The sequence below is a fragment of the Cypionkella sinensis genome, from assembly GCF_042646385.1.
Classification (GTDB): domain Bacteria; phylum Pseudomonadota; class Alphaproteobacteria; order Rhodobacterales; family Rhodobacteraceae; genus Cypionkella; species Cypionkella sinensis.
In genome coordinates this window covers 2014132-2126009 of the sequence record NZ_JBHRTO010000001.1, presented here as the reverse complement: position 1 = coordinate 2126009, position 111878 = coordinate 2014132, and the positions used below count along the sequence as shown (strand labels likewise).

At 62.5% G+C, this 111878-nt stretch carries 110 protein-coding genes and 1 pseudogene (2 of these 111 only partly in view); 55 read left to right on the top strand and 56 right to left on the bottom strand.

Annotated elements, in window-relative coordinates:
* The 11 genes from bchC to dxs form a co-directional block, all read left to right on the top strand.
* On the top strand, positions 1-154 hold the 3' portion of the coding sequence (gene bchC, locus ACFOGH_RS10560) for a chlorophyll synthesis pathway protein BchC (protein ID WP_380073991.1). The gene continues 803 nt to the left of window position 1, outside the view; 154 of the gene's 957 nt are visible here — the last part of the coding sequence; its start codon lies beyond the left edge, outside the window; the stop codon is at positions 152-154.
* A complete protein-coding gene (locus tag ACFOGH_RS10555) occupies positions 151-1155 on the top strand; it encodes a chlorophyllide a reductase iron protein subunit X (protein WP_380073033.1) in 1005 nt (334 codons plus the stop codon). Before bchC ends, ACFOGH_RS10555 begins: the two co-directional genes overlap by 4 nt.
* 54 nt (positions 1156-1209) lie before the next feature.
* Entirely contained in the window at positions 1210-2775 is a 1566-nt protein-coding gene (gene bchY, locus ACFOGH_RS10550) for a chlorophyllide a reductase subunit Y (RefSeq protein ID WP_380073032.1), read from the top strand.
* Positions 2775-4253 carry a chlorophyllide a reductase subunit Z gene (gene bchZ / locus ACFOGH_RS10545; protein ID WP_380073031.1) on the top strand — a complete coding sequence of 493 codons (1479 nt, stop codon included), beginning with the start codon at positions 2775-2777 and terminating at the stop codon, positions 4251-4253. Before bchY ends, bchZ begins: the two co-directional genes overlap by 1 nt.
* Positions 4250-4471 (top strand): cytochrome PufQ, encoded by a 222-nt coding sequence (gene pufQ / locus ACFOGH_RS10540; RefSeq protein ID WP_380073030.1) that lies wholly within the window; start codon positions 4250-4252, stop codon positions 4469-4471. Before bchZ ends, pufQ begins: the two co-directional genes overlap by 4 nt.
* Before the next feature lie 120 nt (positions 4472-4591).
* Positions 4592-4741 (top strand): light-harvesting antenna LH1, beta subunit, encoded by a 150-nt coding sequence (gene pufB / locus ACFOGH_RS10535; RefSeq protein ID WP_304926338.1) that lies wholly within the window; start codon positions 4592-4594, stop codon positions 4739-4741.
* 13 nt (positions 4742-4754) lie between these two features.
* Positions 4755-4943, top strand: a complete 189-nt coding sequence (gene pufA / locus ACFOGH_RS10530; protein ID WP_380073029.1) for a light-harvesting antenna LH1, alpha subunit — start codon at positions 4755-4757, stop codon at positions 4941-4943.
* A gap of 127 nt (positions 4944-5070) precedes the next feature.
* A complete protein-coding gene (gene pufL / locus ACFOGH_RS10525) occupies positions 5071-5919 on the top strand; it encodes a photosynthetic reaction center subunit L (RefSeq protein ID WP_380073028.1) in 849 nt (282 codons plus the stop codon).
* On the top strand, positions 5912-6835 hold the full coding sequence (pufM, locus tag ACFOGH_RS10520; RefSeq protein ID WP_380073027.1) for a photosynthetic reaction center subunit M: 924 nt from the start codon (positions 5912-5914) through the stop codon (positions 6833-6835). The genes pufL and pufM overlap by 8 nt, the downstream gene beginning before the upstream one ends.
* 28 nt (positions 6836-6863) lie before the next feature.
* Complete coding sequence (pufX, locus tag ACFOGH_RS10515) at positions 6864-7094, top strand: RC-LH1 core complex protein PufX (protein ID WP_380073026.1); 231 nt, start codon at positions 6864-6866, stop codon at positions 7092-7094.
* Between the two features lie 171 nt (positions 7095-7265).
* A complete protein-coding gene (gene dxs / locus ACFOGH_RS10510) occupies positions 7266-9173 on the top strand; it encodes a 1-deoxy-D-xylulose-5-phosphate synthase (RefSeq protein WP_380073025.1) in 1908 nt (635 codons plus the stop codon).
* Between the two features lie 158 nt (positions 9174-9331).
* On the opposite strand, the gene ACFOGH_RS10505 is transcribed toward dxs, so the two are convergent.
* The 15 genes from ACFOGH_RS10505 to bchF all read right to left on the bottom strand — a co-directional run bounded on the left by ACFOGH_RS10505 (position 9332) and on the right by bchF (position 25377).
* Positions 9332-9835: a c-type cytochrome gene (locus tag ACFOGH_RS10505; RefSeq protein ID WP_380073024.1), complete on the bottom strand. Its 504-nt coding sequence runs from the start codon at positions 9833-9835 to the stop codon at positions 9332-9334.
* A gap of 82 nt (positions 9836-9917) precedes the next feature.
* Complete coding sequence (gene hemA, locus ACFOGH_RS10500; protein WP_380073023.1) at positions 9918-11129, bottom strand: 5-aminolevulinate synthase; 1212 nt, start codon at positions 11127-11129, stop codon at positions 9918-9920.
* The gene (gene puhE, locus ACFOGH_RS10495; protein ID WP_380073022.1) at positions 11119-11943 is read right to left on the bottom strand and encodes a putative photosynthetic complex assembly protein PuhE; all 825 of its coding nucleotides are present in this window, start codon (positions 11941-11943) and stop codon (positions 11119-11121) included. Before puhE ends, hemA begins: the two co-directional genes overlap by 11 nt.
* Before the next feature lie 70 nt (positions 11944-12013).
* A complete protein-coding gene (acsF, locus tag ACFOGH_RS10490) occupies positions 12014-13108 on the bottom strand; it encodes a magnesium-protoporphyrin IX monomethyl ester (oxidative) cyclase (protein ID WP_380073021.1) in 1095 nt (364 codons plus the stop codon).
* A complete protein-coding gene (locus tag ACFOGH_RS10485; RefSeq protein ID WP_380073020.1) occupies positions 13105-13401 on the bottom strand; it encodes a hypothetical protein in 297 nt (98 codons plus the stop codon). Before ACFOGH_RS10485 ends, acsF begins: the two co-directional genes overlap by 4 nt.
* Positions 13402-13423: 22 nt before the next feature.
* Positions 13424-13888: a photosynthetic complex assembly protein PuhC gene (puhC, locus tag ACFOGH_RS10480; RefSeq protein WP_380073019.1), complete on the bottom strand. Its 465-nt coding sequence runs from the start codon at positions 13886-13888 to the stop codon at positions 13424-13426.
* A 9-nt stretch (positions 13889-13897) separates the two neighbouring features.
* Positions 13898-14527 carry a photosynthetic complex putative assembly protein PuhB gene (gene puhB, locus ACFOGH_RS10475; protein ID WP_380073990.1) on the bottom strand — a complete coding sequence of 210 codons (630 nt, stop codon included), beginning with the start codon at positions 14525-14527 and terminating at the stop codon, positions 13898-13900.
* A gap of 2 nt (positions 14528-14529) precedes the next feature.
* A complete protein-coding gene (puhA, locus tag ACFOGH_RS10470) occupies positions 14530-15303 on the bottom strand; it encodes a photosynthetic reaction center subunit H (protein WP_380073018.1) in 774 nt (257 codons plus the stop codon).
* A gap of 15 nt (positions 15304-15318) precedes the next feature.
* Complete coding sequence (locus ACFOGH_RS10465; RefSeq protein WP_380073989.1) at positions 15319-16758, bottom strand: PucC family protein; 1440 nt, start codon at positions 16756-16758, stop codon at positions 15319-15321.
* Complete coding sequence (gene bchM, locus ACFOGH_RS10460; RefSeq protein ID WP_380073017.1) at positions 16758-17423, bottom strand: magnesium protoporphyrin IX methyltransferase; 666 nt, start codon at positions 17421-17423, stop codon at positions 16758-16760. Before bchM ends, ACFOGH_RS10465 begins: the two co-directional genes overlap by 1 nt.
* Positions 17423-18322: a ferredoxin:protochlorophyllide reductase (ATP-dependent) iron-sulfur ATP-binding protein gene (gene bchL / locus ACFOGH_RS10455; RefSeq protein WP_380073016.1), complete on the bottom strand. Its 900-nt coding sequence runs from the start codon at positions 18320-18322 to the stop codon at positions 17423-17425. Before bchL ends, bchM begins: the two co-directional genes overlap by 1 nt.
* A gap of 82 nt (positions 18323-18404) precedes the next feature.
* The gene (locus ACFOGH_RS10450) at positions 18405-21959 is read right to left on the bottom strand and encodes a magnesium chelatase subunit H (protein WP_380073015.1); all 3555 of its coding nucleotides are present in this window, start codon (positions 21957-21959) and stop codon (positions 18405-18407) included.
* The gene (gene bchB, locus ACFOGH_RS10445; RefSeq protein ID WP_380073014.1) at positions 21949-23526 is read right to left on the bottom strand and encodes a ferredoxin:protochlorophyllide reductase (ATP-dependent) subunit B; all 1578 of its coding nucleotides are present in this window, start codon (positions 23524-23526) and stop codon (positions 21949-21951) included. The genes ACFOGH_RS10450 and bchB overlap by 11 nt, the downstream gene beginning before the upstream one ends.
* A gap of 73 nt (positions 23527-23599) precedes the next feature.
* Positions 23600-24892: a ferredoxin:protochlorophyllide reductase (ATP-dependent) subunit N gene (locus tag ACFOGH_RS10440; protein WP_380073013.1), complete on the bottom strand. Its 1293-nt coding sequence runs from the start codon at positions 24890-24892 to the stop codon at positions 23600-23602.
* Complete coding sequence (gene bchF, locus ACFOGH_RS10435) at positions 24889-25377, bottom strand: 2-vinyl bacteriochlorophyllide hydratase (protein ID WP_380073012.1); 489 nt, start codon at positions 25375-25377, stop codon at positions 24889-24891. Before bchF ends, ACFOGH_RS10440 begins: the two co-directional genes overlap by 4 nt.
* A gap of 320 nt (positions 25378-25697) precedes the next feature.
* On the opposite strand from bchF, the gene ACFOGH_RS10430 reads away from it, so the two are divergent.
* The 6 genes from ACFOGH_RS10430 to idi all read left to right on the top strand — a co-directional run bounded on the left by ACFOGH_RS10430 (position 25698) and on the right by idi (position 32059).
* The gene (locus tag ACFOGH_RS10430) at positions 25698-26489 is read left to right on the top strand and encodes a hypothetical protein (RefSeq protein ID WP_380073011.1); all 792 of its coding nucleotides are present in this window, start codon (positions 25698-25700) and stop codon (positions 26487-26489) included.
* An 83-nt stretch (positions 26490-26572) separates the two neighbouring features.
* On the top strand, positions 26573-27955 hold the full coding sequence (gene ppsR / locus ACFOGH_RS10425) for a transcriptional regulator PpsR (RefSeq protein WP_380073010.1): 1383 nt from the start codon (positions 26573-26575) through the stop codon (positions 27953-27955).
* Positions 27956-28160: 205 nt separating this feature from the next.
* The gene (gene chlG, locus ACFOGH_RS10420; protein WP_380073009.1) at positions 28161-29069 is read left to right on the top strand and encodes a chlorophyll synthase ChlG; all 909 of its coding nucleotides are present in this window, start codon (positions 28161-28163) and stop codon (positions 29067-29069) included.
* Positions 29066-30361, top strand: coding sequence for a BCD family MFS transporter (locus ACFOGH_RS10415; protein ID WP_380073008.1), 1296 nt, complete (start codon positions 29066-29068; stop codon positions 30359-30361). The genes chlG and ACFOGH_RS10415 overlap by 4 nt, the downstream gene beginning before the upstream one ends.
* A gap of 1 nt (position 30362) precedes the next feature.
* Positions 30363-31544, top strand: a complete 1182-nt coding sequence (locus ACFOGH_RS10410; protein WP_380073007.1) for a geranylgeranyl diphosphate reductase — start codon at positions 30363-30365, stop codon at positions 31542-31544.
* The gene (gene idi, locus ACFOGH_RS10405; RefSeq protein ID WP_380073006.1) at positions 31541-32059 is read left to right on the top strand and encodes an isopentenyl-diphosphate Delta-isomerase; all 519 of its coding nucleotides are present in this window, start codon (positions 31541-31543) and stop codon (positions 32057-32059) included. Before ACFOGH_RS10410 ends, idi begins: the two co-directional genes overlap by 4 nt.
* A gap of 195 nt (positions 32060-32254) precedes the next feature.
* Here idi and ACFOGH_RS10400 read toward each other — a convergent pair whose 3' ends face one another.
* The gene (locus ACFOGH_RS10400; RefSeq protein ID WP_380073005.1) at positions 32255-33349 is read right to left on the bottom strand and encodes a LacI family DNA-binding transcriptional regulator; all 1095 of its coding nucleotides are present in this window, start codon (positions 33347-33349) and stop codon (positions 32255-32257) included.
* Between the two features lie 243 nt (positions 33350-33592).
* Between ACFOGH_RS10400 and ACFOGH_RS10395 the strand changes: the two genes are divergently transcribed.
* From ACFOGH_RS10395 to ACFOGH_RS10385, 3 genes are read left to right on the top strand one after another with little or no spacing between them, the layout of a single operon-like run.
* A complete protein-coding gene (locus ACFOGH_RS10395) occupies positions 33593-34447 on the top strand; it encodes an ABC transporter substrate-binding protein (protein ID WP_380073004.1) in 855 nt (284 codons plus the stop codon).
* A 57-nt stretch (positions 34448-34504) separates the two neighbouring features.
* Entirely contained in the window at positions 34505-35434 is a 930-nt protein-coding gene (locus tag ACFOGH_RS10390) for an amino acid ABC transporter permease (protein ID WP_380073003.1), read from the top strand.
* Positions 35431-36201, top strand: coding sequence for an amino acid ABC transporter ATP-binding protein (locus tag ACFOGH_RS10385; protein WP_380073002.1), 771 nt, complete (start codon positions 35431-35433; stop codon positions 36199-36201). The genes ACFOGH_RS10390 and ACFOGH_RS10385 overlap by 4 nt, the downstream gene beginning before the upstream one ends.
* A 6-nt stretch (positions 36202-36207) precedes the next feature.
* Here ACFOGH_RS10385 and ACFOGH_RS10380 read toward each other — a convergent pair whose 3' ends face one another.
* Genes ACFOGH_RS10380 through ACFOGH_RS10370 form a run of 3 tightly spaced genes read right to left on the bottom strand, consistent with a single transcriptional unit; the run spans position 36208 to position 38880 of the window.
* Entirely contained in the window at positions 36208-37146 is a 939-nt protein-coding gene (locus ACFOGH_RS10380; protein ID WP_380073001.1) for an ornithine cyclodeaminase, read from the bottom strand.
* An 11-nt stretch (positions 37147-37157) separates the two neighbouring features.
* Positions 37158-37868, bottom strand: a complete 711-nt coding sequence (locus tag ACFOGH_RS10375) for a GntR family transcriptional regulator (RefSeq protein ID WP_380073000.1) — start codon at positions 37866-37868, stop codon at positions 37158-37160.
* Between the two features lie 10 nt (positions 37869-37878).
* The gene (locus ACFOGH_RS10370) at positions 37879-38880 is read right to left on the bottom strand and encodes an SIS domain-containing protein (protein ID WP_380072999.1); all 1002 of its coding nucleotides are present in this window, start codon (positions 38878-38880) and stop codon (positions 37879-37881) included.
* Positions 38881-39009: 129 nt separating this feature from the next.
* Here ACFOGH_RS10370 and ACFOGH_RS10365 point away from each other — a divergent pair, with 129 nt between their 5' ends.
* On the top strand, positions 39010-39894 hold the full coding sequence (locus ACFOGH_RS10365) for a PfkB family carbohydrate kinase (protein WP_380072998.1): 885 nt from the start codon (positions 39010-39012) through the stop codon (positions 39892-39894).
* Between the two features lie 43 nt (positions 39895-39937).
* Here ACFOGH_RS10365 and ACFOGH_RS10360 read toward each other — a convergent pair whose 3' ends face one another.
* The 6 genes from ACFOGH_RS10360 to ACFOGH_RS10335 all read right to left on the bottom strand — a co-directional run bounded on the left by ACFOGH_RS10360 (position 39938) and on the right by ACFOGH_RS10335 (position 46439).
* The gene (locus ACFOGH_RS10360) at positions 39938-40696 is read right to left on the bottom strand and encodes an SDR family oxidoreductase (protein ID WP_380072997.1); all 759 of its coding nucleotides are present in this window, start codon (positions 40694-40696) and stop codon (positions 39938-39940) included.
* 68 nt (positions 40697-40764) lie between these two features.
* Positions 40765-41712 (bottom strand): ABC transporter substrate-binding protein, encoded by a 948-nt coding sequence (locus ACFOGH_RS10355; RefSeq protein WP_380072996.1) that lies wholly within the window; start codon positions 41710-41712, stop codon positions 40765-40767.
* Positions 41713-41804: 92 nt separating this feature from the next.
* The gene (locus ACFOGH_RS10350) at positions 41805-42779 is read right to left on the bottom strand and encodes an ABC transporter permease (RefSeq protein WP_380072995.1); all 975 of its coding nucleotides are present in this window, start codon (positions 42777-42779) and stop codon (positions 41805-41807) included.
* Positions 42776-44290, bottom strand: a complete 1515-nt coding sequence (locus ACFOGH_RS10345; RefSeq protein ID WP_380072994.1) for a sugar ABC transporter ATP-binding protein — start codon at positions 44288-44290, stop codon at positions 42776-42778. Before ACFOGH_RS10345 ends, ACFOGH_RS10350 begins: the two co-directional genes overlap by 4 nt.
* The gene (locus ACFOGH_RS10340) at positions 44287-45279 is read right to left on the bottom strand and encodes a zinc-binding alcohol dehydrogenase family protein (RefSeq protein ID WP_380072993.1); all 993 of its coding nucleotides are present in this window, start codon (positions 45277-45279) and stop codon (positions 44287-44289) included. Before ACFOGH_RS10340 ends, ACFOGH_RS10345 begins: the two co-directional genes overlap by 4 nt.
* 86 nt (positions 45280-45365) lie before the next feature.
* Positions 45366-46439, bottom strand: a complete 1074-nt coding sequence (locus tag ACFOGH_RS10335; protein ID WP_380072992.1) for a mannitol dehydrogenase family protein — start codon at positions 46437-46439, stop codon at positions 45366-45368.
* Positions 46440-46525: 86 nt separating this feature from the next.
* On the opposite strand from ACFOGH_RS10335, the gene ACFOGH_RS10330 reads away from it, so the two are divergent.
* Positions 46526-47386 (top strand): sugar kinase, encoded by an 861-nt coding sequence (locus ACFOGH_RS10330; protein ID WP_380072991.1) that lies wholly within the window; start codon positions 46526-46528, stop codon positions 47384-47386.
* On the opposite strand, the gene ACFOGH_RS10325 is transcribed toward ACFOGH_RS10330, so the two are convergent.
* The 5 genes from ACFOGH_RS10325 to ACFOGH_RS10305 form a co-directional block, all read right to left on the bottom strand.
* Positions 47371-48273, bottom strand: coding sequence for a GntR family transcriptional regulator (locus tag ACFOGH_RS10325; protein ID WP_380072990.1), 903 nt, complete (start codon positions 48271-48273; stop codon positions 47371-47373). The two genes, ACFOGH_RS10330 and ACFOGH_RS10325, sit on opposite strands and share 16 nt — an antisense overlap.
* Before the next feature lie 104 nt (positions 48274-48377).
* On the bottom strand, positions 48378-48974 hold the full coding sequence (locus tag ACFOGH_RS10320; protein WP_380072989.1) for an Isoquinoline 1-oxidoreductase subunit: 597 nt from the start codon (positions 48972-48974) through the stop codon (positions 48378-48380).
* 11 nt (positions 48975-48985) lie between these two features.
* On the bottom strand, positions 48986-51142 hold the full coding sequence (locus ACFOGH_RS10315) for a xanthine dehydrogenase family protein molybdopterin-binding subunit (protein ID WP_380072988.1): 2157 nt from the start codon (positions 51140-51142) through the stop codon (positions 48986-48988).
* A gap of 3 nt (positions 51143-51145) precedes the next feature.
* Positions 51146-51604, bottom strand: coding sequence for a (2Fe-2S)-binding protein (locus ACFOGH_RS10310; RefSeq protein ID WP_380072987.1), 459 nt, complete (start codon positions 51602-51604; stop codon positions 51146-51148).
* 49 nt (positions 51605-51653) lie between these two features.
* Positions 51654-51851, bottom strand: a complete 198-nt coding sequence (locus ACFOGH_RS10305) for a hypothetical protein (RefSeq protein WP_380072986.1) — start codon at positions 51849-51851, stop codon at positions 51654-51656.
* A 16-nt stretch (positions 51852-51867) separates the two neighbouring features.
* Between ACFOGH_RS10305 and ACFOGH_RS10300 the strand changes: the two genes are divergently transcribed.
* Entirely contained in the window at positions 51868-53253 is a 1386-nt protein-coding gene (locus ACFOGH_RS10300) for an amidase (RefSeq protein ID WP_380072985.1), read from the top strand.
* 21 nt (positions 53254-53274) lie between these two features.
* Here ACFOGH_RS10300 and ACFOGH_RS10295 read toward each other — a convergent pair whose 3' ends face one another.
* The 3 genes from ACFOGH_RS10295 to ACFOGH_RS10285 all read right to left on the bottom strand — a co-directional run bounded on the left by ACFOGH_RS10295 (position 53275) and on the right by ACFOGH_RS10285 (position 57141).
* Positions 53275-54534: an MFS transporter gene (locus ACFOGH_RS10295; RefSeq protein ID WP_380072984.1), complete on the bottom strand. Its 1260-nt coding sequence runs from the start codon at positions 54532-54534 to the stop codon at positions 53275-53277.
* Positions 54535-54605: 71 nt separating this feature from the next.
* A complete protein-coding gene (locus ACFOGH_RS10290; RefSeq protein ID WP_380072983.1) occupies positions 54606-56081 on the bottom strand; it encodes an alpha/beta fold hydrolase in 1476 nt (491 codons plus the stop codon).
* Between the two features lie 100 nt (positions 56082-56181).
* On the bottom strand, positions 56182-57141 hold the full coding sequence (locus ACFOGH_RS10285; RefSeq protein WP_380072982.1) for a ParB/RepB/Spo0J family partition protein: 960 nt from the start codon (positions 57139-57141) through the stop codon (positions 56182-56184).
* Between the two features lie 255 nt (positions 57142-57396).
* Here ACFOGH_RS10285 and repA point away from each other — a divergent pair, with 255 nt between their 5' ends.
* The 3 genes from repA to repC all read left to right on the top strand — a co-directional run bounded on the left by repA (position 57397) and on the right by repC (position 60879).
* Positions 57397-58572, top strand: a complete 1176-nt coding sequence (gene repA, locus ACFOGH_RS10280) for a plasmid partitioning protein RepA (protein ID WP_380072981.1) — start codon at positions 57397-57399, stop codon at positions 58570-58572.
* Positions 58573-59517 carry a plasmid partitioning protein RepB gene (gene repB, locus ACFOGH_RS10275; protein WP_380072980.1) on the top strand — a complete coding sequence of 315 codons (945 nt, stop codon included), beginning with the start codon at positions 58573-58575 and terminating at the stop codon, positions 59515-59517.
* Positions 59518-59685: 168 nt separating this feature from the next.
* Positions 59686-60879 carry a plasmid replication protein RepC gene (repC, locus tag ACFOGH_RS10270; protein WP_380072979.1) on the top strand — a complete coding sequence of 398 codons (1194 nt, stop codon included), beginning with the start codon at positions 59686-59688 and terminating at the stop codon, positions 60877-60879.
* A gap of 39 nt (positions 60880-60918) precedes the next feature.
* On the opposite strand, the gene ACFOGH_RS10265 is transcribed toward repC, so the two are convergent.
* Positions 60919-62103 carry an ATP-binding protein gene (locus ACFOGH_RS10265; protein ID WP_380072978.1) on the bottom strand — a complete coding sequence of 395 codons (1185 nt, stop codon included), beginning with the start codon at positions 62101-62103 and terminating at the stop codon, positions 60919-60921.
* 267 nt (positions 62104-62370) lie between these two features.
* Between ACFOGH_RS10265 and ACFOGH_RS10260 the strand changes: the two genes are divergently transcribed.
* Positions 62371-63195, top strand: coding sequence for a cobalamin B12-binding domain-containing protein (locus ACFOGH_RS10260; RefSeq protein ID WP_380072977.1), 825 nt, complete (start codon positions 62371-62373; stop codon positions 63193-63195).
* A gap of 6 nt (positions 63196-63201) precedes the next feature.
* Here ACFOGH_RS10260 and ACFOGH_RS10255 read toward each other — a convergent pair whose 3' ends face one another.
* The 6 genes from ACFOGH_RS10255 to ACFOGH_RS10230 all read right to left on the bottom strand — a co-directional run bounded on the left by ACFOGH_RS10255 (position 63202) and on the right by ACFOGH_RS10230 (position 69598).
* A complete protein-coding gene (locus ACFOGH_RS10255) occupies positions 63202-64173 on the bottom strand; it encodes an NAD(P)H-binding protein (protein WP_380072976.1) in 972 nt (323 codons plus the stop codon).
* Positions 64170-65210, bottom strand: coding sequence for a uroporphyrinogen decarboxylase (gene hemE, locus ACFOGH_RS10250; protein WP_380072975.1), 1041 nt, complete (start codon positions 65208-65210; stop codon positions 64170-64172). The genes ACFOGH_RS10255 and hemE overlap by 4 nt, the downstream gene beginning before the upstream one ends.
* A 122-nt stretch (positions 65211-65332) precedes the next feature.
* Positions 65333-66238: a succinate--CoA ligase subunit alpha gene (sucD, locus tag ACFOGH_RS10245; RefSeq protein WP_380072974.1), complete on the bottom strand. Its 906-nt coding sequence runs from the start codon at positions 66236-66238 to the stop codon at positions 65333-65335.
* A gap of 10 nt (positions 66239-66248) precedes the next feature.
* Entirely contained in the window at positions 66249-67439 is a 1191-nt protein-coding gene (locus ACFOGH_RS10240) for a malate--CoA ligase subunit beta (RefSeq protein WP_380072973.1), read from the bottom strand.
* Between the two features lie 12 nt (positions 67440-67451).
* Positions 67452-68390: an HpcH/HpaI aldolase/citrate lyase family protein gene (locus ACFOGH_RS10235; RefSeq protein WP_380072972.1), complete on the bottom strand. Its 939-nt coding sequence runs from the start codon at positions 68388-68390 to the stop codon at positions 67452-67454.
* 14 nt (positions 68391-68404) lie between these two features.
* Positions 68405-69598: an aminotransferase class V-fold PLP-dependent enzyme gene (locus ACFOGH_RS10230; RefSeq protein WP_380072971.1), complete on the bottom strand. Its 1194-nt coding sequence runs from the start codon at positions 69596-69598 to the stop codon at positions 68405-68407.
* Between the two features lie 146 nt (positions 69599-69744).
* Here ACFOGH_RS10230 and ACFOGH_RS10225 point away from each other — a divergent pair, with 146 nt between their 5' ends.
* A complete protein-coding gene (locus tag ACFOGH_RS10225; RefSeq protein WP_380072970.1) occupies positions 69745-71142 on the top strand; it encodes a helix-turn-helix domain-containing protein in 1398 nt (465 codons plus the stop codon).
* A 7-nt stretch (positions 71143-71149) separates the two neighbouring features.
* Here the strand turns inward: ACFOGH_RS10225 and ACFOGH_RS10220 are convergent, their stop codons facing one another.
* From ACFOGH_RS10220 to ACFOGH_RS10210, 3 genes are all read right to left on the bottom strand, one after another.
* Positions 71150-72340, bottom strand: coding sequence for an MFS transporter (locus ACFOGH_RS10220; RefSeq protein WP_380072969.1), 1191 nt, complete (start codon positions 72338-72340; stop codon positions 71150-71152).
* A 414-nt stretch (positions 72341-72754) separates the two neighbouring features.
* The gene (locus tag ACFOGH_RS10215) at positions 72755-74164 is read right to left on the bottom strand and encodes an FAD-binding oxidoreductase (protein WP_380072968.1); all 1410 of its coding nucleotides are present in this window, start codon (positions 74162-74164) and stop codon (positions 72755-72757) included.
* 57 nt (positions 74165-74221) lie between these two features.
* Positions 74222-74896, bottom strand: coding sequence for an arylesterase (locus tag ACFOGH_RS10210; protein WP_380072967.1), 675 nt, complete (start codon positions 74894-74896; stop codon positions 74222-74224).
* On the opposite strand from ACFOGH_RS10210, the gene ACFOGH_RS10205 reads away from it, so the two are divergent.
* From ACFOGH_RS10205 to iolG, 3 genes are all read left to right on the top strand, one after another.
* Complete coding sequence (locus ACFOGH_RS10205) at positions 74895-75575, top strand: ABC transporter ATP-binding protein (RefSeq protein ID WP_380072966.1); 681 nt, start codon at positions 74895-74897, stop codon at positions 75573-75575. The genes ACFOGH_RS10210 and ACFOGH_RS10205 overlap by 2 nt on opposite strands.
* A gap of 40 nt (positions 75576-75615) precedes the next feature.
* The gene (locus tag ACFOGH_RS10200; RefSeq protein WP_380072965.1) at positions 75616-78102 is read left to right on the top strand and encodes an ABC transporter permease; all 2487 of its coding nucleotides are present in this window, start codon (positions 75616-75618) and stop codon (positions 78100-78102) included.
* Positions 78103-78280: 178 nt separating this feature from the next.
* Positions 78281-79282, top strand: a complete 1002-nt coding sequence (gene iolG, locus ACFOGH_RS10195; protein WP_380072964.1) for an inositol 2-dehydrogenase — start codon at positions 78281-78283, stop codon at positions 79280-79282.
* Between the two features lie 54 nt (positions 79283-79336).
* Here the strand turns inward: iolG and ACFOGH_RS10190 are convergent, their stop codons facing one another.
* From ACFOGH_RS10190 to ACFOGH_RS10175, 4 genes are all read right to left on the bottom strand, one after another.
* On the bottom strand, positions 79337-79771 hold the full coding sequence (locus ACFOGH_RS10190) for a tail fiber domain-containing protein (protein WP_380072963.1): 435 nt from the start codon (positions 79769-79771) through the stop codon (positions 79337-79339).
* 74 nt (positions 79772-79845) lie between these two features.
* Positions 79846-81909: a caspase family protein gene (locus ACFOGH_RS10185; RefSeq protein WP_380072962.1), complete on the bottom strand. Its 2064-nt coding sequence runs from the start codon at positions 81907-81909 to the stop codon at positions 79846-79848.
* Between the two features lie 4 nt (positions 81910-81913).
* On the bottom strand, positions 81914-82498 hold the full coding sequence (locus ACFOGH_RS10180) for a hypothetical protein (protein ID WP_380072961.1): 585 nt from the start codon (positions 82496-82498) through the stop codon (positions 81914-81916).
* 112 nt (positions 82499-82610) lie between these two features.
* Positions 82611-84008, bottom strand: coding sequence for a multicopper oxidase family protein (locus ACFOGH_RS10175; RefSeq protein ID WP_380072960.1), 1398 nt, complete (start codon positions 84006-84008; stop codon positions 82611-82613).
* Positions 84009-84208: 200 nt separating this feature from the next.
* On the opposite strand from ACFOGH_RS10175, the gene ACFOGH_RS10170 reads away from it, so the two are divergent.
* The 3 genes from ACFOGH_RS10170 to ACFOGH_RS10160 are packed head-to-tail and all read left to right on the top strand — an operon-like array spanning position 84209 to position 87628.
* Positions 84209-85567: a S1C family serine protease gene (locus ACFOGH_RS10170; RefSeq protein WP_380072959.1), complete on the top strand. Its 1359-nt coding sequence runs from the start codon at positions 84209-84211 to the stop codon at positions 85565-85567.
* Positions 85568-85592: 25 nt separating this feature from the next.
* A complete protein-coding gene (locus ACFOGH_RS10165; protein ID WP_380072958.1) occupies positions 85593-86279 on the top strand; it encodes a response regulator transcription factor in 687 nt (228 codons plus the stop codon).
* Positions 86276-87628 (top strand): HAMP domain-containing sensor histidine kinase, encoded by a 1353-nt coding sequence (locus ACFOGH_RS10160; RefSeq protein WP_380072957.1) that lies wholly within the window; start codon positions 86276-86278, stop codon positions 87626-87628. Before ACFOGH_RS10165 ends, ACFOGH_RS10160 begins: the two co-directional genes overlap by 4 nt.
* Here ACFOGH_RS10160 and ACFOGH_RS10155 read toward each other — a convergent pair.
* Complete coding sequence (locus tag ACFOGH_RS10155) at positions 87621-88010, bottom strand: winged helix-turn-helix transcriptional regulator (RefSeq protein ID WP_380072956.1); 390 nt, start codon at positions 88008-88010, stop codon at positions 87621-87623. The two genes, ACFOGH_RS10160 and ACFOGH_RS10155, sit on opposite strands and share 8 nt — an antisense overlap.
* Before the next feature lie 112 nt (positions 88011-88122).
* Between ACFOGH_RS10155 and ACFOGH_RS10150 the strand changes: the two genes are divergently transcribed.
* Complete coding sequence (locus ACFOGH_RS10150) at positions 88123-88443, top strand: nuclear transport factor 2 family protein (protein ID WP_380072955.1); 321 nt, start codon at positions 88123-88125, stop codon at positions 88441-88443.
* Positions 88443-89225, top strand: a complete 783-nt coding sequence (locus ACFOGH_RS10145; protein ID WP_380072954.1) for an SDR family oxidoreductase — start codon at positions 88443-88445, stop codon at positions 89223-89225. The genes ACFOGH_RS10150 and ACFOGH_RS10145 overlap by 1 nt, the downstream gene beginning before the upstream one ends.
* 63 nt (positions 89226-89288) lie before the next feature.
* Here ACFOGH_RS10145 and ACFOGH_RS10140 read toward each other — a convergent pair whose 3' ends face one another.
* Together ACFOGH_RS10140 and ACFOGH_RS10135 are read right to left on the bottom strand one after the other, a co-directional pair.
* Positions 89289-90320 (bottom strand): S1 family serine peptidase, encoded by a 1032-nt coding sequence (locus ACFOGH_RS10140; protein ID WP_380072953.1) that lies wholly within the window; start codon positions 90318-90320, stop codon positions 89289-89291.
* Positions 90320-92275 carry a caspase family protein gene (locus tag ACFOGH_RS10135; protein ID WP_380072952.1) on the bottom strand — a complete coding sequence of 652 codons (1956 nt, stop codon included), beginning with the start codon at positions 92273-92275 and terminating at the stop codon, positions 90320-90322. The genes ACFOGH_RS10140 and ACFOGH_RS10135 overlap by 1 nt, the downstream gene beginning before the upstream one ends.
* Before the next feature lie 129 nt (positions 92276-92404).
* Between ACFOGH_RS10135 and denD the strand changes: the two genes are divergently transcribed.
* Positions 92405-93361 (top strand): D-erythronate dehydrogenase, encoded by a 957-nt coding sequence (denD, locus tag ACFOGH_RS10130; protein WP_380072951.1) that lies wholly within the window; start codon positions 92405-92407, stop codon positions 93359-93361.
* Between the two features lie 305 nt (positions 93362-93666).
* Here denD and efp read toward each other — a convergent pair whose 3' ends face one another.
* Positions 93667-94233 (bottom strand): elongation factor P, encoded by a 567-nt coding sequence (efp, locus tag ACFOGH_RS10125; protein ID WP_380072950.1) that lies wholly within the window; start codon positions 94231-94233, stop codon positions 93667-93669.
* An 88-nt stretch (positions 94234-94321) separates the two neighbouring features.
* On the opposite strand from efp, the gene epmA reads away from it, so the two are divergent.
* The 4 genes from epmA to ACFOGH_RS10105 all read left to right on the top strand — a co-directional run bounded on the left by epmA (position 94322) and on the right by ACFOGH_RS10105 (position 96826).
* Complete coding sequence (epmA, locus tag ACFOGH_RS10120) at positions 94322-95374, top strand: EF-P lysine aminoacylase EpmA (RefSeq protein WP_380072949.1); 1053 nt, start codon at positions 94322-94324, stop codon at positions 95372-95374.
* A 99-nt stretch (positions 95375-95473) separates the two neighbouring features.
* Positions 95474-96139: a CDP-diacylglycerol--glycerol-3-phosphate 3-phosphatidyltransferase gene (gene pgsA / locus ACFOGH_RS10115; RefSeq protein ID WP_380072948.1), complete on the top strand. Its 666-nt coding sequence runs from the start codon at positions 95474-95476 to the stop codon at positions 96137-96139.
* Entirely contained in the window at positions 96136-96384 is a 249-nt protein-coding gene (moaD, locus tag ACFOGH_RS10110) for a molybdopterin converting factor subunit 1 (protein ID WP_380072947.1), read from the top strand. Before pgsA ends, moaD begins: the two co-directional genes overlap by 4 nt.
* A gap of 1 nt (position 96385) precedes the next feature.
* A complete protein-coding gene (locus ACFOGH_RS10105) occupies positions 96386-96826 on the top strand; it encodes a molybdenum cofactor biosynthesis protein MoaE (protein ID WP_380072945.1) in 441 nt (146 codons plus the stop codon).
* Between the two features lies 1 nt (position 96827).
* Here the strand turns inward: ACFOGH_RS10105 and ACFOGH_RS10100 are convergent, their stop codons facing one another.
* On the bottom strand, positions 96828-97811 hold the full coding sequence (locus ACFOGH_RS10100; protein ID WP_380072944.1) for a P1 family peptidase: 984 nt from the start codon (positions 97809-97811) through the stop codon (positions 96828-96830).
* Positions 97812-97878: 67 nt separating this feature from the next.
* Between ACFOGH_RS10100 and ACFOGH_RS10095 the strand changes: the two genes are divergently transcribed.
* Together ACFOGH_RS10095 and ACFOGH_RS10090 are read left to right on the top strand one after the other, a co-directional pair.
* Positions 97879-98580: an SDR family oxidoreductase gene (locus tag ACFOGH_RS10095; protein WP_380072943.1), complete on the top strand. Its 702-nt coding sequence runs from the start codon at positions 97879-97881 to the stop codon at positions 98578-98580.
* Positions 98581-98624: 44 nt separating this feature from the next.
* Positions 98625-99098: an REP-associated tyrosine transposase gene (locus ACFOGH_RS10090; protein WP_380072942.1), complete on the top strand. Its 474-nt coding sequence runs from the start codon at positions 98625-98627 to the stop codon at positions 99096-99098.
* A gap of 10 nt (positions 99099-99108) precedes the next feature.
* On the opposite strand, the gene ACFOGH_RS10085 is transcribed toward ACFOGH_RS10090, so the two are convergent.
* On the bottom strand, positions 99109-99426 hold the full coding sequence (locus tag ACFOGH_RS10085) for a TFIIB-type zinc ribbon-containing protein (RefSeq protein ID WP_380072941.1): 318 nt from the start codon (positions 99424-99426) through the stop codon (positions 99109-99111).
* A gap of 131 nt (positions 99427-99557) precedes the next feature.
* Here ACFOGH_RS10085 and yghU point away from each other — a divergent pair, with 131 nt between their 5' ends.
* The gene (gene yghU / locus ACFOGH_RS10080) at positions 99558-100409 is read left to right on the top strand and encodes a glutathione-dependent disulfide-bond oxidoreductase (protein ID WP_380072940.1); all 852 of its coding nucleotides are present in this window, start codon (positions 99558-99560) and stop codon (positions 100407-100409) included.
* Positions 100410-100633: 224 nt separating this feature from the next.
* Positions 100634-101839, top strand: a complete 1206-nt coding sequence (locus ACFOGH_RS10075) for a M24 family metallopeptidase (RefSeq protein WP_380072939.1) — start codon at positions 100634-100636, stop codon at positions 101837-101839.
* A gap of 50 nt (positions 101840-101889) precedes the next feature.
* Here ACFOGH_RS10075 and ACFOGH_RS10070 read toward each other — a convergent pair whose 3' ends face one another.
* Entirely contained in the window at positions 101890-102144 is a 255-nt protein-coding gene (locus ACFOGH_RS10070; protein WP_380072938.1) for a GlsB/YeaQ/YmgE family stress response membrane protein, read from the bottom strand.
* Positions 102145-102204: 60 nt separating this feature from the next.
* Positions 102205-102354 (bottom strand): hypothetical protein, encoded by a 150-nt coding sequence (locus ACFOGH_RS10065; RefSeq protein ID WP_380072937.1) that lies wholly within the window; start codon positions 102352-102354, stop codon positions 102205-102207.
* Between the two features lie 81 nt (positions 102355-102435).
* Between ACFOGH_RS10065 and ACFOGH_RS10060 the strand changes: the two are divergent.
* Positions 102436-103155 (top strand): annotated as a pseudogene (locus ACFOGH_RS10060) (L,D-transpeptidase); the annotation flags it as partial.
* 268 nt (positions 103156-103423) lie between these two features.
* On the opposite strand, the gene ACFOGH_RS10055 reads toward ACFOGH_RS10060, so the two are convergent.
* Complete coding sequence (locus ACFOGH_RS10055) at positions 103424-103765, bottom strand: cupin domain-containing protein (RefSeq protein ID WP_380072936.1); 342 nt, start codon at positions 103763-103765, stop codon at positions 103424-103426.
* Between the two features lie 147 nt (positions 103766-103912).
* Here ACFOGH_RS10055 and panB point away from each other — a divergent pair, with 147 nt between their 5' ends.
* The 9 genes from panB to ACFOGH_RS10010 form a co-directional block, all read left to right on the top strand.
* Positions 103913-104746, top strand: a complete 834-nt coding sequence (panB, locus tag ACFOGH_RS10050) for a 3-methyl-2-oxobutanoate hydroxymethyltransferase (RefSeq protein WP_380072935.1) — start codon at positions 103913-103915, stop codon at positions 104744-104746.
* Positions 104743-105582, top strand: coding sequence for a pantoate--beta-alanine ligase (gene panC / locus ACFOGH_RS10045; protein WP_380072934.1), 840 nt, complete (start codon positions 104743-104745; stop codon positions 105580-105582). The genes panB and panC overlap by 4 nt, the downstream gene beginning before the upstream one ends.
* A 168-nt stretch (positions 105583-105750) precedes the next feature.
* Complete coding sequence (locus tag ACFOGH_RS10040) at positions 105751-106821, top strand: hypothetical protein (protein ID WP_380072933.1); 1071 nt, start codon at positions 105751-105753, stop codon at positions 106819-106821.
* Between the two features lie 7 nt (positions 106822-106828).
* The gene (locus ACFOGH_RS10035; RefSeq protein WP_380072932.1) at positions 106829-107080 is read left to right on the top strand and encodes a hypothetical protein; all 252 of its coding nucleotides are present in this window, start codon (positions 106829-106831) and stop codon (positions 107078-107080) included.
* Complete coding sequence (locus ACFOGH_RS10030) at positions 107073-108209, top strand: hypothetical protein (RefSeq protein WP_380072931.1); 1137 nt, start codon at positions 107073-107075, stop codon at positions 108207-108209. Before ACFOGH_RS10035 ends, ACFOGH_RS10030 begins: the two co-directional genes overlap by 8 nt.
* A 41-nt stretch (positions 108210-108250) precedes the next feature.
* Positions 108251-110182: an AAA family ATPase gene (locus tag ACFOGH_RS10025; RefSeq protein ID WP_380072930.1), complete on the top strand. Its 1932-nt coding sequence runs from the start codon at positions 108251-108253 to the stop codon at positions 110180-110182.
* Entirely contained in the window at positions 110182-111543 is a 1362-nt protein-coding gene (locus ACFOGH_RS10020; RefSeq protein ID WP_380072929.1) for a DUF6638 family protein, read from the top strand. The genes ACFOGH_RS10025 and ACFOGH_RS10020 overlap by 1 nt, the downstream gene beginning before the upstream one ends.
* Before the next feature lie 13 nt (positions 111544-111556).
* Entirely contained in the window at positions 111557-111823 is a 267-nt protein-coding gene (locus ACFOGH_RS10015; RefSeq protein ID WP_380072928.1) for a hypothetical protein, read from the top strand.
* An 11-nt stretch (positions 111824-111834) separates the two neighbouring features.
* Positions 111835-111878, top strand: the beginning of a protein-coding gene (locus ACFOGH_RS10010) for a DUF1523 family protein (RefSeq protein ID WP_380072927.1). Its footprint extends 631 nt past the window's final position; the window shows 44 of its 675 coding nt (coding positions 1-44); its start codon is at positions 111835-111837; its stop codon lies beyond the right edge, outside the window.

Sequence of the window (111878 nt, the reverse complement as noted above, 5' to 3'; positions counted from 1 at the left end):
GGCCACGCGGCAACTGGTTGAATCCGGTGCGCTTTCGCTTGCGGGGCTGATCACCCACTCCGGCACCGCCCAAGACGCTGCCGCTGCTTATGAAACGGCGTTCACCGATCCGAACTGCTTGAAAATGATACTCGACTGGAAGGGCCACGCATGACGCTTGATATTCCGAACCTTGTCGATTTCGACGCTCGGCTGCGCGAAGAGGCGCATCAGGAACCTTCGTTGGAAATCCCCCAGACTGCGCCGACCAAGAAAACCCAGATCATCGCGATTTACGGCAAGGGCGGCATTGGCAAGTCTTTCACGCTTGCGAACCTGAGCCACATGATGGCCGAGATGGGCAAGCGGGTGCTGCTGATCGGCTGCGATCCGAAATCGGACACCACCAGCCTGCTGTTTGGCGGCAAGGCGTGCCCGACCATCATTGAAACCTCGTCGAAGAAAAAGCTGGCGGGTGAGGAAGTGAAAATCGGTGACGTCTGCTTCAAGCGCGGCGGTGTGTTCGCGATGGAACTTGGTGGGCCGGAAGTGGGCCGCGGTTGCGGCGGGCGTGGGATCATCCACGGCTTTGAACTGCTGGAAAAGCTGGGGTTCCACGATTGGGATTTCGACTACGTGCTGCTCGATTTCCTGGGCGATGTCGTCTGCGGTGGCTTTGGTCTGCCGATTGCCCGCGACATGGCGCAGAAGGTTATTCTGGTGGCCTCGAACGATCTGCAATCCTTGTATGTCGCCAACAACGTCTGCTCGGCGGTGGAGTATTTCCGCAAAATGGGCGGCAATGTCGGCATCGCGGGGCTGGTGATCAACAAGGATGACGGCACTGGCGAGGCTGCGGCTTTTGCCGATGTGGTGGGCATCCCGGTGCTGGCGGCGATTCCGCAGGACGATGATCTGCGCAAGAAATCGGCGAATTATCAGATTGTTGGCAGCTACGAATCGCAATGGGGGCCGATGTTTGCGGCATTGGCCGAGGCTGTGGAAATCGCACCTCCGGTGCGCCCGAAGCCCGTCAACCAAGACGGATTGCTGGCCCTGTTCGACGCTGAAACGACCGGTGCCAATTTTGTGCTGACGCCCGCCACCGATGCCGACATGCGCGGCAAGAATGCCGTGCTGAAGAAATCGCTGGAAGTGGTGTATGACCATGTTTGACCTTGATCGCCTTGCCGAGTTGGAAGCCGCTTTGCGCCGCCTTGTGGGTGCGAAATGACCGAAATCGGCTATGACAGCGCCCATGACGCGCCGCTGACCCAGCTTGCGGCGGGCCAGCCCGAACCGCAACTGAGCGCGCCCGTTGATGGCTTGGGCTGTCATGCCGGGGCGGCGACGATGGAGGCTGCGGCACGCGCGGCTGGCAATTCGGAACTGCTCGATCAATACGCTGCGGATTATCCGCAAGGCCCGCACGACAAACCGCAAAGCATGTGCCCGGCGTTTGGGTCTTTGCGGGTTGGGCTGCGGATGCGGCGAGTGGCGACGATCCTGTCGGGGTCGGCCTGCTGTGTGTATGGGCTGACGTTTGTGTCGCATTTCTACGGTGCGCGGCGGTCGGTGGGCTATGTGCCGTTCAACTCGGAATCCTTGGTTACCGGCAAGCTGTTTGAGGACATCCGCGACGCGGTGCATGAACTGGCCGACCCTGACCGTTATGATGCGGTGGTGGTGACGAACCTTTGCGTGCCGACGGCCAGCGGTGTGCCGCTACGGCTGTTGCCCAGTGAGATCAACGGGGTGCGCATTGTCGGCATTGACGTGCCGGGCTTTGGCATCCCGACCCATGCCGAGGCCAAGGATGTTCTGGCCGGTGCGATGCTGAAATATGCCCGCGCCGAGATTGAGGCGGGGCCGGTGGCTGCGCCTGCTTCCGGTCGGTCAGATCGCCCGCAAGTGGCGCTGTTGGGCGAGATGTTTCCCGCCGATCCGATGATGCTGGGCGCGATGCTGGCGCCGATGGGATTGGCCGCAGGGCCGGTGGTGCCGTGCCGCGAATGGCGCGAGCTGTATGCCGCCCTGGACTGCGATGTCGTGGCGGCGATCCATCCGTTCTACACCGCTGCGGTGCGCGAATTCCAAGCGGCTGGCCGCAAGATCGTGGGTTCTGCCCCGGTTGGGCATGACGGCACGGCGGCTTGGCTGGCGGCGATTGGTGAGGCGTATGGCGTTGATCCGGCGCGGATTGCGGCGGCGCAGAATGCGTTTCTGCCTGCGATCAAGGGCGCACTCGCGGCCAATCCGATCAAGGGGACAATTACGCTTTCGGGCTATGAAGGCTCGGAATTGCTGGTGGCGCGCTTACTGATCGAATCTGGTGCGAACGTGCCTTATGTCGGCACCGCTTGCCCGAAAACCCCGTGGAGCGCCCCCGATCTGGAATGGTTGGAGGCCAAGGGCGTTAAGGTGAAATTCCGCGCCTCGCTTGAGGATGATCTAAGCGCCATGATGGCGATCCGGCCTGATCTGGCGGTGGGGACGACTCCGCTGGTGCAGAAGGCTAAAGAGCTGGCAATTCCAAGCCTTTACTTCACCAACCTGATTTCTGCGCGGCCCTTGATGGGGCCAGCCGGGGCAGGGTCTTTGGGGCAGGTGGTGAATGCCGCCATCGCGGGCCGGGGCCGGATGGAGGTGATGAAAGAGTTCTTCGAAGGCGTGGGCACCGGCGATAGTGCTGGCATCTGGGAGGGTGCGCCGAACCTGCGCCCCGATTTCCGCGCCGTGCATCAGAAGAAGCTGGACAAACTCGCCCGCGCCGCCAAGGCCGAGGAGATGATCTGATGTTGGTGCAGGATCATGACAGGGCAGGGGGCTATTGGGGCGCGGTTTACGCGTTCTGCGCCGTAAAAGGTTTGCAGGTGGTGATTGACGGCCCGGTGGGCTGTGAAAACCTGCCAGTGACAAGCGTTTTGCACTATACCGATGCGCTGCCGCCGCATGAGTTGCCGATCGTGGTGACGGGCTTGGGCGAGGAAGAACTGGGCCGCGATGGCACCGAAGGTGCGATGAAGCGGGCGTGGAAAACGCTTGATCCGGCCTTGCCTGCGGTGGTGGTGACGGGTTCCATTGCCGAGATGATCGGCGGCGGTGTCACGCCAATGGGCACCAACATCCAACGCTTTCTGCCGCGCACGATTGACGAAGACCAGTGGCAGACCGCCGACCGCGCGATGACCTGGATTTTCACCGAATTTGCGATGACCAAGGGCCGGATGCCGCCTGAGGTGAAGCGCGCCGAGGGGGCCAGGCCTCGGGTGAATCTGCTGGGGTCGATGTATGGCGTGTTCAACATGGCATCCGACCTGCACGAGATTCGGCGGCTGGTTGAGGGGATCGGGGCCGAGATCAACATGGTGATGCCTTTGGGCGCGCATGTGGCCGAGATGCGCAATCTGGTCAACGCGGACGCCAATGTCGTGATGTATCGCGAGTTTGGCCGGGGTTTGGCGGAAGTGCTGGGCAAGCCCTATCTGCAAGCGCCGATTGGCGTCGATAGCACCACGAAATTCCTGCGCAAGCTGGGCGAGATGCTGGGGCTGGACCCCGAGCCGTTCATCGAGCGGGAAAAGCATTCCACGCTGAAACCGGTGTGGGATCTGTGGCGCAGCGTCACGCAGGATTTCTTCGCCACCGCGTCTTTTGCGATTGTGGCGACCGAGACCTATGCGCGCGGTATCCGCAATTATCTTGAGGCTGATCTGGGCCTGCCCTGCGCCTTTGCCGTGGCGCGGGTGCCGGGGCAAAAGACCAACAACGAGGCGATCCGGGGGCTGTTGAAACAGCACCGGCCCTTGGTGGTGATGGGGTCGATCAACGAGAAAATGTATCTGGCGGAGCTGAAAGGCGGCTTTGGGCCTGCGCCCAGCTTCATCGCGGCCTCTTTTCCGGGGGCTGCGATCCGCCGGGCCACTGGCACGCCGATGATGGGCTATGCGGGGGCGGTGTGGATCTTGCAAGAGGTGTGCAACAGCCTGTTCGATGCGCTGTTCCACATTCTGCCCTTGGGCACCGAGATGGATTCGGCTGCCGCCACCCCCACCACGTTGCGCCGCGATTTCCCTTGGGATGTCGATGCGCAGGCGGCCTTGGACCGCATTGTGAACACCCACCCGATCCTGACCCGGATCAGCGCCGCGCGGACGTTGCGCGATGCGGCCGAGAAGGCTGCGCTGGATGCAGGGGCAGAACGTGTGGTGCGCGAAACCGTGGAGGGGCTGCCCGGCGTGGCCCTTTCCTCTGCTTTGGGAGAGAGAACATGAGTGATTACACGGCGAACGGCGATCTGCATCAGGTCAAACGTTTGAACAAGACCGAGTTCTTCATCTACTTCGCGCTGATTTTCAGCCTGGCCTTGCTGCCGCATATGGTCGGCTGGCTGCTGCAAACCGTGCGTTACGCCAAGCTGCCCCGGCTGGGCCCGGTGGCGCGCGCGCTGAAAGATGCGCAGGCGGTCACGCCGATGATTTTCCGCGGCTGAAACGCCGCACACGCAATTCGCCTTTCCGGCAACGGAGCGGCGAAACATCGGAGGGGCATTCCGCCCACCGTGGCCCGGCCGCAGGGAATGCGGCGTCAGTCCGAATATCCGGAGGGTACTATGGCTGATAGAACCGACCTGTCCTTTACAGGTCTAACTGACCAGCAGGCGCAAGAGCTGCACTCGGTCTACATGAGCGGGCTTTGGTTGTTCACGACCATCGCCGTTATCGCGCATGTGGCCGTGTTCATCTGGCGTCCGTGGTTCTGAGGGGGATCGAGACATGAGCAAGTTCTACAAGATCTGGCTGATTTTCGATCCGCGTCGCGTGTTTGTGGCACAGGGCGTTTTCCTGTTTCTGCTGGCCGTGATGATCCACCTCGTCCTGCTGTCGAACCCGGCTTACAACTGGTTCGATATCGCGGCGGCGAAATACAACTATGCGCCTGTGGAAGCTGTTCCAGCACAGTAACCAGCGCCTGCACTTGGTGCGGGCGGCCCCAGTCGGCCGCACCGAATTTTACCGGCAAGAACAATAGACGGTCGCGGGGCTTTGCGGGTGCAAGGTGGCTGATCCGTCCAACCGCGGAGAGGGAAGCATGGCACTGCTCAGCTTCGAACGAAAATACCGCGTGCCGGGTGGCACGCTGATCGGCGGGAACCTGTTCGACTTTTGGGTTGGACCGTTCTACGTGGGCTTCTTTGGGGTCACGACGTTTTTCTTCGCTGCCCTTGGCACGATGCTGATCTTTTACGGCGCGGCGATGGGGCCGACGTGGAATCCGTGGCTGATCTCGATCACGCCACCGCCGATTGAAAATGGCCTGGGCTTTGCGCCACTGATGCAAGGCGGGCTGTGGCAGATCATCACCGTTTGTGCGGCGGGGGCCTTTATCAGTTGGGCGCTGCGTGAGGTTGAGATTTGCCGCAAGCTGGGCATCGGGCTGCATGTGCCGATTGCCTTCGGCGTGGCGATTTTTGCCTATCTGACGCTGGTGGTGATCCGGCCGATCCTGATGGGGGCTTGGGGCTATGCGTTTCCCTATGGCATTTTCAGCCATCTCGATTGGGTCAGCAACACCGGCTACACCTATGGCAATTTCCACTACAACCCGGTCCACATGATCGCGGTCAGCTTTTTCTTCACCAACTGCTTTGCCTTGGCTTTGCATGGCGGGTTGATCCTGTCGGCGGCGAACCCGGGCAAGGGTCAGGTGATGAAAACGCCCGACCACGAGGACACCTTCTTCCGCGATCTGATCGGCTATTCGGTTGGCACCTTGGGCATTCACCGTCTGGGTCTGCTGCTGGCGCTGAACGCCGGGTTCTGGAGCGCGATCTGTATCCTGATCTCGGGCACGATCTGGTTCGATCAATGGGTCGATTGGTGGAATTGGTGGCTGCAACTTCCGTTCTGGGCAAACATTCCAGGAGGCGTAAATGGCTGAGTATCAGAACATTTTCACCCAGGTTCAGGTGCGCGCTATGCCTGAAATGGGGATGGTCGAGAACGTCGATCTGTCCAACCGCACCAAGACCGCCGGCTTTTCGACGCTGATGGGCTGGTTCGGCAACGCTCAGTTGGGCCCGGTCTATCTGGGCACCTTTGGGGTGATCAGTCTGGCCTGTGGGCTGATCTGGTTCATGATCATCGGCTTTTGGTTCTGGCATCTGGCGGGGTTCAACCCGGCGGTGTTCGTGCGTGATCTGTTCTGGATGGCGCTAGAGCCACCGGCCCCGGAATGGGGCCTGCGGTTTCCGCCGATGATGCAGGGCGGTTTGTTTCTGGTGGCGGGGTTCTTTTTTCTGATCTCGCTGTCGTGCTGGTGGGTGCGCACCTATCTGCGGGCCGAGGCTTTGGGCATGGGCAAGCATGTGTCCTGGGCCTTTGCTGCAGCGATCTGGCTGGTTCTGGTGTTGGGCCTTATCCGCCCCGTGCTGATGGGCAGTTGGTCGGAAGCGGTGCCTTACGGGATTTTCCCGCATCTGGATTGGACGAACCTGTTCAGCCTGACCTATGGCAACCTGTTCTATAACCCGTTCCACGCGCTTTCGATTGCGTTCCTCTATGGCTCGGCCCTGCTGTTTGCGATGCATGGGGCGACCATTCTTTCGGTCACGCGCCTTGGTGGCGACCGCGAGTTGGAGCAGATCGTGGATCGCGGCACGGCATCAGAACGCGCGGCCTTGTTCTGGCGCTGGACCATGGGCTTCAACGCCACGATGGAGGGGATTCACCGTTGGGCGTGGTGGTTTGCGGTGCTGGTGCCGATCACGGGTGGCATCGGGATTCTGCTGACCGGCACGGTGGTGGATAACTGGTTTGTCTGGGCGCAAGCCCATGGCTACGCGCCGTTGAACTAAGCAATCGGATCGTTGGAAAGGATAGATCATGTCTGACGAATATCTTTACGAAGGCCAAAGCCGGGTTGTGCGCCTGCGGGTCTGGGCCTTGGGGCAGATGGTCTGGGGCGCGTTCATGGCGGGTATTGGTGTTGCGATTGTCGGCGCGATTCTGCTGGCGATCTGGGGTGTCAGCATGTTGCTGCCCGAACAGAGCAAGCAGGCGCCGTCGCCCTATGGTGCGCTGGAAATCAGCCAGCCTGCGGCGCGGATTGTGTGATGAAAACCGGGTCTGGCAGCGTCGCGTTGCCAGACCTGCAACAAGGTTGGGGCCATATGCCGGCCCAAACTCTGGGCACCTCCACAGCCCGGTTCCCTCCTGACTGGCAACAGGAACCTGGTGCCGTGTGGTCTACACCCGGCACCTTTTTTCATAGCAAAGGCTAAAGCCATGCCACTGGAAACTCCGCTTCTTGATACCGTGAACACCCCGGCCGATTTGCGGGGGATGAGCGACGGTGAGCTTACCCGGCTGGCCGACGAGTTGCGCGCCGAGGTGATTTCGGTGGTGTCAGAGACCGGCGGGCATTTGGGGTCGTCGCTTGGGGTGGTCGAGTTATCGGTGGCGATTCATGCGGTGTTCAACACGCCGGTTGATAAGCTGATCTGGGATGTCGGGCACCAGTGTTATCCGCACAAGATCCTGACGGCACGGCGGGCGCGGATGCGCAGCTTGCGGCAGGGTGGCGGGTTGTCGGGGTTCACCAAACGGTCGGAGTCCGCGTTTGATCCGTTTGGCGCGGCGCATTCCAGCACCAGCATTTCGGCGGCTTTGGGGTTCACGATTGGCCGCGATATGGGGATGCCGACGGGCGATGCGATTGCGGTGATTGGCGATGGCGCGATCACCGCCGGAATGGCCTATGAGGCGATGAACGCGGCGGGCGATCTGGGCAAGCGGCTGTTTGTGATCCTGAACGACAATGACATGAGCATTGCGCCGCCTGTCGGTGCGTTGAACAAATACCTGAACGGTTTGTCTGCCCATGCGCCGTTCGCGGCGCTGCGCGGCATGGCCGAGGGGTTTGAGGCGGCCTTGCCCGGCCCCCTGCGCGATGGCGCGCGGCGGGCGCGGGCATTGGTGACGGGCACGCCGGGCGGCGGGACGTTGTTTGAGGAGTTGGGCTTTACCTATATCGGGCCGGTTGATGGGCATGACATGCCCGAACTGCTGGCCACCTTGCGGGCGGCGAAAACGCGGGCGACGGGGCCGGTGCTGATCCATGCGGTGACGGTGAAGGGAAAGGGCTATGCGCCCGCCGAGAACTCCGCCGACAAATATCATGGTGTGGCGAAGTTTGATGTGATCTCGGGCACGCAGGCCAAGTCGAAATCGAATGCGCCCGCCTATACCTCGGTGTTCGGCCGCGCGCTGACGGATGAGGCCGCGCGGGATGGCCGGATCGTGGCGGTGACGGCGGCGATGCCTTCGGGCACCGGGCTGGACATCATGGCGCAGCGGTTCCCGGCGCGGGTGTTTGATGTGGGCATTGCCGAACAGCATGGCGTGACCTTTGCGGCGGGGATGGCGGCTTCGGGGCTGAAGCCGTTTGTGGCGATTTATTCGACCTTCTTGCAGCGCGGCTATGATCAGATCGTGCATGATGTGGCGTTGCAGGGCCTGCCGGTGCGGTTTGCGATTGATCGGGCCGGGTTGGTCGGGGCGGATGGCGCGACCCATGCGGGAGCGTTCGACGTGGGCTATCTGGCGAACCTGCCGGGGTTCGTGGTGATGGCTGCGGGGGATGAGGCGGAACTGGTGCATATGGTCGCCACGGCGGCGGCCTATGATGCGGGGCCGATCTCGTTCCGCTATCCGCGCGGCGAAGGCTCGGGTGTGCAGATGCCGGAGCGTGGCGAGATGCTGGAGATCGGGCGGGGCCGGGTGCTGCGCGAAGGCAGCGATGTGGCGCTGCTGTGTTTTGGCGCGCATCTGCCGGAATGTCTGCTGGCGGCGGAAACTTTGGCGGCGCAGGGCGTGTCGGTGACAGTGGCGGATGCGCGCTTTGCCAAGCCGCTGGATACCGCGCTGATCGGGCAGCTTGCCCGCCATCATGCGGCGGTGATCACGGTAGAGCAGGGCGCGGGCGGCGGGTTTGGTGCGCAGGTGTTGCAGTATCTGGCAAACTCGGGGGGCTTGGACCACGGCTTGCGCTTGCGCACGCTGACCCTGCCGGATCGGTTCATCGAACAGGCCAGCCCCGCTGCGATGTATGCCGATGCGGGGCTGACGGCGGCGGATATTGCGGAAGCTGTGCGCCGCGTGATGCCACAGCATAGCCTGGCCAAACGCGCCTGATTTCGCCCGATCTGATGTTCTTTCCCAGCTGGGATTGACTTGTAGCGTCGGCGCGCGCAGACACAAGATATAGTAGAAAATCCGCTGGTTTTTGGCGTCACCCATGAAAAAGGCCCCCAGACTCTGGGGGCCTTTTGGTTTTTGCCGTCGTTGGCGAGTTACGGAGACGTTGCCGGAGCCGGCGCTGCCGGATCGGCGGGCGCTGCTGCGGGATCAGCCGGGGCTGCGGCGGCACCTGCGTTCGGGCTGAACTGGATCAGATAGGCGTAAACGTCCTCTGCGGCGGCGGCGTTCTTGACCTTGAACATCATCTTCGACTTCGCGCTCTTGTCGCCCAGCACGGTTTTCCAGTGGTTCGACGGGTCTTGCACGTAGTCGACAAAGCTGGCCTCATCCCAGACCAGCCCGGTTTTCCCGGCGGCCACGATCGAGTCGCCGTATTTGAAATCGGGGTAGCTGCCGACCTGGCGGCCGAACACGCCATAGAGGTTCGGGCCGGTCTTTGCGCCCTTGCCAGCGACGACCTTGCCAGCGTCATCGACAACCGAATGGCAGGTCTGACACTGCTTGAACAAGGCTTCACCCTTGGTTGCATCACCTGCCGCGAATGCGGGTGCTGCTGCGGTTGCCAAGACCGCGAACATGGCGAGCTTCAATTTCATCAGGATCCTCCCTGTTTTCTACCTAGAACATACGCTTGATGCGACAATTTGGATCACTCCAAATGCATCAAATCAACGTGATTCATGCCACGGCATGTGAGATTGCGCAGCGGTGCCATAGGGCCGAGAGCGCGTTGGCCAAGTGGTCGATGTCGGCGTCGGTGTGGCAGGGCGAGGGCGTGATGCGCAGACGCTCGGTGCCTTTGGCGACGGTGGGGTAGTTGATCGGCTGCACATAGATGCCCCAGTCGCGCATCAGAATGTCGCTGATCATCCGGCATTTCACCGGATCGCCGATCATCACCGGGATGATATGGCTGTCGTTGGCCATATGGGGGATGCCCAGACGATCCAGCCGGGCGCGCAGTTTGGCGACCTGTTCGCGCTGGCGCAGACGTTCGGTGTCGCTGGTTTTCAGATACTGGATGGATGCCGTTGCGGCAGCGGCCACGGCAGGGGGCAGGGCGGTGGTGAAGATGAAGCCCGAGGCAAAGCTGCGGATGAAATCGCACAAAGCGGCCGAGCCGGTGATATAGCCGCCGACCACGCCAAACGCCTTGCCGAGCGTGCCTTCGATCAGGTCGATCTGATCGGCCAGCCCTTCGCGTTCTGACACGCCGCCACCGCGCGGGCCATACATGCCGACGGCGTGGACCTCGTCGATATAAGTCAGCGCGCCATGGGCCTTGGCGACCTGCACGATTTCCTTGATGGGCGCGATGTCGCCATCCATCGAATAGACGGATTCAAACGCCACGATCTTGGGGCGGTCGCCAACCGCGGCAAGTTTGCGATCCAGATCGCGCCAATCGTTGTGCTTCCAGATCACCTTGTCGGCGCGCGAATGGCGCACACCTTCGATCATGCTGGCGTGGTTGCCGGCATCGGACAGGATCACCACATTCGGGATACGGCTGCCCAGGGTGGAAAGTGCCGCCCAGTTTGACACATAGCCGCTGGTGAACAGCAGCGCCGCCGCCTTGCCGTGCAGGTCGGCCAGTTCAGCCTCAAGCAGCAAGTGCTTGTGATTGTTGCCGGAAATATTGCGGGTGCCGCCCGAGCCTGTGCCGCTGGTCTGCACGCAATCAATCATCGCCTGCACCACGGCGGGATGCTGGCCCATGCCAAGGTAATCATTCGAACACCAGACGGTGATTTCCGAAACCGTGCCATCCTTGTGGTTTTCTGCGCGCGGGAAGGCGCCGCGTTTACGCTCCAACTCGGCAAACGAGCGGTAGTTGCCTTCGGCTTTCAGCGCATCAAGCTGGCTGTGGAAGATCTGTTCAAAGTCCATTGGCGTCCTCGAGATGGTCTTTTTGCGGGGTCAGCGAAAGGGATTTGCGGGCCGGAAGCATCCAGCGCCACAGCTTTTCGTCGGGCAGCGGCAGCACCATGAACCAATGTTCCAGCAGGGCCAGCAGGCACAGGCAGGTCAGCAGGGCATAGCCCACCGACATGCCGGGGTGGGTGACGTTGATCGCGCGTTCCAGCAGCAGGGCAGAGCCTACGGTGAGGGCAGAGACCGAGATCGGGAAGAAAGCAGTGATGCGGCCGATGCGGAAGTAGGTGGCGAGATGTGCAAGCGGGCGGGGCAGGAACTGCGTGTTGATGCGCGGCACGCCGAGGAACAGGTTCAGCTTGGCGAAGACGCGGGCGATGAACAGCAGCGCGAAAGTTCCAAAAGCAAACGGGTTGGCGGCGTGGAGCGAGGCTATGCCAAGGGCTGTCAGCGTGAAGATCAGCGCCAGTTCGTGCCAGGCGATGGTGCCCACGGCGCGCCAGAAACGCGCGGCCGGGCGGAGGAAGGGCGGGCAGGGCGCGCGGTTTGGGCCGGTGATGATGCCGGACAGGAAGGCGAGTTCGATCCAGGCCCACAGCGCCAAGGCCGCCAGAAACGCGAGGTAGATGCCATTTGCCGACAGATCGGGCAAAGATGCCCGTGCAGCCGCAAAGCCGATGGCCAGCAGCGGCAGGCCGATGATCACCGAGTTCTGATGATCTTGCGCCGTGCCGTTGTCGGCCACCCGGACCCGCCACAGTATGACGCCGGTGGAGAACCACCATAGGAACAGCGTCGTGACTGCGGCAAGCCAGGGATTATCGCTCATGGCGTTGCCTTTCGGCAATCGGGGGCCGGGGCGCGCCCGCCCCAAGCCCCCGATTTATGCGGGAAAACGATCAATAGATCGGCTCCAACCGCACGTCTTTTGGCGGCTCGCGCTTGATCACCGGGATCGTATACAGCGCGACAAAGGCCGTCGCCGCTTTGACGACCCCAACTTTGTGCGTGACCCAGCCGCCAAGCCCGCCCTTGCGCTTGCCCGCATCCATCTGCCCGAAGGCATCGCGCATCCGGCGCAGGTTGGGCAGCCAGCGCTTGTGGTCGATGTCGATCTCAACCGGGAACACCTGCCGCGCGATGGTGGAGGTTTTGCGGAACACCTCTTGATCATACCATTCGATATCAACGCCGAGGGCCTTGTGGAACTCGGGCCGCTGATGGTCGCGCACGAACATGGTGGAATAGACGGCGGTCAGGAAGAACCTGATCCACAGCTTGTTGGCGAAGCTGGTGGTCAGTTTCGGGTCGGTGCGCATCAAAAGGGCAAAGGCCTCGCCATGGCTGAACTCGTCATTGCACCACTCGCGGAACCATTTGAAAATCGGGTGGAAGCGCTGTTCGGGGTGGGCTTCGAGATGGCGGAAGATGGTTATGTAGCGGGCGTAGCCGATCTTTTCCGACAGATAGGTGGCGTAGTAGATGAATTTCGGGCGGAAGTAGGTGTATTTCTTGGCCTTGGTCAGAAAGCCAAGGTTCACCGCAACACCGGCCTCGCGCAGGGCATCGTTGATGAAACCGGCGTGGCGGGCCTCATCGCGGGCCATGTAGTTGAACAGCTCGCAAATGTCGGGGTTGTTGCCGCGGCGTTTCATTTCCTTGTACAGCACGCAGCCGGAAAATTCGGCGGTGCAGGACGACACCAGAAAATCGACAAACTCCACCCGCAGTTTCGGGTCCATCCCGGCCCAATCGGCATCCCATTCGGCATTTTTCTTGAAATGGCCCTTGTTGGGGTCGGATTTCATCTGGCCGATCAGCTTGTCCCACTCGGGCCGGATCGAGGAGACGTCGATGCGGTCCATCTCGTCAAAGTCGGTGGTGTAAAAGCGTGGATTCAGCAGGGTGGTTTCGGTGGCCATCGCGGTGGTGTCTGTCACCGGGGTCGAGGTGTCGATATCGGCCAGATGCGTGTCGGGGCTGTGCGCGTTCATAGCGTCACCTCATCCGAGAAGGAAAACTCGCACAGTTCCATAAAGCCGAAATCGCCAGTGGCGCGGGTCCATAGGCGTTCCAGCCATGAGGCGCGGGTGATGGTGGCCTGACGGTCCTCGACGATCAACTCGCCATAGGCCGCAAGGATTGGCGCGCCATGCACCAGCACCTCATCCCCCGGATAGACCACGGCACCATTGTTGAAACGAACGTGGGCGTGCAGGCTTTCGAAGCGGTGGCTGACCTCGACGGTGCAGGGCACGTCTTCTGCGATTTTACGAAAGATTGCCATCATTAGGTTCCCATTATGGTTATCACAGTTGTGACATGAGCCGTTCGAACGCAGCCCTGTTGTCAGATCCGAATGCGCCCAATTCTGCGCTCCATCCGGTGTAGTCGTCTTGCGCGGCAAGACGTCCATTCGCGTATTCCACAATACGCAAAGGTTTCAGTTTATCGACGCCCGCGGTCAGGCGGGCGCGTTCCATGCCGTTTTGAATGACGGTGATGAAGCCGCCATGCGGCAGGTCCATCAGCAGTTTGCCGTCGGTTGACAGCACCTGCACCGCCTGCGCGCCGCCGCCTTTCAGGATGATGCTGCGCTCGGCCACGATGGCGGCGGATTGCGGCACGCCGACATGCGCGCGCCCGGTCAGCACCGCAAAGCTGACGACGGCAAGGGTGGCCAGCACCAGCGCCAGCATTGCCAGCAACAGCGGCTTGGGGATCATGTCCTTACTGTCTGACGGGCGGGGGCGGCTTTGCGTTTGGCTGACCATCATCGCCTCCTATTCCGCCGCCATGGCCATTGCGGGCATCACGCGGGTGACAACGGGTTCACTGATGCGGGTTTCGGCGGCGTCGGCCAGAATCTTTGCCACACGGGCAGCATCGGGGATGCAGCGCAGCGTGGGTTGGGTTTTGGCAAAGCGCCATGGGCGGACATGCGGCCAGCAGACCAGATAGGAAATCCGCGTGTCACCCAAGGTTTCCAGCGCAATCGAGCCTGTGCCGTTGCGTTTGGTTGCCAGCTTGGCCGCGCCGACCTGTTTGAACGGCACGTTCAGCGTGACGGTCAGCGCCGCACCGATCCGCAAAGCCACCCGCGCGGTGGTGATGGTGTAAACGGTGGCGCGGGCTTGGACCCAGGCCATCAGATACAGGATAGCGCAGGCCACCAGACCGATGGCGAGATAGGGCAGCATGACCGCGATGACCGAGGCCGGGCTGCCATCTGACACAGAGGTTGCCCGCCACACCGCCAGCGCGACAAAATACCCCGCCACCCAAGTAACCTTGAAGGCATCGCGGGCGAGTGCCAAAGCGTCGGGGCGGCCTTGCCACAGCAGTTCTTCGCCCAGCGGAGGGCGCTCTGGCAAGCCGCGCACGGGCTCGGTGGCGAAGTCGTCGTGGCCCATGCTCATGGCTTCCACGCCAAAGAGCCACCCTTGCGCTTGTCAGCCGCATACATCGTGCCGCCGGCGTAATAGGCGCTGATCTTTTCTTCTTCCAGCAGGGTGACTTCGGTCAAAGATTTGGTGCCCGGCACGCCATCGAACAGATCAGACGAAAGCGAGTTGATCCGCACCCGGTCTTTCCAGATTTTCACCATCGGCATCGGTACAAGGCAGCGATGGCCCGAGTTCAGGTTGATCTCGAGATAGCGCACCAGTTGCTCGGGGGCGTCGACCCACATGTCGGTGATGCGGCCCACCACTTCGTTATCGTTGGCCTGCACCGGCAAGCCGCGCGGATCACGGCCTGCGGCGACTGCAAAGGCCGGGGCCTGTGCCATTGGCACGATCTTGTTGTGGCCGTGGCCGTCCAGTTCCGGCACGTCGCGGCGCGGCGCCCAGGATGCGGGGCCGACGCCATCGGCCATCGGATTGCCCAAGGGCGCGTGCGGGAAACCTTCGGAGGCGGCGGTGCGGCCCAAGGCGACTTCGCGGGCTTCGCGCGCGCCGTTTGGCACTGTCACTTCGCCGCGACCATGCGGCAGGATGAAGGTTTTGGCCTTTGGCAGCGGGAAGGGGCCTTGGTTCGGGGCAGGTGCGCCGTTTTCCAACTCGAGCGGGTAGCCCTCGCGCATGTTTTCGGTTTGCAGGTAATAGACCAGCAGCGCGAAAAAGACCCAGAACAGCCAGATGGCCAGCGAAGCAAGGTCAAAGTTGCCAAAGAAAGTTGTGCCCAGCATGGGGTGTCCTCCGGATTAGTTGGGGAAATCGACAAGACCCATGCGGGCGGTGTCGGCTTTGGATTGTGCGGTGAAAAGAGCGACCCGCACCAAGGGGGCAAGGGCGATCAGGGTGACGAACAGAACGACGATTTCGATCATGTAAACAACAGAGTAGCCAAAGGCGGGGGCGGCAAATACCGGGCCGAAACCGCCCTGAAGGGCGTAAGCGCCGACAGAGTCGCGCAAACCGCCACCCACGGCGATGGACAGGCCCGCGGCGGTGGCTTGTGCAGCCCCCCACGCGCCCAGCACCAGCCCGCGCCCCGCCATGCCCTGTTCGGGCAGCGACATTGCGGCAGTCAGCGTGGCCACGGCAAACAGGCCCGCGCCCAGACCAATGCTCCACGCGCCGATGTAGAACAGCGCGGCGGAATGCAGCGGGGCTGCGAAGATCACCATCAGGAAGGCCACGACTCCCACCAGAAGCCCGCGCGCCGACATGCGGAACATGTCCTGCCCGTTTGACATCCAGCGGCCCGCCAGCACAAAGCCCACCAGCGCGCCCATGGCGTTACAAGCGGTCAGCCAAGTGGTGGAGCCCACCGAAAGCCCAAGAATTTCAGCGCCGTAGGGTTCCAGCAGCACATCCTGCATTTGAAACGCCATCGTGCCCAGCATCACCACCAACAGCAGCCGCCCCGCATGACCGCCTGCCATCAGATCGCGCCAGCCTTCGTGAAAGATCGGCCGGGTCTGCGCCATTTCCTCGGCGTTCATCGGGCGGACTTTTTCCTGTTTCCACAGCGCGATCAGGTTCAGCACCATCGTGGCCACGCCGCAGCCTTGCACGACGCGGATCAGGCGGATTTCATCGAAGTTGCGCAGCAAAAGCCCCAGAACCACGGCAGAAACCGCCATGCCCAGCAGGAACATCACATAAAGCAGCGCCACCACGCGCGGGCGGGTTTCAGGGCTGGCGCGGTCGGATGCCAGCGCCAGACCGGCGGTCTGCGTCATGTGCATGCCCACGCCGGTCATCAGAAACGCGATGCCCGCCAAGACCTTGCCCGCCCATTCCGGCCCATGCACCTGATCACCCGACAACACGATCAGCGCAAACGGCATGATCGCAAGGCCACCCATTTGCCACAGGCTGCCGAACCACAGGTAAGGCACGCGCTTCCAGCCGATCCAGCTTTTGTGGGTGTCGGATTTATGGCCCAACAGAGCGCGGAACGGGGCCGAAACCACCGGCAGCGCGATCATCAGCGCCACGATGGACGCAGGCACGCCAAGCTCGACAATCATCACGCGGTTCAGCGTGCCCAAAAGCAACACCGCCGCCATGCCGACCGAGACCTGAAACAGCCCCAGCCGCAGCAGTTGCGGCAGGGTCAGCCCTTCGGACGCGGCATCGGCGAACGGCATCCACCGCGCGCCAAGCTGTTGTACATGCTTTGATTTGAAGAAAATCACGGCCGATACTCCAGACATTCCGAGATGTAGAACCCGCGCGAGACGCGGTCGATTTTGGTGACGCGGCCCTTGGTGGCGCGGTTCAGGGTGGGATAGGCGTGCGGCACCATGACCGGGCTGCGATCGGCGCGGGGAAACAGTTTGCCCATGCTCCAGAACGTCATCAGAAACGCGGTTTTCGGGGCGACGGTGAACACCACGGCGCGTTCGGTGCGGCTGCCCAGGCGCTCCAAGGCGGCGGTGATGTCTTGGGTGCCGTAGTAAATCAGGCTGTCCATCGCGATGACATAATCAAAGCGGCCATGGTCGGCGGTCATGTCGCCAGAGGCAAAGCTGACGCGGGGCGCATGTTCTGCGGGCAGGCGGGCCAGCGCGATATCGACCAGGGCGGGCGAGATATCCACCGCCATCACATCGGCCCCGCGCGCGGCCAACTCCGCCGTCATCTGCCCGGCACCACAGCCTGCATCCAGCACCCGCGCGCCACGCAGATCGGCGGGCAGGCGGGACAGCATCAGCGCGCGCATCTTGTCACGGCCTTCGCGCACGGTCTGGCGGATGCGGGAGACGGGGGCGTCCGAGGTCAGACGCTCCCACACTTTGGTCGCCGAGCGATCAAAGTAGTCTTCCACGCGGGTGAGGGTGGTGTCGTAATTGGCCATCAATCGAACCCCAGCAACTCAAAAATCTCACGATCCGGCAGCGGCGCGGGGGTCGATCCGGGTTCCTGCACCGAGCGCCACAGCTTGTCGGCCAGCCGCATGTATTCGGCGCGGGCCATCACGATGTCTTCCGAGTCGTCCATCTCGAACAGGGTCTTTTTCTTCAGACGGCTGCGGCGGATGGCATCAATGTCGGGCATATGGGCGATGCGATTAAAGCCGACGCGGTCGCAGTAGCGGTCCACCTCGTTCGTCTCGCGTGAGCGGTTGGCGACGCAGCCTGCCAGCCGCACCTTGTAGTTGCCCGATTTGGCCTGCACGGCGGCGATGATGCGGTTCATCGCGTAGATGCTGTCAAAATCATTGGCGGTGACGATCACGGCGCGGTCGGCGTGCTGCAAAGGGGCGGCAAAACCGCCGCAGACCACATCGCCCAGCACGTCAAAAATCACCACATCGGTGTCTTCCAGCAGGTGATGCTGCTTCAGCAGCTTCACGGTCTGGCCCACCACATAGCCGCCGCAGCCGGTGCCAGCGGGCGGGCCGCCGGCCTCGACACATTTCACGCCGTTAAAGCCGGTGGCGACGTAATCTTCGGGGCGCAGTTCTTCGGCGTGGAAATCGACGTCTTTCAGGATGTCGATGACGGTGGCTTGCAGCCGCCCGGTCAGGGTGAAGGTGCTGTCATGCTTGGGGTCGCAGCCGATCTGCAACACCCGCTTGCCCATCATCGAAAACGCCGCCGACAGGTTGCTCGAGGTGGTGGATTTGCCGATCCCGCCCTTGCCGTAAACCGAAAACACCTTTGCGCCTTCGATCTTGGTGTCGGCATCCTGATGCACCTGCACCGAGCCGTCGCCGTCAAGGCCGCGCAGATTTGGAACGTTATCAAGGCTCATGATGTCGCCCCTTTCATCTTGGTGAAAATATCCCCGCCGGAGGCTCCGACGACAGGACAGCGCAGGCTTTTCAGGATCAGGCTCATTCTGCTGCAATCCCTTCAAGGCGGTCTTCAAGTTCATCGGCAGCGCCTTGCAGCGCGGCCAAAGTGGCGGCATCGGGCGTCCAGTAGCTGCGCTCGGATGCTTCGATCAGGCGGTTTGCCATCCGGGCCGACGCCACCGGGTTCAGCGCCGCCATGCGTTTGCGCATCGCTTCATCCAGCACGAAGGTTTCCGACAGGCGCTGATAAACCCAAGGCTCCACCGCTTCGGCGGTCGCCGACCACCCCATGGTGTTGGTGACGTAGGATTCAATCTGGCGTACACCTTCAGCGCCGTGTTTCAGCAGGCCTTCGTAGAATTTCGGGTTCAACTGACGCGACCGGGATTCAAGCGCGATCTGGTCGCGCAGGGTGCGGATCTTGCCGGTGCCGCGGGTCTGGTCGCTGATGTAAACCGGCGTATCGCTGCCACGCTGGCGCTTCACCGCGCGGGCGATGCCGCCTAGTGTGTCAAAGTAGTGATCCACACTCGTGACGCCCAGTTCCACCGATTCAAGGTTCTGATAGGCGAGTTCGACGTTTTTCAGCGCCTTTTGCAGCATGGCGGCGTTTTTCACCGCCTTGCCGTCGCGGCCATAGGCAAAGCTTTTGCGGGCCTCGTAAGCGTCGGCCAATTCATCTTCCTGCCCGAAGGCAGAGCTGTCGACCAACTGGTTGACGTTCGATCCGTAAGCGCCCTCGGCGTTGGAAAACACCCGCAGCGAGGCCACTTCCATATCGACGCCCATCTGTTCGGCATAGGCCAGCGCATGGGCGCGGATGAAGTTTTGGGATAGCGGCTCATCCGCCGTGGCGGCTTTGTAGGCGGCTTCGGCGAGCATTTTGGTTTGCAGCGGCAGCAGGTCTCGGAAGATGCCGGACAGGGTCATCAGCACGTCGATGCGCGGGCGGCCAAGTTGCGCGAGCGGGATCAGATCGGCACCACACAGGCGGCCATAGCTGTCAAACCTTGGGCGCGCGCCCATCAGGGCGAGGGCCTGGCCGACCGGGCCGCCGTCGGATTTGATATTGTCGCTGCCCCACAGCACCAGCGCGATAGAACGCGGCAGGGTGGGGTGGGCGGCCAGCAGGCGATCTGCCTGCGCCGCGCCATCGCGCAGGGCAAATTCGGTGGGCATACGGAACGGATCGAAGGCGTGGATGTTGCGGCCCGTCGGCAGGATCTGGGGGCTGCGGATCAGATCGCCGCCCGGAACCGGGGCGATAAAACGGGCCGACAACGCGCGTAGGATGCCGGGAATTTCGGTATCTTGTTGCAGTTGCGCGTCGATGCGGGCGCGCTCGGGCGCGTCCATCGGCGGCAGCAGGTTCAGGTAATCGGCACGGGCGGCGGCACTCATCGGGCGGCCCAGAACGTGCAGGCCATCGGGGATAAGGGCGGCCTCGGCCTCTAGCAGTTTCAGCCACAGGGCGGCGGGGGCGTGGCCTGCCATATCGACGACGGCGGCTTGTTCGGTGATCAGGGCTTCCAGATCGGCGCGTTCGGGGGCGGTTGGGGTCAGACTGCGCCAGCGGGTCAGGCTGTCTTTCAGATCGACCAAGCCTTTGTAAAGGCCAGCTTGTGCCAGCGGCGGGGTCAGGTGGGTGATGGTGACGGCATTGCTGCGGCGCTTGGCGAGGGTGGCTTCGGACGGGTTGTTGGCGGCGTAGAGGTAGATGTTCGGCACCTCGCCAATCAGGCGGTCGGGCCAGTCTTTGCCGCCAAGGCCGGCTTGTTTGCCGGGCATGAATTCCAACGCGCCGTGCATGCCGAAATGCAGCAAAGCGTCGGCTGCAAATGAGTTGCGCAGCCACAGGTAGAACTGCACGAAGGCATGGGTGGGGGCAAAGCCGCGTTCAAACAGCAAGCGCATCGGGTCGCCTTCATAGCCGAAGGTGGGTTGCAGGCCGACAAAGACATTGCCGAACTGCTGGCCCAGCACGAACACGCGGCGGCCATCGGATTGCACGCGGCCGGGGGCGGGGCCCCAGACGGATTCGACTTCGGCCAGATGGGTGGTGTTGCGCACGATGGTGTCGGCATCGACAAAGGCCGCGACATTGGCGGGCTGGCCGTAGAGTGCTGCATTGCCGCCAAGCACGGCTTCGCGCAGGTCGTCAACGGTGGCGGGCACGTTCAGCGTGTAGCCTGCGGCTTTCATCGCGGTCAGGGTGTTGTGCAGGCTTTCAAACACCGAGAGATAGGCGGCGGTGCCAGCAGCGCCTGCGTTCGGCGGGAAGCCGAAAAGGACGATGCCCACTTTCTTGTCGGCGTTTTTGGCCTGATGCAGTTTGGCGAGGCGCAGGGTTTTCTCGGCCAGCGCGGTGATGCGCTCGGGGCAGGCAGACATTGCGCGGCTGTCGGTTGCACCCGTGCACATATGGGCGCAGCCTTGACAGCCGTTCAGGCCGTGACGGCCTGCAAACACCGTCGGGTTGGTGGCGCCGTCAATCTCGGGCAGCGCGATCAGCATGGTGGTTTCAATCGGGCCAAGGCCCTGGCCCGCGCTGGCCCATTGGCCAAGGGTTTGAAACTCCAGCGGGTGTGCGGCAATGTAGGGCACGTCCAGCGCGGTCAGCGCGGCGACGGCGGCCGGGCTGTCGTTGTAGGCTGGGCCGCCGACAAGGGAGAACCCGGTCAAGGAAACCATCGCGTCAATGCCGCTGAAATAGGCGTTGATGGCGGGGCGGCCATCGAGGCCCCCGGCAAAGGCGGGGATGCAGGCGATGCCCTTCGCCTCAAACGCGGCGATCACGGCATCGTAATGGGCGGTATCGGAGGCCAGCACGTAAGAGCGCAGCATCAAGAGGCCAACGGTGGCGGTGGTGTTGGCGGGGCGCGGCAGGTCGGCCAGATCGGTGGTGATGCGGCCTGCAAGGCGTGGGTGATAGAGGCCGACATCGGGGTAATCGACCGGGGCTTTGCTGGCCGCACCACGCCAATCCTTGCGCGTGGAGTAGCGGCCAATCAGAAAGCGCACCATCTGTTCGATATTGTCGTCAGACCCGCCCAGCCAGTATTGCATCGACAGGAACCACGCGCGCATGTCCTGTGCCTTGCCCGGAATCCAGCGCAGGATTTTCGGGATGCGGCGCAGCATCGACATCTGCTTTTCGCCGCTGTTGGCAGAGGTTTTGGCGCTGGGTTTCAGCTTTTTCAGCAAAGCCATTGCCGCCGAGGCGGGCTTGGACATATCCAGATCGCCCATTTTCGTCAGCTTGACGATTTGGGCATCTGCAATCACGCCGATGAAGGCATCGACGCGCGCGCGGGCTTCGGTCAGCGCGGGCAGGATGGCGGTGATGTGCTCTTCGATGAAGATCAGGTTGGCGATGATGATGTCGGCGGTTTGCAGATCGGCCTTGCAGCGCAGCAGGGCTGCGGGGTTTTCGGCCCATTCGGCGGCGGCGTGGATGGTGATGGTCAGGCCGGGAAAATCACGGGCGAGCCGCGGGGCGATGCGTGCGGCGGGGCCTGCGGCGTGCTGATCCAGCGTGACCACAACGATGTTGTAGCTGATCCGTGTGCCGCTGAGGGGGGTGTCAGCGCGCATAATGGGCTTTGGCCTCATACAGGGTTTCGACGCTGATGCTGGTGAGGCCTTTACCTTGGGCGAATTTCTCGGTGTTGCGGCGGGCCTTGCCGCGCACGAAGAACGGGATCTTGCGCAGTTCGTTTTCGGCATCCGACAGCCAGATCACGTTGGAGCCGGTCGGGGCATCTTGCGGCGGGGGAGCGATCTCGGCGGGCATCGAGCCCGCGTCGATCGCAGCCGCAGGGGCGGCTTCAGCGCCAACTGGGCGGGCGATGTGCTGGCCGCCATGGTGGGATGCGCCGGCCTCGTCGTGGAATTCGAAATCATCGCGGAACATGTGCAGCAGATGTTCTTCCAGACCCATCACCAAAGGATGCACCCAGGTGTCAAAGATCACATTCGCGCCTTCCCAGCCCATCTGCGGGGAGTAGCGCGCCGGGAAATCTTGCACATGAACGGGAGCCGAGATCACGGCGCATGGGATGCCCAGACGTTTGCCGATGTGACGCTCCATCTGGGTGCCCAGGATCATCTCGGGGTGCAGGGCGGCGATGGCGGCCTCGACCTCAAGGTAATCATCGGTGATCAGCGCCTCGACGCCGTAATCCTTGGCCAAGGCGCGGATGGGGCGGGCCATTTCTCGGTTGAAGCAGCCAAGGCCTGCGACCTCGAACCCCATCTCATCGCGGGCGATGCGGGCTGCGGCGGCGACATGGGTGCCGTCGCCAAAGATGAACACGCGTTTGCCGGTCAGGTAGGTGCTATCAACGCTGCGGGTCCACCACGGCAGGCGCAGGCGGGAGGTGTCGGAAGCCACGGGCAGGCCGGTGATCTGCGCCACTTCGGCCAGGAAATCATGCGTGGCCCCGACGCCGATTGGCACGGATTTGGTGTAGGGCTGCTTGAAGTTCGTCTCAAGCCAACGCGCGGCGGATTCGGCGTGTTCGGGATACATCAGCACGTTGAAATGCGCAGCCCCCATGCGCGCGATATCGGCGGGGCGGGCACCCATCGGGGCGCAGACGTTGACCGCGATGCCCATGTCGGCCAGCAGGCGGGTGATTTCCACGATGTCGTCACGGTGACGGAAACCCAGTGCGGTGGGGCCAATCAGGTTGGCGGTGATGTGCGCTGTGCGCCCGGTGGGTTTGGCCAGATGGCGGACGATCTGCAAGAACGTCTCATCGGTGCCGAAACCTTCCTTGCGCTGATAGCTGGGCAGTTCCAGCGGGATCACCGGGATACCCAGATCCATGCTTTCGGCCAGACCGGCGGGGTCATCCTGAATCAGTTCGGCGGTGCAGGAGGCGCCGACGATCAGTGCCTCGGGGGCGAAGCGTGCAACGGCATCTTGGCAGGCGGTCTTGAACAAGGTGGCCGTGTCGCCGCCCAGATCGCGGGCTTGAAAGGTGGTGTAGGTGACGGGCGGGCGATGGTCGCGGCGTTCGATCATGGTGAACAGGAGGTCGGCATAGGTGTCGCCTTGCGGCGCGTGCAGAACGTAGTGCAGGCCCTTCATGCCGGTGGCCACACGCATCGCGCCAACATGCGGCGGGCCTTCATATGTCCACAGGGTGAGTTTCATGCGGCCACCCAAGCCGGGGGCGCTTCGCCCCCCGGACCCCCAGAGAGTATTTGAGCCAAGATGAAGAGGCTGGTCATTCGGCGGCCTCCATCCGGGGGGCGAGCGGGGCCAGCAGGCTGCGGCGGCGCAACGGCTTGGCGAAAAGGGCGGCCAGATCGCCGGCCTGTTCGTAGAAATGCACTGGGGTGAAGACCAGTTCGATGGCCCATTTGGTGGCCATGCCTTCGGCCTCCAGCGGGTTGGCCAGCCCAAGGCCGCAGACGGTCAGATCAGCGCGAGCGGCGCGGGCGCGGGTCAGTTGCTTGTCGACATCCTGACCTTCCGAGATCACCGGGCCTTCGGCGAGCAGGGCGAGTTCCGGGGCCAGCAGATCGCGGTGCAGGAAGGGGGTGCCGACCTCTATCGCCGTCATGCCACATTCGCGGGTCAGGAAGCGGGCGAGGGGGATTTCAAGCTGGCTGTCGGGGAAGAAGAAAATCGACTTGGCCTCAAGGGTTTGGCGGGCTGCGGCGATGGCCTTTTCGGCACGGGCGCGCGGGGCGGCGGTGACGGCATCGAACAGGTCTTGCGCGACACCAAATTCGGTGGCGATGGCTTGCAGCCATAGGCTGGTGCCCTCGGCCCCAAACGGGAAGGGGGCGGCGATATGGCGGGCACCGCGGCGCAGCAGCGCCGCATGGGTGTCGCCCAAGAACGGCTGCACAAGCGCGAACACCGTGTTCGGCCCAATCTGCGGCGCATCGGCGCTGCGGCGTGCGGGCAGGCAGCGCACATTAGTGATGCCCATGGCGGCCAACAGCGCCAGCGCCTGATCTTCCACCACATCCGGCAATGCGCCAACCAGCAGCAATTCGCGCGCCTCGGTCTGCGCCAGCGCGGGGACCATCGACGCCAGACAGGCATCCTCGCCTTGGGTGAAAGTGGTCTCGATTCCCGAGCCCGAATAGTTCAGCACCCGGACGTGCGGGGCGTGGGCGGCACTCATCCGTTCGGCGGCGCGATGCAGGTCCAGCTTGATCACTTCCGACGGGCAAGACCCCACCAGAAACAGCTGCCGAATGTCAGGTCGGCGTGACAACAGCCGGGCAACCTCACGGTCAAGCTCGGTTTGCGCATCCACCAGACCGGCCAGATCTTTCTCTTCCAGAATCGCCGTGCCAAAGCGCGGCTCGGCAAAGATCATCACGCCCGCCGCCGATTGCAGCAGGTGCGCGCAGGTGCGCGAACCCACCACGAGGAAGAATGCATCCTGCATCTTGCGGTGCAGCCAGATGATGCCGGTCAGCCCGCAGAACACCTCGCGCTGGCCGCGCTCTTTCAGCACTGGCGTGTTGCTGCACCCAAGGCTGGGAAGCGTGCCGGTCATGCCCGCACCGCCTGATCCAGCCGCGCCAGACGCAACTTGCGAATGAATTGCCCGGCGTTGATCGCATAGGTCAGATAAGCCGCAAGCGCCAAGGCCATCAGCCCCATCGGCGACAGCGCTCCGGTCCAAAGTGCTATAATATAAGCAGAATGTAGCGCGATGACCGCAAAGCTGAACACGTCCTCCCAGAAGAAAGCCGGGGCGAGCAGGTATTGCCCAAACACAACCTTCTCCCAAATCGCGCCCGTGACCATGATCAGGAAAAGCAGTGCGGTTTTCACCAGAATCGACAGCGTGGCAGCGGTGTAGCCATCGCCCGTCAGCATGAAGCGCAGCACCAGAATCAGCGAGACTGCAAAGGCCAGAAACTGCACAGGGGCCAGGATGCCTTGCACCAAAGTCCACTTCGTCGCATCGCGCCGTGCGCGTTCTGCCGCTGTGTAAAGCGGTTGGCGCTGCGATGTTTTTGGGCGACTCGCGGGCATGGGTTGGCTTTCAAACGACGCATCCTAACGCCGATCCTAGCCCCCGGATTCTGAATGTGTCAATTGAAACTTACACTATTCAGGTTGACACACGTTGCGGGTTTGCAGCCAAAACCACGCGGTTTGCCGCAGCAATTTCACGTTATTATTATGTAGAAACATATGCTTGTAAAAGTGGCACTGCATGACTACTCTCTAAGGTGTCAATTTTCTTTGACAAAATGTTGGACCTATTGGAGAGTTAAGGCCAAGGATGACCCCGATCGTGCTGGCATACTCAGGTTGCGATTTTGCGGGTGCCCGTTTGGGGAGCCGGGGCAATGGCAGAGTTTCAGCCTCTCAATCAGGTGCGCACCTTGGCTGCGGACAATTCCGGCGTCAGCTACTTTGCGTCTCAGGTGGTGTCATTGCTGGCCGACCGCAACGTGAAAACGGCGGCCGAGCCGCGCGAGCAGTTGATTGCCGGGTTGATTGCGGCGTCGTTGTCGGGCACCAAAGCCGCGTTTTCGGGGCTGCTGACGGAAGTGAAGCGGTCGCGGATCAGTCTTGCGGCGCTGTCGGATATCTATATCCCGATTGCGGCGCGCAGGATGGGGCAATCTTGGCTGGACGACGAGTTGTCATGGGTCGATGTGACCGTAGGGGTTGGCCGGATGCAAAGCCTGCTGCGCGAGATCGGCACGGCTTGGGTGGCGGATCAGGCGGGCGATGCGGGGCAAGGCACGGTGATGATGATCGTGCCGGACCGCGAGCAGCACACTCTGGGGCCGATGGTGGCAACGGGGCAATTGCGGCGGTATGGGGTTTCGGTGTGCCTCAGAATTGCGCCAAGTTTCGAAGAGTTGCGAAGTTTGTTGGCGACGCGGCACTTCGATGGGGTGATGATTTCGGTTGCCACCAAAGAAAAGCTCGAATCCGTCACAAAGACGGTGCATTTTTTGAAGACCATCATGAGCAGTCCGATCCCGACGGTTGTCGGTGGGGCCGTTATGTCAAGAGTGGAGGATCCGGCTACATGCACTGGGGCTGATTTTTCCTCGAATGACATTGGTGCTGCGCTGGAGGTCATGGGCCTTAAGTTCGACGCCTTTTGCGCGCTGAAGCGCGCTTAACATACCGTGGTCCCGGTCGGACGGGTGGGCGGCAAAAATGGCGAAACGCTGTGAATACTGACACGAAACACTTTCTGACGGGCATGACGATGCCGCTGATTGATCCAGAGATGCTCTCTGAGATCGTCTCGACCGCTGCGGACATTTCCTTGTTGATTTCGGGTGAAGCACGCGTCGTCGCTGTTATGGTCAATCCGGGCCATTTGGCCTTTGGCCGGCTGGACAGTTGGGTGGGCAAGCCGGTTTCGGAAATCGTTACCGATGAAAGTTATGAAAAGCTGGTCAAGCGGCTGGCGGTGATCAGCAAGCAGGGGTCGCGCGCGCTGGCGGTTGAGGTCAATCACATTGACCAATCGCTGTGGGAGTTTCCCGTGCGTTATTCGATGCACAACATCGGCAAGGACAAGACCATCCTGATGATGGGGCGGGACATGCGCCCGGTGGCCGAGATGCAGCAGCAACTGGTGATGGCCCAGTTTGCGCTGGAACGCGATTACGAAACCCAGCGTGAGATGGACACGCGCTATCGCGTGCTGATGGAGGCCACGCGCGATGCGGTGGTGTTGGTCGCGATGAATTCGGGCCGGATTTCGGATCTGAACGCGGCGGCGGCGTTGATGCTGGGCGGGTCGCGGCAGGATCTGGTGGGCGCGGCCATTGCGCAGGAATTTGAAGGGCGCAGGCGTGGCGAGTTTCTGGAGAGCCTGTCCAACATCGCCTCGGCCGATGCGGTCAGCCCGGTAGAGCTGGTGGCGCGGCGGTCGCAGCGCAAGGTTCGGGTGATCCCCAAGCTGTTTCGCGCGGCGGGTGAGCGTCTGATGCTGTGCCGCATTGAAGCGCCCGATCAGGCCACTGCGCCCGGCAGTGAAGCCAATGAGAACCTTGAGCGGCTGTTCCACGAGGGCGTGGATGGCATGGTGTTTCTGGATCAGGACGGGGTTATCACCGCCGCCAATGACGCGTTTCTGAAGATGGCCGACAGCACGCATCTGGCCAGCGTGCGCGGGCGGTCGATGGGCGATTTTCTGGCGCGGGGTGGCGTTGATCTGCGGGTGCTGCTGGATAATGCGCGGCGGGCGCGGCAGTTGCGGATGTATGCCACGCGGATTTTGAGCGAGTTCAAGGGCGAAATTGCGGTCGAGATTTCGGCCACCTTCCTGAGTGACCGGCCACATTCCGGCTTTGGCCTGATCATCCGTGATGCCAGCCGCGCCGAAATGCTGCGCAAGCCAGGTTCGACGGCGGGCGAGGATGGCATGCGTTCGGTGATGGAGTTGGTGGGGTCTTCGACGCTGAAAGACATCGTCAGCGAGACCACCGATGTGGTCGAAAAGATGTGCATTCAGACCGCGGTGGACCTGACCCGCAACAACCGTGTCGCCGCTGCCGAGATGCTGGGGCTGTCGCGGCAATCCCTGTATGTCAAGCTGCGCAAGTTCGGCTTGCTGAGCAAAGACGACGAATAGCCGGGGCTGATTGCGCCTGTCTGGCCGGGTTGCGCGCTTTCCCATCTGGGAATGACTTGTGCTTTCATGCAGATTTAGGGTGCATTTCCACAATATGTTGTGGTTTGCGCCTTTTTCCTGCTGAAAACCCGAAGCAGGCGGGCGGCCAGAGGCCTGCAAAGACTTTGCGCTTGATCGACTCGCGGTTGTCATGTTTAGTTGACACATGAGTGTATCAGATAACGTACATAGCCCCACCCATCCGCAGCCCAAAGCCGTTTTGGAGCTGATCAAGCCCATTACCTGGTTTCCACCGATGTGGGCCTATCTGTGCGGCATCATCTCGGCGGGCGTGTCGCCGTGGTCGTCGTGGCCGTTGGTGATTTTGGGCGTGGTGTTGGCCGGGCCGGTGGTGTGCGGCATGTCTCAGGCGGCTAATGACTGGTGCGACCGGCATGTGGATGCGGTGAACGAGCCGCATCGCCCGATCCCGTCGGGGCGGATTCCGGGGCGGTGGGGGTTGTGGATTGCGCTGGCGATGTCGGTGCTGTCGCTGGCCTTGGGCTGGCTGCTGGGGCCGTGGGGGTTTGCCGCGACGGTGGTGGGCGTGCTGGCGGCCTGGGCCTATTCGGCGGAGCCGGTGCGGCTGAAGCGGTCGGGCTGGTGGGGGCCGGGGCTGGTGGGCCTGTGCTATGAGGGGCTGCCGTGGTTCACCGGGGCGGCTGTGCTGTCGCAGGGTTTGCCAAGTTTCCCGGTTGTCACCATGGCGCTGCTTTATGCGTTTGGCGCGCATGGCATTATGACATTGAATGATTTCAAGGCACTGGAGGGGGATCGTCAGCATGGCGTGCGGTCTTTGCCGGTGACGCTGGGGCCAGAGGTGGCGGCGCGGGTGGCCTGCACGGTGATGGGCTTGGCGCAGGCTTTGGTGGTGGCACTTCTGTTCATCTGGGGCAGGCCGTGGCACGCGCTGGCGGTGCTGGCGCTGCTTTGCGCCCAAGTGTGGGCGATGAAAACGCTATTGGCTGACCCCAAGGGGAAGGCGCCTTGGTATAACGCCACGGGCATCGCGATGTATGTCAGCGGCATGATGATCACCGCTTTTGCCATCCGCACGTTGGAGGTTGCACAATGACGCATCTGTCGTGGTTTTCCATCGTGCGGCTGGGGTTGGTGCAGCTGTGTCTGGGCGCGATTGTGGTGCTGACGACATCGACGCTCAATCGGTTGATGGTGGTTGAGGCGGCGCTGCCCGCGCTGCTGCCGGGGCTGTTGGTGGCGCTGCATTACGGCGTGCAGATCACGCGACCGAACTGGGGGTTTCGGTCGGATTCTGGTGGCAATCGCACGCGGTTTATCGTGCTGGGGATGCTGGCGCTGGCCTTGGGCGGGTTTCTGGCGGCGCTTGGGTTTGTGGTGATGGTGGGGGCCTATTGGCCGGGGCTGGCGATTTCGGTGCTGGCTTACGGCCTGATTGGCGTGGGGGTGGGGGCGTCTGGCACCTCGCTGCTGGCGCTGTTGGCGCAGGCGACGCATCCGCGGCGCAGGGCGGCGGCGGCGACGATCACCTGGCTGATGATGATTTTCGGGATTGCGGTGACGGCGACGGTGGTGGGCAAGCTGCTGGACCCTTACACGCCCGCGCGGCTGTTGGAACTGGTGGGTGCTGTGGGCGTGATCGCGGTGGCGGTGACGGTGGCGGCGATCTGGGGGATTGAGGCGCGGCATGGCGGCGTGGCGATGCCCGAAGCGCGGCAGGCGTTCCGCGAGGGCATTGCCGAGATCTGGGCCGAGCCGCGGGCGCGGCATTTCACGCTGTTCATCTTTCTGTCGATGACCGCCTATTTCATGCAGGAATTGATCCTGGAGCCTTATGCCGGGCTGGCGTTTGGGTTCACGCCGGGCCAGTCGACGCAGCTTTCGGGCGCGCAGAATGGCGGCGTGTTCATCGGGATGCTGACGGTGGGGATTGCGGCGACGGGCTTGCGGATCGGCTCCTTGCGGGCTTGGGTGATGCTGGGCTGTGCGGGGTCGGGGCTGGCGCTGGTGGTGCTGGCGCTGGCGGGGCAGATGGCGGGGGGTGGGGCGGTTATTCTGCCTGCCACCATGGCGCTTGGCCTCTTCAACGGCGTGTTCGCGGTGGCGGCGATTGGGTCGATGATGGCGCTGGCGGGCGAGGGGCGCGGCGCGCGGGAAGGCACGCGGATGGGGCTTTGGGGCGCTTCGCAGGCGATTGCCGCCGGGTTTGGCGGGCTGATCGGGGCGGGGGCGGTCGATCTGGCGCGGCAGTTCACCGATACGGCCAGCGCGTTTGGGCTGGTGTTTGCAGCCGAGGCGGCGCTGTTCGCGGCGGCCTGCTGGATGGCGGCGCGGATCATCGACACACAGCGGCAGCCCGGTTTGGGCCATATGGTTGCAGGAGAATAGCATGGCCTATGATGTCATCGTGATCGGCGGCGGGCCTTCGGGGGCGACGGCGGCGAATGATCTGGCGCGGGCGGGCTGCGATGTGGCCTTTCTCGACAGGGCGGGGCGGATCAAGCCTTGTGGCGGGGCGATTCCGCCGCGGTTGATCGCGGATTTCTCGATCCCGGCGGATCAGTTGGTGGCGCATATCCAGACGGCACGGATGATCTCGCCCACGCAGCGCGCGGTGGATATTCCGATTGAGAACGGCTTTGTCGGCATGGTCGACCGCGAGCATTTTGACGAGTTTCTGCGGCTGCGGGCGGTAGAGAATGGCGCCACGCGGCTGACCGGCACCTATCTGCGGCTGGAGCGGGACGCGGATGGCACGCATGTGGTTTACCGCGACAAGGCGACGGGGGCCGAGATGCGGCTGGCCACGCGGTTGGTGATCGGCGCGGATGGGGCGCGGTCAAACGTTGCCAAAACCGAAGTGCCGGGGGGGGATAAGATCCCCTATGTCATTGCGTATCATGAGATTATCAAGGCTCCGGCTGCGAGCAATTCTTATGATCCGGGGCGCTGCGATGTGATTTATGACGGCAAGATCAGCCCCGATTTCTACGGCTGGGTGTTTCCGCATGGTGATCAGGTCTCGGTCGGCATGGGGACCGGGATTGATGGTATTGACCTGAAACAGGCGACCGCCGATCTGCGCGTGCAGGCGGGGCTTGCGGGCTGCGAAACCATTCGCCGCGAAGGCGCGCCGATACCGCTGCGTCCGATGGATCGTTGGGACAATGGCCGCGATGTGGTGCTGGCGGGCGATGCGGCGGGGGTGGTCGCACCATCCTCGGGCGAGGGGATTTACTATGCCATGATGGGCGGCCGGGTGGCGGCGACGGCGGCGCAGGCCACGTTGGCCACAGGCCGGGCGACCAAGCTGAAACTGGCGCGCAAGCTGTTCATGAAGGAACACGGCACGGTGTTCAAAGTGCTGCGGTCGATGCAGGACGCCTATTACAAATCGGACGAGCGCCGCGAGCGTTTTGTCAGCCTGTGCCACGATGTTGATGTGCAAAAGCTGACGTTTGAGGCCTATATGAACAAGAAACTGGTATCTGCGCGGCCTTTGGCGCATATCAAGATCGGTTTCAAGAATGTGCGGCACCTGCTGGGCTTTGTCCCCCCGGAATATGTATGACTGAAGTGATCCCCGCATGGGTTAACGGCACGCTGACCCCGGTTGACAAGCTGGAGGTGCATCAACGCGGGCTGCGGCATCTGGCGGTGTCGGTGTTCGTGATGGACGGCGACAAGACGCTGCTGCAACGGCGGGCCTTGGGCAAATATCACACGCCGGGGCTGTGGACCAACACCTGCTGCACGCATCCGCGCTGGGGCGAAGATGCGATGGATTGCGCCACCCGGCGCTTGCGCGAGGAGTTGGGGATCACCGGGCTTGCGCTGCAACCCGCTGGCCATATCGAATACCGCGCCGACGTCGGTAATGGTCTGACCGAGCATGAGGTGGTGGATATTTTCGTGGCCGAGGCGGCGCAAAGCCTGCCATTGGCGTTGAACCCGGCGGAAGTGATGCAGACCCAATGGCTGCCCCGCGCGCAACTGGTGGCACAAGTCGATGCCAATCCGACGCAGTTTACGCCGTGGCTGAAGATTTACCTCGATGCCGGGGTCGCCGCGCTGAGCGCCAGTTAGGCCGGAATACCTGCCGAATGGGGCTGTGGCGCTGGCGGAATTTGGCTAAGTATTACATAATTCTCATTATCAGATTGCGCTAGGTGGTTGCTGATCGGGCGAAAAGTGTTGAATTTGCAGCGCCCCCCGCGGTAATTCGCGCGACGCCACACAGCGGCGGGCGGGACATTGCCGCGGCGATTGCGAAAACCGGGGTCAGGCCGCTGGTTTGCCAACCGAGCCTCTTTCGATCAGTTGCGCGGGCATCAGCAAGGTGCGCGGTGGGATTTCGGCACCGGCGATCTGTTCAAGCAGCATGCGGGTGGCGGCCTCTCCCATCGCCATGCGGGGTTGGGCGACGGTGGTGATACCGGGCGGCAAGAAGGCCATCCAATCCAGATCATCAAAGCCGATCATCGAAAGCTGACCGGGGATGGTCAGCCCCAGTTTGGCAATCGCGGCCATGGCACCTTCGGACATCGTGCCATCGGTGGTGAACAGCGCGGTTGGGCGATTTTCGGCGCTTAACAACGACAGGCAGGCGTGTTCGGCGGCCTGGGCGGAGTATTCCCCGGCGCGCCGCACAAGTGCGGGGTCCAGCGGCACCCGTGCCACCAGATGCGCCTGAACATAGCCCAAAAGACGCTGCCAACTGGGGTAAAGTGCAGCGCTTTCAACGGGTTCGCCAGCTTGGGCGCGGGCGATGAAACTGGCCACGCCGCCTTCGGCCTCTTCCACCAGTTCGGCAATCAGGCCGATGCGGCGATGCCCGGTCTGGATCAACCGCTGCACCGCATCACGGGCGGCAGCAACGTTGGCGGTGCCGACGCGATCAACCTCTAGCGCCTCGACCGCGCGGTCGATCAGCACAAGCGGGATGCCAGAGGCATGCAGCGCGCGCAGATGGGCGGCGTCGCGGGTGTCGCAGGGGGAAACGATCAGGCCATCGACCTGCTTTTCCACCAGCAGATCAACGGCGCGGGTCTCTTGCTGCAGATCTTCGTCGCTGTTGGTGATCAGAAGGCCGAAGCCCTCTTTCTCGGCGACATTCGAGATGCCGCGCAGCACGAAGGCGTAAAACGGGTTGCGGATATCGCCCGCCACGACGCCGATGGTGCGGGTTTTGCCGGTGATCAGGCTGCGGGCCAGCGCATTGGGGCGATAGCCCAGCTTTTCCGCCGCCTTCATCACCTGATCTTTCTTCGAGCCGCTGGTATAGCCGTAGCCGCCCAACACCCGGCCCGCCGTTGCCGTGGAAACACCGGCCAGTCGGGCCACATCCGCGATCGTCGCTTTGGGTTTGATTGCCACCTGACCTCTCACTTCGATGATGTCCGCAGACGAATCACATGGGCCGCCGCAGCCCTGCGCCTGTGCTAGCATGCTTGCCTTGCCAAGGATACGGCAGGTTTATTTCATGCAAATTCATAAGGTTGAAAATCCTGCACAGGACACTTGACGGAAGCGGTGACATTCTGTCTCATGATGCGAGAACGTTCTCATATTGTGAACCACATGGTGCCATGAAATGGCCCTACGACACGGAGGAAGACGATGTTGAAATCTGGACTCACGGGGCTGGCGGCTTGCCTGATGCTGGGCGCGTCGATGGCGGCGGCTGAGGTCATTCCGGCGCTGCATGACGCGCTGCCGCAGGCCTATAAGGACAGCGGGATCAAGGTGGCGGTGTTCAATGATTGGGCGCCGGACGAATATGTTGACGCAGATGGCACGCTGAAAGGCTGGAGCGTTGATCTGGCGCATCAGATGGAAAGCCGTCTTGGTGTGCCATTCACCTATGAGGCCACCAGCTTTGACGCGATCATCCCCGGGTTGGAGGCGAAGCGGTTTGATGCGGGCTTCTCATCTTTCGGATCGACGGCAGAGCGGCTGAAGGTTCTGGATTTCGTCGCGCAGCGCAAGATCGGCACGGCGTTTGGCTTTGCCAAGGACAGCACGCTTGCCGTCAAAGAGCCGAAAGATGCCTGCGGGCTGACGGTTGCGGTGTTGACCGGGGCCTGGGATGCGCAGCTTGTGGAAAAGCTGAACAAAGAGGTTTGCGTGGCGGGTGGGTTGGCGCCGGTGGTCATGCAGGATTACACGACACAGGCGCAGGCCGAATTGGCGGTGCGGTCGGGTCGGGCGCAGGCCACGGTCGCGGCTTCGGTGAAGCTGGCCTATATCGCGGCGCAAACCGGCGACATGAAGGTTTCCGAGCTGGTGCTGGAGCCGGTGAACAGCAACATCGGCGTGCGCAAGGATGATCCGCTGGGTCAGGTGATGACGGATGCGATTCAGTCGATGATCGACGATGGCACCTACAAGCAAATCATGGAAAAGTGGGGCATCGCAGATGGCGGGATGCTGACCAAGGCGCTGCTGATCACCGAAGCAAACCCGGATTTCTGAACATATTCTGCCGACCCGGTCCCGTCAGGGGCCGGGCCAACCGTTGGAAACACACCCATGACCCGCCCAGATCCGCATTCTGACCGTCCTTCGATCCACGACATCCGGCCGGTGCCTGCGCGCAATATCGGCCAATGGGTTGGTGGTATCGTGCTGGTGGCGCTGGGGCTGTTGTTCCTGCAGATTCTGATGACCAACGGCAATATGAAATGGCCGGTGGTTGCCCAATATATGTTTGACGCCAAGATTCTGGCTGGGCTGGGGATGACGCTGTTGCTGACGGTTCTGGCGATGGTGCTGGGGCTGGCGCTTGGCATGTGCCTTGCGATCATGCGGCTGTCGTCGGGGCGGGTTTTTCAATGGGTCAGTTGGCTGTGGATCTGGTTTTTCCGCGGCGTGCCGCCATTGGTGCAAATGATCTTCTGGTATAATCTGGCGCTGCTGCTGCCCGAGATTTCGATTGGCATTCCGTTCGGCCCAAAGCTGGTGTCGTGGAACACCAATGATCTGATCACGCCGTTCACCGCCGCCATCATGGGGTTGGCTTTCACAGAAAGCGCCTATGCGGCCGAGATGATCCGCGCCGGGATTCAGGCCGTCAACCAAGGCCAGACCGAGGCTGCGGCAACGCTTGGCATGACGCGGGTGCAGGTGCTGCGGCGGATCGTGTTGCCGCAGGCGCTGCGCATTGTCATTCCGCCGATTGGCAATGATACGATTTCCATGCTGAAATTCACCTCGCTGGTTTCGGTGCTGGCTTTGCCCGATCTGCTGTATTCGGCGCAGATGATCTATGCCCGCACCTATCAGACCATCCCGCTGCTGATCGTGGCGACGCTGTGGTATCTTGTGCTGACAACGGTGCTGACCGTGGCCGAGCATATGATTGAACATCGCCTGAAGGCTGCGCCGGGGCAAAAGACCCGTTTCTGGAATCTGCGGTTCTTTCCGCGCCCTGCTTCTCAATCTGCCGAGGTGCAATCATGATGCCGTTGCTGAAGGTCGAACAACTGCGCAAGGCGTTCGGCTCGCATGAGGTTTTGCGCGGCATCGACATGCAGGTCAATCGGGGCGATGTGACCTGTATCGTCGGGCCTTCGGGTTCGGGGAAAAGCACGCTGTTGCGCTGTCTGAACCATCTGGAAAAGCCGACGGGGGGCGCGGTGTTTCTGATGGGAGAGCCGGTGGGCCTGCGCTGGAAAGGCGCGCGTTTGCATGAGATGAGCTTTAACGAACTCGCCCGCCAGCGGCAGCGTATGGGCATGGTGTTTCAGGGCTTTCATCTGTTCCCGCACAAGACCGCGCTGGAAAATGTGATCGAGGCCCCTATCGTGGTAAAGGGCATCGCCCGCGCGCAGGCGGTGGACGAGGCGATGGCGCTGCTGGACAAGGTCGGGATGAAAGATCGGGCGCATTACTATCCGGCGCAGCTTTCGGGTGGGCAGCAACAGCGCACGGCCATTGCGCGGTCGCTTGCGATGAAGCCGGATCTGATGCTGTTTGACGAGCCGACCTCGGCCTTGGACCCCGAGTTGGTGGGTGAGGTTCTGGCCACGATGCGCCAGCTTGCACAAGAGGGCATGACCATGGTCGTGGTCACGCATGAGATGGGCTTTGCGCGTGATGTGGCCGACCATCTGATCTTTATGGATGGCGGGGTGATCGTCGAGGAAGGCACGCCTGCCGAGGTACTGAAGGCTCCGCGCCACGACCGCACGCGGGCGTTTCTGTCGCGGGTGTTGGTCGAAGGCTAAGCGCGTTCAGCCGACCGCCTGCCAAAGCGCGGCGGCGGTGAACACATCCAGATGTGCGCCGCCGTTGTTCTTGAACAGGGTGATGGCATCGGGCGAGGTGCGGCCTGTGGCTGTGCCTTGGGTCAGATCAAACAGATCGGCGCGCACATCATCCCACCCAATCACGCCGGCGGCGACGGCCTGCACCAGATCGCCGCCGCCACGCATGTTGGATTTCGCATCGGTGAACAGCTGCGCGCGGGCAAGCGCGGTATCATCGGCCTCACGCATGGTGGGAAGGTAGGCGCCGACAAGGTCAAGATGCGCGCCCGGTTTCAACAAGGCGCCTTTGACCAGTGGGCGGTCTGACATGGTGACGCAAGAGATGATATCGGCCTGCGCCACTTCGGCGTCCAGATCGGTGACTGCCAGCGCGGGAAGCCCCAGCGTGCGCAGGGTCTGCGCCACCTGTTCGGCGCGCGCTGCGGTGCGGTTCCAGATCGCGATGCGGCGCAGATCGGGGCGGATTGCCGCCATCGCCGCCGCCATATGCGGGGCCAAGGCCCCTGCCCCGAGGATCAGCAGGGTTTGCGCGTCTTGCCGCGCAAGGATGTCGGCACCCAGGGCGGAATCGGCGCAGGTCTTGCGGGCTGTCATCGCGGCACCATCGGCAACCAGACGGGGCGAGCCGGTTTGGCCATCAAACACCGCAACCAGCCCCTGAACCGAGGGTTGCGGCGGATCAAGCGCAAGGTTGCCGGGAAACACCCCCACCATCTTGACCGCGATCAGACCGCCGGGCAGCCAGCCGGGCAAGGTGACAAACTGATTGCCGCTGCCCGCAGGATCGGCCTGCACCACCACATCCGCCACTGGCACCGCGCCTTGATGTGCGGCGCGCAGGGCGTTGACCAGACCTGGCCAGGCAAGGGCGGCGTGAACGGCAGCGGCGTCGAGCAGGATCATCGTTTGGGCTTTCAGGTTTTGATGTGGAAGCTGACCAGATGGCAGGGGGTGACAAGATGCGACACCGCGATCACCCGGTTGTCGGCGTCGAAAGTGATTTTCTCGACGCGGTAGACCGGCAAGGCTGCCGAGATGCCAAAGATTTCGCGCTCGTCATGGCTGGCGAAGCCTACGTCGATCTGACGCTCGGCGCTGGCGGGCAGCACGCCTGCGGTTTCGCGCAGGGCGGTGAACAGCGATCCGCCTGCGGCCACCTTGCTGACGACACCGGGAAAGCGCGCCGCGTCGAACCACAGGGTTTCCAGCGTCATCGGCAGGCCGTCGACCTCGAGAAGCCGCAGAAAGCGGATCGGCGCGCCGGAACCCAGGCGCAGGGCGGGGCCTTGCAGGGGGGGATGATCCTCGCGGCCCAGGATGCGGTGGCCCGACCTGCGCCCCATCCCCTCGATGGTTTCGGAAAAGCCCGAGAGCGAGACCAGGGTTTGCCGCACCTTGCGCGGGGCGACGAGGGTGCCGCGGCCCTGTTGGCGGATCAGCCGCCCCTCGGCGCACAGCTCGCCTATCGCGCGGCGCAGCGTGATCCGGCTGACGCCGTGGCTGGCACAGAGGTCAGGCTCGGGCGGCAGAAAGCTGCCTTCAGACAGACGCCCGCTGTCAATCTCGGCCAGAATCCGGCGGCGGACCTGTTCGTAAAGCGGGATCAGGGCATCGGGATCTGTCATCTGGCCTCGGTCAATAGCTGAGTTTCTTCATGTATCGCCGCCCCTCTAGCATTTCATGCTGGCGCAGGTCTGCCACCTGATAGGCGAAACGCCACAAAGTGTCGAAGAAGATCAGCGGCGCAAGATTGCCCTGAAACATCGGGTCAATTCCCGTCAGATCCAGCGAGGCGGCATCCAGCACAAGGATGTTTTCCGCCGCGCCAAAGCGGTGCAGGAAGGTATCGGCGCGGTCCTCCAAGGGCCGCGTGCTGTCGCAGCCTTTCAGCAAGATAAAGGCGCGATCCTTGTCGACGACTTCGAACGGGCCGTGGAAGAATTCGTTGGCGTGAATGGCCTGGCTGTTGATCCACTGCATTTCCATCAGCACACAGATCGCAAAGGAATAGGCCGCGCCAAAGCTGGCACCGCTGGCGACGGTATAGATCACCTCTTGCTTGGCGAAACGCGGGGCGAAATCGGCAAAGCGCGGCGCGAAAGCGGTATGGGCGCGGTCAATCGCGGGCTGCAGGGCGGCAAGGCTGGACATCAGGGCTTGCGAATAATCGGTGCCTTCGGTCAGGGCCACCAAGCCCATCACCAACTGATAAATCCGCGCGTAATTGCTGTTTTTCGCATCAATCGGCACGCCGGTTGTATAGGGCGCCTCAAAGCCGATAGCGTGGTCGCAGGCCTTGCCCAGCGGTGAGCCTGTCTCTGTGGTAAGCCCCACTGTCCGCGCGCCGCGCGACCGGGCGAACTCTGCCGCGGCCAAGGTTTCCTTGGTGGTGCCGGTCATCGAACACAGGATCACAAGACTGTCCTTGCCCAACCCCTTGGGCGCGCGCGCGGTGAATTCGGCCCCGTTGAACAGATCCGAGGGTATTGCGGCATGCTGATCGAGCAAAAATTTCGCCGGATACATGATCGAGAGCGACCCGCCGCAGGCCACGAAATAGACCCGCGCAGGCGGGGTCGCCCGCAGCGCGGACAGGGCGGATTCCACATCAGGATGGAACGGGGTGGCTTGGGTCATGGCGATCTCCGAGGATAAGACGTTATATGACGTATTGTCGAGTCGCGGCGTGAGTCAAGCACGGATTGACAAGCCAAGCAAAAAAGTGCGAACGTTCTCACATCGCGTATGGAAGCAAGAGATCACAAGATGCCCATTCCCCGGATTCTGTCGTTTGGCGACAATGTGGTTGATTGCTACGAAGATCAGAAGCTGATGTATCCGGGCGGTAATTGTCTGAATCTGGCGGTTTTTGCGCATCGCTTTGGCGCTGAAACCTTTTACGGCGGTGCCGTGGCGGATGACCCGGCAGGCCGCCATATTCGCCGTGCGTTGCTGGCAGAGGGTGTTGATGTCAGCCGCTTGCGCAGTCTGCCGGGCAACACCGCCTTTTGCGTGATCGGCAGCCAAGGCGGCGACAGGGTTTTTCTGGGCGCTGATCTGGGTGTGTCCATCGTGGGGCCAGAGGCCGAGGATCTGGCGCTGATGTCAAAGGTGGATGCTGTGCACACCGGGCGATCCAGCCATATTGATGATTGGGCGCCCCATATCGCCGCCCGCAGCCGCCTTTCCTATGACTTTGCTACCGCGCATGAAATCGTCCGCCTGATGCGCGTGGCCCCGCACTGCCACCTTGCCAGCTTTTCGGGTGGAGAACTTAGCCGCGAGCAGGCGCTTGGGCTGGCCCATCGTGCGGCGGGGCTTGGCGCGCGCCATGTTCTGATCACGCGCGGTGCGAAAGGGGCCTTGCTGCTGTCTGGCAGCGAGTTGACCGAGACCCGTGCCGAAATCATCACGCCGCTTGATACGTTGGGGGCGGGCGATACGTTTATCGCGCGTGTGCTGACCGGGCTTTTGCGCGATGAACGGCCCGCCGATCTTTTGGCCGCCGCAGCCAGCGAGGCGGCGCAAACCTGTTCGTGGCACGGCGGTTTTGGCCATGCCGCCCCGATGGAGGTTGAGTTGCACCTGTCAAAATCGGTGGCCGAGATTTATCGGCTGACCAAGGCGATCCCGGCCCCTGCGCTGACCTGAGCCTGTTGCGCCGATCAGGCTCGGCACGCGTGGTGCGGCCGCGCTAGACCCCGGCCAAGGCCCGATCCAGATGCACATAGCCGCCATCGACATAAAGCCACTGGCCGGTCAGATGCAGCGCGCGTTGCGACAGGGCAAACACCGCCATGGCGGCGATTTCGCGATCTTCGGTCATGCGCTGGCCCAAGGGGATATTTGCGGTAATCTCGGCAAGTTTCTGCGCTGGGTTGTCGAAGGTCTTGATCCAGCGGTCGTACAGCGGGGTCATCACCTCGGCGGGCAGGATGGCGTTGACGCGGACCCCGTCTTTCAGGAAAGCCGCCGCCCATTCCCGTGTCAGCCCCAACTGTGCCGCTTTGGCCGCGACATAGGCCGAGGTGTTGCCCTGCCCCGTCACCGCTGTTTTGGAACTGATGTTGACGACCGCGCCCTTGGTTGCCCGCAAATCATCCTGCAACAGGTGCACCAGCGTGTAATAGTGGATCAGGTTGTTGTTCAGCGAAGCGCGAAACGCGGCGGGGCCTGCGTTCAGGTCGATGCCGTCATTGACGCCGGCGTTGTTCACCAAGCCATAGACTTGGCCAAGGGTCTTGATCTTGGCCACGGCGCCGGCAACTTCGCTATCGTCGGACAACTCGGCCTGCACGAATGTCGCGGCCTTGGCCCAATCCTCTTCAGGCTTGCGGCGGGCCAGAATAACCACGCGCGCGCCTTCTGCCAGCAGATCGCGGCTGATCGCGCCGCCAATCCCCGCCCCGCCGCCGGTGACAACAACCAGCTTGTCCTGCAACCCCAAGTCCATATCCATCTCCTGTGAAAAAAGACCGGCCCCCACGGGGGACCGGCCAGATGCCTGATCCTTGGGAGGGCTCAGTCGTAAAGCACTGCGGCGATTTCCGGGCTGTCCATGTTGGACTTGTCCCACCACGCGAAGCCCGAGTCGATGACCTTGGGCAGGCTTTCGCCCTTCACGGCGGCGATGGCCGCCTTGACGGTTTCATAGCCCATGCCGACCGGGCTTTGGGTGATGGCACCGGCCATGATGCCGTCGGTGACGGCGGCTTTCTGGGCAGCGCCCGAGTCGTAGCCGATGACGATGACGCCCTTGGTGCCGGTTTCCTTGATCGCGTTGACCACGCCGATCGCCGAGCCTTCGTTTGCACCGAAGAAGCCCTTCAGATCGGGGTTGGCGGCGAGGATCGCCTTGGCAATCTCGGTCGAGGCCAACTGGTCGCCGCCGCCATACTGGATGTCGACGATCTCGATGTTCGGATATTTGGCCTTGACCTGATTGACGAAGCCGTCGCGACGGTCGATCCCGGTGCGCGAGGTTTGGTCATGGACCACAAGTGCCACCTTGCCTGCACCGCCGATCAGTTCGCTCATCTTGTCGGCGGCAAGGCCTGCGGCGGCGACGTTGTCGGTGGTCACGGTGGTCACGGGGATGTCGCTGTCAACGCCCGAGTCAAAGGCCACAACCGGGATATTGGCGGCTTGCGCCTGTTTCAGCAGCGGAATGGCGGCTTGGGTGTCGAGCGCCGCAAAGCCAAGGGCCTTGGGGTTTTTGGCCAATGCGGCGGCAAGCATGTCGATCTGCTTGTCGACCATGGTTTCATTGTCCGGGCCCTCAAAGGTGACATCCACCCCGAATTCCGCTGCAGCCTTGTCGGCCCCGGCCTTTACGGCCTGCCAGAATTGGTGCTGGAAGCCCTTGGACACCAGGGGGATATACATTTTCTCATCGCCCCAGGCGATGGTGACTGACCCGAGGAAGGTCGAAGCCCCCATCGAGGCCAGCAGGGTGCGTCTGTTCAGCATGGTCTTCTCCTCCGTGACCGGCACCGCGCCGGATTTTTGGTTGCAAAGTTCAGGGGCGTTGGCCGCCCTTCTTGGTCGAATGTCGTTGGGCCTCAGCCGCTGCGGGCCCGGCGCATCATGTCTGCATAGACGGCGGCGATGATGATCAGCCCCGTCACCACGGTCTGCCATTCCTGCGCCACGGACAGGATGCGCAGCCCGTTCAGCAAGACGGACATGATCAACGCGCCGATGATCGTGCCCAGAACCGAGCCTCTGCCACCCGCCAGCGAAGTGCCCCCGATCACCACGGCGGCGATGGCGTCCAGTTCGTAGCCCTGGCCAAGTGCCGGTTGCGCCGAGTTCAGTCGCGAGGCGATGATCAGCCCCGCCAGACCGCAGATGGCACCGGCTAAGGCATAGACAGTGATCTTCCAGAAATCGGTGTTGACGCCCGACAGCCGCGCGGCTTCTTCATTGGAGCCAAGCGCGAAGGTGTAGCGCCCCAGCACGGTGCGGTTCAGCACGTATGAGGCCACCAGTGCCAGCACGAACAGGATCAGCACACCATTCGGCAACGGCAAGGCGGGAAAGATGCTGCCCACCAGCGAGCCGGTCGAAATCTCGGGGAAAGACGGCGTGTCGTTGAAATAGATCGGCTTGGTGCCCGAGATCACCAGCGACAGGCCTTTCAGGATCAGCATCATCCCCAGCGTGGCAATGAAGGGCGGAATCCGCATCTTGGCAATCAGCGTGCCCGAGACCAGACCACACAGCGCGCCTGCCCCGATGGCCCCGATGATCCCGAACGGCAACGGCAGGCCGCCCCATGTCAGCACCACCCCGGCGATGACGGCGCAGAAGGTCATCAGGGTGCCCAATGACAGGTCAATCCCGCCGGTGATGATGACGATGGTGGCCGCAATCGCCAGCACGCCGTTCACCGAGGTTGCCTGCAGGATGCCGATGACATTGGCGGTCTGCAAAAAGTTCTCAGAGGCCAGCGAGAAGAAGATGATCAGCACGATCAGACTGGCGAAGGCCAGAAGCTTTTGCTGCATGCCCGAGCGCGATTTCGTCTGGCTCATGCGGCCTCTCCTGCATTGCTGGCCTGGCGTGTGGCAAGGCCCATGATCTGTTCTTGTGTGGTTTCGGGGCCGCCGGGCAGGATGCCGGTCAACCGGCCCTCGCACATCACGGCGATGCGGTGCGACAGCCGCATGACCTCGGGCAGTTCGGATGAAATCACCAAGATCGCCTTGCCCTCTGCCGCAAGGCTTTGCAGAAGCTTGTAGATTTCAGCCTTGGCACCCACGTCGATGCCGCGGGTGGGTTCGTCGAAGATCAGGATGTCGCAGTCGCGCAGCAGCCATTTGGCCAGCACGATCTTTTGCTGGTTGCCGCCAGACAGCAGGCGCGCCTCTTGCCGCTCGGACGGGGTGCGGATGGTCAGCGCCTTGATGTAATCCCGCGCCTTGGCCGCCAACGCAGTGTCATCCACCACCCCAAACAGGCGGCGGAACAGGCGCAGGTTGGGCAAGGCGATATTGTCGCGCACATCCAGCCCCAAGGCGAGGCCCAGATGTTTGCGGTCTTCCGACAGATAGCCGATCCCGGCCTCGACGGCATCCAGCGGCGTCGTGATCTTGCACGGCTTGCCATGCACGATGATTTCGCCAGCCTCGCGCCGATCTGCGCCAAAGATCAGCCGGGCGACCTCGGTGCGGCCTGCACCCATCAGCCCGGCAAAGCCCAGGATCTCGCCACGTTTGACGCTGAAAGACACATCCTGCACGGCACGCCCGCGCCGCAGCCCCCGCACCTCTAACGCCACCGGGGCGGTTGCAAGATCGGGTATGTCGACCGACGAGCCATCCAGTTCGCGCCCCACCATCATCGAGATGATCGTGGCAATGCTTGCCTCTTTGCCAACGGTGCCCACGGTGGCCCCATCACGCATCACTGTCACGCGGTCGGCTATTCGTTTGATCTCGTCCATCTTGTGGCTGATGTAGACAACGCCGACACCTTCGGATTTCAGGCGGGCGATGATGGCGAAAAGTTCGTTCACCTCGCGGTCATTCAGCGCGGCGGTGGGTTCATCCATGATCAGGATGCGCGAGCGGAAGGACAGGGCCTTGGCGATCTCGACCATCTGCTGCTTTGCGACGGAAAGCTCCATCACCTCGGCGCGCGGGTCTATGTCGATCTTCATCGCGGCAAAGATCGCGGCGGCGTTGCGGTTCAGCGCGTCTTCGTCCAGCCGGCCAAAGCTGCGGCGCGGTTCGCGGCCGATGAAGATGTTTTGCGCCACGGTCAGATGGTTCATCAGCGCCAGTTCCTGATGGATCATGCCGATCCCCAGCCGCTGCGCGGCTGCCGGGCCGGGCAGATGCACCGCGCGGCCTTCCAGCAGAATATCTCCGGCATCGGGCTGGTAGACGCCGGACATGATCTTCATCAGCGTGGATTTGCCTGCGCCATTTTCGCCCATCAGCGCATGGACCTCGCCGGGGGTCAGATCAAAGCCCACGCCTTTCAGGGCATGCACGCCGGGAAAGCGCTTTTCGATCCCCGAAAGGCGGATGAGGTCGGTCATGGCGCGATCTCCACCACGGCTTTGATGATGCCGCCGCGGTCCGCCGCCAATTCGCCGATGCGGCGCGGCAAATCAGACAGAGGCAGGCGCGCCGAAATCAGCGCATCGCCATCCACCGCGCCCGAACGCAGCGCGGCCAGCACGGTCTGGAAATCAACCGCCAGCGCGTTGCGGCTGCCGATCAGGCGCATCTCGCGTTTGTGAAACTCGGCGTCGTTGAAGGTCAGGTCATCTTTCACCACAGACACCAGCACATAGGTGCCGCCATGGGCGACATGGGCAAAGCCTGCTTCCATCGCCTTGGGATTGCCGGTGGCATCCATCACCACGTCAAAGCCGCCAGCGGGCACCGCCCCCGGCGCGTGCAGATGCGGGAAGCCAAGGCCCGCCGCGGCCTGCAAGCGTTGCGCCGATGTGTCGACAAGATGAACTTCGGCCCCGGTTGCCCGTGCAAACAGCGCGGCTCCAATGCCAATGGGCCCCGCGCCCGTCACCAGCACGCGGTCTGCGCCTGTCATGTCAGACCGCCGCACCGCATGGGCACCAATGGCGAGAAATTCGACCAAGGCGGCGTGATGCGATGACAGGCCTTGCGCGTCGATCAGGTTTTCCGCTGGCACGGCGATCCGCGCGCAGATGCCGCCATCGCGATGCACCCCCAGCACGCCGATGTTCATGCAGGCGTTTGGCTTGCCGCGCTGGCAGGCATGGCAGGTGCCGCAGGCGATATAGGGATTCACCACCACCAACTGACCCTGTGCGAAACCATGCGCGGTTTCGGTCACGCGGCCCGACAGTTCGTGGCCGATCACACGCGGATAGGCCAGATAGGGGTGTTTGCCCTCAAAGATATGGTAGTCGGTGCCGCACAGCCCTGCCACGGCAATATCAACCAAGACCCAGCCTGCGGGTGCTTCGGTCGGCAATGGGCGTTCCTCTAGCACAAACGTGCCAGGTTCGACGCAAAGGCCTGCGTGCATCGTTGTCATGGGCTCCCCTCCCGGAGTTGGTTTTTACGATTAAAGACCGTTCGGCCCGCGAGCAACTGTTTTTAATGATTAGGTTCAAAAACAATTCAGCCGAGCGCGGCGGTAAGGCGCGGCTGGCGACCTTGCATGCCCAAGGTTTTGCCCCAGTCGAGGAAAGCCCCGATCCGCCGTTGCAGTTTTTCGGCGTGGTTCTGCGCGATGTCTGACAGGCGATGGTCCAGGAACGGGTTGGCAAAACGGTCAAGCGTTTGGGTGACATAGCCTGCGGCCAGGGTGTCGCCCGCGGCGGCAAACACCGGCAGAACCTCGTCCGCATAAAGAGATTCGAGTGCGGCGCGCCAACTGGGCATGGCCATCAACTCGCGCACATAATCCGCGCCGCCCTTGGTCAGCCATTGCGAGATCATCCAGGTGTGGCCTAGGTTCAGGATGTAAAGCTTGCGCCGCTCGATCGGGCCAAGATCGGGCACGACCTTCACCGCCGGATGGCGCACGGGGGTGATCAGGCCGGGGCAATCCTGAATGGCCCACAATGCATAGGGTTCAGCGACCGCACCCGCAGGCTCGATTGGCGCGGACACGATGCGGTCGACCAGCGAATTCACAAAGGTCACGTCAGAGGCGACCCATGCCGCAAAGCTGGCATCGTTGGCCAGTTCCAGCACGCGGGCGCGCAAGGCGTTGCCGTTCTGGGCGATAAGTTCGGTGGGCATGACTTGCACAGGCGCGCCGCCTTGGCGATGCCGCGCCTGCAGCAGATGCGTCAGTTTCGCAGGCCAGGACATGGATTGATCAAACCTGTCGGCCCCGTCGCTGGGCATCGGCACCAGACCCTTTTCCGAGGTGTTGGACAGGATGATCTGCGCCTCTGCGCCGATGCGACAAATCTCGTCCCAGTCTGTCGCGGTGCTAAGGGTGCGGGCGACCGATGTCACCCGTTGACTGCGCTGCACGCGCTGGCCATGCTCGATTCCTTCGATACGCACCTCATAGCCGTCCGGAGCCGCCAGTGCCGCAAGTCGCGCCGCCCGCCCCGCATCCCCCGAGGATTGCACCACGGTGACACGGCCCAAGGCATCTTCGCCCTCGGACAGGAACAGGTCTGCGTGGGCTTGCAAGAACCGGCTGGTGCCAAATTGCAGGATCGGGGTGGTTGACATGGGGCGCCTCCTGCTATCAGTCTTTTATGATAGAATACACAGTGTCAAGGGAGGTTGTTCTGCAGATCATTTGTGCCGGAGAAGCCATGGCCGAGTTGCGCCAGTCGCCTGCGGGCTTTGCGCTGGGATTTGCGGGCGACAGTTTTAACACCGCCGTCTATTTGCGGCGGCTGGGGGCCAAGGTTGATTATCTGACGCGGGTGGGCATGGACCCGCTGTCAAACGGCTTTTTGGCGGCAGCCGAGGCCGAGGGGGTGGGCACGCGCGCGATCCGGCGTGAGACGGGGCGCAACCTTGGGATTTATGCCGTGGCGACGGATGCGAAGGGCGAGCGGTCGTTCTCATACTGGCGCGCACAATCGGCGGCGCGGCTGATGTTTCAGGATGCCGCCGATCTGGATGCGTTGGAAGCGGCGGATGTGTTGGTGATCAGCGGGATATCGCTGGCCATTCTGGCCCCCTTTGCGCGTGAGGCTCTGCTGGGCCGGATCGCCGCGCTGCGGCCAAAGCTGCGGCTTGCCTTTGACAGCAACTTCCGCCCCGCACTGTGGGAAGATGCCCAGACCGCCCGGCAGGTGATGCGCAGGGCTTGGGCGCTGACAGATTTCGCCTTGCCCTCTGTGGATGATGAACAGGCGTTGTGGGGTGACACCGATGCGGCCGAGGTGGTTGCAAGATTGCGCGGGTGGGGTCTTGCTGACGGCGCTCTGAAATGCGGTGCCCATGGTGTGCTGCCGCTTGATCCCAGTCTGCCCACGCCACGCCTTCCACCCGCGCGCAAGGTGGTGGATACCACCGCCGCAGGCGACAGCTTTAACGCGGGATGGCTTTCGGCCCGACTGGCTGGGCGCAACTCCGCGATTGCCGAGGGGCATGCGCTGGCTTGTCACGTGATCGGCCAGCCCGGTGCGATTGTGGATATGGCGGGGTTTCAGCCCACCTTTTGATCGCGAAGTGATTGCAGAAGCGTCAATTTCGCGGTCTTGAGATGATCCTCGCAGGCAGCCAAAGCGCCTGCCCTGTCGCGTGCCTTCAATGCGCGGATCAGGTCGAGATGTTCGGAAATCGCGGCGGCGTTGCGGCTGCGTTCATTGGTTTTATCCCACTGAAAATGATAGTGGAAAATCAACGAGATCAGCTTGCGGAATTCCGCCGCAAAACGGTTGTTGACCGTCGCGCCAAGCGCGGAATGAAACGCCTCGTCCAGCAGCGAAAAGTCGTGAAACCGCCGGTCAATCTCGGCCGCAAGGCTTAGGTGGCGCGCTTCAAGATCATCCAGTTCGGCCCAGATCGGATGGCTGTCGGGCAGCCCTGCGACATGCGACACCGCGTTCATTTCCAGCATCAGGCGAAAATCTGACAGTTCCACCGCAAAGTCACGGGTAAAGCCCAAAAGCTCCCACCCGCTGCGCATCCGCCGCCGCACCAGACCAAACCGGCTGAGCGAGGCCAGAAATTCCTGTAGCGCATGCGGGGTGACGCCAAAGCGGCGCGAGAGTTCGGCGGCATTCAGCGCGGTGCCCGGTGGCACGTCAAACCGCAGAATCCAGTCCAGAAACTGCCGCTCCAGATCAAGTGCCGATACCGCCGTTGCCTGCGCCTGTAGCCGATCATCCGGGCCGGAATGCCGCAAAACGCGCTTGTCGCGCCCGCTCCAGGCGATCAGACCCTCGGCCTGAAGCCGTTCCAGTGCCGCGCGCACCACGGTTCGGCTGACCTCAAGCCGCGCCGCAAGCGCCAGTTCTGACGGCAAGGCACCGCCCGGACCCAGCGCGTCGCACACTTCCAGAAGCTGATTGAACGCCTCTCGAAATCGCTCGTCCGTCCGCGCCATCGCCCCTCCTGCATTTCTTGCGCCATATCACCGCGCGAAAGCGGAAAGCGCAAGGCACAGATCGGATGACCGCAGCGGCAGCTAAGGCTTGATCAGGGGCCGCGTCACTTTGGGCAGGCCGAGCCGGTGTCGATCCAGGCGCGGGTCAAGGCGGCGAATTCGGCCTGACTGCCGGGGGCGGGCGTGCGGCCTTCGCCGGGCTCCCAGCCCCAGCCGACCAGCCCATCGGTGGCGTTGTGCTTATACAACGCCTCAAGATCGCGATTGCCGTTGCGTTCGGGGTCTTTCAACTGCGTGCAGATCTCTGACAGGCTTAGCCCCTGCCAACCCATCGACAGCGGCGCGAGCATCCACGGATCATGGCCGGGAATACTGCCGGGCGCGGTGGCAAAGTTCACATTCTCGCTGCCATGACAGGTGCTGCAATTCATGCCGGGGGCGCCGAAATCAGCCTCGCCGCGCACCACGGGCGGCATATGCTTGTGCATGTCGTCGCCCTGTGTCGGCCCGCCAGTGACGGGGTGGCAATTCAGACAGCGCGGGCTTTGCAGCACCTTGCCCATTTCTTCAAACAACGCCGCCGAGCGTTCGGTTTGATCGGTGATGCCGTCAAAAGCCGAAGGCGGTTGCAGTGTTTCCTGTGCGGCGGCAGGTGCGGCCACCATCAACAAGACCGCAAGGGCGCGAAAAGAGGGTTTCATGCTGTGTCCTTTCACGCGACTGCGGCTGCAAAGGGCAGTTGATAGATGGCTTTGCCGGTCAGCGCGCGCCAAGCGTTCGCCAAGGCCGGTGCCAGCGGCGGCACGCCGGGTTCGCCCACGCCGGTCGGGTCGGCGGTGCTGGCGATGACCTCGACCTGCACGGCGGGCATCTCGTGAATGCGCAGCATCCGGTAGCTGTCGAAGTTGCCCTGTGCCACGGTGCCGCCGGGTTCCAGCGTGATCTCGTTGAACAAGGCGGTGCCAAGGGCATAGCCGATGCCACCCTCCATCTGCGCGCGGATGATGTTGGGGTTCACCGCCACGCCGCAATCAACCGCGCACCAGACGCGGGTGACTTTGGGAAAGCCGTTCTGATCCTCGACCTCGACGATTTCCGCCACATAGGTGCCAAAGCTTTTCGCCATCGCGATGCCATAGCCCTTGCCGTTGGCGGTGCGGCCCGTCCAACCGGCCAGTTTTGCCACCGCTTCGATGACGCCGCGCTCGCGGGTTGCTTCGGGGGTCAGCAGATCAAGCCGGCCTTGCACCGGGTCTTTTCCGGCTTTTTCAAGCAGTTCGTCCAGAAACACCTCAACCGCATAGGCGGTGTGGGTGTGGCCGACCGAACGCCACCACAGCACCGGCACAGGGCTTTGCGCCTGCGCCCAGCCGATCCGGTGTGCGCCAACCTTGTAAGGCAGCGCATAGGCGCCTTCATAAGACGTGCTGTCCATGCCGTCTTTCATCATCATGGCCATCGGAGTGCCTGCCATGATCGACTGGTTGGCGATGGTGTTTTCCCAACCAACCAAAGCCCCGTCTGCGTCCAGCCCAGCCTTCATGCGGTGGACGGTGATTGGGCGATAATAGCCGCCGCGCAGATCGTCTTCGCGCGTCCAGACCAGTTTGAAACAGCCATCCCGACCCGCAGCCTTGGCGACTTCCGCAACCTCTGCCGCCAGATGGGCAGAGCCTTGCGCGCGGCGGCCAAACGATCCGCCTGCCAGCAGCACGTTGATCGACACATCCTCCGGCTTTATGCCCAAGGCCGCAGCGGCGGTCGGCTTGTCGAAGGTTGGAAACTGGCTGCCGAACCACATCTCGGCCTTGCCTGCCTTGACCTCGATCACCGCATCCAGCGGCTCCATCGGGGCGTGGGCGAGGTAGGGAAAGCGGAACTCGGCCTCGTGCAACGTGGCGGCGGCGGAAAGGGCCGCCAGATCGCCGCTTTGTTCCACGACGCGACCGCCGGTCTTGGCCTCGGTCGACAGCATGTCATAAAGCTCGGCCGAGCTGCGGGTTTCGGCTTTGCTGTCATCCCAGGTGATGCTTAGGGCATCGCGGCCCTTCATCGCAGCAAAGGTGCTGGTGGCATAAACCGCAACGCCGCTGGAAATCTGCCGCACCATTTCCACGCCCGGAACCGCCAGCGCGGCCTTGTCGTCAAGGCTGGCCACGGTCGCGCCGAATTTCGGCGGATGCGCCACCAGCACCGTCAACATGCCGTCGCGGTAGACATCCATGGTGAACTGCGCCGTGCCGTTGGATTTGGCGGCGGTATCCAGACGCGGGCGGTCAGTGCCGATCAGCGTGAAGGCCGAGGGATCTTTCACCGGCGGATCGGCGGGCATCTCCATCGTGGCGGCGGCTTGCGACAGCGCGCCAAAGCCCGAGGATTTGCCGCTGGCCGCATGCGCAATCACACCCTTTGACACGGTGATTTCGCCCGCAGGCACGCCCCATTCGGCGGCTGCGGCGGCGACCAGCATCGCCCGCGCGGTGGCTCCCGCCTTCCGCATCTGCATATAGCTGTTGGCCATGGCGGTGGACCCGCCGGTGCCCTGCGCGCCAAAGGCAAGATTGGCATAAAGCTTGTCATTGCCAGGTGCTGCCTCAGCGCGCATCTGGCCCCAATCGGCGTCGAGTTCTTCGGCCACCAGCGTGGAAAGCCCGGTATAGGGCCCCTGCCCCATTTCGATATGCTTGATCAGAACGGTAACAGTGTCATCCGTGCCGATGCGGATAAACGCGTTCGGCGCAAAGGGGGCGGCAGTCTCTGCCATCGCGCGACCGCGCGCCAATGGCAGCATCAGCGCCAAGGTCAGCCCCGCACCGCCTGCCAGAAAACCGCGCCGCGTCGCCGAGAAGCCATTCGATTGCTTGGTCATGGCTTAACCCTCCAATGTTTTGGCAGCGGTGTGAATCGCTTCACGGATGCGGACATAGGTAGCGCAGCGGCAGACATTGCCCGCCATCGCGTTGTCGATGTCCTCATCCGTGGGGTTCGGCACCATTTGCAGCAGGGCCGTCGCAGACATCACTTGCCCCGACTGACACCAGCCACATTGCGGCACGTCAATTCCGGCCCAAGCGGCCTGCACGGCGGTCACTTCCGGGCCTTGCATCCCCTCGATCGTGGTGACTTCGCTGCCCTCCACCGTTGAGATTGGCGTGATGCACGACCGGCGCGGCATACCGTCCAGCATCACCGTGCAGGCACCACATTGCGCAACGCCGCAGCCGAATTTCGTTCCCGTCAGGCGCAATTCATCGCGCAAGACCCATAGCAGCGGTGTGTCGGGATCAAGATCAACCGTCACCTCTTTGCCGTTCACGGTCAGAGTGGTCATGCCTAGCCTCCAGCTGGGTAGAGTTTGTTTTTGTCATTCCATCCCAAAATCAGCCGCCAATGGAGTGCCAATGTTTGGTCTGTATTTCGGCCATTCCTGCAGAAACGATCTTGACCAGATCTGGTTCCACATCGTTGTGCATATTTCTCGATGTTTTGATCAGCGGCGCTTTGCGCAAACGAAGCATTGTCGCGCTTGGCTTTGGATGCCATCCTGCCCATGCCTGATTGGCCTTTGCAAGCAGCACCTTACGGAAAGATCACATGAGCGAGCTTTGGAAACTGACGGCAAGCGAGATTGCGGCCCTGATTGCGGCGCGGCAGATTTCGGTGACGGAAGCGGTGGCGTCGGTGCTGGAACGGATCGAGGCGGTGAACCCTGCGCTCAACAGCATCGTGCAGCGGCTGGATGCGCAGGCCCTTGCCGAGGCTGAAGCCGCCGATCACGCCCTTGCCCGGGGCGAGGCCGCAGGGCCGCTGAGTGGCGTTGCAGTGACGATCAAGGTCAATGTCGATCAGGCTGGCCTTGCCACCACCAACGGCTTGCGCACGCAGGCGGGCTTGGTGGCCGAGGTTGACAGCCCGGTGGTCGCCAATCTGCGCAAGGCCGGGGCGATCATCGTCGGGCGCACCAATACTCCGGCATTTTCTTTGCGCTGGTTCACCCGCAACGGCCTGCATGGTGCCACCACAAACCCGCGCGATCCGGCGCTGACGCCGGGCGGGTCGTCTGGCGGGGCTGGGGCTGCGGTGGCGTCGGGCATGGGGCCAATCGGGCATGGCACTGATATTGCCGGGTCCATCCGCTACCCAGCCTATGCCTGCGGCGTGCATGGCCTGCGCCCCTCGCTTGGCCGCGTGCCTGCCTTCAACGCCACCGCCGGAGATCGGCTGATCGGCGGGCAGTTGATGGCGGTGTCGGGGCCGCTTGCGCGTTCTATCCCGGATCTGCGGCTGGCGCTGGCGGCGATGGCCGCGCGCGATCTGCGCGATCCGTGGTGGCAGCCGATGCCGTTGCGCGGCGCGGAGGTGGCGCGCAAGGTGGCCTATGTCGAGGCCCCCGATGGCATGGAGGTGGCGCCGCCCATCCGCGCCGCCCTGCGCGCCGCCGCCGCCAAGCTGCGCGATGCGGGCTATGTGGTGGAAGAGGTGGCCCCGCCGCCGATGCGCGAGGCGCGCGATTTGCAGTTGCGGCTGTGGATGGCCGAATTCCGGCAGGATGCCACCGCGGCACTGCGCGCCGAAGATGATCCGGACGCCAATTTCGTCTATGCCGAGATGACCCGGCATTGCCCCGAGATTGATCTGCCGACCATGATGGCAACGCTGAAAGCCCGCGCGCGCCTGACCCGGCTGTGGCGCAGCTTTCTGGCCGATTGGCCGCTGGTGCTGTGCCCGGTGTCGGGTGCCTTGCCCTTTGCCAATCAGCACGATGTCGCCTCGCCCGCCGCGTTTGATGCGGTGCTCGAGGCGCAGTTGACCATGATCGCCGTGCCTTTCATGGGCTTGCCGGGGCTAAGCGTGGCGATGGCTCCGGTGGGGTCTACGCCCGTCGGTGTGCAACTTGTCGCCGATCAGTTTCGCGAGGATCTGCTGCTGGCGGCGGGCGAGGTTCTGGCACCCGAACCCGCAGGATTGGCGATGGTCTAGCGCAGGCCCCGCTGGCGCGCGTCAGGGGCGCTCAGCCGTCTCGGACGGCAGGGCGATGACCAAGGCCAGCGCGGCCAGTTTCAGCACACAAGGGATCACGGCATAAGCGAGATTCAGCGTGCCAAGCGCCTGCGGGCTGTTCGCTTGTCCGGGCACGAAGCCGTTCCATTGCAGCAAGGGCATCACGATAAACGCCGCCAGCGCCAGCCCCAGCTTGCCCGCAAAGGCCCAGATGCCAAAGGCCAGCGAGGCTTTCAGCCCCGCCCGCGTCAGCGCCACCGAAAACATCGCAGGCAGCAGGATGGTGTCAGACCCAAGCGCCGCCCCTGCCGCCACGCAGATGATCGCAAAGCCCAGATAATCGCCGGGGGCCAGATAGGCCGCGCCGGCAAAGCCCGCGATCGCCAGCGGCATCGAGATCATCAGCGTGGTCTTGGCCCCCAGCCGCTGGCTGACCTTGGTCCAGATCGGCACGCTCAGCCCGGCGCTGAGGAAAAACAGCGCCAGCAACCCCCCTGCCCTGCCCGGCAGCTGCAAGCGATCTTCGACAAAGAACAGAAACAGGGTCGAGGTGATCGCCACCGGCAGGCTGTTGACCAAGGCCAGCAGCAAAATCCGCAGCGCCCCCGCATCGGCCAGACCCGCCAGCGAAAACGACTCGCCCATGATCACCGGGCGCTGCCAGATGCCATAGCTGGCCACCGCCGTCAGCAGCGCCAGCCCCCCCAGCACCAGCCCGAAGGCGGGATAGCCCTGCCCGCCCGCCCCCAGCGCCACCAGAACCGCCGGGGCCAAGGCGGCCAGGATCACGCCCGCCAGCATCCCGCCCTCACGCCAGGCGGCAAGGGTCAGCAGCGCCTGCGGCTCGGGCCGCTCGGCCAAGGTGGCGCTGCGGCCGTAAAGCAGAATGCTGCCAAGGCTATAGGCTGAAAACAGCAGCACCAGCGCGGCCACCAGTTGCGCCACCACATGCGTGCCGGGGGATAGCGAAAACAGCAGCGGAAAGCCCACCGCAAGCCCCGCGACAGCCGCCATGGCAAAGCTGGTCTGCAGGCGCGGCCAGCGATCTATCGCCCAGCCGATCAACGGGTCCTGCGCCAGATCTATCACCCGGATCACCAGCAGAATCGTGCCAATGGTGCCCAGACTGATGCCCAGATGGGTCGCGGCAAATTGCGGCAGGTGGATATACAGCGGTATCCCGGCTGCGGCCAGCAGCAGCGCATAAAGGCTGACGCGGGGGTAATGGCTGGTGCCGCTTGTGCGGCGCTTGGATGGCATGAGGGGCGGCCTTTGCAACAGGATCGCATGGGATATGGGCCGGTTTCGCGCCAAGGCCAGCGAAATGCGAGTCACTCAGGCGCAAACAACGGAAAGCTGACGCCAAGCGCCCAAGCCAGACACAGGCCAAGCCCCAAGCCCGCCGCCAAAGCGCCTGCCCTTTGCCCAACCCAGCGCCCCATCAGTCCATGCACCAGAAAGAACAGCACAAACACCGGCAGCACGATCAAAACGAAGGTCAGATCATCGGGGCGCAGCACCGCCGCGATGATCAGCGCGGCGAACAGTGCCAGCCGCACCACCACCCTGCGCCACAGCGCAGCACGTCCGGCTTGGGTCAGATAGCTGTCGGCCACCATGCAGGGCACGCAACCCAAGCAAAGCGCTGCGATGATCGGCAGGCGCTGCGGCGTGGGCCAGAAGTTTGCGCCGTAGCGATCCAGCGCCAGCCCGAACACCGCAATTCCCCAGACTGCCAGAACCAGCGCTGACAGCGCTGCCGATGCGCCGGGCCAGCGCGGCCATCGCCACAGGATCGCCAGTTGCAGCGCGCCGAACAGCGCCAGATGCAGCATCAGGTAATCGGCCACCAGAACCGGCATGAAGTTGCGGTAGAACGGCGCGATCAGCAGCGGCGTAATCGCCACAGGGATCAGCACCGCCAGCACAAACCGCCCCGTCGGGATGGCAGGCTCGGGGGCCGCTGCGGGCAGTTTGGCGGCGATGGGGTAAAAGCCCAGCACAATGCCGCCCAACAGCGCCAGAATCCACCAGCCGCGCGGGCTGCGCTTGGTGCGGCTTTCATGATCGAACGCCATGTCGAACCAGTCTTGTGCGGCCTGCACAGCGCTTGGGCTGAACAGCACGCCCACATGCTCGACGCCGGGGGCCACAAACGTCGCCCGCCTGACGGGGCCAGATTGCACCATGGCCCCCTCAACCGCCGCAGGATCGACCAGCCGCGCGGCATCCAGCCCGGCCTTGCGCAGAAAACTTTCCCACGCGCCGGAAATCACCAGCAACCGCTGCGGCGCATCGGCGGTGACGGCCCCGGAAAACATCGAAATCGCCACCACCGCCTGCACCGGCTGGCCCGCGGCCTGTTCATCAATGCTGGCGCGGATGATGATGTCAGTGGCCATCGAGTGCCCCAGCAGGCCGATGCGGGTATCGCCAGGCAGGCTGCGGGCATAGCCGATCATGCGGCGGGTTTCGGCCACCAGCAGCGCTGTGGTGCCGTCGATGCTGGTCACATCGCCCGACATCGGTTGCGTATTGCGGCCATGGCCTTCAAAATCAAACGCCAGCACCCGGTAGCCTGCCTGTGCCAGCGCGAGCGAATAGGATTGCATGATCTGGCGCGACCCTGCAAAGCCATGCGCCACCACCACAATCGGCCCCTCTGGCGCGCGCTGATACAGGGTGACGGGGGTTGTGCCGACGCTATGGTCGGAAATCTGCAAACCCGCGCGCGCACCTTCCAACTGGACCACCGCCACAAGGCTGACCAGCAGCGCCAGAATGCCGACAAGGGGGCGAAATCGCATCACAGCACAGGCTCGGGGTTGTCAGGGTGGTTCGGCAGGATCGCCGCCGCCGACTTCACCGCGCCTAGCCATCAGATGCAACAGCTTTCGCCCCCCTGCCCTATGCCAAGGCCGCGCAAAAGCCGACGATGGCAGACTCCAACCGGCCGCGCGGCACGCCCGAGAAATCGCGGTCAAGCTGCAACTCGATCCGGCCGGGCGCAATCGTGCAGATCACCGCCCCGCCCAAAAGATCCAGCCGCACCAAAGCCTGCGCGGGCTTGGCGCCGCGCGATTTGCCGGGCTTTGGCGGCGTGTAAAGCCCGCGCGGTTGCAAGGGCTGATCCTCAAAGCGGTCGGGAGCCTCGGGCGGGGTGGCAAAGTGGCGCAGAATGTCCAACTCGGTCGCCGCATCACGGTCGCGCTGGGTGTCCAGCGCGCGGCACAGCGCCGAAGTGCGCCCGGATTCGCTTTGCAGCGCCTGGTTCAGCGCGATCCCCAAGGCGCGTGGAATGGCCTCGGGAAAGGCCAGCACCTTTTCCAGCCGCTGCATCAGTTCGGCAAAATGGCGGATGTAGTTGCGCTTTTGCGGGCTGGCCGAGGCGAACAGAATATCCACCGCTTCTTCGACACTGTCGCACATCGCCCGCCGCTCGTCTTTGTAGATCAGCGCCATCCGCCCCATCTCGGCCCAGGACAGATTCTTGCGCACCATGTTTTCATCCACCATCCGGCGATAAAGCTTGTCGATCGAGGTGAAATTTTCGACCGGAATAGCAGGGATTTCGGCAAAGCACTCCAGCCCAGTCTCGGCATGCAGGGCGCGGTAGGCCGACAGCCTGCGCCAGCCCTGCACCAACTCGAAACTGCCGGGGCGCGAGGTGTCGATCCGAATCGGATTGGACAGCCCGGTCGCCAGAATCGAGGCTTTCAGATCATCAATCTGCGGGTCGATGTGGCAGGACCGGTCACGCTGCAGCTTTTTGGTGCTGATCGCATCCAGCGGAATGAACAGGATTTGCGGGCCAGCCGGCGCGGTTGCGGCGGCGGGATCAGAGTCGGGCGGCGGGGTCTGTGACATCAGATTTCCTGTGAAATAAGGCGGAGCGTGTGGATAACTTGCGCAGACAGCCGTTTCAGAAGCTTTGAGGCGGCGCACGGCGGCAGAAATCGCTTCCCAGCTGGGAATGACTTGTGGTCAGTGCCCGCCCAGACACAAGATACAGAAATGTCTTGCGCGACTCGGATTCCTCAGCCATTCAATTACGGAATAAACGGAAATAACCGAAAAATGCCGTAACAAACGGTGTTAGACACGAAGTCTGGGCAGTAGACTATGCAACGAAAAGACCGGATCGACCGTTTGGTCGGGGAACATGCGGCTAAGCTATCGGAACGCCTTATGGCGCACCGCACACAGCTTTTCCCGCCAAATGCGCAAAAGCAACTGCGCTCGTTCAGCTCGGGCGAGGTCGCGGGGTTGCTGGGCGTGAAGGATGCCTATCTGCGCAAGCTGTCGCTGGAGGGGCGCGGGCCACAGCCGCAAACCGGCGCGGGCGGGCGGCGGATGTATTCATCCAAAGATATCATGGCATTACGGCAGATGCTTGAAGTGGGTGCGAAAGCGCCCGGCACCTATATTCCGGGGCGGCGCGGATCGGACCATTTGCAGGTGATCACGGTGATCAACTTCAAGGGCGGCTCTGGCAAGACCACCACGGCGGCGCATCTGGCGCAAAAAGCGGCTCTAGACGGCTATAAAGTGCTGGCGATTGACCTTGACCCGCAAGCCAGCCTTTCGGCACTGCACGGCTATCAGCCCGAGTTTGATCTGGCCGATGGCGGCACGCTGTATGATGCGATTCGCTATGATGAGCCGCGGCCGATCCGTGACATCATCCGCCCCACATACTTCACTAATCTGCATCTGATTCCCGGCAATCTGGAACTGATGGAGTTTGAACATGACACGCCGCGTATGCTGGCCGTGCGTGGCGGTAATCTGTTCTTTACCAGAATTTCCGATGCCTTGGCGCAGGTGGAAGCCGATTACGATCTGGTCGTGATCGACTGTCCGCCGCAACTGGGGTTTCTGACCATGTCGGCACTGTCTGCGGCCACTTCCGTTCTGGTGACGGTGCATCCGCAGATGCTGGATGTGATGAGCATGTGTCAGTTTCTGCTGATGACCTCGAACTTGCTGGGCGTGGTGGCGGATGCGGGCGGCAACATGAGCTATGACTGGCTGCGCTATCTGGTGACGCGGTATGAACCCGGCGACGGGCCGCAGAACCAGATGGTCAGTTTCATGCGCAGCCTGTTCGGCGATCATGTGCTGAACCATACCGTGTTGAAATCTACAGCAATTTCCGATGCAGGCCTGACCAAGCAGACTTTGTATGAGGTGGAAAAGGCCGATTTCACCCGCGCGACCTATGAGCGCGCGATGGAAAGCCTGAACGCAGTGAATGGTGAGATTGAGGGTCTTATTCAAGCGGCATGGGGGCGGTAGATGGCACGCAAGGATGTGTTGATCGGATTGCTGGCCACCCCCACTGCCTCGGCGGCAGCACCGCCACGGGCGCAAAAGGGCGCGATTGGGGCAGTTTCGCGCTCGATTGCCGATCTCAAAGCGCGCTCGGTGATCGAGTTGGACCCCGATCTGATCGAAGCGGGCGGGTTGCAGGATCGGCTGGAAAGCGATGCGATGGACGACAGCGCGTTGGCGCGGTCTATCGGCGAATATGGCCAGCAGGTGCCGGTGCTGGTGCGCCCGCATCCTGATCACGACGGGCGCTATCAGATCGTTTACGGCCGCCGCCGGGTGCTGGCGATGCGCGCGCTGGGGCAGCCGGTCAAGGCGTTGGTGCGTGATCTGGATGACCGCGCCTTGGTGCTGGCACAGGGGCAGGAAAACACCGCGCGGCGCGATCTGTCGTTTATCGAAAAGGTGAATTTTGCCCGTCAGTTGCAGGACGCAGGCTATGACCGCAAGGTGATCTGCGATGCGCTGTCGGTGGACAAGACCCTCGCTTCGCGGATGCTGTCGGTGGCGGGGCGGTTGTCGCCTGCGCTGATCGAGGCGATTGGTGCGGCCCCTTCGGTGGGCCGCGACCGTTGGCTGGCGCTGGCCGATCTGGTCGAGGCGGGCGGCGATGCGGTGGCGGCAGCGGTGGGCGACACTTCGGACGCGCGGTTTCAGGCGGTGTGGGATCATCTGACCGCGAAACTGGACGCGACAAAGCCCGAGGCAGGCGCCCTGCCCCGCCCTGCCCCGCATGTGCCGCCGCGTGTGGTGCTGGCCGATGGCGGTGCGCCACTGGCCGAGGCCACCTTGGGTGCCACCACCATGACCCTCAAGCTGCGTCTGGCGCAAACCGCCGGGTTTGAGGATTGGCTGCTGGATAATCTTCCCGCCCTGCTGCGCGATTGGCAGAACGGCAAGTCTGATGCGTAACCCTGAACCAGAAAGGAGGCACGGCACGGCATAACAAAAAGCCCCCCGGAACATGACATTCCGAGAGGCCCATTCTTGTCTTTGCACTTCAAGAAATAGGCTCTCTTGTGTTCGGCTGTCAACCGCTGTTTTCAGCGGCCGGAGCAGTTTTGCCACGTGATACCCCAGATGAAGCATATTTCCGTGACGCCCTTTGGGCGGCAGGCTGTGACGGCTGGCCTGTTGGCCGCCCGCGCATTGCCCGATGAAGCCGCCCTGCCCCGCATCGACAAATGGTCGCTGTTCAACGATCTGCGCACCGCACGGCTGCGCTTTGGCCTCAGCGACCGCGATCTGTCGGTGCTCTATGCGCTGCTGACCTTCCTGCCCGCCAAAGTGCTGGAGGAAGCGGGCGATCTGGTGGTGTTCCCCTCGAATGCCGCGCTGTCAGACCGCGCGCATGGCATGGCGGAAAGCACGCTGCGCCGGCATCTGGCGGTTTTGGTCAAGGCGGGGCTGATCTGGCGGCAGGATAGCCCGAACGGCAAGCGCTATGCGGCGCGGGATCGCGCGGGGGCCTTGGTGCAAGCGTTTGGGCTGGATCTGCGCCCGCTGCTGTTGCGCGCAACCGATATCGTGTCCGCCGCGGCCGAGGTGATGCAAGCCACCGACCATCTGCACCGCGCCCGTGAAGCGCTGGTGCTGCGGATGCGTGATGCCGCCAAGCTGCTGGCTTACGGCATCGAGGCGGGCCTTCCTGGCGATTGGGCAGGCCTTCAGGCGCGTCTGCTGCCGCTGCGGGCGGCGTTGCGGCGCAAGATGGACAGCGACCTTGTGGCGCGGCTTCTGGGCGAGGCTGGGGATATACTGCAGGCATTGCGCGCGATGCTGGATGTTACATCAGAAAAAACGCACGGCACTGCCGCCCATTCTGAGCGTCACCATACGAATTCAAACGAAGACTCTTATGAACTTGAACCTTGCCTAGAAACAGGCAGGGGCGGCGGGCAGGTCGCAGCCGTGCCTGATCCAAAAGAGATATCGCAGATGCCAAGCGTGCCGCTGGTGTTGGTGCTGAAGGCTTGCCCGGATATTCTGCCCTATGCCCGATCCAACCTGACGCAATGGCGCGATCTGGTGGTTCTGGCATCCGAATTGCGCGGCATGATGGGCATCAGTGCCTCGGCTTGGGCAGAGGCGCAAAGGTTCATGGGGCCAGAAACGGCGGCAGTCGCGGTGGTCGCGATGATGCAAAGGATCGCCAGCATTTCCAATCCGGGCGGCTATCTGCGCGCACTTTCGGGCAAGGCGGCAGCGGGCGGATTCTCGGCCGGGCCGATGATCATGGCCTTGCTGAACAGCGAAAGCGCGCGGGCGGCGTGATGTTGACAGCTGTCAACCACAGGCGAGAGTTGACGGCTGTCAACTTTGATGCGGCAGTCCTTGCTGCTGCCTCAGCAGTGTCACGGTCGCATCCAGCGGCATCGCGCGCGCGCCATCGCCAAGCGGCACCTCACGCGCCCCGGCATAGACCAGAATCCGCCGATCTGCCTGAATGTCAGCGGTGGCCAGATGAAAGCCGCGCGACACTTTCGGCGCGGTGGTGCGCTTGATCTCGATGGCCCAAGTTTCGGCATTGGGTAGGCGCAGAACAAGGTCCAATTCGGCCCCGGCAGAAGTGCGGTAAAAGAACGGCGCGCTGCCCATCGGGGCGGCGGCGATCAGGGTCTCTAGGCAAAAACCCTCCCAACTGCCGCCAGCAACCGGATGGCCCAGCAAACTTTCAGCCGACTCCAGCCCCAATAGCGCATGCAATAACCCGCTGTCGCGCACATAGACTTTCGGCGATTTCACCAACCGCTTGCCGACATTCTGATGCCAGGGCGCCAGCCGTCGCACCAGCATCAGATCGACCAGCAAATCCAGATAGCGCCCGATGGTTTGCCCCGAAACCCCCAAGCCCTCGGCCAGTGCGGCGGCGTTCAGCAAACCGCCTTGGGCATGGGCCAGCATGGTCCAGAACCGGCGCAGCGTGGTGGCCGGAACGCGCGGGCCAAGCGCGGGAATGTCACGCTCCAGATAGGTGCGCAGAAAATCCTCGCGCCAGGTCAGGCTGGCACGGTCACTGGCGGCCTGAAAGCTGTCAGGAAAGCCACCACGCAGCCAAAGCCGTGTCATCTGATCGCGACCAACCTCATCCAGTTGCAGCGGTGGCATTTCGACATAGCGCACCCGCCCGGCCAGCGATTCCGCCGATTGGTGCAACAAGACGTTCGAGGCCGACCCCAGCAGCAGAAACTGCCCCGTCCGCAACCCTTTGCGCCGCCGCATGTCGATCTGGCCGCGCAGATTGGCGAACAGGCCGGGCATCTGCTGCACCTCGTCGAGAATCACCAGTTTTCCGGTTTGCTCATCCAGATAAAGGTCAGGCTCGATCAAAACGCGCTGATCGGCGTCGCGTTCAAGGTCCAGATAAACCGAAGTTGTCTGCGCCGCGATGTCCAGCGCAAGAGTTGTCTTGCCAACCTGACGTGGGCCCAACAGCACCACCGCGGCTTGTTCAGCCAGCGCAGAGAGAACGGTCTGAAGGGTGCTGCGGGGGTACATCCTTGCAATTACGCCATTGCATGGAAGTTTTGCAAGGTTAAACTGCCGCAAGCGCGATAACGCCCGAATTTTCAGACCGCAACCTGCGCCGATGTTGCGCCCAAGTCAGGCGCGGTTGCAGGGCCCAAATGCGATATTCCTGCACGCGAGTGTAAACCTGTCTTGTCACAATCCAGAATCGTCATATAGTCAGGCATTCAACGGCATACGGAGATCGGTTGGTCTCTCGGCGGGCCCTTGACACTGATGGCTTTGGAGGAGGTCAGCATGTCACGCTCTGCGACGTTCGACAGGCATATGCTTGAAGTGGCCTTTTCTGAAATAGAGGTGGTGCAAAAGGCGCTGCCCCCGGCCACATTGACCACCCTTGCGGCGGAAGTTGTCAGCCGGGTGGCCAACAATCTGCGGGTTGAAACCGTTCCCGATCTGCAGCCCGATGCGGATGACATCGACGCGTTGTGCAACGCCTTGCTGGCCGATGACCCGCGCGAGGCCGCTGCCTTTATCGAACGCGCGCAGCTGCGGGGCTCCAGCTATGAATCGCTGTGTCTGCTGTATCTCAGCGTCGCAGCGCAGCGGCTGGGGGAATGGTGGGAGACGGATGAGGTCAGCTTTTACCGCGTCACGGTGGCTGCGGGCCGCATCTATGCCATTCTGCGCATCCTGCGACGCGAGCGCCCGATTGGCACGCCAAGCCTGTTGCGCGCGGCCACCTTTGCCTCGGTTCCCGGCGAGAATCACACGCTGGGCATCACCATCGCCAGTGATCTTGCTCGCGAACGCGGCTGGGATATCGAACTTTTCGTCGGGCTGAACCATGACGCTTTGGTTGAAAAGCTGGAACAGCGCCAGCCCATGCTGATCGGGCTTTCGGCCAGTGGCAAACGCTCGCTGCCCGCGCTGACGCGGCTGATCGTGGCGCTGCGCATCCACAACCCCGGCGCGCGGATATTGGTGTGCGGCCAGATCGCCACCAGCAACCTGACACTGGTGGGCGTGACGGGCGCGGATGCGGCGGCGGCAGATTTCGACAGTGCTTTGGCGCATATGGAGCGGTTGCTGAACCTGCCCACCAATCGGCTGCCGATCTAGCCGCGCTTAAAATACCGCATGCGCGCCGCGATCATCCACCACCTCGCCGCGCACAAGGCGGGCGTAATGGTCAAACAGGGTTTCCGTGCCTGTGCTGGGCGTGGCCTCGGCGTCATAGCAGCCGGTGACAGGGTTCAGCACCAACATGGATTCGGTGGCATAATACCGCCCGATCCGTGCCAGTTCCGCCTTGGCTCGCAGCGGTGGCACCAGCCGCCCCAACCCGCCAAGCCCCGCGATGATCGCGTCCAGCATCGCCACCGGCACATGGCGAAACTTTGGCGGCATATCCAGCAGCCGGAACAGTTCCTCGCCTTGCTGGCGCGGCGTGATCGCAGGGCCGGGGCCGCCAATCGGCAGAATCCGGTTGTGCAGGGCAGGGTGATCCAGGCAATCGGCCAGATACCGTGCCAGATCGCCGTCACTGATCGGCTTGCAGGCGGTAAGTTGGCCATCGCCAAACAGCAAAAACGCCTTGCCTGCCCGCAGCCGGTTCACCTGCCCGGACAGCGATTTGAAATAGGCCGTTGGCCGCACAATCGAATAGATCAGCCCCGATCGGGTCAACGCCTGCTCAAACGCCAGCTTGGCGTGCTGGAAGGCCAGCTTCGGCCGTTGCACGCAGATCGCCGACAGCAGCACAAACTGGCGCACCCCTGCCGATTGCGCGGCCGCCAGCGCGTGCAGATGTGCCCGGTGGTCAACCGCCCAGGCATCCAGCGGCGCACCCGTGCGCGAGGCAAGGCAAGACACCACGGCATCAAACGGCTCACCGCGAAAGCCATCCCGTGCCAGCGAAGCGGGGTCAGTCACATCGCCAAACCGAACGCTGGCCGGGTAGGGCAGGGGGGCCGCACCGGGGCGCACAAAGCACACCACCTCATGCCCGCGCGCCAGCAGGGCCGCCACCGTCGCGCGGCCAATCGTGCCGGTCGCCCCCAGCACAAACACCCGCAGGGCAGGGGGCGGCACGCTCATCCCGCCCGCACCGCATCCACCATCCGCGCCACGTTGTCGGGGCTGGCGTCGGGGGTGATGCCGTGGCCGAGGTTGAAGATATGCGGGCCGCCGCGGAACGCCTCTACCACCCGCCGGGTCGCGTCGATCAGCTCTTGCCCGCCTGTCACCATATGCGTCGGCGAAAGGTTCCCCTGCACGCAACCGCTCGGCTGCACCTGCGCCGCCGCCCATTCCGGGCTGACCGAGTTATCCACCGCCACGCAATCCGCCTCCGTCGCCTGCGCAAAGCCGACATAGCCCGCCCCAGCCTCACGCGGGAAGGCGATCACCGGCAGGCCGGGGTGTTTCGCCTTCACAGCGCGGATGATCCGCGCCGCTGGCTTCACCGCAAAGTCTTGAAAATCCTGCCCTTTCAGGCTGCCCGCCCACGAATCAAACAGCTTCACCACCTCGGCCCCCGCCTGCACTTGCGCCGACAGATAATCAATCGTCGCCTCGGTGATCACATCAATCAGCGCCGAGAACGTCGCCCGATCCGCCGCTTTCAACGCATGGGCCGCACCCTGATCCTTGCTGCCACGCCCGGCGATCATATAGGTCGCCACCGTCCACGGCGCCCCGGCAAAGCCGATCAGCGTGGTCTCGCGCGGTAATTCCCGTGCCAGAATCCGCACGGTTTCGTAGATCGGGCCGAGGGTGTCATGGATCGCCTCGCGCGGCTTCAGCGCCTGAACCCCCGCCATCGTGGTGATGGTCGACAGCCGCGGCCCCTCGCCCGTTTCAAACCACAGATCCGCCCCCAAGGCCTGCGGCAACAGCAGGATATCGGCGAAAAGGATAGCCGCATCAAAGCCATAGCGGCGGATCGGCTGCAACGTCACCTCGGCCGCCAGTTCCGAATTATAACACAGCGACAGAAAATCCCCCGCCTGCGCCCGCGTTGCGCGATATTCCGGCAAATACCGCCCCGCCTGCCGCATCATCCAGATCGGCGGGGTCGGCAGGGTTTCGCCCGCAAGGGCGCGCAGGATCAGTTTCGGCGATGCGTTGGTCATGGGGCCTCCGGGCTTTGGCCCTTGCGTCCCTTACCTGCGGCGGCGTGTCAAGCGGGTGTGCGGGATGGCCGCATCCACGCGGCCATCAGTTGTCAGCGATTTATCCTCCAAAATTGCCCGTGTTACGCCACCGCCCCCATCGCGCGTGATGCCAGAAGGCGCGCCATGGTTTCGCCCATGCTAGATGGGTTGGGCGCGACGGTGATGCCTGCGGCTTCCAGCAGCACGACCTTTTCCTGTGCGCTTTCGCCGAATGCGCTGACGATCGCGCCCGCGTGACCCATCTTGCGGCCCTTTGGTGCCGACAGACCAGCGATATAGGCGACCACCGGCTTTTTCATGTGATCGCGGGCATAGATCGCGGCTTCGGCCTCTTGTGGGCCACCGATCTCGCCGATCATCATCACCGCATCGGTTTCGGGATCGGCCTCGAACAGCGCCAGAATATCGCGGAAGCTGGAGCCGTTGATCGGATCGCCGCCGATGCCGACCGAGGTGGACACCCCAAGCCCAAGTGTCTTCAACTGGCTGGCGGCTTCATAGCCCAACGTGCCCGACCGACCGATGATGCCAATCCGCCCCGGCAGGTAGATATGCGGCGGCATGATGCCCATAAAACCTTGTCCGGGTGAGATCACGCCCGCGCAATTCGGCCCGATCAGCCGCAGTTTGCGCTCGGCTGGATAGCGGCGCAGGAAGCGTTTCAGCTTCATCATGTCTTGGCTGGGGATGCCGTCGGTGACGCAAACGGCGGTTTTGATGCCCGCATCGGCGGCCTCCATGATCGCATCGGCGGCGAAGGGGGGCGGCACGAAAACCAGCGATGCCTCGGCCCCGGTGGCCTCGACCGCTTCGCGGACGGTGTTGAACAGGGGCAGGCCGAGGTGGGTTTCGCCACCGCGACCGGGCGTCACGCCGCCCACAACATTGGTGCCGTATTTGATCATGTCGGCGGCGTGAAAGCTGCCGATGCGGCCTGACATGCCTTGCACGATGACGGGGGTTTGCTTGGTGATGAGAATGGCCATCGTGACCTCCTTATGCGGCTTTGCGGGGGCGGGGGGCGGAAGGGTTGCACGCGGAAACGGCGGCGGCGGCGGCCTCGGCCAGTGTGTCGGCCGAAATCAGCGGCAGGCCCGAGGCGTCGATGATGGCGCGACCCTCATCCACATTGGTGCCGGCAAGGCGCACGACAACCGGGATGGTCAGGCCAACCTCTTGATATGCCTGCACAACCCCCTGCGCCACCCAATCGCAGCGGTTGATGCCTGCGAAGATGTTGACCAGGATCACCGAGACGTTGCCATCAGCCAGCACGGTGCGAAAGGCGCGCACTACACGCTCGGGGCTGGCCCCGCCGCCGATGTCAAGGAAGTTGGCAGGCTCGCCGCCCGCCAGCTTGATCATATCCATCGTCGCCATCGCAAGGCCTGCGCCGTTGATGATGCAGCCGATATCGCCATCAAGCCCGACATAAGACAGGCCGTGATCGCCCGCCGTGCTTTCGCGCGGGTCTTCCTGGCTGCGATCCCGCAGTTCGGCGATTTCGGGGCGGCGGAACAAGGCGTTGGTGTCAAACGACATCTTTGCGTCCAGCGCCACCAGATCGCCAGAGCCTGTGATCACCAGCGGGTTGATTTCCACCATCACCGCATCCAGATCGCGATAGGCGCGGTAGCAGGCGCGTAAGGTCGAGACCATCTGCGCCACTTGTCCGCCCTTCAGCCCAAGCTGGAACGCCAGCTCCCGCGCTTGGAATTCCGACAGCCCCACTGCTGGGTCAATCGTCATGCGGCGCAAGCTGTTCGGATCGCTTTCGGCCAGATCTTCAATCTCCATCCCGCCATGACCCGAGGCCACGATCATGATACGTTCGGATTGCCGATCCAGCACGAAGCCCAGATACAGTTCCTGTGCGATGTCGGAAGCGGCCTCGACCCAGACGCGGTAAACCCCCTTGCCCTTGGCATCGGTCTGTTTTGTCACCAACTGCTTGCCGAATAGGGTGCCTGCAAAAGCCTGCACCTCGTCCGCCGAACGGCACAGCTTGACGCCGCCCGCAGCGCCGCGCCCACCGGAATGGATCTGCGCCTTGACCACCCAAGCATTGCCGCCGAGTTCGCGTGCGCGGTAGCCCGCCTGTTCGGGGCTATAGGCCAGACCGCCGCGCGGCACCGGCACGCCAAAACGGGCGAGGATTTCCTTGGCCTGATATTCGTGAATGTCCATCTGATCCCCCTTTCAGCGCGCAGCGATGGCGTCGGCGAGAACCAGCACGTTCATCGCCATTTTCTCAGAGGCCGCGTCGATCATCCGGCCATCCAACTGCGCGGCGCCCTTGCCCATATCGGCGGCCTTCTTCAGCTCCTCAATGATCCGGCGGGCACGGGTGACTTCGGTATCCGGCGGGCTGAACACCTCGTTTGCCAAGGCGACTTGCGTCGGATGGATCGCCCATTTGCCCTCGCAGCCCAAAGCCGCAGCACGGCGCGCACCGTCTTTATAGCCTTCGGGATCGCTGAAATCACCAAACGGGCCGTCGATGGCGCGCAAGCCGTAGGCTCGGCAGGCCACCACCATGCGGCTGATCGAGGCATGCCATTGGTCGCCCGGATAATGCGGGTTCAGCCCGCCGATATTGGTGGTGCGGGCGCGCATCGAGGCCGCGAAATCGGCGACGCCAAAGTGCAAAGCCTCAAGCCGCCCGCCAAATTGCGCAATGGCTTCGACATTGGCCATGCCGAGCGCGGTTTCGATCAAAGCTTCAAGGCCGACGCGGTTGGTGTAACCTTTGGCTTGCTCGATCTGGTTGACCATCGCCTCGACCATGTAGAGATCGCCGGTGACGCCGACTTTTGGCACCAGCAGGGTATGCACGCGGGCACCTGCCTGCTCCATCACATCCACCACGTCGCGATACATGTAATGGGTATCAAGGCCGTTGATGCGCACCGAGACGGTTTTGCCCTTGGCCGCCCAGTCGATATCGTTCAGCGCCTGAATGGCGTTCTTGCGTGCCTGTTCTTTTTCGGAAGGCGCAATTGCGTCTTCCAGATCAAGGAACACGTAATCGGCCGGGCCTTCGGCTGCCTTGTCGATCATCGTGGGGTTAGAGGCCGGAACCGCCAGTTCCGAGCGTTGCAGCCGTTGTTTGCGAAGCGGGTGAAGCGTGTGGCTCATCGGGTATCTCCGGGTTATTCTGCTGCAAGATGAAAGGATTGTGGCGCCTTGGCATAAACTGTCTGTGCTGCCGCGACGCCCGAGCCATAGGTCAGCCTGACCCCGGCCTCGACCAAGGCCAGTTCGGCAATCGCGATGGCGGTCAGGCACGAACCTTCGTTCAGATCGCCAATATGGCCGATGCGGAACACCTTGCCCGCCAAGGGGCCAAGGCCCGATCCGAAAGAGGCGTTGTAGCGGTCATAGCCGATGCGGATCACTTCGCGGGCATCGACGCCCTCGGGGGTGCGGATGGCGGTGACGGTATCAGAGGCCAGCGAGGGATGCTCGGCGCAGGTTTGCAAGCCCCAGGCGGCGACGGCTGCACGGACGCCCGCGCCAAGCCGGTGATGACGGGCGTGAATGTTCTCAAGGCCTTCCTCCATCATGCGATCCAGGGATTTGCGCAGCCCGTGCAGCAGTTGCGTCGGCGGGGTGTAGGGGAAATAGCCGCCCGCGTTGTGCTTCAACTGATCGGCGAAATCAAAATAGCAGCGCCGCCCGGTCGCGGTTTTGCTGGCGGCCAGTGCCTTTTGGCTGACGCCGAGAATGCCCAGACCCGCTGGCATCATGAAACCCTTCTGGCTGCCGGTGACGGCGAGATCGACGCCCCAATCCTCCATGCGGAACTCAAGGCAACCGATTGACGACACGCCATCGACGAACAGCAGCGCATCGTGCATCGCCTCATCCAGCGCGCGCCGCAGGGCGGCCACAGACGAAGTGACGCCAGTTGCGGTTTCGTTATGGGTGATGAACACCGCCTTGATCGCGCCGTGCTTGTCGGCGCCCAAACGGCGCGCAAATTCGCAGATCGGCGCACCGGCCCCCCACGGCAGGTCGATCACCTCGACATCCAACCCCAACCGCTGCGCCATATCCACCCACAGGGTTGAGAACTGGCCATGCCGCGCCATCAGCACCTTGTCGCCCGGCGAAAGCGTGTTGGTGATCGCGGCTTCCCATGCCCCGGTGCCCGAGCCAGAAAACATCAGAACTTCGCCACTGGTCGTTCTGAAAACTTTTTTCAGATCGCTGAACAGGCCAAGATTGCCCGCCCCAAAATCATGCGCCCGCTGATCCTGCATCGCGACATTCATCGCCTGCCGCACCACTTCCGGCACGTTGGTTGGGCCGGGGATGAAAAGATGATTGATACCAGTGCGCATGTAGCCTCCCGTCGTTGCTGACTTTTCATGGCACCGCCGCAAAGTTGTGCAAAACGAAAACTGGTTGTGCTGTGAATGCGAGAATTTACAAACTAACAAATTTGTAATATTGTAAATCTGACATATCCTTCATTGTGTGCGCTTGTATGCAGAAAACCTTCATCGGCCCACATTTGCGCCGCTTGCGGCTAGAGAGATCCGAGACTCAGGCGGCGATGGCGCGTGCCTTAGGAATCTCGGCATCTTATGTCAACTTATTGGAAAATAACGAAAGATCGGTATCCGTCGCCATTCTTCTGCGGCTGTTCGATGTCTATGGCGTTGATTGGCGCGACATTGCCGAAGAGGACAGCACCAGCCAGTTGGCCGACCTGCGTGCGGTGTCCGGCGATCCGCTGTTTACAGAAAACCGACCAGAAATCGCTCAAATCCGCGCGGCGATTGTGCACGCTCCGGCTGTGGTTCAGGCGTTCTTGACACTCTATCGCGCCTATCAATCTGCCAGTGATCAGCTGCTGTCACTGTCACAAAATGAAACTGCAACCGCCGGGCCAAGCCCAGAAGCCGCCGTGCATGACGTGTTTCGCCGCAATCGAAATCATTTTCCGGCGTTGGAAACCGCTGCCGAATCCTTCTGGGGTTCGACGGCGATTCCGCGCGACGACATCTACGCCGCGCTGAAACAGCGGCTGCGCCAAAAGCTTGGCGTTACTGTTCGATTGGCGCGTGTCGAGGATCTGCCTGGCGCGCTGCGGCAGTATGACGAAGCAGGGCGTGAAATCCTGTTGTCCGAAGCGCTGGATCACCCCAACCGCATCTTTCAATTGGTGCATATGGTCGGTTTGCTTGAGCAGCGGCAGTTGATCGACAGTCTGGTGCAACGCGCGAATATCGCGGTGGCCCACGGAACAGCGCGGTTGCGGGTAGAGCTTGCCAATTACTTCGCCGCAGCGGTCCTCATGCCCTACACCGCCTATCTTGCTGAGGCCCGCCGCACGAAGTACGATTTCGACCATCTTGCAACCCGCTTTGGCGTCAGCTTTGAACAAGCCTGCCACCGCGCCACCACCCTGCAGCGCGAGGGTGCGATGGGGGTGCCGTTCTTCTTTCTGCGCATCGACAAGGGTGGCAACGTCTCGAAACGCTTCAACGCCACGGATTTTCATCTCGCCGAATATGGCGGGGCCTGCCCGCGTCTGGATGTGCACACCAGCTTTCGCACGCCGGGACGGATCATGTCGCAATTTGTCGAGATGCCGGATCGCAGCCAGTTCTTCGTTTTCTCGCGCACGGTGGATCGCCCCACATGGCAGCGTCATGCGCAAGATAATCGGCTGGCGGTGGCGATGGGCTGTGCGGTGCAGCATACGCCGGAAATCGGTTACGCCGAATACTTCAACATGGCGCATACCACGATCACAGAGGTGGGCATCAACTGTCGGATCTGCCCGCGCGCGAATTGTGATCAGCGCGCGCATCATGCCGCGATCCTTACGCGCCCTGTGGATGAACATCGCCGGGGAGCCACACGATACGATGGGTAAGCTCGGCTCAGATCCGGTGGCGATCAACCCACAGCAATCCTCCAGCACCCAGCAGCGCCATGGCAGAGCCGATCACGGCCACTGTTTCATAACCGCCCAAAGCCGTGCCAACCGCAAAAGCCGCCGCGCCCAGCACATCTGACACCAGCTTTTGCAGCGCCAGCATCGCCCCTGCTGTGCCGGGGCGGTTGTGCATCAAATCTTGATAATAGCTGATCGGTAGGCTGATGATCGCGGTGCCGCCAATGCCTGCGATCAGCGGCATCACCCAGATCCAACCGCTGTCGGTCAAGATCGGCAGCGCCAGCAGATGCAGCGTGTAAATCGCCGATCCCGCCGCCAGTAGGGTCGAGCGCCGGATACGCCCCGCAATGCGGGACAGCAGCAGCAGGCACGGCACTTCCCACCCCGCGACCATGCCGACATAAAGCGCCACATCCGACGCCCCGCGCAGGGCCGAGTCCTCAAACACCAGTGAAACCAGCACCATATAGAGGATACCCGTGGCACTGATCGCGCCAAGCAGCAGCAGCCGCAAAAGGATGGCAGGATGGGCAATCTCTTTGAACGCCTGTAGAAAGTTCAGGCCAGACCGCGCATCAGCCCAATCGGTTGTGCCCTCTCGGGGCCAATTGAAATAGATCAGCACCAGCAGGCCAAAGGCCGACAATCCGGCGCTGAGATAGATCGCCATCACATCCATCTGCGCCGCAAAGCCAAAGGTCCAGAACACCAACATCGCCAGAAAGCTGAGCGACATCGCCGAGCGCAAGGCCGCCTGTACGCCATCGCGGTTGTGGTCGGGCGGGGTAGCAAGGCGCGCCAGTGCAAACAACTGGCCGTAAAGGCTGGAGGCAATCGGCAACAGGATCCCGTGGCACAAGATCAGGCTGATCGGGCTGGGCCAGACAATCATCATCAACAGCCCCGCGACGCTGGCAAGTGTTGCGATCAGCGCGATACGCCGGCGCTGTCCACGCTGATCGGTCAAAATCCCGAACAGCACCGATGATGTCACGGCGGTGAATGAGGCCAGCACCAGCACTAGCGCGAAGGCGGGCTTGCTGAGGCCCACCCGCTCAATGGCGATCAGTGACTGATAGGGATAGACCGAGGCGTTATGCGCGCCCAGAAACAGCAGAGCCAGAAAGATCAGGCGCAGGGCGGGCAGGCGAAAAATCACGGCAAGGGCGGACAAGGCAGGCTTTCCGAAACGGTTGCGATATCGCTAACGGCGTGGCACGGCAGTGTCCAGAGCGATACGGCCCAAAGGCGGTGCCGTCTTGGGCCGCATCGAGCGGCCACGCGACGGCGTTGCCACGGTAGGGGGAGAGCTGGCGCAAAACCCTACCGCCCAGAGCCGGCATGGTCTTCGAGCCGTTCTGACTTTCACATTGGTCCAAATACTCCCGCCGGAGGCTTCTGCGGCCAATGTCGGATGCCTCCGGCGGGAGTATTTGGACCAATGTGAACGCAGCAGGGCGTGTATAGGCTTTCATCCGCCTTCTTTGGCCGCACCAAACGCAGATCAAATCCTGCGATTGCAAGTGCATTCCCCGGCAGCGCCGCCGAGTGGCCCCTCGATGGGGCCCGAGGTGGCTCCTGTTTCAGGTCATTCCGGGATGACCTTGCCCGGATTCATCCGCCCCGCCGGGTCCAAGGCCACCTTTACGCTGCGCATCACGTCCAGCGCCACCGGGTCTTTGCGCCGCCGCATTGAGGCCAGTTTCGACAGGCCCACGCCATGTTCGGCAGAAAAACTGCCGCGCAGAGCCTGCACCTCATCCTCGACCGCCTCGACCACGCGGTCGTAAAGGTCTGCGCTGTCATCGGTGCCAAACACTGTGAAGTGGATGTTGCCGTCGCCCAGATGCGCGACCGAGAGGGTTTCTGCGCCCGGATCAAGCGTGGTCAGGCGGTCGTGGATGCGCGCGAAGAACGTCGCCACCGAATCCACCGGCAGGCAGATGTCGGTGTCAATCGCGGGTTGGCGCGCCACGGTGATTTCGGCGGCCAATTCGCGGCGCTGCCACATCGCCCGCCGCTGCGCTTCGGATGCGGCGATTTCCGCATCCAGGACCATGCCCTCGGCCAGCATATCCTCGAGCGCCGATTGCAGCATTGCGGCCAGCGGCAGCACGCCTTCGGCATCGGCCACCGCATCGCTGGGGCGGGTGCTGCCGAGTTCGACCAGAATGTTCACCTCTTGCCGTGGTGTGAATGGTTGGCGGATGTCGGGGCGGGCCTCGGCCAAGCGGCGCATGTAGGTTTCGGGCATATATTCAAAGGCTTCCACCAACCCGCCCGACACCATCTGCAAGCGGTTCAGCAGCGCCAGCGCATCGGGCAGCGACCGCGCCGACAGAGTGGCAGTGGCATAGGCACGCGGACGCGGCACCAGTTTCATCACGGCGGCCGTGATCACACCCAGGGTGCCCTCGGCCCCGATGAACAGATGTTTCAGATCATAGCCGGAATTGTCCTTGTGCAACTGGCTCATCAGGTTCAGAACCCGGCCGTCCGGCAAGACCACCTCAAGCCCCAAGCACAAAGCGCGGGTCGAGCCATAGCGCAGCACGTTCGAGCCGCCCGCATTGGTGGACAGCACGCCGCCAATCATCGCCGAGCCGCGCGCGCCGAACCACAGCGGGAAATACAGCCCCTCAGCCTCGGCAGCCTCGTGCAGGCGGTCCAGCACGACGCCCGCTTCGACAATCGCGATCCGCGCGCCGGGTTTGATCTCGCGGATGCGGTTCAGCCGCTCGACCGACAGCATCAGCCCGCCTGTCGTCATCGCCCCTCCCACCAGCCCGGTGCGCCCTGACACCGGCACCACCGCCACGCCATGCCGTGCTGCGATCTGCATCACCTGCGCCACTTCGGCGGTCGATCCGGGGCGCACAGCCGCCACCGGGTCTGAGGTGTAATGCGTGGTCCAATCGCTGCGATAGCGCTCCAGATCGGCGCCGGTGATCACATGGGCAGCCCCCAAGGCGGCGGTCAGGTCGGTCAAAAGGCTCATCTGCGGCTCCGCTCGTTTTGGCGCAGTTTCACCGAAGTGCAGGCGGACGCAAGCGGATTAGCCACCCACCCGAGCCAACATCTCTTGCACTTTCGGCCCCAGCGTCTCGAGGATCTTCGCCACGCCCTTGGCATTGGGGTGGATGCCATCGGCCTGCATATAGGCTGGGTCGAGCAGGCGGGTCTGCTGGTTGATCACCGGCAGAAAGTAGTTGTCGGCCAGCACCGCGCCGTATTTTGCCGCAAGTTCAGGATACATCGCATCGAACGACGCTTTGAAATCCGCGCCATAATTCCCCGGCGCGCGCAAAGAGACCAGCAGCACGGGCACACCCTTGGCCTGCACCTTGGCCAAAATGGCATCCAGATTGGCGCGGCTGGTGGCCGGATCAATGCCGCGCAGCATGTCATTGCCGCCCAGGTTGACGATCACCGCCTGCACATCCGGCGTCAGCGACCAATCGGTGCGCGACAGCCCGCCCGCCGTGGTATCACCCGACACACCGGCGTTGATGATCTTCACCTCTGCCCCATGCGCCGCCAGCCATGCCTGCAACTGCGGCACAAAGCCCTGATCCTGCGGCAACCCGTAGCCCGCCGTCAGGCTATCGCCCAGTGCCAGCACCGTTGTTTCGGCAAATGCAGGCGATGTCAGCAGAATAATCGCTGCCGTGACATTGCGAAACGTCCGCAGCGGCGCATATGTGAGGCAAGACAGCAAGGATAGACGCATGATGGATACCGTTCTGAAACTGGACGACGCCTGGTTGACCTTGGCAGGCAATGCGGGCCGCGTCGATATCCTGAAAGGCATAACCCTTGAGGTGGCGCGTGGCGAGAGTTTGGGGCTGGTCGGGCCATCGGGTTCGGGCAAATCTTCGTTACTGATGCTGATGGGCGGGCTGGAGCGTGTCAGCAAGGGCCGGGTGCAGGCTTTGGGGCAGGACATCACCAGTCTGGATGAAGATGGGCTGGCGCGGTTTCGGCGCGGTCGGATGGGGGTGGTGTTTCAGTCCTTCCACCTGATTCCGACGCTGACCGCATTGGAAAACGTCGCTTTGCCGATGCAGATCGCGGGCGTCACCGATGCCGTAACTCGCGCAAAGGATGAGCTTGAGGCGGTGGGTCTGGCCACCCGCATGCAGCATTACCCCGCCCAGCTTTCGGGGGGAGAGCAGCAGCGCGTGGCACTAGCGCGTGCTGCAGCGCCGCGTCCGGCGATCTTGCTGGCGGATGAGCCGACGGGGAACCTCGACAGCGCCAATGGCGCGGCCATCATGGATCTGATCTTTGGCCTGCGCGACCGCCACGGCGCGACGCTGGTGTTGGTGACGCACGCGCCAGAGTTGGCCGCGCGCTGTAGCCGCGTGGTGCGGCTGGTCGATGGCCGCATTGACGGGGCAGGGGCATGAGCGCGGTGTTGCGGCTTACCTCGCCTGGCGGTGGCCTCGCATGAGCCTGGCATGGCGGATTGCCCGCGCCGAATTGCGCGGCGGCTTGCGGGGGTTCTGGGTGTTCCTCGCCTGCCTTGCCTTGGGCGTTGCCGCGATTGCGGGCGTTGGCATGGTGCGGGCAGGGATTGAGGCGGGCCTGCGCGATCAGGGCGCGGTGTTGCTGGGCGGCGATGCGCAGGTGGAGTTCACCTATCGCTTCGCCACGCCGGAAGAACGCGCGTTTCTGGACAGTATCGCGCTGAAAACCTCGGAGATCGTCGATTTCCGCTCTATGGTCGTGGCGGGCGATGCGCATGTGCTGACGCAGGTGAAAGCGGTGGATGATGCTTATCCGCTGCTGGGCTCTGTGCAGCTTGAGGCGGGCGATCTCACCACCGCGCTGGCCGATAAAGGTGCTGTGATGGACGGCATTCTCGCCGACCAGGTCGGCCTGGCGATTGGCGACCGCTTCAAGCTTGGCGCGCAGGAGTTCACCCTGAAAGGCCGCATCCTGCGCGAACCTGACTCGGCGACAGGCGGCTTTGCCCTTGCCCCCCGCACCATTGTAAAAACCCAAGATCTTGCCCGATCGGGCCTGCTGGAACCCGGCACGTTGTTCGATTCCTCTTACCGCCTGCTGTTGCCCACAGGGGCGGACCTTGCCGCGCTGCAAGCCCAAGCCGAGGCGAAGTTCCGCGACTCTGGCCTGCGGTGGAGCGATAGCCGCAAGGCCGCGCCCGGTGTTGCCCGTTTTGTTGACCGCATCGGCGCGTTTCTGATCCTTGTTGGTCTGGCTGGTCTTGCGGTGGGTGGTGTCGGCGTTGCCGCAGCGGTGCGGTCGTATCTGGAGGCGAAAATCGCCACCATCGCCACCCTGCGCACTTTGGGCGCAACCGGCGGGCTGATCTTTCAGACCTACCTGTTGCAAATCGCCGTGCTGGTTGGCTTTGGCGTGGCGCTGGGCCTCCTGTTGGGCGTCGGCGCGCCGTTGGCGCTGGCGGCGCCGATCCAGTCGGCGCTGCCGTTTCCGGCGCAGATCGCGCTTTATCCGCGCCCGGTGATCGAGGCCGCATTCTACGGCGTCACCTCGGCCTTCCTGTTCGCGCTATGGCCTTTGGCACGCAGCGAGAAAATCCGCGCTGCGGCGCTCTATCGCGGCGGTCTGTCGGGCGGCTGGCCGCGTGCGCGCTATGCGCTGGCGATGCTGGCGCTGGCGGGGCTGCTGATCGGTGGGGCGGTCTGGCTTTCGGGCACCGCGTCACTGGCGCTGGGCACGGCGGGCGGAGTGATCGGGGCTTTGCTGGTGCTTGCCTGCGCGGCTTGGGGGCTGGCTCGGTTCGCCCGCTTGCTTGCGCGCCGCACCCGATCCGTCGCGATGCGGCTTGCGCTTGCGGCCATTGGCGCGCCGCGCGCGGAAACCACGCAAGTCGTCCTCGCCCTTGGTTTGGGTCTGACGGTGCTCGCCGCCGTCGGCCAGATCGACGCCAACCTGCGCGCCGCGATTGCCCGCGATCTGCCCACCCGCGCGCCCGCGTTCTTCTTCGTCGATATTCAGCCCGATCAGATCGACGGCTTCCGCACCCGTCTTGCTGCCAATCCCGCCGTCACCAAGGTTGAATCCGCGCCGATGTTGCGTGGCATCATCACCAAGATCAACGGGCAGGATGCGCGCAAGGTCGCGGGCGAGCATTGGGTGCTGGCGGGGGATCGCGGCATTACCTATGCCGCCACGCAACCCGCCGACACCAAGCTGACCGCAGGCGCATGGTGGCCCGCCGATTATCAGGGCGAGGCGCAAATCTCGTTTGCTGCCGAAGAGGCCAAGGAACTTGGCCTGAAACTCGGCGATCAGTTGACCTTGAACATCCTTGGCCGCGACATCGTGGCCAGCATCACCAGCCTGCGCGTGGTTGATTTCTCCAATGCTGGCATGGGGTTTGTGATGGTGCTGAACCCCGGCGCCGTGGCAGGCGCGCCGCATACCGATATCGCCACCGTCTACGCCGACCCGGCAGCCGAGGCCACTATCTTGCGCGACATCGCCAGCGCCTATCCCAACATCACCGCGATCTCGGTAAAAAACGCAATCACCCGCGTGACCGAGGCGCTGACCGCCATCGCCCAAGCCACCACCATCGCCGCCATGGCAACCTTACTGACTGGGTTCGTGGTGCTGATCGGCGCGGCGGCTTCGGGTGAGCGCGCCCGCGTCTATGAGGCAGCGGTGCTGAAGGTGATGGGGGCCTCGCGTGCGCGTATCCTGATCAGCTTTGCGCTGCGTGCGGCGCTGATGGGGGCGGCTGCGGGTGTAGTTGCCATTCTCGCAGGCGGCATCGCTGGTTGGGCAGTGATGCACTTTGTGATGGAAAGCCCCTACGCGTTCGAACCCGCTTCGGCATTCGGTATCGTGTTGGGCGGAATCGCTGCAACGCTACTCGCCAGCCTGATCTTTGTGCTACGCCCCTTGCGCCGACGCCCTGCACAGGTGTTGCGCACGCAGGAGTGATCGTGGAATTTTTATTCCAATAGGGGCTGCATCCCTTGCCGATTTCTGCCGAGAATATCGCCCACGCTGCGATTTCTCGGCAAAATACGATTGAATTTGCCCGTCAATGGAATATCAGTTCCGCAACTGCAATCCTGCCAGAGTGACCACGCAGCGGATTGCCCTTCAGGAGGATGACATGACAGTAAAATTCGGGCTTCTGGGCGCGGGCCGTATCGGCAAGGTCCATGCCAAGGCGGTGACGGGCGATGCCAATGCACAACTGGTGGCTGTGGCAGATGCTTTTCCCGCAGCGGCACAGGCCATCGCCGATCAGTACGGCTGCGAGGTGCGCAGCATTGACGCGATTTGTGCCGCCAAAGACATCGACGCCGTGGTGATCTGCACCCCGACCGACACCCACGCCGATCTGATCGAGCAATTTGTCAAAGCCGGTAAAGCCGTGTTCTGCGAAAAGCCGATTGACCTGTCGCTCGCCCGTGTCAAAGCCTGCCTTGAGGTCGTGCGCGCCCATAAAGGCACGCTGATGGTTGGCTTCAACCGCCGCTTTGACCCGCATTTCAAGGCCGTGCGTGCCGAGATCGACAGAGGCAGCATCGGAACCCCGGAGATGGCCGTGATCACCTCGCGCGATCCGGGTGCGCCGCCGGTGGAATATATCGGCCGCTCGGGCGGGATTTTCCGCGATATGACCATCCATGATTTCGACATGGCACGCTTCCTGCTGGGCGAAGAAATCGCCGAAGTCGTGGCCACCGCCGCCGTGCTGGTCGACCCGGCCATCGGTAAGGCGGGCGATTTTGACTCTGTTCAGGTGATGCTGAAAACCGCATCGGGCCGTCAGGCGGTGATCTCGAACTCGCGCCGCGCCACCTATGGCTATGATCAGCGCATCGAAGTGCATGGCTCTTTGGGGGCGGTTTCTGCTGAAAACCAGCGCCCGGTGTCGATCGAAGTCGCCACCGCCGCAGGCTACACCCGCCCGCCGCTGCATGATTTTTTCATGACCCGCTACATCGAAGCCTATGCCGCCGAGATCGCCACTTTCATCGCTGCACTGTCGGGCAAGGGCAAGGCAGAGCCGTCGGGCGAAGATGGCCTGATCGCGCTGGCCTTGGCCGACGCGGCGGTGAAATCGGTGGCCGAGGGCCGCGTGGTGAAAATGTCGGAAATTCTGTAACCACTCCGCCAAATTCAAAAGGGGGCGTGGCTCAAACCGCGCCCCCTTCTGCTTTCAGGCGACCCGCTGCATCGCCATGCCCAGCCGACCATAATCGACCGCCAGCAAGCCATTTGGCCAACGCACCAGCGCATCGGGGCGGATGTTGGCCACATCCTGCGCCATCACGCCTTCGAACACTTCCGGCATTCCTTTGTAGCGATAACGATAAATCGGCAGGCCATGTTTGCCCATCCGCAGCCAAGCGATGTCGGTCTTGATCCGCGCATCCGATGCCGAAACCGTGCCACCATCGCCGCCGCCAGAACTGGCCACGGCGGCGACCACCACCAGCAACAGCAGCAAAGGCACAATCACCCCGCCCGAGCTGGATGAGGTCTTGGTTTCGATCACGTCGGGGGTCATCACGGGTTCCGGCACGCCTCCGGCGAAGGCAGAACTGGAAAGCAAGGCAACGGCGGCAGTGCCGCCAAGAAGCAGACGTCGCATGGGTAAATCCTTGAGTTGCAATAACACTCAAAGGCTGCGCTTGCTCGCTGATTCTGTCAACGATTGCGCAGTTTTCAGGGGGCTGGCCCCGTGCGCAACTCCAACTCAATCATCCCAGGCGCGGGGCCCGCGGTGTCATCCTCTAACGCCATGGCACTGCGCGTGGTCTGGCCAAAACCCGCTTCGCCCAGTGCGGCAGAAAGGCTTGATCCGCCCAAAGATCGCGTGGTGTCTAGCGCATCCTGTGCCAGAAAGCTGAGATCCTCGACCGGTGATTGTGGAAGGGCAGGGGTCATCACCACGATCATCCGCTCATCCCCCAATACATCCGCGCCGATCTTGAACAGGCCCTTTTTCAGCGTGTCACCGGGTTGCAGACGGCCCGAAAACCAATGACTGATCGCATAATCCGCCGCGATATACAGCACATTGATATCAACGGGTTGGTCCATATTGTTGCGCGCCAAAATATGCACCTGATCATCCGGCACCAGGCGCGGAACCTCGGCGGGTTTGGCCACCTGAAGCGCGTTCTTGTTCTTGCCGGTCAGCAGCTCCACATCGACATTCAGGCTGCCAGCCCCCACCGCCGCCCCCAGCTTTTGCAGATTGATCGCGCGGGCCATCGTGGTCAGCGTATCGGCAAGGGTTTCTCCCAGCGCAGTCGCATCCTTGTCGGCGGTTGAAACCGAAGGCGTGGTGGCATAATCCGCCACCAGCCCACTGGCGGGCAGCACCCAGATCGCATCCGGGCGCGGGCTGTCCTTGATCACCGCCAACCGCAAATCGGCCTCGGCTCCTGCGGGCACATAGACCAGCCGAGGGCCAGAGGCCGCCTCCAACGCGCTCATCGCCGCCTCCAGTGCCGCGGTCGCGGGCGAATCCTGTTGGGAGGGCAGCGCCACCGTCAGGGTGAAATCCACGTCGCTGCCGATCTTGCGCAGCAAAAACCCTTTGGGCAGATCGGTGGGCAGCGGCTTGTCGCCCGCCACCGCCTGACCTTGCGCGGTGAATGTATCCACCGTGGTCAGCTTGACATAGCCTAGGGCCGCGTCATCGCCATCCGTCGCCTTGGCGATCACCGCCAGCACCGCGCCTCCGCTCAGACCATGCAAAGATCCGGCGGGGATGCTGAAAATGCCGTCCTCGACGCTGGCAGACCATTGCGCCACGCGGTCCTGTTTGGTGCCAGAAAACGCCACCCGGTCGAGATCGCCTTCAAACATCGGCGTCGTCGTGGCCAGCCGCTTGGTGGCATAAGACCGCAGCACTTCCTGCCCAATCTGGCCATAGCTCGCCCCCGGATTCTGCGCCAGCACCTCGAACAGAGTATAGGTGAACACCCCCTGCGGCACCCGCCCCGGCTTGCCTTTCGGCAGGTTTTTCTCGGGCGTTACCTCATTGGTTTGCGCCGCGAAGAACGCCACGAAACTGCCCATGCCGGGGGCTGCGGCTTCATCGAAAGGCGCCTCGACCTTCGGCAAGGCACGGGTGGAAACCTCCATCAATTCAGCCGGAATCCCCAATGCCTCGGGCGGCAATTCGCGCAGCCGCACGTCGTCTTCCTCCAGCGCCCGCGTCACCGTGCCGGAATGGCAACTGTCGAACACCGCCCAGATATCGGCCCCCTTGGCGCGCAGCCCGTCGATCATCGCGCCGATCTCATCATCGACCAGCGCGTTCTGCACCGTGCCGACCGCGTTTTCCCATGGCCCGATATCCGATGGCAGAAACGTCTCGTCCAGCCCGTCCAACTCAGTTTCAGGGTTCAAAGCGGGCGATTGCGAGCCGTGACCCGAGAAATGCAGGTAGACGAAATCCCCCGGTTGCACCCGCGCCGTCAGATCAGCCACCGCCGCGCGGATCGCCGCCAGCGTCGGTGGCTTGGCCCCCTCCACCCCGTCGGCCAGCATGATCACATCCTGCGGCGCAAACGGCACCGGGCTTTGCGTGGTCAGATAGGTCTGCACCAGCCGCACATCATTGGCGGGGCCTTTCAGCCAGTATTTCTGATCCAGATTCTTGTACTCTGCCGCGCCGATCAGCAGCGCATAATTCTCACGCGCAACGGCAGGAAGCGCCGCCAGCGCCAAGGCCGCCCCGATCCATCCCGCGCGCAATGTTGCTTTCAGTTTCATGGCATCAATTCGTTATCAAGGCATAGCCGGTATCCTGCGGCCCTGCGTTTTCCACCTGCACCACCACATCGCCCGCGGCCGCAGGCGTCCAGCCACAATAGGCGATGGGCGAGGGATTGGTATCGGCGCACACCACTTGGCCCGCGCTATCCAGCACCCGCAGGTTCAGATCGGTGTCCACCTTTGCCTCGACATAAATCTCAGCGTAATCGCCCGCCGCAAAACCCATGCCGGGGAAGCTGTCTATGCCGCCGCTGGCCAAAGTGCCAATCTGATACTTCGGCCCCGAGGCCACGCCCTTCACGCCTTCCGCCTTCACATCGGCAATCATCCCCAGCAAAGCGTCATCGCCTGCGGCCAAAGCCTCGGCCTGCGTCAGCATCGCTTCCCACTCCAGGGGAGCCTCGCCCGCACCCCGGAAGGTGATCTGTTTGCGCAACTTGGCTGCCGCGATCAGCAACACCGCATCCTCGGCCTGCATCCCGGTGGCGTAAAGTTGCGCCGACAGTTCTGCCAGCTTCACCCCCGAAGGCGGGGCGGCCAGCGCGGGCAGGGCGGTGATGGCAAACAGAAGTGACAGGCGCAGCATGGCGAACCCTTGGGTTAAGCGCGGCAGAAACCCACCGTCTGCGCAAAAGATGCAGGCCCGCACGGCCCCTGTAAAGTTCTGAAAATGCCCTGACAGCATTTGTCATGCGGGCTCAAGCCACCCGCAACTCTGTCATCATCCCGGTCGCCATATGGTACAGGTGGTGACAATGCAGATACCAACTGCCGGGTTTGTCCAGATCAACCGCCACCGTCACCATGCCACCCGGAGCCACCGCCACCACATCGCGGCGTGGCCCGCTGAACCGGCCCGCGCCGACATCGACGACCTGAAAGTGATGGCCGTGCAGATGCATCGGATGCATCATCACGCCCATGTTCATGAACATCAACTCCAGCCGATCACCCACTTTGGCGGCAATCGGCGTATCCTCGCCATGCACTTTGCCGTTGATGGTAAAGCGATAACCGGCTTCTTCGCCCAACATCAGATGCGCCATCTGACCGCTGCGTTCAGGCAGTGCCTGCACCGCCCGCAACCCGGCATCAAAGCGCGCATCAAGATGCGGCGCCTCAGCCTCGGCCATATCACCAAGCCGTTCCACCTGCGCGCCAGAGGTCGCCAGCACAATCCCGGTGCGCATCCGCGCGGCCTCTACCTGCGCGAAGATCGGAAATGCGCCGCCCTGCGGCGGGATCGTCAGCAACAGGTCCAGCCGCTGCCCCTGCGCCATCGGATAGGCCTTGGCCTTCAGGGGCGCGCAAGCATTGCCATCCACCGCGATCACCTGCGTCTCCAAAACCCCCGGATCAATCCAGAACGCCGTCGCCGTGCCTGCATTGATGATCCGCAAACGTATCCGCGCGCCTGCCTCAACCTCGACCACTTCAGGATCTGCCAAGGTGCGGTCGTTGGCGAGATAAGCATCGTATGTCACATCATTGGCATGAACCATCCCGCCCATATCCATCCCCGCCATACCGCCTGCGGAATGATCCATCCCGGCCATGCCGCCTGCGTGCATATCCGACCCGCCCAGTTCCGCCAGAATCTCGGCTGGCGCGCGAAAGCTGAAATCATGCAGCATGATCACATGCTCTTGCACATCGGGCGCATCCGCTTCGCGGCAGATCATCGGGGCGGCCATCAACTGTTGCTCGGCCAGTTGATGCGCGTGCATCCAATGCGTGCCGGGAGTCAGTTCGAAATCCATCCAATCCGCCGCCCCCGCAGCCAGTGCCCCGCCGCCGGTATAGGCCCGGTCCTGCCCCTCGGTGGCCATCACCTGGCCGTGCCAATGGGTGATGATATCCATGTCGGTGTCGTTCTGCATGCCAAGCTGAAACCGATCGCCCGCGCTGCCGTAAAACCCCAACTGGCCGTCATAACCGTTAAAGCCGTAAACCGTCGCGGCCCGTCCCAACACTTCGATCTGTCGGGTGCTGATGCTCATCTCCGCCACCTCGGCCCGCGCAGGCCGCGCCAGCGCTGCGAGGGGCAGAGCAGCGGCAGAGGTCAGAAAACGGCGGCGCGTCGGGCGGATCAGCATGACAGGACTCCTTGATTTGACCCAGCATAGCCCAAAACCCTGCCCCACGCGCGGCGGGAAATGCCGCAGCCCGGTTCACATCTTCGCGGGCACCTAAACGTCCGACCCAACGCCCTTCCCCTCATCCTCTGCGCGCAGTTATCCCGGGGGCGAGCCCGCAAGGGCGAGGGCGCTGGCCCCCCTCTGCAAAGCCCAAAGCCATGACAGCCTTTGTCACGGGCGATCCCGACGCATCCGCGATAGCTTTGCCGCCAAGACCTAACCCGAGGATATTCATGCGCATTTGCCTCACCACCTTCCGCCGCGCGATCTGCGCCTTTCTGCTTCTCGCCGTCCCAGCCCAAGCCGCAGATGCGCCGATGTTGGAAACCGCGATGGCCAAAGTCTTCACCGTCCACAGCGCCGATTCCGAAGACCGCTTTCTCGGCTCGGCCTTCCTGTGGGGCGATGGCACCGTGGCGATCAGCAATGCGCATGTGGTGGGGGCGGCGCAAGAAGTCCGTCTGACCGATGCCGCAGGGCAGCAGCAGATCGGCCGGGTGATTGCCGCCGACCCCAGCCGCGATGTCGCGGTGATCGCGGTCACGTCGGGGGGGCAGGGCGGCCTGATCCCCGCCGCCACCCCGCCGCAGCTTGGGGCCGAGGTTTGGGCCTTGGGCGCGCCGATGGATGTTGAATTCAGCGTCACAGCGGGCCGGGTCTCGGGCCTGGACCGTCAGGTTGAACCCGCTTCGCCGATCCGCATGATCCAGCATGATGCCGCCCTCAATCCCGGCTCGTCCGGCGGGCCGCTGGTGGATGCCACGGGCGCGCTGGTCGGGATGAATTCCCAGATCGCCGACGGCAGCCGCATGTTCATCGGCATCGCCTATGCCATCCCGGCCCGCGATCTGGCGCGAATCGTGCAGGGCTTGATCGCCGAGACCTTGCCACCACTGCCGCAGCTTGGCCTGACCGCCCGCCCGGTGTCGCGGCAACTGGCCGAGGCGCTGGGCATCGCCGCCACCGGCCTGCTGGTTGATGCAATCACCCCTGCCAGCCTTGCCGAAACCGCAGGCCTCTGCCCTGGCGATGTGATTCTGGCGCTGAACGGCGCGGCCATCGCCAAGCCCGGCGATCTGGCCTTCGCGCTTGAAGCGGCGCAACAGCAAGGCCAGCTTGACCTGACCGTTCTGCGCGGCGGTGCGGTGGTGATTCTTATGGCCGACATCGCCACCGTAGATTCCCCCCTGACACTGCGTGACATTTCCAACCCGCAGCGGCGCAAGGAATATACCCTGCAAGACCTTGGCCTGACGCTGAACGGCGCCCGGATCACCGCAGTCCGCGCCAACTCGCCCGCGCTGTCCGCAGGCCTGACCGCCACCGAGACCATCTTGCAGATCGACGGCCAAGCCCCGCAGTCCCAAGCCACCGAAAGCTTTGCTCAGCCGGTGCTGTTGCTGGTCCAAGGTGCAACCGGCACCCGGCATGTGCTGATCGACCCATGGGCTACGGGAAAATCGCTTCACCCCGTCGGCGGCGCGAATGTGCTTGACCGCGACGTGGTGGTGTTCTGACATCTGCCAAAGCGAAGGAACCGCCATGACCGACCGTATCCTGATCATCGAGGATGATCCCGAGATCGCCCAATCCATCGCCGACGAGGTGCAGGCACTGGGCTGCTCTGCCACCATCGCCTCCACCCTGCCCGAAGGTATCACCCTTTCCGTGCAAGACTTCCGTGTCATCGTGCTGGATCGGATGCTGCCCGGTGGTGACGGGGTTGAGGCCATCGCGAAGATGCGCAGCCTCGGCGCGCAGGGGATGATTCTGGTGCTGTCCGCTTTGGGCCGCGCCGCAAACCGGGTTGAGGGGCTGGAGAAAGGTGCCGATGATTACCTGCCCAAACCGTTCGAGCCAGAAGAACTCCGCGCCCGCCTGCGCGCCCTGCTGCGCCGCGCGACGATGCAGGGGCAGGACAATGACCTGCTGGTGTTCGGACAGCTTGAAATCCGCATGAAGGCCCGCACCGTTCACGTCAACCGCGTACATGTCGCGGTCTCGCCGAAGGAATTTGAGCTGATCACCTATTTCGCCCAGAACGCCGGACAGGTGGTGACGCGGATGCAACTGCTGGAGAACGTCTGGAAACTGCATTTTGACCCAGGCACCAATGTCGTCGATGTCCATGTCGGCCGCCTGCGCCGCAAGCTGGAAGACGCCGGATCGCAAGCCATCCAGACTGCGCGCGGCGAGGGTTATGTGTTTGCCCCACTTCCCGCGCCATGATCGCACGCTCCACCCTGAAACTGGCCGCCACCATGGCACTGGCCATTAGTCTGCTGTCGTTGCTGGCGATGGGTCTGCAATACCGCCTTGTCGAATCCCGACTGACCGAGGCCACAAAGGCCGCGCTTAGTGCCGATCTGGCAGGCTATGCTGCACTTTACCAACAACGCCGCATCATTGCCCTGCGCCAAGCCATCACCGACCGCACAACCACCGGCGGCGAGTTGTTGCTGCTGCAAGACCGCAACGGTAAGCGGCTGGCTGGCACCGAAACCGCATGGCCCGCCAACATCGAAGCCCGCGACCCGACCGCGACCTATGCCGATTTCTCGACCGATGCCGCGCAGCGCTTCACCGCCAACGGCACGACATGGTTGGGCGTTGCGCGCATCCTGCCCGGCGGCTTTCCGTTGTTGGTCGCCCGCTCGCTTGAACCCGTCGAGGCCACCCTTGCCAGTTTGCGCAAAGGTATGGCCACCCTCAGCCTGATCCTGATTGCCGCGGGCGCCATCATAGGCACGCTCGCCGCCAAATCGGTGATGGCCCGCATCACCCGGCTCAATAGTCTTGCCGATCAGGTCGCCACCGGAGACCTTGCCGCCCGCCTTCCCGGCCCGCGCAGTCCTGACGAGTTTGGCCTGCTGGAAACGCATGTCCACGCCATGCTGGACCGGATCGAAAACCTCAACCGCGCCACGCACCGCCTGTCGGACACCATCGCGCACGAACTTCGCACGCCCTTGAACCGGATGCTGCAAAAGCTGGCGCAGATCGAAGGCCAACCCGCCCTGACCGACGATCTGCGTGCCGAGATGCGCAACGCCATCCGGGTGTTCGACTCGCTGCTCGATATCTCTCGCGCCGAGGCCGATCAGGGCAATGGCGGCGGGTTACTTCCCGTTGATCTGTCTGCCGTGGCGGGCGAAGTCTGGGATCTTTACGAGCCACTGGCGGAAGACAAGGGCCTAATCTGCACCCTGAACACCACGCCCGATCTGCATATATTGGGCGACCGCAATCTGATTGCCCAGATGCTGGCCAATCTGATCGACAACGCCATCAAATACTGCGGCCCCGGGGATAGCCTGACGCTGACGCTGACCGAAACGCCCGACCACCATCGCCTGACCCTGTCTGATACCGGCCCCGGCTTGCCGCCCGATCTGCGCGACGCGGCATTTGATCGCTTTACCCGCGCCCCGCGCGACCAGGAACGTGGCATCAAAGGTCATGGTCTGGGCCTTGCCCTTGTGCGCGCCATCGCCGCGCGCCACGGCGCCAAACTGATGCTGCCAGAGGTGGACAAGGGCCTGACGATCGAGACCCTGTGGCCAAAGCTGATCAGCTAACCCCCTTGCGTGGCACGAAATGTTCTAACCCTAGGCTCACCTCAACTGGCGCATTGCCCGCCCATTGCAGCAACGCATCCAGCGCGGGGCACAAGGATTGCCCCCATGCCGTCAGGCCATATTCCACCTTCGGCGGCACCTGATGATGCACCAGCCGCGATACGATGCCGTCCGCCTCCATCTGGCGCAACTGCTGGATCAGCATCTTCTGCGAGATCGAGGGGATCGCCCGCTCTAACTCTGAAAACCGCAGCAATTTACCGCCGAACAACTGGAACAGGATCACCAGTTTCCAGCGGCCCTCCAGCATCCGAATGACCGTTTCAACCCCTACCGCCGCCGACAGCGCATCGGGCGATTTGGTGGCAGCTTCATCGGGCATACCTGCAGGTAAGTACCCTACTTTTTCGTGTGTTCTTCCCATAATCAACAGCTAATGCGATAACGCCCCTATTGCAACAACCGCGTCATTCCACGACGCAAAGGATGCCAAAATGATCGCACTCCCCCCCGCTCTTGTGACCTATTTTGCCGCGACCAATGACCCCACGCGGCAATCGTTCGACACCTGCTTTGCCGAACATGCCGTGGTGCAGGACGAGGCGCAGACCCATCGCGGTCTTGCCGACATCAAGGCCTGGCACATCGCCGCCAATGCCCCGGTCAGCGAAGTTCTGCCCCTGTCTTTGCGCGAAAATGCTGGGCGCAGCGTTGTTACGGCCAAGGTTTCCGGCAGCTTCAAAGGCAGCCCTGTGACGCTTGATTTCAGTTTCGCGCTGAATGCTGGCCTGATCACAGAATTGGAGATCAACTGATGTCTGGATGGATTGATCTTGCTGGCCAGCGCGCCTTGGTGACTGGCGGCAGCAAGGGCGTTGGGCAGGCGGTTGTTGCGGCGCTGCGTGCAGGCGGTGCCAAAGTGATGACCAGCGCGCGCAGTCGGCCAGATGATTTGCCCGCCGATGTCGCCTTTTGCGCGGCAGACCTGTCGAGTGCCGAGGGATGCGCGGCGCTGGCCGATGCCGCACGCGAAACTATGGATGGTGTAGATATTCTGGTGAATGTGGTGGGCGGCTCTACGTCACCGGGCGGCGGATTTGGTGTATTGACCGATGATCTGTGGGCGCGTGAGATCAATCAGAACCTGATGGCGGCGGTGCGACTGGATCGCGCATTGGTGCCGGGCATGGTTGCGCGCGGTGCGGGTGTGGTGATCCACGTCACCTCGATCCAATCGCAACTGCCGCTGCCGGAATCCACCATCGCCTATGCCGCAGCCAAGGCCGCGCTTTCAGCTTACAGCAAGGCACTTTCGAAAGAGGTGACGCCAAAGGGGGTTCGGGTGATGCGGGTTTCACCGGGGTGGATTGAAACCGAAGCTTCGGTGGCGCTGGCCGAGCGTTTGGCAGAGCAGGCGGGCACAGATTTCGCAGGCGGTAAAAAGATCATCATGGATAGCTTGGGCGGCATCCCATTGGGGCGACCTGCCAAACCGCAGGAAGTGGCCGATTTGATCGCCTTTCTGGCCTCTCCCCGCGCCGCGTCCATCACGGGCACCGAGTTTGTGATTGATGGCGGCACCATCCCGACGGTCTGATGGCCCCTTGCCATGGTGCGTGATCATGGTTTGCAAACACGGTCCCAACTCGGGGCCGTGTTTTCAGGGGTTTTCGTTGATCACCTGATCCAGCCAAGGCACGAATTCTGCGGTTTTTGTATAGGCTGAAAACAGCGCCTTTTCCTCGCAGCCTTCCCCGGTTTTTGCCGTCAGCCCCCAGCTTACGATCCCGGCCTGAATGTAAGTGCCATCCTCGAGCGGCACCACGAGCGGCCCGCCGCTGTCACCCGAACAAGCGGTCTTGCCGCCCTCGAACGTGCCGGAACACAGCATATTCTCGCTCATCGGCGGCGGAGCCTTTCCCACCAGTTCATCCCAGATCTGATAGGCATCCTCGTCGCGCAGGCTGAGGATGCCTGCCGCATAGCCAAACCCCTCGGCCGCCGCATCGGTGCGTGCGGCCATCAGGGATTGATTGCACAGGCCGCGGTCCAGCATCTGAATTTCGGTCTCATGCAGTGCGTCGGGGTGGCCGCCGCCTTCAACCAGCCCCCAGCCAGTCACCACCGTGATCACCCCCGGCTGATCCAACTCATCACCAAAGGCCGCATCCGGCACCTTGATCACCTCATGTGGCAAGCGCGGCGCGCGGGCGAGTTTCAGCAGGGCGATATCGAAATCAAAGGCGGTGCCAACATAATCCGGGTGGCGGAACACCTGCTTGACGGCAATCACCTCGCCTTTGCCGGGTGCGATGATGTTGCTGCCGACCAGCACCGATATTTCTTTCGGGTTCAGATCGCCCCAGTTGCCCGCAGCGTCTTGCATGTGAACGCAATGTGCCGCTGTCAGCACCCAATCGTCCATGATCAGGCTGCCGCCGCAGAACTGTGCATCCGGGCCCACAGGCGCGCCACCCACCAGCAGCGCGACCTGCCAGGGCCATGCGCCTTTTTCCGAGACCTTGCCGCCCAGAACCTTGCCCCCGGTTGCGGCCTTCGCCTGATATGCCGCCTTGCCACCGCTTTTCGCCCAATCAAAGGCCGAGGGCTGGCCTTGTTTGAAATCCGGTTTGACCTCGGCTGCGACGGGCAGGGCCATCAGCAGGCAAAGCAGAGTTGCGGCAATTTTCATCAGTTTTCTCCCTGTGGCATGGGGCGGATCCGCACGGTTTGGCGGATCATCAGCAATGGCGGCGGTTTGGTGGAAAAGCTGCGGGTGGCGGTATCGGCATCAAGCCGGTTGGAAAACCAATCCCCCGCACCACGCGTGGCGGCTGGATCGGCGAGCAAGGTAAGATCAACCCGCGCCGCCCCCGGATCAACCGGGACCGCCAGCACAAGGATATCTTCATCCGCAGGTGGCGAGTCTGGGTCGATCTGAAAGCCTGCGCGCCCGCTTTCGCCAGCGGCAAGCCGGTTGGACAGGCCGCGCTGTGGCCATAGCGGGGTTATGCTGAAATCGGCGTTGAAATACAGGATCGACACATCCAGATCGCGGCCCGAGGTGTTTTGGAAGCCAAGCCAAAGCTGATCGCAGGGTTGCACGGTTTGGGCCGGATCAACGGGCTGCGCGGGGCCGGGATCACTACATTCGGGCGCGGCTTTGTGCTGCCAATCCAGTTGTAGCGGCGGCTGCGCCGTCAGGCTGCGGGCCGCGACAGTGGTGAACAGGTGGCGCAGGCGCAGGCTGTGGGAAGCGGCATCCAAGCTGCGCTGCAGGGCAAGTTCTGCTGTCTCGCCTGCCTCAGGCGTGATGCGCGGGGTGGAGTGGGGGCCTTGGGGGTCAAGCGCGCCGTCGGGGCCTGCGAGTGCGATCGTGCCGTCGGTCAGGATGGGGGTCAGATCGCTGGGGCCAGCGCCTGTGCCAATGGCTGCGAAAGCGGCCTGCCAAGCGGAATAATCGTAGCCGTCGCCGGGATTGGCGATCAGGGGCGCGGCGAGGTGCAGGGCTGGTGGGGCCGCGGGTTGATCCAGCTCGGCCCAGGCGGTTGTGACGGTGTTTGAGGGCAGCGGGCTGCTGCGGGCATCGACTTTTGCCAAGGTCACTTGCGCCAGTGCCGCGCCACCTTCGGCGGATGGATACAGCGAGAAGCGGTCGCCGGGGTTCAGGCCTTGCAGAAGGCCTGCCTGGATCACGCCATCCTTCACCAGAAAACGCTGCGGTGCTGGGGTGCCGAAAAGATCGGTGGCAAGCATCGGGCCTTCGCCATCGGGCATTTGCGGGGTGGTGCCTTGCTGCATCGTGGCGGTGGTTGCGGCCAGGATTTGCGCCCAGGGTGCTGTGGCGCTGGTGCGCAGCACTTCGGCGAGTTGGCGGGTGAAGGCGCCTTGCCAGAGGCCGGTGTCACCAACGGGGTATTCGAACGAGCGTTGATCGGATTGCGAGGAGTAGAGGAACACGAAATCGCCGTGCAAAGGTGGCGTGTCTGGCGCGATGGTGTCTAGCGCGATGGTGCTGGGGGCGAGGCTATCGGGGATGTTCAGATCCTGCGGTGCCAGACCGCGCACGACGGCGCTTTGGCTGGGCAGGGCGCGAAAGCCGGTGTCGGAATGGCAGGCGTCGATCAGGCCTATCAGCTTGACCCCACGCGACAGCATGGGTTGCGCCCAAGCGTAAAGCTCATCGTCGGTCAGAGCGTTTTCTACAGCACCAACTTGGCCTTTCCAGCCTGCGGCGTCGGCTGGCAGGAAAATCTCGTCATAGCCGCCGCCTTCGTCGCCGTTTTGATCGGGGGCCTGCGCGCCGTGGCCGGAGAAATAGAACACCACCGTGTCATTCGGCTGCGCGCGGGCGGCGGTTTGGGTGAGGGCCGCCATGATCTCGGCTTTGGTGGGCGCGGCGGTTTTGACGCCAGCGGGCAGGGCTGTGGTATCTGACGTCAGTACCGTGATTTCCGAGGGCGCAATTCCGCGGGCGACCAACACCTCGGCCATCAGGCGGACGTCGTTGGCGGGGCCTTTCAGGTCGGCATCCAGCGTCAGATAATCGCTGACCCCGATCAACACCGCGCGCAACTCTGCCTTGGCTGGGAGCGGCAGCGCGGCCAGCAGAAGGAAAATCGTGGCGGATCGAAATATCTGCAACATCGGCGCAGAATACCCCGGATGTGGCACCGGGCAAGCGATCTTGCGGGGGTGACGAAAGATGTCATGCGCTGGATCGGGCTTTGACATTCGCGGCGGGCGTGATTTGCTGGCGCCAAACGGGAGGATGCGATGCGGGTTTTGATCACGGGTGCGGCGGGGATGATCGGGCGCAAGCTGACGGCGGCTTTGCTGGCGCGCGGGGCTTTGGGTGGCAAGCCGATCAGCCAGATAATCCTGCATGATGTGGTGGCGACAGAGGTGGCAGCGCCGCATCTGGCTGTGGTGGGGGATTTGGCGGCACCGGGGGCGGCGGTGGCGTTGATCGCGCATCGGCCAGAGGTGATTTTTCATCTGGCCGGTGTGGTCTCGGGCGAGGCCGAGGCGAATTTCGATCTGGGCTACCGGGTGAATGTAGATGGCACGCGGGCGTTGTTCGAGGCGATCCGGGCGGCGGGTTATGCGCCGCGCATGATCTATGCCTCGACCACGGCAGTGTTTGGCGGGCCGTTCCCGGAGGAGATTCCCGACGATTTTGCGCCCACGCCACATTCGTCTTACGGGGTGCAAAAGCTGATCGGCGAGGCGCTGTTGGCGGATTATACTCGGCGCGGGTTTATGGATGGCATCGGGCTGCGGCTGCCGACAATCTGCGTGCGGCCCGGGAAGGCCAATCGGGCGGCGTCGAGCTTTTTCTCGGGCATCATCCGCGAGCCGTTGAACGGATTGCCCGCCGATTTGCCGGTGGCGCGCGACTGGCTGCACACGATGGCCAGCCCACGCGCGGCGGTGGGATTCTTTCTGCACGCCGCAGAGATGGATCTGGGCGCGGTGGGGCCGCGGCGCAATCTGACGCTGCCGGGTGTTGCGGTGACGGTGGCCGAGCAGATCGCCGCGCTGACGCGGGCGGCGGGGGCGGAGGTGGCGGGGTTGATCCGCGATGTGCCGGACCCGGCGGTTTGGGCGATTGTGCAGACCTGGCCGCGCCGCTTTGCCGCCAGCCGGGCGCGGGCCTTAGGGTTTCGGGCCGAGGACAGTTTTGACCAGATCGTGCAGGCCTATATCGAGGATGATCTGCGCAAGGGCTGAGGCGGGGAGGCGCGATGCGTTTCCTGTTTCCGCCCGAAGGCGGGCGCGGGCAAGCCGGGGGCTGGCCCCCGGACCCCCAGAGTATTTTTGCCAAGATGAAGGCGGTTTGGCGCGTTTTGTGCGTGATCCGGCGTGACGGTTCTGGAGCGTAAATTCTTCCCATCTGGGATGGACTTGTGGTTTTTGGGCGGATTGGCGGCATTTTCCACAATATGTTGTGGTTTTCTGAAATTGGGCTTGGCAACGGCGCATGAAAAAGCCCGCCGCGCTGGAAGGCGGGCGGGCTTTGGCAATTGGTTTTCGGCTTAGTCCTGAACGCGGCCGTAATAGGTGTAATCTTCGGTGTTGATCACGATCTTGGTGCCGGCACCGATATGCGGCGGCACCATCACGCGCACGCCATTGGTGCAGATTGCAGGCTTATACGAGGACGAGGCGGTTTGGCCTTTGACCACGGGTTCGGTCTCGGCGATCTCGACATTGACGCGCTGCGGCAGTTCGAGTGCAATCGCCACACCTTCGTAGGTGCGCAGGTAGACTTTGATGCCATCGGTCAGGAACGGTTTATCATCGCCGACGACATCCGGGTGAACGGCGATTTGTTCGTAGGTGGTCGGTTCCATGAAGTGAAAGCCTTCGCCGTCTTCATAGAGGAAATCATATTCGCGTTCATCGACCGTGGCTTTTTCCACCATCTCGGTGGTGCGCCAGCGTTCGGCGACCTTCACGCCATCGGAAATGCGGCGCATGTCGACAGAGGTGGTCGGCGTGCCTTTGCCGGGGTGGAAGTTTTCAGCTTTGAGCACAGCGTAAAGTTTGCCGTCCATCTCGACGACGTTGCCTTTGCGCAGGGAAGAGGCGATGACTTTCACGTCAGATTCCTTGTTCTTGGGTGGCCCCAAGTGTAAGGGGGCGCGGCATATCGCGCTGCCTTTAGCCTATTGCCAAGGAAATCTCCAGATGAAAGCCGAAAATATGGATCAGCCGTGGTGGCACCCTGCGCGCCATGCCGACCGGCGGGGGATTTTGCTGGCGCGCAACCGGATTCAAGCGAGGCTGCGGCTGTGGCTGGCCGAGCAGGAGTTTGTCGAGGTGGACCCCGCGGCGCTGGCGTTCAGCCCTGGCAATGAGGCGCATCTGCATGGGTTCATGACAACGGCGATTGGCAATGATGGGGTGGGGCGGGCGATGTATCTGCACACGAGCCCCGAGTTTGCGATGAAAAAGCTGCTGGCTGCGGGTGAGACGCGGATAGCGGCTTTTGCGCATGTCTATCGCAACCGCGAGCGGGGGGCGTTGCACAGCCCCGAGTTTACCATGCTGGAGTGGTATCGGGTGGGCGAGGATTACGCTGTGCTGATGGCGGATGCGGTAACGTTCTGTCGGTTGGCGGCAGAGATCGGCGGCGGGGTGTTGCGCTATCGTGACCGGGTGTGCGACCCGTTTGCGGAACCCGAGCGGCTGTCGGTGGCAGAGGCGTTTCAGCGCTATGCGGGGGTCGATTTGCTGGCCTCGATCGGCGCGGATGGTGAGCCGGTGGCGGCGGTTCTGGCGGCAGAACTGCGCCGGATCGGGCTGCGGGTGGCGGCGGATGATACATGGTCGGATATGCTGAGCCGGGTGTTGGGGGAGCGGGTGGAGCCGCATCTGGGTATGGGGCGGATCACCATTCTGGATGAATACCCCAGCGCCGAGGCGGCGCTTGCGCGCAAGCATCCGCGCGATGCCCGTGTGGCCGAGCGGTTTGAGATGTATGCCTGCGGGGTGGAACTGGCCAATGGTTTTGGCGAGTTGACCAACCCTGATGAACAGCGCCGCCGGTTTGGGCTGGAGATGGATGAAAAGGCGCGGGTCTATGGCGAGCGTTATCCGGTGGACGAGGATTTTCTGGCCGCGCTTGCGATCATGCCGCCTGCCAGCGGCATCGCGCTGGGGTTTGATCGGCTGGTGATGCTGGCGACTGGGGCCGGGCGGATTGATGATGTGATCTGGGCGCCGGTGCCGGAAGCTTGACGCTGCGCTTGGTTTTTCGGCGGATTGACGCGTTTGTGCGCGCTTCGCGTCGGAAATGCCGCTTCCCCCCGGTGCCTGTCTTGGGCTACGACTTGGCGCATGAAATGGTCGATCCCAAACACGCTTACCGTTCTGCGTCTGCTGGCTGCGCCCGGCGTGCCGCTGATGTTTCTGTATTTTCAGCGGCCTTGGGCGGATTGGTTCGCGCTGACGCTGTTTGTGGGGGCGGCGATCACCGATTGGTTTGACGGCTATCTTGCCCGGCTGTGGAAGCAGGAAAGCAAGTTTGGCACCATGCTGGACCCGATTGCCGACAAGGCGATGGTGGTGATCGCGATCCTGGTGCTGACGGGGTATTCGGGGATGAACCCGTGGCTGATCCTGCCCGCGACGGTGATCTTGTTCCGCGAGGTATTCGTCTCGGGCCTGCGCGAGTTTCTGGGGGCGAAGGCGGGGCTGCTGAAAGTCACCAAGTTGGCAAAGTGGAAGACCACGGCGCAAATGGTGGCGATTGCTGTGCTTTTCCTTGGCACGGGGTTGGAATACCTCAACGGGGTGGCGATGCATGGCATGACGCCCGAGCAGTATACCGATGCTGTGACGCAGGGGTTGGCCGACCCGATCCGCGCCTGTGGCAAGCGCGATTGTGCAAGCGTGGCCGGGGATGCGGGGCTGGTGCTGATGTGGATTGCGGCCTTGCTGACCGCGATGACGGGGCTGGAATATTTCCGCAAGGCGCTGCCGTTCCTGCGGGATGACAAATGATCGAGGTTTTGTATTTCGCTTGGGTGCGTGAGCGGATTGGTGTGCCGCGCGAGCGGATCGAGACCGAAGCCGCCACCGTGATGGATCTGATCAACGAGTTGAAGTTGCGCGAAGAGCGTTATGCCTGGGCCTTTGACGATCTGACATCGCTGCGGGTGGCGGTGGATCAGGAGTTGTCCGGGTTTGACGCGGCTTTGGCTGGCGTGCGTGAGATTGCGTTCTTTCCGCCAATGACCGGTGGCTGAGATGCGTGTGATCGTGCAGGCAGAGCCGTTCGATCTGGGGGCGCTGTCCAACGCATTCGCCGCAGACGCGGGCGGTGCCGGTGCGGTTGTCACCTTTACCGGGCTGGTGCGCGACAATGGCGGTGCGCTGGCGGCGATGGAGATCGAGCATTATCCGGGCATGACGGAAAAGGCGATCACGGCGATTGTGGAGGAAGCCCGCAGCCGCTGGGCTTTGTTGGATGCGTTGGTGGTGCATCGCTATGGCCGACTGGCGGGGGGCGAGGCGATCATGATGGTGGCGACGGCGGCGCGGCATCGGGCCGAAGCCTTTGCTGCGGCAGAGTTTTTGATGGATTACCTGAAATCCCGCGCGCCGTTCTGGAAAAAGGAACTGACCTCGGACGGTGCCGAATGGGTGGCCGCGCGCGAGGTGGATGAGGCCGCGCTGAAGCGTTGGTAGCTTAGGGCGCGCGGTAGCAGGGCTGCAAGTCGCCCGGCATCGGGGTGGCGTGGTAGATCGCGCGGGCGATGGCGCGGGCAAGGCAGACTGCGGCGGCGTGACCCAGTTGGAACGTATCGGTCAGCGGATCGGTCAGGGGCCGTGCTGCGGTGGCTGCGGCAAATATCAGATCGCCATCCAGCGGGGTATGCGACGGGACGATGGCGCGGGCCATGCCGTCATGCGCGGCGGTGGCCATGCGCTGCGCTTGGGCTTGGGTTAGTGTTGCATCGGTGGCGACGATGGCGATGGTGGTGGCCTCGCCCATGCGTTTGCGCGGCTGTGGCGCTGACTGGCTTGCGGATTGTGGGCTTGGGCCGTGGCCGCCAAATTCGTCACCATATTCCCAAGGGGCGGCCCAGAAGTGCGGGCCATCATTGACTGTCACAGATCCCAAGGCGTTCACCGCGACCAAAGCACCGACCGTCAGCCCCGAGGGCAGGATCAGTGAGGCCGAGCCGATGCCGCCCTTCCAATAGCCGGTTGCCGCACCATATCCGGCACCCGCGGTTCCCAGCGCAAAGGTCGTGCCCGCGTTCTGCAGGGCCTGCTGCCCAAGGTCGTAGTAAGGGTTGCGCACCCAGGTCTTGTCGCCGCCATTCAACAGATCAAACAGGATCGCACCGGGCACGATGGGCACGCGCTGATCACCAACCGCAAAGCCGCGCCCCTGCGCGCGCAAGCCGTCCGCTACGCCCGAGCAGGCATCAAGCCCAAACGCCGATCCGCCCGAAAGCACAAGCGCATCAACCTGTTGCACCAGTTTGTCTGGTGCCAGCAGATCGGTTTCCCGCGTGCCGGGGGCGCCGCCCATGACATGCACGGCGGCAGTGAAGGGGTGATCTGCGGTCAATACCGTGCAGCCTGATCGCAGGCGGCTATCATGTGCCTGCCCCACACGCAGGCCCGCGACATCGGTGATCAGGTTCTTCGGGCCAGGGCGCATGTGAATTCCGGGTGGTGTTTGCTGAGGCTGCGTGTCAGCTTCCAGCAAAGCACAGATGGAGGCAGAAATGCAAAAGGTAGCACTGATCACGGCGGGCGGCTCTGGCATGGGGGCTGCGGCCGCGCGGCGGCTGGCGGCGGATGGGTTTGCGGTGGCGATCTTGTCATCGTCCGGCAAGGGCGAGGCCTTGGCGCTTGAGCTGGGCGGCGTGGGTGTCACGGGATCGAATCAGAATAACGATGACGTCAAGCGCGTGGTCGATGCAGCGATGGCGAAGTTTGGCCGCATTGACGTGCTGGTAAACTCGGCAGGCCACGGGCCGCGGGCGGCGTTGCTGGATATCACCGATGAGGGTTGGCATCAGGGCATCGACATCTATTTTCTGTCGGCGATCCGCCCGATCCGTCTGGTGACGCCCATTTTCGAAGCGCAGGGCACCGGCGGGTCGGTGATCAACATCACCACGTTTGCAACATTTGAGCCCGATCCGGCGTTTCCGACCTCGGGCGTGGCTCGGGCGGGTTTGGCTGCGTTTACAAAGCTTTACGCCGACAAATACGCACCGCAAGGCATTCGGATCAACAATGTGCTGCCGGGATTTATCAACTCGCTGCCCGAAAAGGAGGAGTTCCGCGCGCGGATTCCGATGGGGCGCTACGGCGATGTGTCGGAGATTGCGGGCACCGTCAGCTTTCTGGCGTCGGATGCGGCGGGCTATATCACCGGGCAGAATTTGCGGGTGGATGGCGGGATTACCCGATCGGTCTGACGCCGCTAACGCGGTGTTAACCAGCGGCAGGGCAGGCTGTGGGAATGACATATGATCCGCGCAGCCTTGCCCCGCCCAGCTTTTACTTCACGGTTGCTTTGAAGCGGCCGGGTGATGATCTTTTGGTGCTGGAAATCGAGCGTTTGCGCCAAGCCGTGCGGGTGACGCGGGCAGAGCGGCCGTTTGACATCAAGGCGTGGGTGGTGATGCCGGATCATCTGCACACGATCTGGACCTTACCCGAGGCGGATTGCGATGCTGCAGGGCGCTGGCACAGGATCAAGACCCGGTTTTCGGCCAGCCTGCCTAGGAAGAGCCAGACAGGCGTTTGGCAACGCAGGTTCTGGCAGCACCGCATTCGCGATGCCGCCGATCTGAACCTGCATATGCGCAGTTGCCAGATGGACCCGGTGCGGCACGGTCTGGTCGATGTGCCAGAGGCTTGGCCCTATTCATCTTTCCGCAGTGACGCTGCGGCGCAATTCATCCCGATTGCGGGCGCCACTGCGCATGGCTAAGGGCAATCACTTAGAAATCAAACAGATCGCCCAGAAAGCTTTCGCGGCGGCGCTTTTTGCCGTGATAGCGATCATCGTCGTCGTCATATTTGCGGCGCGGCTCGTCGCGCGGCGCGTGGCGCGTGGGTTCGGCGCGATAGCCGGGTTCGGGCTGATAGATCGGGGCGGCTTCGCGCGGCGCGGGCGCGGCTGGGGTTGCGGCACGCTCGATAATCTTGTCCAACTCGCCCCGGTCCAACCAGACGCCGCGGCATTTCGGGCAGTAGTCGATCTCGACTCCGTTGCGGTCAGCCATCACCAAAGTCTCATTATCTACGGGGCAGTGCATAAGCTTCTCCTGTGTTGTGCGCTCTTGAGATGGGGGCTGTGGGATTTTGTGCAAGCGGGCCAGCTTGTCGCAGGGCGGATTCGTGCTTACTTTCCGCTGTCCGGGGCAGGCCGCCCCAGAAGGATTTCTCGATGTCTGACAAAGCCTATGTTCCGCCAAAGGTCTGGACCTGGGATGCCGCCAATGGTGGCCAGTTCGCAAGTATCAATCGCCCGATTGCCGGGGCGACCCATGACAAGGTGCTGCCGCGTGGCAAGCATGGCTTTCAGCTTTACTCGCTGGCAACGCCGAATGGTCAGAAAGTCTCGATCATGTTCGAAGAGCTTTTGGCCGCGGGCCATGCCGCTGAATATGACGCCTGGCTGATCAATATCAGCAAAGGTGATCAGTTCGGCTCGGGGTTTGTCGAGGTCAACCCGAACTCGAAAATTCCGGCCTTGCTGGATTTGACCGGGCCTGAGCCGCTGCGGCTGTTCGAATCAGGCTCGATGCTGGTGCATCTGGCCGACAAGTTTGGCGCGTTTCTGCCTGCCAGCGGGCCTGCGCGCACCGAGGTGATGAACTGGCTATTCTGGCAAATGGGATCGGCGCCGTTTGTTGGCGGCGGTTTTGGCCATTTCTTTGCCTATGCGCCGGAGAAGTTCGAATATCCGATCAACCGCTACGCGATGGAGACCAAGCGCCAGTTGGATGTGCTGGATCGGCGTTTGGCCGAGGTGCCGTTTATCGCGGGTGAGGACTATTCCATTGCCGATATGGCGATCTGGCCGTGGTATGGCAGCATGGTGCTGGGCCGCAGCTATGCCAATTCGGCCGAGTTTCTGGATGTGGGCATCTACAAAAACCTCAAGCGCTGGGCGGATGCGATTGACGCGCGGCCTGCGGTGAAACGTGGGCGGATCGTGAACCGGAACTGGGGCGATGAGGCCGAGCAGGTGCCAGAACGGCATAGCGCCGCTGATTTTGGGGGCAAGGTGGTCTGACGCGAAACCGATTTTCGGCGCGGAAATCGTGGCCGGAATTTGTGCAAATTCCGCAGGCTTGCCAAGCGGGCCTGCGGCAATTATCCTGCCCCCAAGCCGTGACGATGGCGTCGTCACAGGGGCATCCCCCAAAGCTTGCAGGGCAACCTGCTTTCGTCCTGCACGCCGGGACCTTTCGGGGTTCCGGGGCGCAAATGCCCAGACCCCAAGCATGAGGTCTGATGATGACGACACGTCCAGAACAATATCGTTTCCACCAAGGTGAGCGGATTTTGCCGTTTGCGCCCGAGGAATATGACGCGCGGCTTGCGGGCCTGCGCGATCTGATGGAGGTGCATGGGGTGGAAGCCTGCGTGTTCACCTCGATGCACAACATCGCCTATTATTCGGGGTTTCTGTATTGCTCGTTTGGTCGGCCCTACGGGTTGGTCGTAACGCCCAGCCAAAGCATCACCATTTCGGCTGGGATCGACGCGGGCCAGCCGTGGCGGCGTGGGCATGGCGATAACATCACCTACACCGATTGGCAGCGTGACAATTACTGGCGGGCGATTCTGTCGGTGACGGGTGAGGGCCGGGTGATTGGCTGCGAAGCTGACCATCTGACCTTGCTGCAATCGGAGAAGCTGAACCATTTCCTGAAACCCAAGCGCGGTGTGGATATCTCGCGCGGGACGATGGAGCAGCGGATGATGAAATCGCAGGCCGAGTTGGATTTGATCCGCCACGGCGCTGGTGTTGCCGATGTCGGCGGCTTTGCCATTCGTGAGGCCGCGCGCGAAGGCGCGCGCGAGCTTGATATTGCGATGGCGGGGCGCGATGCGATGGAGTTGGAGATTGCCAAGCGCTTCCCGGATGCGGAATACCGCGACACTTGGGTGTGGTTTCAATCGGGCATCAACACCGATGGCGCGCATAACCCTGTCACCAGCCGCAAATTGAAGCGGGGCGATATCCTGAGCCTGAACACCTTCCCGATGATTTCAGGCTATTACACCGCGCTGGAACGCACGATGTTCGTCAAAGAGGTCGATCCGGCCAGCTTGCGGATGTGGGAAATCAACGTCGCCGCGCATGAATACGGTATCAGCTTGCTGAAGCCGGGGGTGTCTTGTGCCGAGGTGACGGCCAAGCTGAACACGTTCTTTGAGGAACACCAGGTGCTGCAATACCGCACCTTTGGCTACGGCCATTCGTTTGGTGTTCTCAGCCATTATTATGGCCGCGAGGCGGGGTTGGAGTTGCGCGAGGATATCGACACGGTGTTGGAGCCGGGCATGGTGATCAGCATGGAGCCGATGCTGACGATCCCCGAGGGGCAGCCAGGCGCGGGCGGCTACCGCGAGCATGACATCCTGTTCATCACCGAGGATGGCAATGAGGATATCACCAAGTATCCTTACGGTCCGGGCTTTAACGTGGTGGGATAAAACCAAAAGGCCGGGGACATGCCCCGGCCTTCCTTACCTCTGCGCCAATGTCAGGCGCGTTTGACCAATTTGATCAAGAACAGCAGAATCACCGCACCGATTGTGGCGTGCACGATCGACGCCAAGATGCCGCCATCCAGCACAAAGCCGATGCGCGGGAACAGCAGGCCCGCAATGAATGCGCCCACGATCCCGATCACGATGTTGCCCAGAAGGCCAAAGCCGTAGCCAGAAACGATCTGTCCTGCCAGCCAGCCAGCGATTGCGCCGATCAGCAAGAAGATCAACAAGCTTTCAATTCCCATGACACTTTCCCTCGTTATTGCACCGCGACGCGCGGTGGTTGTCAGAGGATAATGCGACGTTCACAAAAACGTTCCCGACTCGGTGCATATTTTTTTCGGGGTCGGCACAGTGCGTTTTGCGGCGAAATCCAACGCGTTGGCGGCGATGGGCGCTTTGATATGCAACGAATCATGCACGCTGGGCAGATTCCGGGTGTTTTCGATTTTCATGCAATTCACGGGGCTTGACGGAACCCACCCCGCAGGTTCTAGGTGCAAGCACAATATTCCTCACATCCGAGTCGCTGCCCCGTGAACAACTCCATTTACCGCCTGCTTGGCGCATTGTCGCTTAGCCTTCTTGCCGCATGCGGCACGCCGACGCCGAAATCCGTGACGCCCACTGTCGTGCCGGGTTATGAAGGGGTCGAGGACGAAGGCTTTTACATTCAACCCGTCGATGCAGAACTTTTGACGGCAGATCGGGCACGGGCCGAGGTGGACTATACCGCCGATGACGCGCCGGGGACCATCGTGGTCGATACCTTCGCCCGCAAGCTGTATCTGGTGCAGGAAAATGGCCGCGCGATGCGCTATGCCATCGCTGTTGGTCGCGAAGGCTTGTCGTTCCGCGGCAATGGCGTGATCGGGCGCAAGGCGAAATGGCCTTCCTGGCAGCCGACGGCCAATATGATCCGCACGCGGCCTGATCTTTACGCAGAATATGCAGGCGGCCGTGCTGGTGGCTTGGATAATCCGCTGGGTGCGCGGGCAATGTATCTCTATCGCGGTGGTCGTGACTCGATGTTCCGTATTCACGGCACCATCCAGAACGAAACCATCGGTCATGCGACCTCGGCTGGCTGCATTCGTCTGTTCAACCAGGATGCGATTGATCTTTACGACCGCATCGACATCGGCACCCGGGTCAAGGTGCGTTCGCTGGAGGAAAGTCTGGCGATCGAAGGCCCGTATATGGACGATGCCTGGGGCCGTGCGGTTCCGGAAACGCCAGAGAACATTGCGAAAAAGCCGCAGGACGAGCAGATGATGGCCGAGCAAGAGGCTGCTGCCGCCGAGGCTGCTGCGAAGCAGGCCGAGCTTGATGCGAAGAACGCCGCGAAGGCAGAGAAAAAGCGGCTGTCGGCTTGCAAGCGCAAAGGGATCGACGAGGCTGATTGCCCGCCCTTGCCGGAACTGGCATCGGCAGATGGCGCGCCGAGCAACGGCTAAGGGCGCTGTAATTCTATAGAAAAGGCCCCGCGATTTGCGGGGCCTTTTTGCTTTGGGCTTTGATCCCTCAGGCCTTGATCACATAGTCTTTCAGCGTGGTTTCAACCACTTGCCAGGTGCCGGAATAGCCGGGGCGGATGATAAAGCTGTCGCCCGCTTTCAGGGTGGTCTGGGTGCCATCGGCATCGGTCAATACCGAGTGGCCGGCGTGGATATAGACGTATTCCCATTCGCTGTAGCTGACCGTCCAAATGCCGGGTGTGGACTGCCACAAGCCGCAATACAGGCCATCGCGCTCTTCGATGTTCCAAGTGGTGTGAACCGGATCGCCCGCCCGCACGCGGGAAGGGTCGGGGCGGGTGATTTCGGGCTGGATGCCCTCGCGGGTGACGCGTTCGATCTGCGACATGGCTGCCTCTGCTTTGTTTCGCGGCCATAGCGCCCGCAGATCAGCGCGGCGTCAAGCGGGTTTGCCGCTGCAATGCAGCGTAATAATCTTGCTGTCCCCGCTGGCTTGTGCCCATATGTTTGGCACAACTAACGCGGAGCCGATCAGATGAGTGCAACGTCCCCTGTTCGCGCAGTGCTGCCACCTGATATTCGCGCCCGCAAAGGCCAAGCACCGCTGGTCGTGTTGACGGCCTACACTACCCCGGTCGCGCGGCTGGTGGATGAGCATTGCGACATGGCGCTGGTGGGCGATTCGGTGGGCATGGTGCTGCACGGCATGCCCAGCACGATTGGCGTGACCATGGAGATGATGATTTTGCATGGCCGTGCGGTGGTGCGCGGGCTGCAAAAGGCGATGGCGGTGATCGACATGCCGTTTGGCAGTTATGAGGAAAGCCCGCAGCAGGCCTATCACAACGCAGCACGCCTGATTGCAGAGACTGGCGCGCCCTGTGTCAAGCTGGAGGGCGGCGCGCATATGGCGGAAACCATTGCGTTTTTGACCAAGCGCGGGGTGCCGGTGCAGGCGCATATTGGCCTTACGCCGCAAGCGGTGAACACTCTGGGCGGCTATAAGGTGGTGGGCCGCGAAGCCGAGGCTGATCAGGTGATGCAGGATGCTTTGGCGGTTGAGGCCGCGGGCGCATTCTCGGTCGTGTTGGAGAAGGTGCCGATGGGGCTGGCGGCGCGGATCACGCAACGCCTGAGCATCCCGACGATTGGCATCGGTGCCGGTGCGGCTTGCGACGGGCAGGTGCTGGTTGTGGATGACATGCTGGGGTTCTTCACCGAATTCCGCCCGAAATTCGTCAAACGCTATGCCAATCTGGGCGGACTCGCGTCTGAAGCGATTGCGGAATATGCGGCCGAGGTGCGGGGGCGGCAATTTCCGACCGAGGAACATTCCTTCGCCGATGTGCTGAAGGGCAAGCAGTCTTGACGCAGATCATTCAGACCATTGCAGAGCTGCGCGCGCTGGTGCGTGGGTGGAAAGCTGCTGGCGAAAGCGTGGGCGTGGTGCCCACGATGGGCGCGCTGCATGAAGGCCATCTGTCGCTGGCGCGGCGGGCGCGGGCGGAATGTGAGCGGGTGATCACAACGATTTTCGTCAACCCCAAGCAGTTCAATAACCCGGATGATCTGAAGAAATATCCCCGCACGCTTGAGGCGGATGCGGCGCTGTTGTCGGGCGTTCCGGTGGATGTGGTGTTCGCGCCGGGGGTGGACGAGGTTTATCCCGATGGATTCATCACCACCGTCTCGGTTGGCGGGGTGTCAGAGCCGCTGGAGGGCCGGATGCGGCCGGGGCATTTTGACGGCGTGGCGACGGTTGTGACCAAGCTGTTCGGCATGACAGAGGCCAATCGCGGCTATTTCGGCCAGAAGGATTGGCAGCAGTTGCAGGTGGTGCTGCGGTTGGTGCGCGATCTGAACTTGCCTGTGACCGTTGTGGGATGTGAGACGATCCGTGAGGCGGATGGTCTTGCGATGTCGTCGCGCAATGTCCGTTTGACCGCGGAAGGGCGGGCGGTGGCCGGGGTGCTTTATGCCGCCGTGACGGTGGCGGCAGATGAAATCCGCGCAGGGCAATCTGACCGCATGGCAATCCGAGAGGCTGCCGAAAAACTGCGTGCGGCAGGGTTTGAGCGGGTGGAATACATCGAGTTGCGCGATGCCGAGACGCTGATGCCCTCGGACGATCCGCGCCGCCCGCGCCGGATGCTGGCAGCGGCTTGGCTGGATGGCGTGCGGCTGATCGACAATATCCCGGTCTGACGGCTTCTGCCGCGCGATGCTACCCGAAACCCCTTGGCGATAGGACCCGACTGCGGCAAGGTTGGCAGAGTCGGTCTGGGGCCTTATGGGTGCGAATTTTCCCGACCGAAGTGATGTAACTTGCTTTAACATGCCTATATCATGGCGATGTTCATAACGGAGGGTTCGATGGCCGATTTCGAAACGCAGATCAAGGAAAGCCAGGCGCAAGTCGCGGCAGCACAGGCGAAGATTTCCGCGATCACCGGGCGGATCGAAGAAGCGCGCACCAAGCTGGACGCTGGCACCGCCGTTGATATCGAGAACGCCTCGCTGGAAGATGTGCACAAGCACACTGATCTGATGAACGCCAACATCGCCGAACTGATCATGGGGCTGGATGATGTGACGGCGGGCTTCTCGAAGGATTTCGACGAGATGCGCTCGAAAACCGGGATGGAAAGTTTCATCGGGATGTTTTCGGCGGCCAAGTCGGAATCGATGCGGCAAGAGAGGATGCGCACGGCGTCAATCGACAGCAAGTTGCAGGATCTGATCTCGAAATCCGACATCATCGTGCGGCTGCTGCAAGGCCAGTTGGATATGCTGAACGCGCAGAAAGCTACAGTGGAAACCAACCTTGGCAGCACGTTGACCGAGCGTGAGGCGACTGTGGCGGCACTGGAAGCTGTGCGCGCGGAAGTGGCCGCGATGGACCCGAAGATCATCGAGCTGGAAAACAAGATCAGCGTTGAACAGGATGCCGCAGCCCGCACCAAGCTGGAAACCGAACTCGCCACCCTGAACGGGCGCTACAATGCGCTGGTGCAGGATGAACAGGTGCAACTGGCGAAAAGCCAGACGCTGGAGCGGTATATCGAAAAAGGGAAAACTTGGGTCGATAGCTTAACCAATCAGGCCGCCACACAGTTGGTTTTGATCAACAAACTGCAAACGGACACCAAGCAGCGCGTGGTGCTTTACGATGCGCTGACCGCCAGCCTGAAGACCGCGCAGCAGCAGGACGTTGCCCACCGTATCAACGAAATCGGCGTGAAAACCGACCAAGAGGCGCAGGTGGCGATGGCCGCGATTGGCGCTGCAACCAATCAGAAAATGGCCGACATGCTGGAAGCCCACGAGAGCCACATGGTTTTCGCGCGTCAGGTGTTGGAGCAGAAAGCCATGGCCGATGAACGCTTTGCGCGGCGGTTTGCCAAGATCGTCGAGAAGCACGACAAGAACGCGTATGGGGAATGAGGCTGCGGTGAAAACCTTTCTCCGCATGGTTCTGCATAGCATTGATAGCTTGATCAGCGTCCAGATCGGACGCCCCGACAAGTATTGGGCCTGGGCAGTCGCTGCTCTGATCTACCCCGGTGTGCTCCTTTTGGCGCTTTTGTTTGATCGCAATCGGCTGGAATTCGACAATCTTAGCCTCGCTTTAATTATCTCTGGCCCTGTTCTCGCGCTTATCCTAGTGCCCTTGCGCAAAAAATGGGGGTGGCCGCGTGGTTGAAACGTCTGTCAAACAGCAACTCACTGACGACCATCAGGAACTCTACGACACGCTCACCGCGCGGCGCTATTTCGCCAAGTTTGAGCGGATCACTCGCCACCTTGTCCGCGTTGCGGGCGAGGTTGAGGCTGAGGGACGCCTGACCCGCACCGAAGCGCGGGTTTTGGGCCGCTATCTTGCGGCACTGACGGGCACGTTCAAGGCGCTGAACTACAAATATCTGATGACCGGGCGCGCCGAAGGCTCGCCCCGGCTGACCTTTGATCGCCACGACTCGGGGTTTCCGGTGGCGCAAGAGCTGATGATGATGGCGCTGGATGCTGCGCAGGTGCAAAAACACTTGGGCGGCATGGCATCAGAGGCCGAGTTGAAAGACCGCATGGTGCGGCAGATCGTGCGCGATCTGAGTGTGCCGGTTCAGTTGCAGTTTGCGCTAAGCCAACGGCTTTACTACGAAACGCTGGCCGAGGGCGGCGTGTTCTGGCCGCGCAACGACCCTGATTGTCAGTGGATCGAGGATGTTCGCCGCGATGGGGCCGAGCGGAAGCATTTCCTGCTGCATTGGGCGATCTATGACACGCAGGTCAATCTGCCGGTGGTCTATCTGATGGATGTCGAGGACAGCGGCAAAAAGCCGTTGCCGAATGATGATCGCCGTTGGCCGATGGCGCAGGCGCATCTGATGGCGCAATCGGCGCTGGTGCTGAAACTGCTGACGATTGCGCAGGGGTTTGACAAGGATTTCAGCGGCTTACACCCCAAGCGCCTGCGGCGGATCACGCTGGGGCCGATGCACAGCCATGATTTCACCCTGCAATCCGGCCCGATTGCGCAGGTCTTGGCCGATGCCAATGCGCCCGATGGCGATGATTGGGCGCTGGTCTGGACGGTGGAAGATCTGGTCTCGGATCGCGAGGAAGAGGTCAAGGATGGCTGGTTCTCCAGCGCTGAACGGCAGGTGTTCAAGCTGGATCCGATTGCCAGCGACAGCGGCGCTACGCGGATCGACCGCATGGTGATCTTGCCCGAGCGGCCGTATCAGGTGTTGGCCGATCTGAACCCGCCGGGTTTCCGCGAGGTGCGAAAATTTGTGGTGGGGGCGGGGGATAGGATTATCGCCGCCCGCTGACGCTTGTGTAAGTGGTTGATTGAAAAGGGATTGGAGGCTGCATGTCAGGCGCGCGCGATACGATGGAACTGCGGGAAGAGTCGATCCGGGCTCAGTATGATGCCGCGCTGGCGATGCTGACGGGGTTTGATCACGCGCCACGTCTGGCCAAAGCTGCGGCGGTCGAGGCGAAGGCAGAGCGTTCGCCGGGGATCGGCACAAGGCCGATGTTCCGCTCAACGACGCCCGGCATGGTCACGCGGCCCACCGCGCGGCCCGGCGGGGTGCGTGTGGTCGAACGGGTTGAAGGTTTGGGCGACGGTCTTGTCTCGCCGCTGCAGGCCTCGGCCCTGAACAGCTTGCGGCGGGGGCTGGCGATTGCCTTGGCGATGGCGGAAACCTTTGCGGCGCAATCTGGTCTGGCAGAGTTGAAAAAGGCCAATCTGGAGGGGCGGCTGCCCGAGGGCAAGCGGGCGGAATTCACCGAACTGCTGGCGGCCGAGGCGTTGCTGACGCTTTACACTTTTGCCAATGCCACCGCTTTTCTGATCGCTCCGTCCATGGGGTCTGTCACCGTTGAAGTGGGCGCTGTCGAGGAAATCCTGACCGACAACGCCCCGCTGGCTCTGCAAGGCGCGCTGTGGGAGTTGGATCAGGACATCGCGCTGCTGGCGAGCGATGGGGCGCGGCTGGTCGCGGTGATTTCGGCGTTTTGCGAGGCGCTGATGCAGCGCGTCGCCCTGCGCGCCGAAACCGCCCCGCGCCTGCAAGCCTTTACCGGCGGTTCGTGGCGGGTCGAGGCGGATGGCTTGGCGATTTCAGGCTTCAAACCTGCGCGGGCGTCCAAGGGTGGCGCTTTGGCGATGCAATTCAAGAAGCCCTCCGAGGTGATTGGCAACCATATCGCCAAATATCAAAGCCTGCGCCTAGCTAAAATGCTGATGGCTTATGACTTTGAGCGCAAGCTTAATCCCTTTGCCGAATTGGGCGGTTTTATCTTCACCTTCATGGGTGACGGTAAACCGGGCACAGGTAAAACCACGCTGATTCAGATGATGGCGGGGCTGTTGAACGATTACTGCAAAGTGGCAGGCTATCCGTTTCGCTATCAGAATTTCTCGATTGACCAGATTGATTCCTATCAGGGCAAATCGGGGCAGAATGCCAAGGCTTTTATCGACAACGTGCTTGATCCCGGTGGGATCGGCTTTGGCACCATTGACGATATTGATCAGGTGGCCGGGAAACGCGGCGATCGGCAATCTTCGGCGGGGCAGCAGGAAGTCACGGCGGTGTTCATGGGCGCTTTTGCCGGGGCGAATACCGTGGTGCGCGGGAATTGCACCTTTGGCATGTTCTCGAATTACCCCGAGAACGTCGACGATGCTTTGCGGCAACGGGCTGGTGCGCGGTTTCTGGTGGATGGCCCGCAAAGCCGCGAGGATTATATCGATATTCTGTCGCTGTTGTTGGGTAAAAACCACAGTATTCCGGTTGGCGGCCATGATCTGTTTGCAGCGCAGGAAATCAAACGGGCGGTATCGGCGAGTTTTGAAGGTCATGCCAAGCCGCATGAAGATGGGCTGCTTAAGGTGTGGGAAAAGGTGCAGGGCGAGTTGGGGCCCTTAGATACATTGGCGAAACTGGGCAGCTACCTGAAGGCGATTCAGCAGGCGGATGAACGCTTTACCGGGCGGGCGATCAAGAACATCACCGATGCGGTCAAGGTGCGGGCGATGGATTTTGAATTGCCCGATGAATGGATGGAGAATCCCGATCTGTTCCTGTTCAAGCCCTATGATGAAAAACTGGCGATGATTAAGGGCCTGACGCAGCCGATCACCGTTGACATGGTCATTCAGGAAATCAACCGCTACGCCGACAGCGAATTCCGCTATGCCGATAAATCCGATGAAGTCGCGATTGAAGGCATGGTGCGTGATTTCAAGCGGCAGGAAGAGGCCAAGCGGCGCTATCTGGAGGGTAAGGCCTAATGCGCCGCCTGATCGAAAAGGGCTTGATGTTTGGCAATCTGATCGAGGTATCCTCGCCGCAACTGGTCGAGCGTTATAACCGTGCGCTGAAACATCTGACGGGAAAGCAAACCGCGCTGCAGGATTTTCACATCGACATTTCGGGGTATTCGCCTGAGATCGGTGATGAATTGGGCGATGATCTTTATCTCAATCCCAATGGCTGTAACCGCCAATTCATTCTGCTGACAACCAGCCAGAAAACCGCGCCGCTGCTGAACATGAAATTCTCGACCTCGCGCGGGATTTTGCAGCAGTTTATCGAGGCGAATGAGGCACAGCTTTTTGCCCTGACCGCGCGGGATGCTGTTGCGGGGGAATTGCAGAACTCGGTTTATGAGATTGCAAATCCGGCGAAACTGCTGGAAATCCGCCAGATAACGGTTGAGGCTGATACGATTGGCGGTCATGTCGCTGATGCCAACAAACTTGCCAAGCTGATTGACCGTTTTCGCCAGGAACCTGATGGGTGGCGCGATGATGTGCTGATGGCAGAGATGATCGAACTGGCCAAGAAAACCGGCGATGTGACGCGGGTGCCGATCAATCTGCCTGCGATGACGTTTCAACAACCCAGCTTCTGGACCAGCCATTTTGGCGGACTTTATGTGTTTCGCGATGTCAGATTTCCGGGTGTGATCAGCGCGGCGCCCCGGCAAAATCTTGGCCAGATGCCGATTTCGCCGGTGCTTGACCTGACGCAGCGCAATGCGATTGCCGAATGGCTGGAACGCAACGGTCTGGTCGAACCGATCGTGCAGGCGCGCGGGATGGATGCGGCAGGGGTACTGCGGCAGAAGATGGATTTCGTGCTGGTTGATGCCGCCGATGCCCTTAACCTGGACATTGGCGATGCGCGGCGCACCGAGCTGCGCAAGGTCGCTTACCGCTTGGGCGATGCCTTGCCCGAGGAGTTTTTGGGCCTTGCCCAGTTGTTGCGCTGGGTTGAGGGCGCGGGGGATTGGCCGCGGATCACGTCGGAACACCGGGCCTATTTCTACACCCTGCGCGCGGCGGCGGGACCGCAGCGCGATCTGGTCAACATGCTGTTGTCTGAACTGGCGCCGATGGATGTGCGGCAGATGTTCATCGTGCATAAAGAACTGTTTTACGCGCAATATGCGACATGGTCGGAGCGCAAACGCCAGTATGTCGCAGATTTTCTGGAGCGCGAGTATAAGGTGGATGCGCAGGGCGCGCGTGAGGCGTTGTTCGGGCCAGAACCTTCGATGGACAACCGCCATCAACCCGCGCCGAAGCCCGCGCGCGATATGGCTGCGGTGGTCGGCCCGTGGGGCGCGGTAACTAGGGGGCTGCGATGAGCGGGGGGCTGCAATGATCGGTATCTTGCGCGCGGCTGTCTTGGGATTCGTCCTGTTATCCGTGGTTTACTGGCTGGTCTCGGTGTATTCCCGGTCCGTGCGGCGCGAGAAACTGGAAAAGAAATTCGATGCGGGGGGTATCGAAGGCGACCGTGAGGCCTATATCGAGGCAGGGATGCAGGCCTATAACAAAAGCCTGCGTCGGCGCTTGATCTGGCTGGTTTACATCATTCCAGCCGTGGGCGTCAGCGCGACCGTATACTTTGTTAACTATCAGTAGGAGCGAGCAGAATGTGGACCTATGTGAAGTGGAGCTTCCGGATTCTGATCCTGCT

Excerpts from the sequence above, each read along its gene's own strand:
- ACFOGH_RS10190 (WP_380072963.1), bottom strand. The coding sequence starts at position 79,771 with ATGCGACGTCTGCTTCTTGGCGGCACTGCCGCCGTTGCCTTGCTTTCC.
- ACFOGH_RS10450 (WP_380073015.1), bottom strand. The coding sequence starts at position 21,959 with ATGCGCGCTGACACCCCCCTCAGCGGCACACGGATCAGCTACAACATC.
- pufQ (WP_380073030.1), top strand. The coding sequence starts at position 4,250 with ATGAGTGATTACACGGCGAACGGCGATCTGCATCAGGTCAAACGTTTG.
- ACFOGH_RS10385 (WP_380073002.1), top strand. The coding sequence starts at position 35,431 with ATGATGCCGTTGCTGAAGGTCGAACAACTGCGCAAGGCGTTCGGCTCG.
- ACFOGH_RS10335 (WP_380072992.1), bottom strand. The coding sequence starts at position 46,439 with ATGTCAACCACCCCGATCCTGCAATTTGGCACCAGCCGGTTCTTGCAA.
- ACFOGH_RS10100 (WP_380072944.1), bottom strand. The coding sequence starts at position 97,811 with ATGCGCCCTGGCCCGAAGAACCTGATCACCGATGTCGCGGGCCTGCGT.
- denD (WP_380072951.1), top strand. The coding sequence starts at position 92,405 with ATGCGGGTTTTGATCACGGGTGCGGCGGGGATGATCGGGCGCAAGCTG.
- ACFOGH_RS10260 (WP_380072977.1), top strand. The coding sequence starts at position 62,371 with ATGTCACGCTCTGCGACGTTCGACAGGCATATGCTTGAAGTGGCCTTT.
- repA (WP_380072981.1), top strand. The coding sequence starts at position 57,397 with ATGCAACGAAAAGACCGGATCGACCGTTTGGTCGGGGAACATGCGGCT.
- ACFOGH_RS10085 (WP_380072941.1), bottom strand. The coding sequence starts at position 99,426 with ATGCACTGCCCCGTAGATAATGAGACTTTGGTGATGGCTGACCGCAAC.
- ACFOGH_RS10440 (WP_380073013.1), bottom strand. The coding sequence starts at position 24,892 with ATGACCGGCACGCTTCCCAGCCTTGGGTGCAGCAACACGCCAGTGCTG.
- ACFOGH_RS10160 (WP_380072957.1), top strand. The coding sequence starts at position 86,276 with ATGATCGCACGCTCCACCCTGAAACTGGCCGCCACCATGGCACTGGCC.
- ACFOGH_RS10210 (WP_380072967.1), bottom strand. The coding sequence starts at position 74,896 with ATGCGTCTATCCTTGCTGTCTTGCCTCACATATGCGCCGCTGCGGACG.
- ACFOGH_RS10090 (WP_380072942.1), top strand. The coding sequence starts at position 98,625 with ATGACATATGATCCGCGCAGCCTTGCCCCGCCCAGCTTTTACTTCACG.
- puhB (WP_380073990.1), bottom strand. The coding sequence starts at position 14,527 with ATGGGCCACGACGACTTCGCCACCGAGCCCGTGCGCGGCTTGCCAGAG.
- ACFOGH_RS10240 (WP_380072973.1), bottom strand. The coding sequence starts at position 67,439 with ATGGACATTCACGAATATCAGGCCAAGGAAATCCTCGCCCGTTTTGGC.
- bchF (WP_380073012.1), bottom strand. The coding sequence starts at position 25,377 with ATGCCCGCGAGTCGCCCAAAAACATCGCAGCGCCAACCGCTTTACACA.
- moaD (WP_380072947.1), top strand. The coding sequence starts at position 96,136 with ATGATCGAGGTTTTGTATTTCGCTTGGGTGCGTGAGCGGATTGGTGTG.
- repB (WP_380072980.1), top strand. The coding sequence starts at position 58,573 with ATGGCACGCAAGGATGTGTTGATCGGATTGCTGGCCACCCCCACTGCC.
- pufL (WP_380073028.1), top strand. The coding sequence starts at position 5,071 with ATGGCACTGCTCAGCTTCGAACGAAAATACCGCGTGCCGGGTGGCACG.
- ACFOGH_RS10025 (WP_380072930.1), top strand. The coding sequence starts at position 108,251 with ATGTCAGGCGCGCGCGATACGATGGAACTGCGGGAAGAGTCGATCCGG.
- ACFOGH_RS10165 (WP_380072958.1), top strand. The coding sequence starts at position 85,593 with ATGACCGACCGTATCCTGATCATCGAGGATGATCCCGAGATCGCCCAA.
- ACFOGH_RS10265 (WP_380072978.1), bottom strand. The coding sequence starts at position 62,103 with ATGTACCCCCGCAGCACCCTTCAGACCGTTCTCTCTGCGCTGGCTGAA.
- bchZ (WP_380073031.1), top strand. The coding sequence starts at position 2,775 with ATGTTGGTGCAGGATCATGACAGGGCAGGGGGCTATTGGGGCGCGGTT.
- ACFOGH_RS10095 (WP_380072943.1), top strand. The coding sequence starts at position 97,879 with ATGCAAAAGGTAGCACTGATCACGGCGGGCGGCTCTGGCATGGGGGCT.
- ACFOGH_RS10015 (WP_380072928.1), top strand. The coding sequence starts at position 111,557 with ATGATCGGTATCTTGCGCGCGGCTGTCTTGGGATTCGTCCTGTTATCC.
- ACFOGH_RS10410 (WP_380073007.1), top strand. The coding sequence starts at position 30,363 with ATGGCCTATGATGTCATCGTGATCGGCGGCGGGCCTTCGGGGGCGACG.
- sucD (WP_380072974.1), bottom strand. The coding sequence starts at position 66,238 with ATGGCCATTCTCATCACCAAGCAAACCCCCGTCATCGTGCAAGGCATG.
- ACFOGH_RS10230 (WP_380072971.1), bottom strand. The coding sequence starts at position 69,598 with ATGCGCACTGGTATCAATCATCTTTTCATCCCCGGCCCAACCAACGTG.
- ACFOGH_RS10255 (WP_380072976.1), bottom strand. The coding sequence starts at position 64,173 with ATGAGCGTGCCGCCCCCTGCCCTGCGGGTGTTTGTGCTGGGGGCGACC.
- ACFOGH_RS10290 (WP_380072983.1), bottom strand. The coding sequence starts at position 56,081 with ATGCGATTTCGCCCCCTTGTCGGCATTCTGGCGCTGCTGGTCAGCCTT.
- pufB (WP_304926338.1), top strand. The coding sequence starts at position 4,592 with ATGGCTGATAGAACCGACCTGTCCTTTACAGGTCTAACTGACCAGCAG.
- bchM (WP_380073017.1), bottom strand. The coding sequence starts at position 17,423 with ATGGCCAATTACGACACCACCCTCACCCGCGTGGAAGACTACTTTGAT.
- ACFOGH_RS10300 (WP_380072985.1), top strand. The coding sequence starts at position 51,868 with ATGAGCGAGCTTTGGAAACTGACGGCAAGCGAGATTGCGGCCCTGATT.
- ACFOGH_RS10320 (WP_380072989.1), bottom strand. The coding sequence starts at position 48,974 with ATGAAACCCTCTTTTCGCGCCCTTGCGGTCTTGTTGATGGTGGCCGCA.
- bchY (WP_380073032.1), top strand. The coding sequence starts at position 1,210 with ATGACCGAAATCGGCTATGACAGCGCCCATGACGCGCCGCTGACCCAG.
- repC (WP_380072979.1), top strand. The coding sequence starts at position 59,686 with ATGAAGCATATTTCCGTGACGCCCTTTGGGCGGCAGGCTGTGACGGCT.
- ACFOGH_RS10555 (WP_380073033.1), top strand. The coding sequence starts at position 151 with ATGACGCTTGATATTCCGAACCTTGTCGATTTCGACGCTCGGCTGCGC.
- epmA (WP_380072949.1), top strand. The coding sequence starts at position 94,322 with ATGAAAGCCGAAAATATGGATCAGCCGTGGTGGCACCCTGCGCGCCAT.
- bchB (WP_380073014.1), bottom strand. The coding sequence starts at position 23,526 with ATGAAACTCACCCTGTGGACATATGAAGGCCCGCCGCATGTTGGCGCG.
- ACFOGH_RS10140 (WP_380072953.1), bottom strand. The coding sequence starts at position 90,320 with ATGAAAATTGCCGCAACTCTGCTTTGCCTGCTGATGGCCCTGCCCGTC.
- ACFOGH_RS10360 (WP_380072997.1), bottom strand. The coding sequence starts at position 40,696 with ATGGACTTGGGGTTGCAGGACAAGCTGGTTGTTGTCACCGGCGGCGGG.
- ACFOGH_RS10185 (WP_380072962.1), bottom strand. The coding sequence starts at position 81,909 with ATGAAACTGAAAGCAACATTGCGCGCGGGATGGATCGGGGCGGCCTTG.
- ACFOGH_RS10075 (WP_380072939.1), top strand. The coding sequence starts at position 100,634 with ATGACGACACGTCCAGAACAATATCGTTTCCACCAAGGTGAGCGGATT.
- ACFOGH_RS10070 (WP_380072938.1), bottom strand. The coding sequence starts at position 102,144 with ATGGGAATTGAAAGCTTGTTGATCTTCTTGCTGATCGGCGCAATCGCT.
- ACFOGH_RS10215 (WP_380072968.1), bottom strand. The coding sequence starts at position 74,164 with ATGAGCCTTTTGACCGACCTGACCGCCGCCTTGGGGGCTGCCCATGTG.
- ACFOGH_RS10145 (WP_380072954.1), top strand. The coding sequence starts at position 88,443 with ATGTCTGGATGGATTGATCTTGCTGGCCAGCGCGCCTTGGTGACTGGC.
- ACFOGH_RS10135 (WP_380072952.1), bottom strand. The coding sequence starts at position 92,275 with ATGTTGCAGATATTTCGATCCGCCACGATTTTCCTTCTGCTGGCCGCG.
- ACFOGH_RS10105 (WP_380072945.1), top strand. The coding sequence starts at position 96,386 with ATGCGTGTGATCGTGCAGGCAGAGCCGTTCGATCTGGGGGCGCTGTCC.
- idi (WP_380073006.1), top strand. The coding sequence starts at position 31,541 with ATGACTGAAGTGATCCCCGCATGGGTTAACGGCACGCTGACCCCGGTT.
- bchL (WP_380073016.1), bottom strand. The coding sequence starts at position 18,322 with ATGAGCCTTGATAACGTTCCAAATCTGCGCGGCCTTGACGGCGACGGC.
- ACFOGH_RS10355 (WP_380072996.1), bottom strand. The coding sequence starts at position 41,712 with ATGCTGAACAGACGCACCCTGCTGGCCTCGATGGGGGCTTCGACCTTC.
- ACFOGH_RS10285 (WP_380072982.1), bottom strand. The coding sequence starts at position 57,141 with ATGTCACAGACCCCGCCGCCCGACTCTGATCCCGCCGCCGCAACCGCG.
- ACFOGH_RS10430 (WP_380073011.1), top strand. The coding sequence starts at position 25,698 with ATGGCAGAGTTTCAGCCTCTCAATCAGGTGCGCACCTTGGCTGCGGAC.
- ACFOGH_RS10390 (WP_380073003.1), top strand. The coding sequence starts at position 34,505 with ATGACCCGCCCAGATCCGCATTCTGACCGTCCTTCGATCCACGACATC.
- ACFOGH_RS10415 (WP_380073008.1), top strand. The coding sequence starts at position 29,066 with ATGACGCATCTGTCGTGGTTTTCCATCGTGCGGCTGGGGTTGGTGCAG.
- hemA (WP_380073023.1), bottom strand. The coding sequence starts at position 11,129 with ATGGACTTTGAACAGATCTTCCACAGCCAGCTTGATGCGCTGAAAGCC.
- ACFOGH_RS10485 (WP_380073020.1), bottom strand. The coding sequence starts at position 13,401 with ATGGCAATCTTTCGTAAAATCGCAGAAGACGTGCCCTGCACCGTCGAG.
- ACFOGH_RS10370 (WP_380072999.1), bottom strand. The coding sequence starts at position 38,880 with ATGACCCAAGCCACCCCGTTCCATCCTGATGTGGAATCCGCCCTGTCC.
- ACFOGH_RS10155 (WP_380072956.1), bottom strand. The coding sequence starts at position 88,010 with ATGCCCGATGAAGCTGCCACCAAATCGCCCGATGCGCTGTCGGCGGCG.
- pufM (WP_380073027.1), top strand. The coding sequence starts at position 5,912 with ATGGCTGAGTATCAGAACATTTTCACCCAGGTTCAGGTGCGCGCTATG.
- ACFOGH_RS10395 (WP_380073004.1), top strand. The coding sequence starts at position 33,593 with ATGTTGAAATCTGGACTCACGGGGCTGGCGGCTTGCCTGATGCTGGGC.
- ACFOGH_RS10205 (WP_380072966.1), top strand. The coding sequence starts at position 74,895 with ATGATGGATACCGTTCTGAAACTGGACGACGCCTGGTTGACCTTGGCA.
- ACFOGH_RS10380 (WP_380073001.1), bottom strand. The coding sequence starts at position 37,146 with ATGATCCTGCTCGACGCCGCTGCCGTTCACGCCGCCCTTGCCTGGCCA.
- ACFOGH_RS10315 (WP_380072988.1), bottom strand. The coding sequence starts at position 51,142 with ATGACCAAGCAATCGAATGGCTTCTCGGCGACGCGGCGCGGTTTTCTG.
- ACFOGH_RS10345 (WP_380072994.1), bottom strand. The coding sequence starts at position 44,290 with ATGACCGACCTCATCCGCCTTTCGGGGATCGAAAAGCGCTTTCCCGGC.
- pgsA (WP_380072948.1), top strand. The coding sequence starts at position 95,474 with ATGAAATGGTCGATCCCAAACACGCTTACCGTTCTGCGTCTGCTGGCT.
- ACFOGH_RS10505 (WP_380073024.1), bottom strand. The coding sequence starts at position 9,835 with ATGAAATTGAAGCTCGCCATGTTCGCGGTCTTGGCAACCGCAGCAGCA.
- puhC (WP_380073019.1), bottom strand. The coding sequence starts at position 13,888 with ATGGTCAGCCAAACGCAAAGCCGCCCCCGCCCGTCAGACAGTAAGGAC.
- ACFOGH_RS10170 (WP_380072959.1), top strand. The coding sequence starts at position 84,209 with ATGACAGCCTTTGTCACGGGCGATCCCGACGCATCCGCGATAGCTTTG.
- ACFOGH_RS10325 (WP_380072990.1), bottom strand. The coding sequence starts at position 48,273 with ATGGCGCGGACGGACGAGCGATTTCGAGAGGCGTTCAATCAGCTTCTG.
- ACFOGH_RS10375 (WP_380073000.1), bottom strand. The coding sequence starts at position 37,868 with ATGACAGATCCCGATGCCCTGATCCCGCTTTACGAACAGGTCCGCCGC.
- ACFOGH_RS10065 (WP_380072937.1), bottom strand. The coding sequence starts at position 102,354 with ATGAAAATCGAAAACACCCGGAATCTGCCCAGCGTGCATGATTCGTTG.
- ACFOGH_RS10340 (WP_380072993.1), bottom strand. The coding sequence starts at position 45,279 with ATGACAACGATGCACGCAGGCCTTTGCGTCGAACCTGGCACGTTTGTG.
- ACFOGH_RS10200 (WP_380072965.1), top strand. The coding sequence starts at position 75,616 with ATGAGCCTGGCATGGCGGATTGCCCGCGCCGAATTGCGCGGCGGCTTG.
- ACFOGH_RS10180 (WP_380072961.1), bottom strand. The coding sequence starts at position 82,498 with ATGCTGCGCCTGTCACTTCTGTTTGCCATCACCGCCCTGCCCGCGCTG.
- yghU (WP_380072940.1), top strand. The coding sequence starts at position 99,558 with ATGTCTGACAAAGCCTATGTTCCGCCAAAGGTCTGGACCTGGGATGCC.
- pufA (WP_380073029.1), top strand. The coding sequence starts at position 4,755 with ATGAGCAAGTTCTACAAGATCTGGCTGATTTTCGATCCGCGTCGCGTG.
- puhA (WP_380073018.1), bottom strand. The coding sequence starts at position 15,303 with ATGCTGGGCACAACTTTCTTTGGCAACTTTGACCTTGCTTCGCTGGCC.
- ACFOGH_RS10225 (WP_380072970.1), top strand. The coding sequence starts at position 69,745 with ATGCAGAAAACCTTCATCGGCCCACATTTGCGCCGCTTGCGGCTAGAG.
- pufX (WP_380073026.1), top strand. The coding sequence starts at position 6,864 with ATGTCTGACGAATATCTTTACGAAGGCCAAAGCCGGGTTGTGCGCCTG.
- panB (WP_380072935.1), top strand. The coding sequence starts at position 103,913 with ATGAGTGCAACGTCCCCTGTTCGCGCAGTGCTGCCACCTGATATTCGC.
- ACFOGH_RS10350 (WP_380072995.1), bottom strand. The coding sequence starts at position 42,779 with ATGAGCCAGACGAAATCGCGCTCGGGCATGCAGCAAAAGCTTCTGGCC.
- dxs (WP_380073025.1), top strand. The coding sequence starts at position 7,266 with ATGCCACTGGAAACTCCGCTTCTTGATACCGTGAACACCCCGGCCGAT.
- ACFOGH_RS10150 (WP_380072955.1), top strand. The coding sequence starts at position 88,123 with ATGATCGCACTCCCCCCCGCTCTTGTGACCTATTTTGCCGCGACCAAT.
- ACFOGH_RS10020 (WP_380072929.1), top strand. The coding sequence starts at position 110,182 with ATGCGCCGCCTGATCGAAAAGGGCTTGATGTTTGGCAATCTGATCGAG.
- iolG (WP_380072964.1), top strand. The coding sequence starts at position 78,281 with ATGACAGTAAAATTCGGGCTTCTGGGCGCGGGCCGTATCGGCAAGGTC.
- hemE (WP_380072975.1), bottom strand. The coding sequence starts at position 65,210 with ATGACCAACGCATCGCCGAAACTGATCCTGCGCGCCCTTGCGGGCGAA.
- ppsR (WP_380073010.1), top strand. The coding sequence starts at position 26,573 with ATGACGATGCCGCTGATTGATCCAGAGATGCTCTCTGAGATCGTCTCG.
- ACFOGH_RS10235 (WP_380072972.1), bottom strand. The coding sequence starts at position 68,390 with ATGAGCCACACGCTTCACCCGCTTCGCAAACAACGGCTGCAACGCTCG.
- ACFOGH_RS10175 (WP_380072960.1), bottom strand. The coding sequence starts at position 84,008 with ATGCTGATCCGCCCGACGCGCCGCCGTTTTCTGACCTCTGCCGCTGCT.
- ACFOGH_RS10055 (WP_380072936.1), bottom strand. The coding sequence starts at position 103,765 with ATGTCGCAGATCGAACGCGTCACCCGCGAGGGCATCCAGCCCGAAATC.
- puhE (WP_380073022.1), bottom strand. The coding sequence starts at position 11,943 with ATGAGCGATAATCCCTGGCTTGCCGCAGTCACGACGCTGTTCCTATGG.
- ACFOGH_RS10295 (WP_380072984.1), bottom strand. The coding sequence starts at position 54,534 with ATGCCATCCAAGCGCCGCACAAGCGGCACCAGCCATTACCCCCGCGTC.
- ACFOGH_RS10330 (WP_380072991.1), top strand. The coding sequence starts at position 46,526 with ATGGCCGAGTTGCGCCAGTCGCCTGCGGGCTTTGCGCTGGGATTTGCG.
- acsF (WP_380073021.1), bottom strand. The coding sequence starts at position 13,108 with ATGAACGCGCACAGCCCCGACACGCATCTGGCCGATATCGACACCTCG.
- chlG (WP_380073009.1), top strand. The coding sequence starts at position 28,161 with ATGAGTGTATCAGATAACGTACATAGCCCCACCCATCCGCAGCCCAAA.
- ACFOGH_RS10040 (WP_380072933.1), top strand. The coding sequence starts at position 105,751 with ATGGCCGATTTCGAAACGCAGATCAAGGAAAGCCAGGCGCAAGTCGCG.
- ACFOGH_RS10365 (WP_380072998.1), top strand. The coding sequence starts at position 39,010 with ATGCCCATTCCCCGGATTCTGTCGTTTGGCGACAATGTGGTTGATTGC.
- ACFOGH_RS10310 (WP_380072987.1), bottom strand. The coding sequence starts at position 51,604 with ATGACCACTCTGACCGTGAACGGCAAAGAGGTGACGGTTGATCTTGAT.